At 69.6% G+C, this 111,858-nt stretch carries 111 protein-coding genes and 2 tRNA genes (2 of these 113 running past the window's edge); 68 read left to right on the forward strand and 45 right to left on the reverse strand.

Annotated features, from left to right (window positions below; genetic code table 11):
* Positions 1-89, forward strand: partial view of a cell division protein CrgA gene (locus tag GH740_RS03205; protein ID WP_153744598.1) — the final stretch only. Its footprint begins 151 nt before the window's first position; only the last 89 of its 240 coding nucleotides appear in the window; its start codon lies beyond the left edge, outside the window; it ends in the stop codon at positions 87-89.
* Between the two features lie 69 nt (positions 90-158).
* Here GH740_RS03205 and GH740_RS03210 read toward each other — a convergent pair whose 3' ends face one another.
* Entirely contained in the window at positions 159-1,058 is a 900-nt protein-coding gene (locus GH740_RS03210; protein WP_153744599.1) for a rhomboid family intramembrane serine protease, read from the reverse strand.
* Positions 1,059-1,078: 20 nt separating this feature from the next.
* Positions 1,079-1,636 (reverse strand): peptidylprolyl isomerase, encoded by a 558-nt coding sequence (locus tag GH740_RS03215; RefSeq protein ID WP_153744600.1) that lies wholly within the window; start codon positions 1,634-1,636, stop codon positions 1,079-1,081.
* A gap of 109 nt (positions 1,637-1,745) precedes the next feature.
* On the opposite strand from GH740_RS03215, the gene GH740_RS03220 reads away from it, so the two are divergent.
* A complete protein-coding gene (locus tag GH740_RS03220; RefSeq protein WP_367640483.1) occupies positions 1,746-2,264 on the forward strand; it encodes a DNA helicase in 519 nt (172 codons plus the stop codon).
* The gene (locus tag GH740_RS03225; protein WP_367640485.1) at positions 2,261-2,740 is read left to right on the forward strand and encodes an aminoacyl-tRNA deacylase; all 480 of its coding nucleotides are present in this window, start codon (positions 2,261-2,263) and stop codon (positions 2,738-2,740) included. Before GH740_RS03220 ends, GH740_RS03225 begins: the two co-directional genes overlap by 4 nt.
* Before the next feature lie 9 nt (positions 2,741-2,749).
* Here the strand turns inward: GH740_RS03225 and GH740_RS03230 are convergent, their stop codons facing one another.
* The gene (locus GH740_RS03230; RefSeq protein WP_153744601.1) at positions 2,750-3,175 is read right to left on the reverse strand and encodes an NUDIX hydrolase; all 426 of its coding nucleotides are present in this window, start codon (positions 3,173-3,175) and stop codon (positions 2,750-2,752) included.
* Positions 3,176-3,256: 81 nt separating this feature from the next.
* Here GH740_RS03230 and GH740_RS03235 point away from each other — a divergent pair, with 81 nt between their 5' ends.
* Positions 3,257-3,883 carry a hypothetical protein gene (locus GH740_RS03235; protein WP_153744602.1) on the forward strand — a complete coding sequence of 209 codons (627 nt, stop codon included), beginning with the start codon at positions 3,257-3,259 and terminating at the stop codon, positions 3,881-3,883.
* On the forward strand, positions 3,880-4,080 hold the full coding sequence (locus tag GH740_RS03240) for a DUF6186 family protein (RefSeq protein ID WP_153744603.1): 201 nt from the start codon (positions 3,880-3,882) through the stop codon (positions 4,078-4,080). Before GH740_RS03235 ends, GH740_RS03240 begins: the two co-directional genes overlap by 4 nt.
* A gap of 28 nt (positions 4,081-4,108) precedes the next feature.
* Here GH740_RS03240 and GH740_RS03245 read toward each other — a convergent pair.
* A tRNA-Ala gene (locus GH740_RS03245) sits at positions 4,109-4,181 on the reverse strand.
* A 13-nt stretch (positions 4,182-4,194) separates the two neighbouring features.
* Positions 4,195-4,268, reverse strand: a tRNA-Ile gene (locus tag GH740_RS03250).
* A 108-nt stretch (positions 4,269-4,376) separates the two neighbouring features.
* Between GH740_RS03250 and GH740_RS03255 the strand changes: the two genes are divergently transcribed.
* Complete coding sequence (locus GH740_RS03255; protein WP_367640488.1) at positions 4,377-5,099, forward strand: VIT family protein; 723 nt, start codon at positions 4,377-4,379, stop codon at positions 5,097-5,099.
* Positions 5,100-5,227: 128 nt separating this feature from the next.
* Here the strand turns inward: GH740_RS03255 and GH740_RS03260 are convergent, their stop codons facing one another.
* The 7 genes from GH740_RS03260 to dnaA all read right to left on the reverse strand — a co-directional run bounded on the left by GH740_RS03260 (position 5,228) and on the right by dnaA (position 15,157).
* Positions 5,228-5,632, reverse strand: a complete 405-nt coding sequence (locus GH740_RS03260; protein ID WP_153744604.1) for a DUF3566 domain-containing protein — start codon at positions 5,630-5,632, stop codon at positions 5,228-5,230.
* The gene (gene gyrA, locus GH740_RS03265) at positions 5,629-8,199 is read right to left on the reverse strand and encodes a DNA gyrase subunit A (protein ID WP_153744605.1); all 2,571 of its coding nucleotides are present in this window, start codon (positions 8,197-8,199) and stop codon (positions 5,629-5,631) included. The genes GH740_RS03260 and gyrA overlap by 4 nt, the downstream gene beginning before the upstream one ends.
* 66 nt (positions 8,200-8,265) lie before the next feature.
* A complete protein-coding gene (gyrB, locus tag GH740_RS03270) occupies positions 8,266-10,314 on the reverse strand; it encodes a DNA topoisomerase (ATP-hydrolyzing) subunit B (protein ID WP_153744606.1) in 2,049 nt (682 codons plus the stop codon).
* Positions 10,315-10,437: 123 nt separating this feature from the next.
* Positions 10,438-10,932, reverse strand: coding sequence for a DUF721 domain-containing protein (locus GH740_RS03275; protein WP_153744607.1), 495 nt, complete (start codon positions 10,930-10,932; stop codon positions 10,438-10,440).
* Positions 10,922-12,103 carry a DNA replication/repair protein RecF gene (gene recF / locus GH740_RS03280; RefSeq protein WP_367640491.1) on the reverse strand — a complete coding sequence of 394 codons (1,182 nt, stop codon included), beginning with the start codon at positions 12,101-12,103 and terminating at the stop codon, positions 10,922-10,924. The genes GH740_RS03275 and recF overlap by 11 nt, the downstream gene beginning before the upstream one ends.
* 45 nt (positions 12,104-12,148) lie before the next feature.
* Positions 12,149-13,297 carry a DNA polymerase III subunit beta gene (dnaN, locus tag GH740_RS03285; RefSeq protein ID WP_367640493.1) on the reverse strand — a complete coding sequence of 383 codons (1,149 nt, stop codon included), beginning with the start codon at positions 13,295-13,297 and terminating at the stop codon, positions 12,149-12,151.
* 450 nt (positions 13,298-13,747) lie between these two features.
* Entirely contained in the window at positions 13,748-15,157 is a 1,410-nt protein-coding gene (gene dnaA, locus GH740_RS03290; RefSeq protein ID WP_153744608.1) for a chromosomal replication initiator protein DnaA, read from the reverse strand.
* 310 nt (positions 15,158-15,467) lie between these two features.
* On the opposite strand from dnaA, the gene rpmH reads away from it, so the two are divergent.
* The 9 genes from rpmH (at position 15,468) to GH740_RS03335 (ending at position 21,601) form a co-directional block, all read left to right on the forward strand.
* Positions 15,468-15,605, forward strand: coding sequence for a 50S ribosomal protein L34 (rpmH, locus tag GH740_RS03295; protein WP_029146106.1), 138 nt, complete (start codon positions 15,468-15,470; stop codon positions 15,603-15,605).
* 10 nt (positions 15,606-15,615) lie between these two features.
* Positions 15,616-15,951, forward strand: coding sequence for a ribonuclease P protein component (gene rnpA / locus GH740_RS03300; protein ID WP_367640496.1), 336 nt, complete (start codon positions 15,616-15,618; stop codon positions 15,949-15,951).
* Positions 15,948-16,304 carry a membrane protein insertion efficiency factor YidD gene (yidD, locus tag GH740_RS03305; RefSeq protein WP_153744609.1) on the forward strand — a complete coding sequence of 119 codons (357 nt, stop codon included), beginning with the start codon at positions 15,948-15,950 and terminating at the stop codon, positions 16,302-16,304. The genes rnpA and yidD overlap by 4 nt, the downstream gene beginning before the upstream one ends.
* 15 nt (positions 16,305-16,319) lie before the next feature.
* Positions 16,320-17,438 carry a membrane protein insertase YidC gene (gene yidC, locus GH740_RS03310; RefSeq protein ID WP_153744964.1) on the forward strand — a complete coding sequence of 373 codons (1,119 nt, stop codon included), beginning with the start codon at positions 16,320-16,322 and terminating at the stop codon, positions 17,436-17,438.
* 12 nt (positions 17,439-17,450) lie between these two features.
* On the forward strand, positions 17,451-17,969 hold the full coding sequence (locus GH740_RS03315) for a R3H domain-containing nucleic acid-binding protein (protein ID WP_153744610.1): 519 nt from the start codon (positions 17,451-17,453) through the stop codon (positions 17,967-17,969).
* A gap of 21 nt (positions 17,970-17,990) precedes the next feature.
* Positions 17,991-18,623 carry a 16S rRNA (guanine(527)-N(7))-methyltransferase RsmG gene (gene rsmG, locus GH740_RS03320; RefSeq protein WP_153744611.1) on the forward strand — a complete coding sequence of 211 codons (633 nt, stop codon included), beginning with the start codon at positions 17,991-17,993 and terminating at the stop codon, positions 18,621-18,623.
* A 603-nt stretch (positions 18,624-19,226) separates the two neighbouring features.
* Positions 19,227-20,174, forward strand: a complete 948-nt coding sequence (locus GH740_RS03325) for a ParA family protein (RefSeq protein WP_367640499.1) — start codon at positions 19,227-19,229, stop codon at positions 20,172-20,174.
* Positions 20,174-21,187 (forward strand): ParB/RepB/Spo0J family partition protein, encoded by a 1,014-nt coding sequence (locus GH740_RS03330; RefSeq protein WP_153744612.1) that lies wholly within the window; start codon positions 20,174-20,176, stop codon positions 21,185-21,187. Before GH740_RS03325 ends, GH740_RS03330 begins: the two co-directional genes overlap by 1 nt.
* Before the next feature lie 48 nt (positions 21,188-21,235).
* Positions 21,236-21,601, forward strand: coding sequence for a tryptophan synthase subunit alpha (locus GH740_RS03335; protein ID WP_153744613.1), 366 nt, complete (start codon positions 21,236-21,238; stop codon positions 21,599-21,601).
* A 70-nt stretch (positions 21,602-21,671) separates the two neighbouring features.
* Here the strand turns inward: GH740_RS03335 and trxA are convergent, their stop codons facing one another.
* The 4 genes from trxA to GH740_RS14010 all read right to left on the reverse strand — a co-directional run bounded on the left by trxA (position 21,672) and on the right by GH740_RS14010 (position 27,087).
* A complete protein-coding gene (gene trxA / locus GH740_RS03340) occupies positions 21,672-21,995 on the reverse strand; it encodes a thioredoxin (RefSeq protein WP_153744614.1) in 324 nt (107 codons plus the stop codon).
* Positions 21,996-22,056: 61 nt separating this feature from the next.
* Positions 22,057-23,049, reverse strand: coding sequence for a thioredoxin-disulfide reductase (gene trxB, locus GH740_RS03345; protein WP_367640502.1), 993 nt, complete (start codon positions 23,047-23,049; stop codon positions 22,057-22,059).
* Between the two features lie 103 nt (positions 23,050-23,152).
* Positions 23,153-24,748, reverse strand: a complete 1,596-nt coding sequence (murJ, locus tag GH740_RS03350; RefSeq protein ID WP_367640504.1) for a murein biosynthesis integral membrane protein MurJ — start codon at positions 24,746-24,748, stop codon at positions 23,153-23,155.
* Positions 24,745-27,087: a DUF6049 family protein gene (locus GH740_RS14010; protein WP_367640506.1), complete on the reverse strand. Its 2,343-nt coding sequence runs from the start codon at positions 27,085-27,087 to the stop codon at positions 24,745-24,747. The genes murJ and GH740_RS14010 overlap by 4 nt, the downstream gene beginning before the upstream one ends.
* Positions 27,088-27,246: 159 nt before the next feature.
* Between GH740_RS14010 and GH740_RS03355 the strand changes: the two genes are divergently transcribed.
* Positions 27,247-28,692 carry a CCA tRNA nucleotidyltransferase gene (locus tag GH740_RS03355; protein WP_153744617.1) on the forward strand — a complete coding sequence of 482 codons (1,446 nt, stop codon included), beginning with the start codon at positions 27,247-27,249 and terminating at the stop codon, positions 28,690-28,692.
* A gap of 244 nt (positions 28,693-28,936) precedes the next feature.
* Here the strand turns inward: GH740_RS03355 and GH740_RS03360 are convergent, their stop codons facing one another.
* The 4 genes from GH740_RS03360 to GH740_RS03375 all read right to left on the reverse strand — a co-directional run bounded on the left by GH740_RS03360 (position 28,937) and on the right by GH740_RS03375 (position 32,694).
* Positions 28,937-29,542, reverse strand: coding sequence for a response regulator transcription factor (locus GH740_RS03360; protein ID WP_367640508.1), 606 nt, complete (start codon positions 29,540-29,542; stop codon positions 28,937-28,939).
* Entirely contained in the window at positions 29,539-30,714 is a 1,176-nt protein-coding gene (locus GH740_RS03365) for a sensor histidine kinase (RefSeq protein ID WP_253941165.1), read from the reverse strand. Before GH740_RS03365 ends, GH740_RS03360 begins: the two co-directional genes overlap by 4 nt.
* 222 nt (positions 30,715-30,936) lie before the next feature.
* On the reverse strand, positions 30,937-31,386 hold the full coding sequence (locus tag GH740_RS14015) for an ABC transporter permease (RefSeq protein WP_367640511.1): 450 nt from the start codon (positions 31,384-31,386) through the stop codon (positions 30,937-30,939).
* Positions 31,387-31,749: 363 nt separating this feature from the next.
* Entirely contained in the window at positions 31,750-32,694 is a 945-nt protein-coding gene (locus GH740_RS03375; RefSeq protein WP_153744618.1) for an ABC transporter ATP-binding protein, read from the reverse strand.
* A gap of 303 nt (positions 32,695-32,997) precedes the next feature.
* On the opposite strand from GH740_RS03375, the gene GH740_RS03380 reads away from it, so the two are divergent.
* From GH740_RS03380 to GH740_RS03410, 7 genes are all read left to right on the forward strand, one after another.
* Complete coding sequence (locus tag GH740_RS03380) at positions 32,998-33,909, forward strand: ABC transporter substrate-binding protein (protein ID WP_153744619.1); 912 nt, start codon at positions 32,998-33,000, stop codon at positions 33,907-33,909.
* Positions 33,910-33,914: 5 nt separating this feature from the next.
* Positions 33,915-34,880 (forward strand): amino acid ABC transporter permease, encoded by a 966-nt coding sequence (locus GH740_RS03385; RefSeq protein WP_153744620.1) that lies wholly within the window; start codon positions 33,915-33,917, stop codon positions 34,878-34,880.
* Positions 34,877-35,659, forward strand: a complete 783-nt coding sequence (locus tag GH740_RS03390) for an amino acid ABC transporter ATP-binding protein (protein ID WP_153744621.1) — start codon at positions 34,877-34,879, stop codon at positions 35,657-35,659. Before GH740_RS03385 ends, GH740_RS03390 begins: the two co-directional genes overlap by 4 nt.
* Positions 35,660-35,851: 192 nt before the next feature.
* Complete coding sequence (locus tag GH740_RS03395; protein ID WP_153744622.1) at positions 35,852-37,498, forward strand: ABC transporter substrate-binding protein; 1,647 nt, start codon at positions 35,852-35,854, stop codon at positions 37,496-37,498.
* Between the two features lie 92 nt (positions 37,499-37,590).
* Positions 37,591-38,667: an ABC transporter permease gene (locus GH740_RS03400; protein WP_153744623.1), complete on the forward strand. Its 1,077-nt coding sequence runs from the start codon at positions 37,591-37,593 to the stop codon at positions 38,665-38,667.
* A gap of 85 nt (positions 38,668-38,752) precedes the next feature.
* Positions 38,753-39,730, forward strand: a complete 978-nt coding sequence (locus GH740_RS03405; RefSeq protein ID WP_216644901.1) for an ABC transporter permease — start codon at positions 38,753-38,755, stop codon at positions 39,728-39,730.
* On the forward strand, positions 39,727-41,448 hold the full coding sequence (locus GH740_RS03410) for an ABC transporter ATP-binding protein (RefSeq protein ID WP_253941166.1): 1,722 nt from the start codon (positions 39,727-39,729) through the stop codon (positions 41,446-41,448). Before GH740_RS03405 ends, GH740_RS03410 begins: the two co-directional genes overlap by 4 nt.
* A gap of 149 nt (positions 41,449-41,597) precedes the next feature.
* Here GH740_RS03410 and GH740_RS03415 read toward each other — a convergent pair whose 3' ends face one another.
* A complete protein-coding gene (locus GH740_RS03415) occupies positions 41,598-42,686 on the reverse strand; it encodes a PLP-dependent cysteine synthase family protein (protein WP_153744625.1) in 1,089 nt (362 codons plus the stop codon).
* 135 nt (positions 42,687-42,821) lie between these two features.
* Here GH740_RS03415 and GH740_RS03420 point away from each other — a divergent pair, with 135 nt between their 5' ends.
* The 3 genes from GH740_RS03420 (at position 42,822) to GH740_RS03430 (ending at position 46,162) form a co-directional block, all read left to right on the forward strand.
* The gene (locus GH740_RS03420) at positions 42,822-43,718 is read left to right on the forward strand and encodes a carbohydrate ABC transporter permease (RefSeq protein ID WP_153744626.1); all 897 of its coding nucleotides are present in this window, start codon (positions 42,822-42,824) and stop codon (positions 43,716-43,718) included.
* On the forward strand, positions 43,718-44,653 hold the full coding sequence (locus GH740_RS03425; RefSeq protein ID WP_153744969.1) for a carbohydrate ABC transporter permease: 936 nt from the start codon (positions 43,718-43,720) through the stop codon (positions 44,651-44,653). The genes GH740_RS03420 and GH740_RS03425 overlap by 1 nt, the downstream gene beginning before the upstream one ends.
* 141 nt (positions 44,654-44,794) lie before the next feature.
* Entirely contained in the window at positions 44,795-46,162 is a 1,368-nt protein-coding gene (locus GH740_RS03430) for an ABC transporter substrate-binding protein (protein ID WP_153744627.1), read from the forward strand.
* A gap of 12 nt (positions 46,163-46,174) precedes the next feature.
* On the opposite strand, the gene GH740_RS03435 is transcribed toward GH740_RS03430, so the two are convergent.
* Both GH740_RS03435 and GH740_RS03440 read right to left on the reverse strand, forming a co-directional pair.
* The gene (locus GH740_RS03435) at positions 46,175-47,314 is read right to left on the reverse strand and encodes a hypothetical protein (protein WP_153744628.1); all 1,140 of its coding nucleotides are present in this window, start codon (positions 47,312-47,314) and stop codon (positions 46,175-46,177) included.
* Positions 47,311-48,285: a hypothetical protein gene (locus GH740_RS03440; protein WP_153744629.1), complete on the reverse strand. Its 975-nt coding sequence runs from the start codon at positions 48,283-48,285 to the stop codon at positions 47,311-47,313. The genes GH740_RS03435 and GH740_RS03440 overlap by 4 nt, the downstream gene beginning before the upstream one ends.
* A 39-nt stretch (positions 48,286-48,324) precedes the next feature.
* On the opposite strand from GH740_RS03440, the gene GH740_RS03445 reads away from it, so the two are divergent.
* From GH740_RS03445 to rplI, 5 genes are all read left to right on the forward strand, one after another.
* Positions 48,325-49,254 (forward strand): cation diffusion facilitator family transporter, encoded by a 930-nt coding sequence (locus GH740_RS03445; RefSeq protein WP_367640516.1) that lies wholly within the window; start codon positions 48,325-48,327, stop codon positions 49,252-49,254.
* Positions 49,255-49,359: 105 nt separating this feature from the next.
* Positions 49,360-49,728, forward strand: coding sequence for a 30S ribosomal protein S6 (gene rpsF, locus GH740_RS03450; RefSeq protein WP_367640518.1), 369 nt, complete (start codon positions 49,360-49,362; stop codon positions 49,726-49,728).
* Between the two features lie 5 nt (positions 49,729-49,733).
* Positions 49,734-50,222, forward strand: a complete 489-nt coding sequence (locus tag GH740_RS03455) for a single-stranded DNA-binding protein (RefSeq protein WP_153744630.1) — start codon at positions 49,734-49,736, stop codon at positions 50,220-50,222.
* Positions 50,223-50,315: 93 nt separating this feature from the next.
* A complete protein-coding gene (gene rpsR / locus GH740_RS03460; RefSeq protein WP_029146075.1) occupies positions 50,316-50,570 on the forward strand; it encodes a 30S ribosomal protein S18 in 255 nt (84 codons plus the stop codon).
* 11 nt (positions 50,571-50,581) lie between these two features.
* Positions 50,582-51,034, forward strand: a complete 453-nt coding sequence (gene rplI / locus GH740_RS03465) for a 50S ribosomal protein L9 (protein ID WP_153744631.1) — start codon at positions 50,582-50,584, stop codon at positions 51,032-51,034.
* A 192-nt stretch (positions 51,035-51,226) separates the two neighbouring features.
* On the opposite strand, the gene GH740_RS03470 is transcribed toward rplI, so the two are convergent.
* The 3 genes from GH740_RS03470 to GH740_RS03480 form a co-directional block, all read right to left on the reverse strand.
* Complete coding sequence (locus tag GH740_RS03470) at positions 51,227-52,801, reverse strand: AAA family ATPase (RefSeq protein ID WP_153744632.1); 1,575 nt, start codon at positions 52,799-52,801, stop codon at positions 51,227-51,229.
* Positions 52,802-53,158: 357 nt separating this feature from the next.
* A complete protein-coding gene (locus tag GH740_RS03475; protein WP_153744633.1) occupies positions 53,159-54,502 on the reverse strand; it encodes a hypothetical protein in 1,344 nt (447 codons plus the stop codon).
* Positions 54,503-54,581: 79 nt separating this feature from the next.
* A complete protein-coding gene (locus GH740_RS03480) occupies positions 54,582-55,526 on the reverse strand; it encodes a hypothetical protein (protein ID WP_153744634.1) in 945 nt (314 codons plus the stop codon).
* Between the two features lie 617 nt (positions 55,527-56,143).
* Between GH740_RS03480 and dnaB the strand changes: the two genes are divergently transcribed.
* The 6 genes from dnaB (at position 56,144) to GH740_RS03505 (ending at position 61,935) form a co-directional block, all read left to right on the forward strand.
* The gene (gene dnaB, locus GH740_RS03485; protein ID WP_367640522.1) at positions 56,144-57,517 is read left to right on the forward strand and encodes a replicative DNA helicase; all 1,374 of its coding nucleotides are present in this window, start codon (positions 56,144-56,146) and stop codon (positions 57,515-57,517) included.
* A 139-nt stretch (positions 57,518-57,656) separates the two neighbouring features.
* On the forward strand, positions 57,657-59,021 hold the full coding sequence (locus GH740_RS03490; protein ID WP_153744635.1) for a DUF222 domain-containing protein: 1,365 nt from the start codon (positions 57,657-57,659) through the stop codon (positions 59,019-59,021).
* Between the two features lie 77 nt (positions 59,022-59,098).
* Positions 59,099-59,236 (forward strand): hypothetical protein, encoded by a 138-nt coding sequence (locus tag GH740_RS13855; RefSeq protein ID WP_172978269.1) that lies wholly within the window; start codon positions 59,099-59,101, stop codon positions 59,234-59,236.
* Positions 59,237-59,345: 109 nt separating this feature from the next.
* Entirely contained in the window at positions 59,346-60,272 is a 927-nt protein-coding gene (locus tag GH740_RS03495; RefSeq protein WP_153744636.1) for a VOC family protein, read from the forward strand.
* Positions 60,269-60,895, forward strand: coding sequence for an alpha/beta hydrolase (locus tag GH740_RS03500; RefSeq protein ID WP_153744637.1), 627 nt, complete (start codon positions 60,269-60,271; stop codon positions 60,893-60,895). Before GH740_RS03495 ends, GH740_RS03500 begins: the two co-directional genes overlap by 4 nt.
* Positions 60,892-61,935 (forward strand): LLM class flavin-dependent oxidoreductase, encoded by a 1,044-nt coding sequence (locus GH740_RS03505; RefSeq protein ID WP_153744638.1) that lies wholly within the window; start codon positions 60,892-60,894, stop codon positions 61,933-61,935. Before GH740_RS03500 ends, GH740_RS03505 begins: the two co-directional genes overlap by 4 nt.
* Before the next feature lie 7 nt (positions 61,936-61,942).
* Here GH740_RS03505 and GH740_RS03510 read toward each other — a convergent pair whose 3' ends face one another.
* Positions 61,943-62,434, reverse strand: a complete 492-nt coding sequence (locus GH740_RS03510) for a MarR family winged helix-turn-helix transcriptional regulator (protein ID WP_172978270.1) — start codon at positions 62,432-62,434, stop codon at positions 61,943-61,945.
* A gap of 119 nt (positions 62,435-62,553) precedes the next feature.
* Between GH740_RS03510 and GH740_RS03515 the strand changes: the two genes are divergently transcribed.
* Positions 62,554-63,177 carry an NADPH-dependent F420 reductase gene (locus tag GH740_RS03515; RefSeq protein WP_153744640.1) on the forward strand — a complete coding sequence of 208 codons (624 nt, stop codon included), beginning with the start codon at positions 62,554-62,556 and terminating at the stop codon, positions 63,175-63,177.
* A 130-nt stretch (positions 63,178-63,307) separates the two neighbouring features.
* A complete protein-coding gene (locus GH740_RS03520; protein WP_153744641.1) occupies positions 63,308-63,709 on the forward strand; it encodes a PPOX class F420-dependent oxidoreductase in 402 nt (133 codons plus the stop codon).
* Between the two features lie 3 nt (positions 63,710-63,712).
* On the opposite strand, the gene GH740_RS03525 is transcribed toward GH740_RS03520, so the two are convergent.
* Positions 63,713-64,072, reverse strand: a complete 360-nt coding sequence (locus GH740_RS03525) for a VOC family protein (RefSeq protein WP_153744642.1) — start codon at positions 64,070-64,072, stop codon at positions 63,713-63,715.
* Positions 64,073-64,137: 65 nt separating this feature from the next.
* A complete protein-coding gene (locus GH740_RS03530; RefSeq protein ID WP_367640526.1) occupies positions 64,138-64,818 on the reverse strand; it encodes a CoA pyrophosphatase in 681 nt (226 codons plus the stop codon).
* Between the two features lie 57 nt (positions 64,819-64,875).
* Here GH740_RS03530 and GH740_RS03535 point away from each other — a divergent pair, with 57 nt between their 5' ends.
* The 4 genes from GH740_RS03535 to GH740_RS03550 are packed head-to-tail and all read left to right on the forward strand — an operon-like array spanning position 64,876 to position 67,278.
* Positions 64,876-65,541 carry a DNA alkylation repair protein gene (locus GH740_RS03535; RefSeq protein WP_153744643.1) on the forward strand — a complete coding sequence of 222 codons (666 nt, stop codon included), beginning with the start codon at positions 64,876-64,878 and terminating at the stop codon, positions 65,539-65,541.
* Between the two features lie 38 nt (positions 65,542-65,579).
* Positions 65,580-66,107, forward strand: coding sequence for a GNAT family N-acetyltransferase (locus GH740_RS03540; protein WP_153744644.1), 528 nt, complete (start codon positions 65,580-65,582; stop codon positions 66,105-66,107).
* A 26-nt stretch (positions 66,108-66,133) separates the two neighbouring features.
* Positions 66,134-66,613: a MarR family winged helix-turn-helix transcriptional regulator gene (locus tag GH740_RS03545; protein ID WP_153744645.1), complete on the forward strand. Its 480-nt coding sequence runs from the start codon at positions 66,134-66,136 to the stop codon at positions 66,611-66,613.
* Positions 66,610-67,278: a hypothetical protein gene (locus tag GH740_RS03550; protein WP_153744646.1), complete on the forward strand. Its 669-nt coding sequence runs from the start codon at positions 66,610-66,612 to the stop codon at positions 67,276-67,278. Before GH740_RS03545 ends, GH740_RS03550 begins: the two co-directional genes overlap by 4 nt.
* Positions 67,279-67,285: 7 nt before the next feature.
* On the opposite strand, the gene GH740_RS03555 is transcribed toward GH740_RS03550, so the two are convergent.
* On the reverse strand, positions 67,286-67,804 hold the full coding sequence (locus tag GH740_RS03555; RefSeq protein ID WP_153744647.1) for a gluconokinase: 519 nt from the start codon (positions 67,802-67,804) through the stop codon (positions 67,286-67,288).
* A 110-nt stretch (positions 67,805-67,914) separates the two neighbouring features.
* On the opposite strand from GH740_RS03555, the gene GH740_RS03560 reads away from it, so the two are divergent.
* A complete protein-coding gene (locus GH740_RS03560; protein WP_153744648.1) occupies positions 67,915-68,118 on the forward strand; it encodes a hypothetical protein in 204 nt (67 codons plus the stop codon).
* A 5-nt stretch (positions 68,119-68,123) separates the two neighbouring features.
* Here GH740_RS03560 and GH740_RS03565 read toward each other — a convergent pair whose 3' ends face one another.
* The 6 genes from GH740_RS03565 to GH740_RS03590 all read right to left on the reverse strand — a co-directional run bounded on the left by GH740_RS03565 (position 68,124) and on the right by GH740_RS03590 (position 74,847).
* Entirely contained in the window at positions 68,124-69,290 is a 1,167-nt protein-coding gene (locus GH740_RS03565) for an acyl-CoA dehydrogenase family protein (RefSeq protein ID WP_153744649.1), read from the reverse strand.
* Positions 69,277-70,512: a beta-ketoacyl synthase gene (locus GH740_RS03570; RefSeq protein ID WP_153744650.1), complete on the reverse strand. Its 1,236-nt coding sequence runs from the start codon at positions 70,510-70,512 to the stop codon at positions 69,277-69,279. The genes GH740_RS03565 and GH740_RS03570 overlap by 14 nt, the downstream gene beginning before the upstream one ends.
* 112 nt (positions 70,513-70,624) lie before the next feature.
* Entirely contained in the window at positions 70,625-72,139 is a 1,515-nt protein-coding gene (locus GH740_RS03575; protein WP_153744651.1) for a class I adenylate-forming enzyme family protein, read from the reverse strand.
* A 60-nt stretch (positions 72,140-72,199) separates the two neighbouring features.
* Positions 72,200-72,610, reverse strand: a complete 411-nt coding sequence (locus tag GH740_RS03580; protein WP_153744652.1) for a cupin domain-containing protein — start codon at positions 72,608-72,610, stop codon at positions 72,200-72,202.
* Positions 72,611-72,619: 9 nt separating this feature from the next.
* Entirely contained in the window at positions 72,620-73,621 is a 1,002-nt protein-coding gene (locus GH740_RS03585; RefSeq protein ID WP_153744653.1) for a LacI family DNA-binding transcriptional regulator, read from the reverse strand.
* 23 nt (positions 73,622-73,644) lie between these two features.
* Positions 73,645-74,847: a Gfo/Idh/MocA family protein gene (locus tag GH740_RS03590; protein WP_153744654.1), complete on the reverse strand. Its 1,203-nt coding sequence runs from the start codon at positions 74,845-74,847 to the stop codon at positions 73,645-73,647.
* A 194-nt stretch (positions 74,848-75,041) separates the two neighbouring features.
* Between GH740_RS03590 and GH740_RS03595 the strand changes: the two genes are divergently transcribed.
* The 4 genes from GH740_RS03595 to GH740_RS03610 all read left to right on the forward strand — a co-directional run bounded on the left by GH740_RS03595 (position 75,042) and on the right by GH740_RS03610 (position 79,502).
* Positions 75,042-76,286 (forward strand): ABC transporter substrate-binding protein, encoded by a 1,245-nt coding sequence (locus GH740_RS03595; RefSeq protein ID WP_153744655.1) that lies wholly within the window; start codon positions 75,042-75,044, stop codon positions 76,284-76,286.
* A 64-nt stretch (positions 76,287-76,350) separates the two neighbouring features.
* Positions 76,351-77,274, forward strand: coding sequence for a carbohydrate ABC transporter permease (locus GH740_RS03600; RefSeq protein WP_172978271.1), 924 nt, complete (start codon positions 76,351-76,353; stop codon positions 77,272-77,274).
* On the forward strand, positions 77,271-78,092 hold the full coding sequence (locus GH740_RS03605) for a carbohydrate ABC transporter permease (protein WP_153744656.1): 822 nt from the start codon (positions 77,271-77,273) through the stop codon (positions 78,090-78,092). The genes GH740_RS03600 and GH740_RS03605 overlap by 4 nt, the downstream gene beginning before the upstream one ends.
* 162 nt (positions 78,093-78,254) lie before the next feature.
* Positions 78,255-79,502, forward strand: coding sequence for an alpha/beta fold hydrolase (locus GH740_RS03610; RefSeq protein WP_153744657.1), 1,248 nt, complete (start codon positions 78,255-78,257; stop codon positions 79,500-79,502).
* On the opposite strand, the gene GH740_RS03615 is transcribed toward GH740_RS03610, so the two are convergent.
* Complete coding sequence (locus GH740_RS03615) at positions 79,445-80,542, reverse strand: zinc-dependent alcohol dehydrogenase family protein (protein ID WP_153744658.1); 1,098 nt, start codon at positions 80,540-80,542, stop codon at positions 79,445-79,447. The genes GH740_RS03610 and GH740_RS03615 overlap by 58 nt on opposite strands.
* A gap of 1 nt (position 80,543) precedes the next feature.
* Positions 80,544-81,173, reverse strand: coding sequence for an NAD(P)-dependent oxidoreductase (locus GH740_RS03620; protein WP_153744659.1), 630 nt, complete (start codon positions 81,171-81,173; stop codon positions 80,544-80,546).
* A gap of 167 nt (positions 81,174-81,340) precedes the next feature.
* Here GH740_RS03620 and GH740_RS03625 point away from each other — a divergent pair, with 167 nt between their 5' ends.
* The 3 genes from GH740_RS03625 (at position 81,341) to GH740_RS03635 (ending at position 83,793) form a co-directional block, all read left to right on the forward strand.
* Positions 81,341-82,510, forward strand: coding sequence for a PLP-dependent aspartate aminotransferase family protein (locus GH740_RS03625; RefSeq protein WP_153744660.1), 1,170 nt, complete (start codon positions 81,341-81,343; stop codon positions 82,508-82,510).
* Positions 82,511-82,741: 231 nt separating this feature from the next.
* Complete coding sequence (locus tag GH740_RS03630) at positions 82,742-83,431, forward strand: acyl-CoA synthetase (RefSeq protein ID WP_367640534.1); 690 nt, start codon at positions 82,742-82,744, stop codon at positions 83,429-83,431.
* A complete protein-coding gene (locus GH740_RS03635; protein ID WP_216644889.1) occupies positions 83,428-83,793 on the forward strand; it encodes an amino acid transporter in 366 nt (121 codons plus the stop codon). Before GH740_RS03630 ends, GH740_RS03635 begins: the two co-directional genes overlap by 4 nt.
* A gap of 57 nt (positions 83,794-83,850) precedes the next feature.
* Here GH740_RS03635 and purB read toward each other — a convergent pair whose 3' ends face one another.
* Together purB and GH740_RS03645 are read right to left on the reverse strand one after the other, a co-directional pair.
* A complete protein-coding gene (gene purB, locus GH740_RS03640) occupies positions 83,851-85,224 on the reverse strand; it encodes an adenylosuccinate lyase (RefSeq protein ID WP_153744661.1) in 1,374 nt (457 codons plus the stop codon).
* Between the two features lie 31 nt (positions 85,225-85,255).
* A complete protein-coding gene (locus GH740_RS03645) occupies positions 85,256-85,759 on the reverse strand; it encodes a low molecular weight protein-tyrosine-phosphatase (RefSeq protein ID WP_153744662.1) in 504 nt (167 codons plus the stop codon).
* Positions 85,760-85,874: 115 nt separating this feature from the next.
* On the opposite strand from GH740_RS03645, the gene GH740_RS03650 reads away from it, so the two are divergent.
* Both GH740_RS03650 and GH740_RS03655 read left to right on the forward strand, forming a co-directional pair.
* Complete coding sequence (locus tag GH740_RS03650) at positions 85,875-86,126, forward strand: hypothetical protein (protein ID WP_153744663.1); 252 nt, start codon at positions 85,875-85,877, stop codon at positions 86,124-86,126.
* Complete coding sequence (locus GH740_RS03655; RefSeq protein WP_153744664.1) at positions 86,123-87,499, forward strand: hypothetical protein; 1,377 nt, start codon at positions 86,123-86,125, stop codon at positions 87,497-87,499. The genes GH740_RS03650 and GH740_RS03655 overlap by 4 nt, the downstream gene beginning before the upstream one ends.
* Positions 87,500-88,108: 609 nt before the next feature.
* On the opposite strand, the gene GH740_RS03660 is transcribed toward GH740_RS03655, so the two are convergent.
* The 3 genes from GH740_RS03660 to GH740_RS03670 all read right to left on the reverse strand — a co-directional run bounded on the left by GH740_RS03660 (position 88,109) and on the right by GH740_RS03670 (position 91,497).
* Positions 88,109-89,485, reverse strand: coding sequence for an FAD-binding oxidoreductase (locus tag GH740_RS03660; RefSeq protein ID WP_153744665.1), 1,377 nt, complete (start codon positions 89,483-89,485; stop codon positions 88,109-88,111).
* A gap of 121 nt (positions 89,486-89,606) precedes the next feature.
* Positions 89,607-90,098: a bifunctional nuclease family protein gene (locus GH740_RS03665; RefSeq protein WP_153744666.1), complete on the reverse strand. Its 492-nt coding sequence runs from the start codon at positions 90,096-90,098 to the stop codon at positions 89,607-89,609.
* A 124-nt stretch (positions 90,099-90,222) separates the two neighbouring features.
* Positions 90,223-91,497: a M18 family aminopeptidase gene (locus tag GH740_RS03670; RefSeq protein WP_367640538.1), complete on the reverse strand. Its 1,275-nt coding sequence runs from the start codon at positions 91,495-91,497 to the stop codon at positions 90,223-90,225.
* 83 nt (positions 91,498-91,580) lie between these two features.
* Between GH740_RS03670 and GH740_RS03675 the strand changes: the two genes are divergently transcribed.
* Positions 91,581-92,264, forward strand: a complete 684-nt coding sequence (locus GH740_RS03675; RefSeq protein WP_153744667.1) for an SDR family NAD(P)-dependent oxidoreductase — start codon at positions 91,581-91,583, stop codon at positions 92,262-92,264.
* A gap of 27 nt (positions 92,265-92,291) precedes the next feature.
* Here the strand turns inward: GH740_RS03675 and GH740_RS03680 are convergent, their stop codons facing one another.
* Positions 92,292-92,642 (reverse strand): DUF2695 domain-containing protein, encoded by a 351-nt coding sequence (locus GH740_RS03680; RefSeq protein ID WP_172978272.1) that lies wholly within the window; start codon positions 92,640-92,642, stop codon positions 92,292-92,294.
* Between the two features lie 195 nt (positions 92,643-92,837).
* On the opposite strand from GH740_RS03680, the gene GH740_RS03685 reads away from it, so the two are divergent.
* From GH740_RS03685 to GH740_RS03730, 10 genes are all read left to right on the forward strand, one after another.
* The gene (locus tag GH740_RS03685) at positions 92,838-93,866 is read left to right on the forward strand and encodes a LacI family DNA-binding transcriptional regulator (RefSeq protein WP_153744669.1); all 1,029 of its coding nucleotides are present in this window, start codon (positions 92,838-92,840) and stop codon (positions 93,864-93,866) included.
* 142 nt (positions 93,867-94,008) lie between these two features.
* The gene (chvE, locus tag GH740_RS03690; protein ID WP_153744670.1) at positions 94,009-95,151 is read left to right on the forward strand and encodes a multiple monosaccharide ABC transporter substrate-binding protein; all 1,143 of its coding nucleotides are present in this window, start codon (positions 94,009-94,011) and stop codon (positions 95,149-95,151) included.
* A gap of 66 nt (positions 95,152-95,217) precedes the next feature.
* Positions 95,218-96,762 carry a multiple monosaccharide ABC transporter ATP-binding protein gene (mmsA, locus tag GH740_RS03695; RefSeq protein WP_153744671.1) on the forward strand — a complete coding sequence of 515 codons (1,545 nt, stop codon included), beginning with the start codon at positions 95,218-95,220 and terminating at the stop codon, positions 96,760-96,762.
* Positions 96,763-96,821: 59 nt separating this feature from the next.
* Positions 96,822-97,976, forward strand: coding sequence for a multiple monosaccharide ABC transporter permease (mmsB, locus tag GH740_RS03700; protein ID WP_253941245.1), 1,155 nt, complete (start codon positions 96,822-96,824; stop codon positions 97,974-97,976).
* Positions 97,977-98,674: 698 nt separating this feature from the next.
* Complete coding sequence (locus GH740_RS03705) at positions 98,675-100,753, forward strand: ExeM/NucH family extracellular endonuclease (protein WP_153744673.1); 2,079 nt, start codon at positions 98,675-98,677, stop codon at positions 100,751-100,753.
* A gap of 181 nt (positions 100,754-100,934) precedes the next feature.
* Positions 100,935-102,056, forward strand: a complete 1,122-nt coding sequence (locus tag GH740_RS03710; RefSeq protein WP_172978273.1) for an extracellular solute-binding protein — start codon at positions 100,935-100,937, stop codon at positions 102,054-102,056.
* 70 nt (positions 102,057-102,126) lie between these two features.
* Positions 102,127-103,062, forward strand: coding sequence for an ABC transporter permease (locus tag GH740_RS03715; protein ID WP_172978274.1), 936 nt, complete (start codon positions 102,127-102,129; stop codon positions 103,060-103,062).
* Positions 103,059-103,880: an ABC transporter permease gene (locus tag GH740_RS03720; RefSeq protein ID WP_172978275.1), complete on the forward strand. Its 822-nt coding sequence runs from the start codon at positions 103,059-103,061 to the stop codon at positions 103,878-103,880. The genes GH740_RS03715 and GH740_RS03720 overlap by 4 nt, the downstream gene beginning before the upstream one ends.
* Before the next feature lie 46 nt (positions 103,881-103,926).
* Positions 103,927-104,994 carry an ABC transporter ATP-binding protein gene (locus tag GH740_RS03725; protein ID WP_153744676.1) on the forward strand — a complete coding sequence of 356 codons (1,068 nt, stop codon included), beginning with the start codon at positions 103,927-103,929 and terminating at the stop codon, positions 104,992-104,994.
* A 56-nt stretch (positions 104,995-105,050) separates the two neighbouring features.
* Positions 105,051-106,280, forward strand: coding sequence for a flavin monoamine oxidase family protein (locus GH740_RS03730; protein WP_367640543.1), 1,230 nt, complete (start codon positions 105,051-105,053; stop codon positions 106,278-106,280).
* On the opposite strand, the gene GH740_RS03735 is transcribed toward GH740_RS03730, so the two are convergent.
* Positions 106,238-107,683, reverse strand: a complete 1,446-nt coding sequence (locus tag GH740_RS03735; protein ID WP_153744678.1) for a PucR family transcriptional regulator — start codon at positions 107,681-107,683, stop codon at positions 106,238-106,240. The two genes, GH740_RS03730 and GH740_RS03735, sit on opposite strands and share 43 nt — an antisense overlap.
* 161 nt (positions 107,684-107,844) lie before the next feature.
* On the opposite strand from GH740_RS03735, the gene GH740_RS03740 reads away from it, so the two are divergent.
* The 4 genes from GH740_RS03740 to GH740_RS03755 form a co-directional block, all read left to right on the forward strand.
* Complete coding sequence (locus tag GH740_RS03740; protein ID WP_172978276.1) at positions 107,845-109,245, forward strand: FAD-binding oxidoreductase; 1,401 nt, start codon at positions 107,845-107,847, stop codon at positions 109,243-109,245.
* A gap of 3 nt (positions 109,246-109,248) precedes the next feature.
* Positions 109,249-109,713, forward strand: a complete 465-nt coding sequence (locus tag GH740_RS03745) for a GNAT family N-acetyltransferase (RefSeq protein ID WP_153744680.1) — start codon at positions 109,249-109,251, stop codon at positions 109,711-109,713.
* A 752-nt stretch (positions 109,714-110,465) separates the two neighbouring features.
* Positions 110,466-111,020, forward strand: coding sequence for a hypothetical protein (locus GH740_RS14280; RefSeq protein ID WP_367640546.1), 555 nt, complete (start codon positions 110,466-110,468; stop codon positions 111,018-111,020).
* Positions 111,021-111,055: 35 nt separating this feature from the next.
* Positions 111,056-111,858, forward strand: partial view of a DNA cytosine methyltransferase gene (locus GH740_RS03755; RefSeq protein WP_153744682.1) — the 5' portion only. 172 nt of this gene lie beyond the right edge of the window; the window shows 803 of its 975 coding nt (coding positions 1-803); the start codon lies at positions 111,056-111,058; its stop codon lies beyond the right edge, outside the window.

A 111,858-nucleotide genomic window follows, 5' to 3' on the forward strand; every position in this document is an offset into this window, starting at 1 on the left:
TCCCGGTCCCCGGCATCGGTGCCTGGAACCTGGCCATCGGCTTCGGGATCGCGTTCGTCGGGTTCTTGATGACCACGCGCTGGCGCTGACGCGAATTACACCGGTGTGATTCATCCCCAGCTGGGGATGAACCTGTGGATAACTTTCGAGACGGCCGTTCAGACGTACAGCGTCGCGGGGATCGCCAGGAGCGCCAGCAGCAGTACGGTGAGGCCGATGAGCAGTCCGATCTGCCAGCCGCGCTGACGCACCGTCCGGGTGCGCGCATAGATGAACCCGACTGCGGCGCCGGCGATGAGCCCGCCCAGATGCGCCTGCCAGGAGATCTGCACGGCCGCAAGGGATCCGGACAGGATGCCGACGACGAACGGGAACGCGAAGTTTATGGCGATGATGATGGCGATGCTCGCCACATTCGCCCCGATGTGCCGGCCGATCACGAGCAGCGCGCCGAACAGGCCGAAGATGGCGCCGGAGGCCCCGACCACCCAGGTGAGCGGGGCGAGCAGGGCGACGGCGACCGAACCGGCGAGCCCGGAGATCAGATACATCACGAGGAACCGGACGCGGCCCACGAGCGGCTCCAGGATCCGGCCGATCATCCACAGCGCGAGCATGTTCAGGCCGATGTGCAGCCAGGAGGAGTGCACGAGCAGCACCGTGAGCAGCCGCCAGGGCTGGAAGCTGCCCAGCTGCGGGATGACGAATCCGCTGTTGTAGGCGAGCAGCTGCTGCACGGGGGAGCCCGGCACCAACTGCGCCAGATACACCAGCACCGTGACCGCGATGATCCCGTACGTGATGAGGGGACGCCGGTCCAGGGGAGCGGCGATCGTGGTGGTCCGGCGGCCCCAGCGCCGTTCGGCCTTGCGCTGCGCGGTCGACGCGCCCTTCTGCTGATCGCGCAGGCACTCGGGGCAGATCACACCGACGGGCGCCTGGATCTGGCACTCCGGGCAGATCGTGCGCAGGCACCGCTGGCACAGCACGAAGCTCTGCCGGTCGGGATGCCGGTAGCAGAAGTTGTCGCGATTGCGGGCGAAGTCGGCCGTGGTCATGCGATCAGCACGGCGGCCGCTCAGGCCGCGACGATGTCGATCGACGAGATGACGACGGGCTCGACCGGGCGGTCCTGCGCACCGGTGGGCACGGCGCTGATCGCGTCGACGACGGCGCGGGACGCGTCATCCGCCACCTCGCCGAAGATCGTGTGCTTGCCCTGCAGCCACGGCGTCGGGTCGGTCGTGATGAAGAACTGCGAGCCGTTCGTGCCTTCCGCGGCACCGGTGATGGCGTTGCGGCGCAGGCCGGCGTTGGCCATCGCGAGGATGTACGGCGAGCCGAACGTGAGCTCCGGGTGGATCTCGTCGTTGAACGTGTAGCCGGGGCCGCCGATGCCCTGGCCGAGCGGGTCGCCGCCCTGGATCATGAAGCCGGGGATGATGCGGTGGAAGACGACGTCCTTGTAGAGCGGACCGGATCCGGGCTGGCCGGTCTTCGGGTCGGTCCACTCGCCGCTGCCGTCGGCGAGGCCGGTGAAGTTCGCGACGGTGCGCGGCGCGTGGTCGCCGAACAGGTTGACGACGATGTCGCCGTGGTTGGTGTGCAGCGTGGCGACAGCGGTGGCATGGGGCATGCGCCCATTCTTTCAGAGGAATCTCCCGATGTTCTGTACATCCCTTCCGTCTCGGAACGCGTCTGGCAAGATGAAGAGGCACACGACCCATCGATAGGGAGGGCATCCCGTGAGCCTCAGCCGAAAGCGCAAGAAGGAACTCCGTAAGCTCCAGGAGCAGGCGAACCGGCTGTGGTCGTCGCAGCAGGTGCTCGTGGGTGAGGCCGCCACGGTCGCCCGCGAGGCCGGTCGGCAGCTGGGCAACTACAACCGCGAGCACATAGCCCCGACGGTGCAGGCCGGGTACGAGAAGTATGCCGCCCCGTACGTCGCGAAGGGCATGAAGACCGCGCAGCACGTCCTCAGCGAACGGGTCGTGCCCGCGGCGGGTGCCGTGGTCGGCTCCGCGATGTCGGTGTGGGATGCCGCGAACGACACGCGCTCGAAGATCGCGACCGGACGGGGACTGTCGGATGTTCAGGTCCTCAGCCGGGGCCGGGCGAAGAAGGGGATGGGCGCCGGCGGCGTGATAGCGATCCTCTTCGGCGTCGCCGCGGCCGCCGGTGTGCTCTACGCGGCGTGGCAGACGCTGCGCGCGGACGACGAACTGTGGGTCGCGGACGACCCGATGCGCACGCCCGAGGCGTGAACGCGCCCGAGACGGCCCGCGTGCGGGCCGCGGCATCGGCGCGCGGTCTGAAGATCGAACTGCGCGAGCGCCCGGCCGCCCGGAGCCTGCCCGAAGCGGCGGCGCTGCTGGGGCTCACTCCGCCCGACATCCTGAAGTCGCTGGTCGTCAAGCGCAGCGATGATACGTTCCTGTTCGCGCTGATCCCGGGGGATCGCGCCATCTCGTGGCCGAAGCTCCGTGCCGTCGTCGGCGTGAACCGGCTCCGACTGCCCGACCCGGCGGTGGCGTTCGAGGCGACCGGCTATGAGCGCGGCACCATAGTGCCCATCGGCAGTTCCCACGCCTGGCCGGTGTATGCCGATGGGAGGATCGCAGGTCGTCGCGTCGCGATGGGGGCGGGAGCGCACGGCTACAGCCTCTTCGTGGACGCGGATGACCTGATCGCCGCGTACGACGCGACGGTGGCGGACATCTCCCAGCCCCTGCCGGAGTGACGCGCGGGGTCAGTATGAAGCGCCCGCCATCCGCAGGGCGATGTCGACGAGCCTGACCCGCTGCAGCCGGCGCACACTGCTCAGGCCGAACCACTCGGCCCGGTCGGTCGAGCCGTCGACCTCGTTGCGGAGCCGGCCGCCGATGATGCGTGCACGGTAGACGATCCGCAGGGTGTGCAGCGGGACGGCGGCGCCGGTGACCCGACGGCCGGGCGGGATGACGCGTGAGTGGATGCCGAGAAGGTCGCCGATCTCGACCCGATACCCGGTCTCTTCGCGCACCTCGCGCCGCGCAGCATCCACCGGGTCCTCGCCGTCCTCGAGTCCGCCGCCGGGCATCGTCCAGGCGGGGCGACGTCCTTCGACCCAGTGGGACAGCAGGAGGCGGTCATCACCGTCGATGATGACCGCGTACGCCGCGACACGCAGGTCCATGCCCCCACCCTAGGACGGTGTGCGGACAGCCCCTGTCCGCGTGTCGACGGGCGTGACTAGAGTGCAGGGCAGGGGGTCGTCATGGATCGCCGCGAGGATCGTCGTCGCACGGGCGAGCGTGCGCGCGACGCGGCGGCACCGGTGCGACGCCTGTCCGCGCCGGTCGTGTGCTGGATCTTCGTGCTCGTGGCGATCGGCGTCGTGCAGGTCGTCCGGATGCAGTGGTTCGACGCGGGCGCGTTCGTCGTCGCGGCTGCGGGCGCCGTCCTCGTCGCGATCGGCCTGCTGCGTCGCCCCGTCGTCCGGCACATCGCACTGCCGTGGCTGGCGGGTGCGGCCGGGGTGGGGGCCGCGGGGCTGTGCTTCCTGCCGCGTCACGGCCTCGCTATGCAGGTGGCCGTCGCCGCGCTGGGCGTGCTGGGGGTCGTGCTCGCGTGGTCGACGGCGACGATCGCGCGGCCCGATGCTCCGACGGCGCTGAGCCGCGGCATCCTGCGTCTGGCTCTGACGTGGGCGGTGATCGTGGTCGCCGGATGCGTGTGGGAGCTGATCCAGTTCATCCTGGGGCTGGTCGAACCCGACGCGGCGTGGTTTTCGCTGAGCGACCTGCTCAACCCGGTCGTGGACGGTGTCCCCGGGCGGGTCGTGTTCATCGCACTGTGGGTCACCGGTGGCGTGTGGCTGCTGCGCAGAGGGGGGAAGCGATGATCGTCATCAGCGCCGGGGCGTTCCTCACCTGCGCCGCCGCCCTCGCCGTCGCCGGCTGGGTCATCGGCCGGCGGCACGCCGAGGCGTCTGTCACCGCGATGTTCGACCGGCTGATGTCCGAGGACGCCACCCGGATCGCGGTGATCGTCGTCTGGTGGTGGCTGGGCTGGCACTTCCTGGCCGGCCAGACGCTGTGAGCGCGGCGCTGCAGCAGTGCAAGGGGGGTGGAGCCTACCGGGTTCGAACCGGTGACCCCCTGCTTGCAAAGCAGGTGCTCTACCAACTGAGCTAAGGCCCCATGCAAGAGTCGGTGGGGGTACCAGGACTTGAACCTGGGACCTCTTCATTATCAGTGAAGCGCTCTAACCGCCTGAGCTATACCCCCGTGACGCGTGCGTCAACCTACAAGAGATTACCCGAAACGGCCTGATTTTCCGAATCGGTGAGGCTTCGCTTGCTTGCCCTGAGGCGCCGCAGTTGCTTCACTGAAGGCGTGATTCCATCGCCTTCCGCACACGCCGAGGAGCCGCACCTCGAGCGGCTCGGCGTTCGCTTGAACTGGCTGCGCGCCGGTGTCCTGGGCGCGAACGACGGCATCGTCTCGGTCGCCGCCGTCGTCGTCGGCGTGGCCGCCGCGACCGCCGACCTCGGCGCCATCTTCACCGCCGGCATGGCCGCGCTCGTCGGCGGGGCGGTGTCGATGGCGCTCGGGGAGTACGTCTCGGTGAGCAGTCAGCGCGATACCGAGCGCGCCCTGATCGAGAAGGAGCGGCGCGAGCTCGCCGAGATGCCCGACGAGGAGCTCGACGAGCTCACCTCCCTGTATCAGGACCGCGGGCTCACTCCGGAGACCGCTCGCAAGGTGGCCGAGGAGCTGACGGCCCACGACGCGCTGGCCGCCCACCTCGAGGTCGAGCTGCACATCGACCAGGACGACCTCGTCAACCCCTGGCACGCGGCGTTCTCGTCCGCGGTGTCGTTCACGGTCGGCGCGATCCTGCCGATGCTCGCGATCATGCTCGCCCCGCCTCCGGTCCGCATCCCGGTGACGTTCGTCGCCGTCCTGGTGGCCCTCGCAGGTACCGGCAGCGTCTCCGCGCAGCTCGGCGGAGCGTCGAAGCCGCGCGCGATAGCCCGCCTCGTGGTCGGCGGCGCACTCGCTCTCGCCGCGACGTTCCTGATCGGGATGCTGCTGGGCACCACCGGTATCGCCTGACCCCACTCCACCCGCGAGAGTGCATCTGGCGGACGAGGATGCGGCAAACTACCGCTCTCTCGTCCGTCAGATGCACTCTCGCCGATCTGACGGCGGGACGACGTACGCGCCGCCGCGCGAGGGGCGGGTCAGTTCGAGGTGAAGCCGATCAGGAGTCCGCCGGTCACCTTGACGGCCAGGTTGTAGAGCCCGGCGACGACGGCGCCGAGCACGGTGACCACGATCAGGTTCAGGATCGCGATGATCGCCGCCATCGCCATCACCTGCGGCAGGCCGATGATCGAGGACAGTGCGCCGCTGCCTCCGGAGATGCTCTGGAATAGGTCGTCGGCCTTCGCGATCAGTCCGGTGGCCGAGACCACCATGTAGACGAGGAAGAAGGCCACGATGGTGACGACGGCCAGCGCGACGGCGGCCAGGAAGGAGAGCTTCACGGCCGACCAGAAGTCGACGTAGACCAGCCTCAGGCGCACCTGCTTGGCGCTGGTCTTGTGGCTCGACTTCTTGGCCAGCCTGTCGGCAACAGTGCTCATGCGTCAGTACTCTCTTCAGGGATCTGGGGGGAGGGCTCGGATGCCGCGTCCGCCTCGCCGGCGGCGACCTCGACATCCTCTGCGTCACCCAGTCCGCGTTCGGAGTTGCGGGCGATCGCGATGATCCGGTCGTCGTCATCGGGACGGGCGAACACGACACCCATGGTGTCGCGACCCTTGGCGGGCACCTCGGCCACGGCAGAGCGTACCACCTTGCCGCTGGCAAGAACCACCAAGACCTCGTCGTCCTCGGAGGCGATCAGGCCCCCCGCGAGATGGCCCCGATCGTCGTTCAGTTTGGCCACCTTGATGCCCAGTCCGCCGCGTCCCTGGACCCGGTACTCGGCCACCGCGGTGCGCTTCGCGTACCCGCCGTCGGTCACGACGAACACGTATCCGTCGTCGCTGACCACCGAGGCCGACAGCAGGCTGTCCTCGCCCCGGAACGACATCCCCTTCACGCCCTCGGTCGACCGGCCCATCGGACGCAGCGCCTCGTCGGTGGCCGCGAAGCGCAGCGACATCCCCTTCCGGCTGATCAGCAGGATGTCCTCGCCCTCGTCGATGAGCAGGGCGCTGACCACCTCGTCTCCCTCGCGGAGCTTGATCGCGATGACGCCGCCCTGGCGGTTCGTGTCGTACTCGCTCAGTCGCGTCTTCTTCATGAGCCCACCGCGCGTGGCGAGCACGAGGTAGGACGCGTCGTCGTAGGTGCGGATGTCGAGGATCTGCGCTATCTCCTCTTCGGGCTGCAGTGCGAGCAGGTTCGCGACGTGCTGGCCCTTGGCATCCCGGCCCGCCTCCGGCACCTCGTACGCCTTCGCCCGGTACACCCGGCCCTTCGTCGTGAAGAACAGCAGCCAGTGGTGCGTCGTGGTGACGAAGAAGTGCTCGACCACGTCGTCGGCGCGCAGCTGCGCGCCCTTCACGCCCTTGCCGCCACGGTGCTGCGACCGGTAGTTGTCGCTGCGCGTGCGCTTGATGTACCCCTCGCGGGTGACGGTGACCACCATCTCCTCTTCGGGGATGAGGTCCTCGATCGACATGTCGCCGTCGAATCCGGGCAGGATGTGCGTGCGCCGCTCATCGCCGAACTTCGCCACGATCTCGGTCAGCTCGTCGCGTACTATCGCGCGCTGGCGCTCGGGGCTGGCCAGGATCGCGTTGAAGTCCGCGATCTGGACCTCCAGCTCGGCGGCCTCGTCGACGATCTTCTGGCGCTCGAGCGCGGCCAGGCGCCGCAGCTGCATCGCCAGGATTGCGTCGGCCTGATCGTTGTCGATCTCCAGCAGCGTCTTCAGACCCTCGCGGGCGTCGTCGACCGTGGGCGACCGGCGGATCAGCGCTATGACGTCGTCGAGGGCATCCAGCGCCTTGAGGTAGCCGCGCAGGATGTGCATCCGCTCCTCTGCCTTGCGCAGCCGGTAGCGGGTGCGCCGGACGATCACCTCGATCTGGTGCGTCACCCAGTGCGTGACGAAACCGTCCAGCGCCAGTGTGCGCGGCACGCCGTCGACGATCGCCAGCATGTTGGCGCCGAAGTTCTCCTGCAGCTGGGTGTGCTTGTACAGGTTGTTCAGCACGACCTTGGCCACGGCGTCGCGCCGCAGTACGACTACGAGCCGCTGGCCCGTCCGGTCGCTGGACTCGTCGCGGATGTCGGCGATCCCGGAGATCCGCCCGTCGCGGGCGAGGTCACGGATCTTGACCGCCACATTGTCGGGGTTGACCTGATACGGCAGCTCGGTGACCACCAGGCACGTGCGGCCCTGGATCTCCTCGACGTTGACGACCGCGCGCATGGTGATCGACCCGCGCCCGGTGCGATAGGCGTCCTGGATGCCGCGGGTGCCGAGGATCTGCGCCCGGGTGGGGAAGTCCGGGCCCGGGATGCGGCGCATCAGCGCTTCGAGGAGCTCCTCACGAGTGGCCTCCGGGTGCTCCAGCGCCCACAGCGCGCCGTCGGCCACTTCGCGCAGGTTGTGCGGCGGGATGTTGGTGGCCATGCCCACCGCGATCCCGACCGAGCCGTTGACCAGCAGGTTCGGGAAGCGCGCGGGCAGGACGACCGGCTCCTGCGTCTGCCCGTCGTAGTTGTCCTGGAAGTCGACGGTCTCCTCTTCGATGTCGCGCACCATCTCCAGCGCGAGCGGAGCCATCTTCGTCTCGGTGTACCGGGGGGCTGCGGCGCCCTGGTTGCCGGGGGATCCGAAGTTGCCCTGGCCGAGGGCCAGCGGATACCGCAGCGACCACGGCTGCACGAGGCGGACGAGGGTGTCGTAGATCGCCGAGTCGCCGTGCGGGTGGTACTGGCCCATGACCTCGCCCACGACGCGCGCGCACTTGGAGAACGACTTGTCGGGCCGGTATCCGCCGTCGTACATCGCGTAGATCACGCGGCGGTGCACGGGCTTCAAGCCGTCGCGGACGTCGGGCAGCGCGCGCCCGACGATCACGCTCATCGCGTAGTCGAGGTAGCTGCGCTGCATCTCCACCTGGAGGTCGACCTGGTCGATCTTGCCGTGGTTGTGCTCGGGAGCTTCGGTGGGGCGTTCGTCGTCAGCCATGTGTGTTGTTCTCTCTGTATTGCGCTTGCTCTCGCGCTGCGCGCTCGCTCAGCGGGCGGCGCGGCGTCAAATGTCGAGGAAGCGCACGTCCTTGGCGTTGCGCTGGATGAACGTGCGGCGGGACTCGACGTCCTCGCCCATCAGCACCGAGAAGATCTCGTCGGCCGCCGCCGCATCGTCGATGGTGACCTGGCGCAGCGTCCGCGTCTCCGGGTTCATCGTGGTCTCCCACAGCTCCTTCGGGTTCATCTCGCCGAGACCCTTGTAGCGCTGGATGCCGTTGTCCTTCGGAATCCGCTTGCCGCTGGCCAGGCCGTCGGCCAGCAGCGCGTCCCGCTCGGGGTCGGAGTACACGTACTCGTGCGGCGAGTTCGACCACTTCAGCCGGTACAGCGGCGGCATCGCCAGGTACACGAAGCCCGCCTCGATGAGCCCGCGCATGTAGCGGAACAGAAGCGTGAGCAGCAGCGTCGTGATGTGCTGGCCGTCGACATCCGCATCCGCCATCAGCACTATCTTGTGGTAGCGCGCCCTCGCTATCTCGAAGTCCTCGCCGATGCCCGTCCCGAACGCCTGGATCATCGCCTGGATCTCATTGTTGGACAGCGCCTTGTCCAGCCGCGCCCGCTCGACGTTGAGGATCTTGCCGCGCAGGGCGAGGATCGCCTGCGTGTGCGGGTCACGGCCCTGCACGGCGGAGCCGCCGGCGGAGTCGCCCTCCACGAGGAAGATCTCGCTGATCGAGGGGTCCTTGCTCGTGCAGTCCTTGAGCTTGTCAGGCATGGATGCGGACTCGAACACGCTCTTGCGCCGGGCGGTCTCGCGCGCCTTGCGTGCCGCCATCCGAGCCGTCGCGGCGTCGATCGCCTTGCGGATCACGTTCTTGGCGGCGGTGGGGTTGCGGTCGAACCAGTCGCCGAGCCGGTCGCCGACGACCTTCTGCACGAACGCCTTCGCCTCGGTGTTGCCGAGCTTCGTCTTCGTCTGGCCCTCGAACTGCGGTTCGGACAGCTTCACCGAGATGACGGCGGTCAGGCCCTCGCGCACGTCGTCGCCGGAGAGGTTGTCGTCCTTCTCCTTGAGGAGGTTGTTTGCGCGGGCGTACCGGTTCACGAGCGTCGTGAGTGCGGCGCGGAAGCCCTCTTCGTGCGTGCCGCCCTCGTGCGTGTTGATCGTGTTGGCGTACGTGAAGACGTTCTCGGTGTAGCTCGACGTCCACTGCATCGCGACCTCGAGTGAGATCTTGCGATCGGTGTCCTCGGACTCGAAGTCGATGATCTCATCGTGCACGCGCTCGGACTTGCGCACCCGGTTCAGGTACTCGACGTAGTCCACGAGTCCCCGCTCGTACAGGAACGTGTCGTGGCGCTGCGAGACGACCTCCTGGCCGTCGACGTCCTCGACGAGGATCGCCTTGTCGCGCTCGTCGCGCAGCGAGATGCTCAGGCCCTTGTTCAGGAACGCCATCTGCTGGAACCGCAGGCGCAGCGTGTCGTAGTCGAAGTCGACGGTCTCAAAGATCGTGCGGTCCGGCCAGAACGTGATGGTGGTGCCGGTCTCAGAGCTGGCCTCGCCACGCGCGAGCGGAGCCTGCGGGGTGCCGCCGTCGGTGAACGTCTGGCGCCAGACGTGGCCCTTACGCCTGACTTCGACGTCGAACCGGGTCGACAGCGCGTTCACGACGGAGGAGCCGACACCGTGCAGGCCGCCGGAGACCGCGTATCCGCTGCCGCCGAACTTGCCGCCGGCGTGCAGCACGGTGAGCACGACCTCGACCGTGGACTTGGTCGGGTCGGACGCGTGCGGGTCGACCGGGATGCCGCGCCCGTTGTCCACGCACCGGATACCGCCATCGGCGAGGATCGTCACCTGGATGGTGTCGCAGTAGCCGGCGAGGGCCTCGTCGACGGAGTTGTCGACGATCTCCTGGACGAGGTGGTGCAGTCCCCGCTCACCGGTCGAGCCGATGTACATTCCGGGGCGCTTGCGGACAGCCTCGAGCCCCTCGAGCACCTGGATGGCGTCTGCACCGTAGTCGGTATTCACGGGTGCGGGCTTGGAAACGGACTGTTCGCTCGCCTGCGCGGACTCGTTCTCCGGTGTATCTGACGTCATCTGTTTTCCGCGCTCCGATGTAGTGCCGTGCTTATCGACCCATCCTATCAAGGAGGCCCTCGGAACGGGGCATGGACGGCCCTCTGACGGGGGAAAACCCGTCGAACCGATTCCGGACGTGGGTCAGCCGTAGGTATCGCGCGGGCCGCGCCCTGGAACGGCTCTGGGACCCCATTTCCACGAGGGGACGTCCGGCCCGATGAATCGGATGCCGGCGACGCCGGCATCCGGGTACCGCCGCACTATCTCGGTGAGGATGTGCGCACGCATCAGCTGGAGCTGCTTGGCCCATGCCGTGGAGTCGCACTGGACCGTCAGCAGGCCGTCCGACAGCGCGACCGGGCGGGTGTGTCCGGCGGTCTCCATTCCGGCGACATCCGCCCACTGCCGCACGAGGTCCGCGCGGGCCAGTGACGAGTCCCAGCCGGACTCGTGGGTGAACGCCTGCAGCACATCGGCGACCCCGCGCGGGTCGCGGCCGGACGTGAACGGCTGGTTCTCGTCGTCGGCCGCATCCCGGCGCCGACGGCGGCGCTTGGCGCGCGGCGAGGGTTCCAGGCCGCGCAACCGCAGGTAGGTCGCTATCGTCTCGGGGACGGCATCCGGCTCATCCGACATCGGCGGCCTCCGGCGCGGGTGCGGGGTCGACGCCGACGATCGAGCCGGCCTCGACGCGGACGACGTGCGCGCGCAGCGTGTCCGGGACGTCGGGCTCGACCGCGGCCGTCACAATCACCTGCTCGAAGTCGCCGACGAGACGGGCCAGGCGCTCGCGGCGGTCGGCGTCGAGCTCGGCGAACACGTCGTCGAGGATGAGAACGGGATCCCCGAGCTGGGACTCGAGCCGCAGCAGGTCGGCCGATGCCAGGCGCAGCCCGAGCGCGACCGACCAGGACTCGCCGTGCGACGCATAGCCGCGCACGGGCAGACCGCGCACGCGCAGGACGAGGTCGTCGCGGTGCGGGCCGACCAGGGTGAGCCCGCGGTCGAGCTCCGCCGGGCGCTTGACCGTCAGTGCCGCGCGGAAGAGATCGTCAATGTCCCCGCCGGAGGCGGACCCTTCGCCGTCGTCGCCGTCCTCAGGGTCGGCACCGCGCACCGAGAGCGCCCAGTCCAGCTGCGGCGCGTGGTCGGCGCCGGCGATAACGGCATACGAGCGCGCCATCGGCTCGGCGAGCTCGGCGGTCAGCGCCATCCTCGCCCGGATGACCTGGGATCCGAGCGTGACGAGCTTGTCGTCCCAGACGTCCAGGGTGGAGAGCTGGTCACCGCGGATGCCGCGCGCCCGCGCCGACTTCAGGAGCGCGTTGCGCTGGCGCAGCACGCGGTCGTAGTCGGCGAGGACCCCGGCGAGCCGCGGCGTGCGCTGGATGAGCAGCTGGTCGACGAAACGGCGCCGGGAGGACGGATCGCCGCGGACGATCTGCAGGTCTTCGGGCGCGAACAGCACCACGTGGGCGTAGCGCGGCAGCTCGGTGGGCTTGACCGGCGAGCCGTTCACGCGCGCCTTGTTCGAGCCCTGCCTGTTGATCTGCACCTCGAGGAGGACCTGCCGCCGGCCGTGCGCGAGTCGCGCCCGCACTATCGCCGCGTCGGCGCCGTACCGCACCATTGGCGCATCGGTCGAGACGCGGTGCGATCCGAGGGTGGCGAAGTACCCGATCGCCTCGGCGAGGTTCGTCTTGCCCTGGCCGTTGCGTCCGACGAAGAGATTGGGGCCGGCATCCAGCGTCACGTCGGCGGCCGCATAGTTGCGGAAATCCACCAGGCTGAGCTGCTCGACGATCACCGGATCAAGCCTACCGACGTCCCCTCGGCCGGAGATCGGGCGGGATCAGCGCAGCAGGAGGTTCGGCTGGAGCAGGTAGCGGAACGTGTCCTCCCCGCCCTTCTCCACGGACGTCTGCGGAGTGACCAGCACGGGGCTCAGCTTGTTCTGGTTCTCGCTTGACGTGAAGGTGATGCGGGCGAATTCGCTGCGCACCGCGCCGAGCGCCTCCAGCAGGTACTGCGGGTTGAGCCCGAGGGTGACGTCCTCACCGATGAGGGTGGCGTCCACGGACTCGTTCGCGCGCGCCTGCTCGGTGCCCGACGCGTCCATCGACACGCTGTCCGGCGTGAACGTGAACCGCAGCGGCGCCGACCGGTCGAGCACGAGGGACACGCGGCGGACGGCCTCGGCCAGGTCGGCGGTGTTGACGACGGCGTGGTGCTCGGTCTGCTCGGGGAACAGCCGTCGCACGGGCGGGAAGTTGCCTTTGATCAGCAGCGATGTCACGGTCTTGTTGCCCGAGGTGAAAGCGATGATTTCGCGGTCGCCGGACCCGGAGAACGAGATCGAGATCTCGCCGCCGTGCGAGAACGTCTTGCCGACCTCGGTGAGGGTCCGCGCGGGGACCAGTGCCGACATCCCCTCGTCGGCGGCTGCCGAGCCGCCGTCCCACGGGATGTCGCGCAGCGCGACACGGTACCGGTCGGTGGCGACCAGGCTCAGTTGAGTGCCGCTGACCTCGAGCTGCACGCCGGTCAGCACCGGAGTGACGTCGTCGCGGGATGCCGCGAACGCGACCTGCGCGATGGCGGTGGCGAAATCCTCGGCCGGCACGAGGCCCGAGTCGCCGCTGACCTCGGGGATGGCCGGGTATTCCTGCACCGGCATCGAGGCGAGCATGAACCGGGCCGAACCGCAGGTGAGTGCTATGCCGTCGTCGTCGAGCTCCATCTGGATCGGCGCGTTGGGCAGCCGGCTGGCGATCTCGGAGAGCAGTCGGCCGTGTACGAGGATCGTCCCCGGCTCGTCGACGCTGGCCTCGATCGTGGTACGGGCGGATGCCTCGTAGTCGAACGCCGACAGGGAGAGTCCGTTCTCTCCGGCCTCGATCAGCACACCCGCCAGGATCGGCTGCGGATTGCGCTGCGGGAGGAGCTTGACGACGAACGAGACGGCTTCGCTGAAGACATCGCGACCTACGTGGAACTTCACTTGCGCTCCCTTGAGATGGGCGTGGGCTTTCTCATGCTAGTGCCAGGCTCGTCAGCAATGCCGATGCTCTCGTGTGTTGGAGCCATCCCGGCCCTCGGCGCAGGGATGGTGATCGGATCGGGCCTTCATCGTTAAGTCTTCGTCATGGTGTTAACAGCTGTGGGAACTGTGGATAACTCCGTGGATCCGTAGCGGCCGTAGGGAACTACACCGCTGTGAGATGTGGACGTCCTGCGGAAACGCGAAAACTCGGGGTGTGCGGACGATGGGCGTACATTCCTGTTCTCCACAGGAGGGCCTCGATCACCCACAGGGAATGACAGCCGGCAACGTGTTCTCCACAAGTTATCCACATGTGGGAAACGCGTATTTTGGCCACGCCGAGCACGGTTGTCAATACCGGAAATGCGACGATCTCACCCGAAGGGGTGGTCTGGCGCTGTCGGGCGGTCAGCGCCCGGTGCGGCCGAGCTGTCCGGTGATGTCCGTGACGTGGTTGTAGATCGAGCGGCGCTCCTTCATGAGGTCGCTGATCTTCTTGTACGCGTACATGACCGTGGTGTGATCGCGACCGCCGAACAGCTGCCCGATCTTGGGAAGGGACAGGCTCGTGCGCTCGCGGCACAGGTACATGGCTATCTGCCGCGCCTGGGCGACCGCCTGTGAGCGGCTCGACCCGTAGAGGTCGTCCACGGAGAGCTTGAAGTACGACGCCGTCACCGTGATGATGTCCGTCGGTGAGATGATGTTGGCGTCATCCTGGTCGACGATGTCGCGCAGCACGGTCTGCGCCAGTGACATGTCCAGCGTCGAGCGGTTGAGACTCGCGAAGGCGGACACCCGGATCAGGGCGCCCTCGAGCTCGCGGATGTTCGAGGAGACGACGGTCGCTATGTATTCCAGGACCTCGTCCGGGATCTGCAGCCGTTCACTCTGCGCCTTCTTGCGCAGGATGGCGATGCGGGTCTCGAGGTCCGGAGCCTGCACGTCGGTGATGAGGCCCCATTCGAACCGGCTGCGCATCCGGTCCTCGAAGCCGGTGAGGTGCTTGGGTGGGACGTCGCTCGTGATCACGACCTGCTTGTCGTGGTCGTGCAGCGTGTTGAACGTGTGGAAGAACGCCTCCTGCGTCTCGGCACGTCCCTGCAGGAACTGGATGTCGTCGATCAGCAGGATGTCGACATCCCGGTAGCGCGCCTGGAACGCGGAGCCGCGGTTGTTGGCGATCGAGTTGATGAAGTCGTTCGTGAACTCTTCACTCGAGACGTATCGCACGCGGATCCCGGCGTACATGCTCTGCGCGTAGTCGCCGATCGCATGCAGCAGGTGCGTCTTGCCGAGGCCCGAGTCGCCGTAGACGAACAGCGGGTTGTACGCCTTCGCCGGCGCCTCGGCAACGGCGACCGCCGCCGCGTGGGCGAACCGGTTGGACTGGCCGATGACGAAGCTGTCGAACGAGTACTTCGGGTTCAGCCGGGTGTCGTTGCGCGTGGCTGTCTGCGTCGGCTCGTGTCGTTCGGGCGCCGCCGGGACCGGCGCCGCTGCGACCGGCGCAGTCTGCACCGGGATGGCGGCGGTCAGGTGGGCATCCGTGATCTCGGGGTTCACGACCACGCGGAAGGAGGCCACGTCGTCTCCGGCGTGCTCGAGGGCCTCCATGATGGGGGCGCGCATCCGCTTGTTGATCTGTGCGGCGGTGAGGTCGTTGGGAACGTCGATGTAGAGGATGCCGCCCATCACGCCCTGCGGTACGGCGAGGTGCAGGAAGCCCCACATCTGCGGGGTGATCCGATCGTCGGCCTCCAGCAGGTGCAGGACCGTACCCCAGACGGGAACGTCAGGATCTTCCTGCTGTGCCATGGCCCCCCCGGGTGGTCTCATGCGATGGTGTCTCTCGACGCAGGCGGCGGAGCACGCACAGCCTGTGGATAACGTGCGCGAGCAACGCTAGTCAGCGCGTGCCCGGAGAGCAAACTCCACTGTAGATCCGCGTCGCGTGTCCCATCGGCAGATCCGGCTCCGGCTGTGGATAATGTCACCCGGAGGGGCGGTCGGTTTGAGTTATCCCCCGCCGCGACGTAGCCTTAGTCGGTTGACTTATGCCCCGCCGGCGTAGTCCCCATTCGTCGTCTCCGGGCATCTGACCCGGTGAACCTCCCGGAGTGATTCCATGAGCAAGCGCACCTTCCAGCCCAACAACCGCCGCCGCGCCAAGAAGCACGGCTTCCGTGCTCGCATGCGCACCCGCGCGGGCCGCGGCATCCTCTCGGCTCGCCGGGCCAAGGGCCGCAGCGAGCTGTCGGCCTGACCCGGTCCCGGTGCTCGCGAGGCCGAATCGTCTGACCCGCGGCGCGGATTACAAGACCGTCGTCCGTCGGGGTGTCAGGTGCGCCGGTCCGCACACCGTGACGTACGTCGTGACATCCGGTCAGCAGCGCGCGCCGCGGTTCGGCTTCATCGTGAGCAAGCAGGTGGGCACCGCCGTCACCCGCAATACGGTGCGTCGCCGACTGAAGGCGCTGTGTGCGGAGGGCCTCCCGCACGTCCGGTCCGGCGTGGATGTCGTGATCCGCGCGTTGCCGGGTGCGGCCGATGCCGAGTTCGGCCAGCTGCGCGATGAGGTCGCCCGCTGTCTGGCGCGGAGGGCGGGATGAGCGCGACCACGCTGCCCACCGCATACGTCGGCAGCGGACATCTGTCGGGAACCGGTCTGTGGCGCCTCATCCCCCTCCTTCCGCGCGACGTGCTGCTGGCGCTGCTACATGGATATCGCGCGACCATTTCCCACACGTACGGGGATGTCTGCAAGTACTACCCGTCGTGTTCCGCGTATGCGGTGGGCGCGGTCCAGCAGCACGGCGCCGTCAAGGGCTCGGCTCTGGCCGCCGCCCGTATCGCGCGGTGTCACCCGTGGGCGGCCGGCGGGATCGACGATGTCCCGCTGCACCGCCACTTCCGCTTCGACCTGACTCCGCACGGATTCGTCGTGCCCCCCAGAAAGGACTGATCCGTGCAGGATCTGCTGTTTCTCGCTGTCACGAGCACACCCGCGCCCACGGCGCCACCGGCGGCCGGCGGGTTCGACCCGATCGGCTTCATCCTCTGGCCGCTGAAGTGGCTCGTCGAGCTGATCCTGGTGGCGTTCCACTGGGTGTTCACGACGCTCGGAATGGACACGACTTCCGGCCTGACCTGGGTTTTCTCTATCATCGGTCTCGTCATCGTGGTGCGCGCGGCGCTCGTGCCGCTGTTCGTGAAGCAGATCAAGAGCCAGCGCAAGATGATGGAGATAGCGCCCGAGCTCAAGAAAATCCAGGAGAAGTACAAGGGCAAGCGCGACCAGCTGTCCCGTGAGGCGATGAGCCGCGAGACGATGGGGCTCTACAAGAAGAACGGCACCTCGCCGGTGTCCGGCTGTCTGCCGATCCTCGTCCAGATGCCGGTGTTCTTCTCGCTGTACAGCGTGCTGCAGACCATCAAGGGCAACGCCGAGGCGGGACACGGCGGCATCTTCTGGCTGACCACCCAGCTCACGCAGGAGTTCTACAACGCGAAGCTGTTCGGCGTCGCGTCGCTGCACGAGTCCCTGCAGGGCACGCTGGAGGTCAAGCCGGCGGGCTGGGAGGTCACCGTCACGATCATGGTCACCCTGGTGGTGCTGATGATCGTGTCGCAGTTCTTCACGCAGCTGCAGATCGTCTCGAAGAACCTGTCGCCGGAGGCCAAGCAGGGCCAGGCGTACAAGATGCAGCGGATGATGGTGTACGTCCTGCCGTTCGCGTTCGTGTTCTCCGGTGTGTTCTTCCCACTCGGCGTGGTCATCTACTGGTTCACGAGCAACATCTGGACGGCGGTGCAGCAGTTCATGGTGATCCGGAACATGCCGACCCCCGGCTCGCAGGCGGCCAAGGAGCGCGAGGAGCGGCTGGCCAAGCGCGGCAAGGCGCTGGACTCCAGCGGCCGGATAGTGCCGATGGAGAAGTACATCGCCGAGCAGCAGCGGCTTTTCGAAGAGGCCGAGAAGGCGCGCGCGGCGGCGCCCAAGCGGCAGCAGCCGATGAGCAAGCAGCGCGCGAAGAAGCAGTCGGGCAAGACGAACCCATCCGGGTCGTCCGACGAATCCCCCGCATCCCAAGCCTGACCTGACCGGAGAATGAGCATGTCCACGACACAGACCCCGACACCGGCCGAGTCCGAGGACCGTTCCGTGACCGTCGAGCAGCTCGAGCAGGAGGGCGACATCGCGGCGGACTACATCGAGGGCCTTCTCGACATCGTGGATGTCGACGGCGACCTGACGCTCGATGTCCGCAACGGGCGGGCATACGTGTCCGTGGAGGCCGACGACGCCGCCGCGCTGGGCGCTCTCGCTGATCCGGAGACCGTGCAGGCCGTGCAGGAGCTGACGCGTCTGGCCGTGCAGAACACCACCGGTCGCTTCTCCCGGCTGATCCTCGACATCGGCGGATCCCGCGATGTTCGCCAGCAGGAGCTCGCGAAGCTCGTGGATCGCGCGATAGCGCGCCTCGACGAGGGTGCCTCGCAGGCGTCGCTTCCATCGATGACGAGCTATGAGCGCAAGCTTGTGCACGACATCGTGGCCGAGCGCGGGCTCATCTCGGAGTCGTACGGCGAGGGCTCCGACCGTCACACCGTGATCCGCCGCGGCTGAGACCGTTTCACGTGAAACGCTATGTCTGACACTCCGCCGGTCGAGGCGGAACCCGCCGCGGCCCCCACCGTTTTCGGTGCACGAATCGACCTCGCCCGCCGATTCACCGCGAGCCTCGCGGCGCATGGCGAGGAACGCGGCCTGATCGGGCCCCTTGAACGTCCCCGGCTGTGGACGCGGCACGTGCTGAACAGTGCGGTGATAGCTCCGCTGTTCTCTGGCCGCGTCGGCGATGTCGGGTCTGGTGCAGGACTGCCGGGTTTGGTCCTCGCGATTGCCCGGCCGGATGTCGAGTGGGTGCTGATCGAGCCGATGGAGCGCCGCGTCGCGTGGCTGCAGGAGCAGAAGGCGGATCTCGAACTGGCGAACGTCGAGATAGTGCGGGCGCGCGCCGAGGACTGGGGCGGCGGGGTGCTGGATGCCGTCACCGCGCGGGCCGTGAGTGCACTGCGCACGCTCATCCCCGTCACCGCGCCGCTGGTACGGGATGGCGGCGAGCTGATCTTGCTCAAGGGGGCGAGCGCGCAGGCCGAGATCGACGCCGCGCAGAAGCAGATCCGGAAGTTCAAGCTTTCTGGTGTCGCCGTGGACGTCGTGGGCGAGGGTGTCGTCCCCGAGCCGTCCCGCGTCGTCCGCGCCCGCGTCCGCGCCTGACACGTCCCTCCCCCGTTTCACGTGAAACGGTAGAATGGGCCTGGTGTGATCTTGCCGTCCCTTCGTGCCGCATCACGACCGCGAACCGGCACGACGGGACAGTGGGTTCTCTCGCGCTCCGCCCGGTATATGGCTGCATCCCGGACCTCGCGCGAGCCGGAGCCGCGGGTCGGGTGAACTGCCGGACACCGAGGTCTGAGAATTCAGAGCGAATTGCCGTCCCTTCGTGACGCAGTGAGGATGCGAACGGGCACGACGGGACGGCGATTTTCTCTGGGTGGTTCCCGTGGATGGCGCGGCGTTGGATGTCGGATTCTTAGCATCCAGCGCGCACATGGCTGCGACCCCGTTCACGTGAAACATCTCGACCACTCGCCCGGCCGCGAAACGGCGCTCCGCGTTGAAATTCGTTCGCTGCCGTGCCGCGGGAACTCAGCGTCCGTTTCACGTGAAACATCCGGATCGCCCTCCCCGGCGGGCCCCGCCCGGCGCCGTTTCACGTGAAACAGAACATTCCCGGCGGGCGCGCGTGGGCGTCGGGGGAACGGGGAGGCGCCGCTTAGACTTGGGAGGTCGACCGCGAAGACAGGGAGAGTGTTTCACGTGAAACAAGCCGAGGACTCGGATATCACGGCATTCGACCCTCTCGCCGACAGTCCGATCGCCCGTGAGCTCGCCGATCTCTCGGCGCGGCGCAAGACCCTCGAGGCGGCGACCGTCGACCTGCCCGGCACCACCCGGATCATCACGGTGTCCAACCAGAAGGGCGGCGTCGGAAAGACGACGACAGCGGTCAACCTCGCGGCAGCCCTCGCGTCGGTCGGAGCGCGGGTCCTCGTCGTCGACCTCGACCCCCAGGGCAACGCCTCGACGGCACTCGGTGTTCCGCACAGCGCAGACATCCCGAGCATCTACGACGTCCTCATCGACGAGTTCTCTTTCGCGGACATCATCCAGACGAGCCCGGAATCCGAGCTCCTCACGTGCGCGCCCAGCACCATCCACCTCGCCGGTGCGGAGATCGAGCTCGTGTCGCAGGTCGCGCGCGAGCATCGCCTCCGCGGTGCGCTGGACGACTACCTGGCATCCGCGCCGCAGAAGCCCGACTTCGTCATCATCGACTGCCCGCCGTCCCTCGGTCTTCTCACGATCAATGCCTTCACCGCCGCGCAGGAGGTGCTCATCCCGATCCAGTGCGAGTATTACGCGCTGGAGGGCCTCAGCCAGCTGCTCGGCAACGTCCGCATGATCCAGAAGCACCTCAATCCGCGGCTGCACGTCTCGACGATCCTGCTCACGATGTACGACGGCCGCACCCGGCTCGCACAGCAGGTGGCCGAGGAGGTGCGCTCGCACTTCTCGGACGAGGTGCTCGACACCGTCATCCCGCGCTCGGTGCGGGTCTCCGAGGCGCCGAGCTTCGGGCAGACCGTGATCGCCTACGATGGCCAGTCCGCCGGGGCCATCGCGTATCGCGAGGCAGCGCTCGAGATCATTCAGCGGTATAACGACACGCACGCCGATGAGGCAGCGAACGAAGGAGGCGCCTGATGGCGGCCAAGCGGACAGGACTCGGGCGAGGCATCGGAGCGCTCATCCCCACGACGGAAGGGTCCCAAGAGCGGCCCGTCGACGTCTTCTTCCCCGGAGCCGCGCGCACCGTTGCGAAGGCGAAGGATGCGGCGGCCGACGCGCGGGGCGGCGTCGCCACCATCACGGTGGAGGACGCAGGCGATGGCGCGACCGAACTGGTCGCGGTGCCGGGCGCCCGTCTTATCCGCGTGGATCCGCGGCAGATCGTCCCCAATCCCCGTCAGCCGCGTACGGTCTTCGACGAGGACGACCTCGCCGAGCTCGTGCACAGCGTCCGCGAGTTCGGCGTGCTGCAGCCGGTCGTCGTGCGCGAGAACGCCGCCGGCGAGTACGAGCTCATCATGGGCGAGCGCCGCACCCGCGCCGCGCGCGAGGCCGGCCTCGAATCGATTCCCGCGATCCTGCGCGACACCGCCGACGAGCACCTGCTGCGCGACGCCCTCCTGGAGAACCTGCACCGCTCCGAACTGAACCCGCTGGAAGAGGCATCCGCCTACCAGCAGCTCCTCGAGGACTTCGGGATCACGCAGGAGCAGCTCGCCACCCGCATCGGCCGGTCGCGCCCGCAGATCAGCAACACGATCCGGCTGCTCAAGCTCCCGGTCCCGGTGCAGCACCGCGTGGCGGCCGGCGTCCTCAGTGCGGGGCACGCCCGTGCCATCCTGTCCCTGGACGACGTCGAGGCGATGCAGCGGCTGGCGGACAAGATAGTGAACGAGGATCTGTCGGTGCGCGCCGCCGAGGCTGCCGCGAAGGCGAGGGACACCGTTCCCGCCCGCGGTCCGGCGCCGAAGGCCGGCGCCCGCAAGGCATATCTCGACGACGTTGCCGAGCGCCTCGGCGATCGCCTGAACACGAAGGTCAAGGTGACACTGGGCGCACGAAAAGGCCAGATCAACATAGATTTCGCAACCGTGCAGGACCTGAATCGCATCCTCGGCGAGCTGGGGGAGTCCGTCTACGGCGCCTGACCGGCGCGTGTTGACTACCCTCGCGCGGGGCTCGCGTACCCTGGAACGATGACCGATCCGACCGGCGACCAGACGCGGGATGTCAGCATTCCGCGTCGCGCGAGCCTCGAGTTGCTGCGTGCCGAGGCCGCGGACGAGCTCGCGGTGGTCATCCACGAGCGGCTGCTCGGCGGCGAGGACCCATGGGACTTCATGGAGGACCTCCCGTCCGTCGACGAGCTGGTTGTGCTCACCCTGCGCGCCGAGAACATCGCCGCGAACGGTGGAGTGCGGCCGAACTCCTCCCGCCACTACCGCGTGCTGAGGCAGATAGCGCTCGAGTACCCCGCGCTCACCCCGACGGTGTGGCACCTGCTCGGCGACGCGAAGGCGTATCGGCGCTGGGATGCCGTCCCCCAGGCCGACGTTTCCTGACGTCACGCCGCCGGTCGGCAACACGAAAGCGCCCGCGACCGGGCGGTCACGGGCGCTCTCGCGAAGAGTGTCAGTTGAGGTAGGACGCCAGATCCTGCTCGAGCGCGAACTTCGGCTTCGCGCCGATGATCGACGTCTTCACCTCACCGCCCTGGAAGACCTTCATGGCGGGGATCGACGTGATCTGGTACTTCATCGCCAGATCCGGGTTCTCGTCCACGTTGAGCTTGAGGATCGTGATCTTCCCGGCGTTCTCCGCCGCGATCTCGTCGAGGACGGGGGACACCATGCGACAGGGACCGCACCATGCGGCCCAGAAGTCGACGAGGACCGGGCCCTCTGCCTGCAGGACGTCCTGCTCCCATGTGGCGGATGTGGTCGCCTTGGCGGTCATGTTTCTCCTTCGGTGGAAGTCGTTCAAGGGGTGAAACGTCGACGGATGCCGGATTGTTCCGTCACACCGCCGACGCGGCGGTCTCGGCACGACCGCTGATCTCGTCTGCATGCGGCTCCGGCTCTCCGGCTTCGCCGAGAGCGGCAAGGAAGTGCTCGGCATCCAGTGCCGCGACGGTGCCGGAGCCGGCGGCGGTGACGGCCTGCCGGTACGTCGGGTCGATCACGTCGCCCGCGGCGAACACGCCCGGCACCGACGTGCGCGACGAGCGCCCGTCCACCCACACCGTGCCCTCGTGGGTCAGATCCAGCTTGTCGTGCACGAGGTGCGTGCGCGGGTCGTTGCCGATCGCGACGAATACACCGGTGACCGGCAGCTCGCGGCGGGATCCGTCGACCGTGGACTCCAGCAGCACGCCGGTCACGGCATCCCCGCCGAGGATGTCGACGACCGCGCTGTTCCACACGAACTCGATCTTCTCGTTCGCGAAGGCGCGCTCCTGCATGATCTTCGACGCGCGCAGCTCGTCGCGGCGGTGCACGACGTACACCTTCGAGGCGAAGCGGGTCAGGAACGTGGCCTCTTCCATCGCGGAGTCGCCGCCGCCGACGACGGCGATCTCCTGCTCACGGAAGAAGAAGCCGTCGCACGTGGCGCACCAGGACACGCCGTGCCCGGAGAGCCGGTCCTCGCCGGCGATGCCGATGCGGCGGTAGGCCGAGCCGGTGGCGAAGATCAGGGCGTCGGCCTCCTCGACCCGGCCGCTGCCGAGCGTCACACGCTTGACCGGGCCGTCGAGGTCGAGCTCGACGGCGTCGTCGTAGAGGATCTCGGCGCCGAACTTCTCGGCCTGGGCCTGCAGCTTCGCCATCAGGTCGGGGCCCTGGATGCCATCGGGGAAGCCGGGGAAGTTCTCCACCTCGGTGGTGTTCATCAGTTCGCCGCCCACCTCGACGCTGCTGGCGACCACGAGCGGGCTGAGGTTCGCCCGCGCCGCGTAGATCGCCGCGGTGAAGCCCGCGGGGCCCGATCCGATGATGATGAGCTGGCGCACTGTATCTCCCTGTCTGCAGACGGCGTCGCCGTCTGGATGCCTCAACACATCGTAACCGCGCGGCATTCCGGCCCCCGCGGGCATTCCATTCACCGAACGGCGGTCAGCGACGGGTCAGCCGGCGCAGGATGCCGAGGGCGGGGCCGAGCTCGGGGGCGCGCAGCAGCGCGAGAAGGCCGACGTAGACGATGAGGCACACGAGGCCGATCACGACGGCCCCGACCGCGGCGAGGACCTGGCTGGCAGCCATCCAGCCGCCGGCACCTCCGGCGAACAGGAAGACGCCCCACCCGGCGAGCCCGGCGGGGATCGCGGCGAGGATGAACCGGGCCAGGGCGCCCAGCCATGAGCGCACCCGCAAATCACCGATCTTGCGGTGCAGCAGCCACGTCGCCAGGACAACCTGGACGATCGCGGCGACCGACTGCGCCGCCGCAAGCGCGGCCGCCAGCAGCTCCACCGGCAGCGACAGGCCCGCGGCGATCGTCGCGCCGATCACCATCGCGGACTGCACGATGGTGAAGAAGAACGGCGTGCGCGTGTCGTTGTACATGTAGAACGTGCGCTGGATCGTGAACTGCACGGCGTTCGGGATCAGTCCCACCAGGAAGCACAGCAGCACCACACCGGCCGCCACCGCCTCCGCCGCGTTCTTCGTGAAAAGGCGTGACGCGGGGACCGCCGCCGCGGCCAGGGCGAACGTCGAGATCACGATGAACACGCCGAGGGTCCGGATGCTGCGGCCGATGTCGGCGCGCACCTCCTCGTGGCGCCCGGCGGCCGCGTGCTCGCTGAGCCGCGTGAAGTAGGGGGTGCCGATCGACAGCACGATCAGCGAGTACGGGATCATGTACAGCAGCCACGCGTTCTGCGTGACGAGGATGCCGGGGTGGTCCTCGGCGGCCGCGGACAGGACCAGGGACTGCACCGCACCCGCGATCTGGCCCAGCAGCACCATGAGGAACGTCCAGCCGGCGAGGCGTCCGATCCGGTTCAGACCCACCCCGCGCCAGTGGAAGTCGAGGCGCACGCGCAGCCCCGTGCGCGGCCAGAACACCGCCAGCAGCACAGCCTGCACGACGATCCCCGCGGTGGCCGTCCCGCCCATCAGCGCAATCTTCCCGGCATCCCATGCGACAGTGTTGCCGAGCGGCCCGAACAGCACGATGAACAGGACGAACCCGGCGATCGACACGATGTTGTTGACGATCGGGGCCCACGTGAACGGGCCGTACACGCGTCGCGCGTTCAATGATTCGCCGACCAGGGCGTACAGCCCGTAGAACAGGATCTGCGGCAGGCACCAGTAGGCGAAAGCGGTGGCGAGCGCCTGCTGGGCGGGCGGGAACTCGCGTCCGTACAGCTGGACGAGCCACGGCGCGCAGATCATCGCTATCGCGGTCGCGGCGAGCAGTCCCACCGCGCCCAGGGTGAAGAGCTTCGAGATGAACGCGCTGCCACCGTCCGGATGCGAGGCGGCCTGCACTATCTGCGGCACGACGACGGCGGCCAGCAGCCCCGTCGAGATGATCGCGTAGATGTTGTTCGGCAGCTGGTTGGCCAGGGCGAACGCGTTGCCCGCGGCGGACACCGAGCCGCCGACCGCTGCGACCAGCACAATCTGCCGGAGGAAGCCGCTCAGGCGCGAGATCACGGTCCCGGCGCCGATGAGGACACTGGCGCGACCGATGCTGCTCACGTCGACATCCCGTCCGGACCGCGGCGCGGGTCGTCGCCGAGTGGAGGGGACTCCGCCGAGCGGAGGGCATCCGCGCCGGATTCGCCCTCCTGTAGCTCGATTACCCTCGCGTCGGTGGCGGCATCCGCGTCCGCGTCTGTGGCGACATCCGCGTCCGCGGCATCCGCTCTCCGGCGGCGCCGCGCCAGCACCATCCGCACGAGGCCGAGGGCGAGGAACCCGCCGATGGCGACGCCGAGGACGGTGAGCCCGATCGCCTCCCATTCCGCGTGCACGTTGACGCCGACGGACTGCGGCGGCCCGATCCGCACACCGGTGGGGCTGCGCAGCTGCAGGTCCAGCGAGACTTCGCCGTTGCCGATGCGCGCGCGCACCGGCACCCGTGCCGCCGTCGTGCTTGATGCGTGCGCGACCACCGTCGTCAGAGTCTGCACCTCCAGTCGAAGATCGTCCGGCTGGGTGACGAGGATCAGGTTCACCGGCCACGGCAGGTCGTTGCGGATGCCGAAGCCAAGCGTCGCCACGGTGCCGGCGAGGTTCCTGTCACTGGTGGGGGCTATCGAGACGGCCCCGAGAGTCGTCGCCGTCGCCTCACGGTGGGCGGTCAGCGCTGAGCGCCAGCCGGCCGTGTCGCGGATCCACCCGCCGCCGATCAGCTGGAGGATCGTGGCGCGCTCCGGTCCCGTCAGCAGCGTCGAGTCCTCCAGGATCGAGGCGAACGAGCTGAGGGTGCGCTCGCCGGCCTCGAGGTCCTTCAGGGCCGCGGCCCAGGGGGCGTCGGAGGGCGCGGCCGCGATCGTCACGGGATGGGGGGATGCTGCGACAAGCGCCGTCAGTGTCGCTGCCGTCGTCCCCGGCACGCGTGTCACGGTTTCGACAGCGGCCGACAGACCCGGTCGCACGGCCGCACGGTCGACGGCGACCAGTAGCGGTTGGGTGGAGGTGCGCGCGGCGAGGTCGAGGCCGGCGGTCACGGCCGCCAGCGCAGCCCCGCGCACGGAGGGATCATCCTGCGCGGCGGCCGTGCGCAGCTCGTCCGAGATCGCGGAGTCATAGACGAGGACCTGCGCCTTGCCCGACGTGCCGCGGGCCGGGACGGTGGCCTGGGCGCCGGCGGCCGTCGACGCGGACGGGACGAGCGTGAGGGCGGCGGTGTCGTCCGTCGACATGGTGCCCAGCGCGGCGACATCCTTCGCGTCCGCGGAGCCCGAGAACGGCCAGGTGACGGCATCCCGGGTGTTCTCACCGAGGTACTGCAGGGCCTCGAGCGTCGGGAACTCCGGCGTGTTCGGCCCTGCCGTCCGCGGCGGAGTGGGCGACGGGGTCTTTCCGTCCGGGGTGGCGGGAACTTCCTCCGGCGTCGCGATGGGACCGGCGGCGAAGTCCGCCGGGGACATATACGCCTGGAGGGATGTCGGCTGCAGCAGCGTCTTGTGCCCGTGCCGTGTCTGCACCGCGACATCCGCGTCGCCGAACTGAAGGGCGAAGCGCTCGTTCGGCAGCATGTACAGCCGTTCCAGCCACTGCGTCGCAGACGCGGGGGCCGCGGTCCCCAGAGCCCGGATCGCCGCAGGAATGGCCGGGTCGATGGCGAGGATCGCCGACGTGCCCGCGACGGCGTTGAGCTGGGCGGTGAGGTCGCCGTCCAGCGCGGTGAGCGCGGTGAGCTGGTCAGCGGTCAGCAGGCCCGCTGTGAGGGGCCCGGCGGTGATCGGAACAACGAGGCCGACGGGGGTTCGGGTCGCACTGTCGGGGCGGGGCACCACCACGACGCTGGTCACCGTGCGCGCGGTGCCCGCACGCGTGATCGTGGCTGCGAGGGGGTACACGCCGGGGCGGAGGTCCTTGATCGTCGGGTCGTCGGCGGGGACGGAGATCAGCGTGCGGCCGGTGTCGCCGGGTTCGACCGCGTCGATTGCGGCGCTGCCGACCTGCGTCATCCCGGCCCCGGCCGTCGACGCGTCGAGCCATCGGGCCAGCGCGGGCCGGTCGGCGATCGGGCGGGTCCCGATCCGCAGCACAGTCTGGGACGCGGCGATCGAGTACGCGGTGCCGTTGCGCAGCGTCGCCCAGGCGGACAGGCCGCGCGCAGGGCGGAGAACACCGCCGTCCTGCGGGGACAGATATGCCTCCACGGTGCCGGACAGGGTCGGCTCGGGCGACGGCGTGGGCGTCGGATCCGCTGCGCGCGCAGGCCCGGAGACAGCGGCCGCGAGCATCACGGTGGCCGCGGCGATCAGTAGTGCGACGATGCGGCGGATCGGGGATCGCCGGTCGACACGGGCGCGCGGGCCGACGGGATGCCGCGGCGCGCGCGTGACGGGGGCAGGTGTGGTCACGGACATGGTGGATCGGCGTGCGGCACGGATGCCGCGCGAACAGCTGTGATTCTACGGGTGCGGGCTCGCCGCCCGCCGAGTGCGCGCCGGGACGGGCCGCGTGGCGCCGACCCCGCGGCGGTGCGGTCCACGGGATCGGCCCGGATTAGGCTGGAACCCATGCTCAATATGGCCGAGGGTGTGGTGCGCCTGGATGCGCTGGCCGCAGCACCCGCGGTAGCGGCTCTCGCGGAGGCGTTCGCCGCCGCCGGCCGCGAGCTGGCCATCGTCGGCGGCCCCGTGCGCGACGCCCTCTTGGGCCGGGACACGCACGATCTCGACTTCACGACCGACGCGCTGCCGGAGCAGATCCTGCGGATAGTGACGCCGATAGCGACCGCCCATTGGGACATCGGCCGCGAGTTCGGCACGATCGGGGCGCGCGTGCACGGCGAGCAGGTCGAGATCACGACGTATCGCGCCGACAGCTACGACGGCACGACGCGCAAGCCGGTCGTCGCGTTCGGCGACGACATCGGCGGCGACCTCGTCCGCCGCGACTTCACCGTGAACGCCATGGCGCTGCAACTGCCGGACAAGCGCCTGATCGACCCCACCGGCGGCGTCGAGGACCTCGTCCGTGGCCGGCTGCGCACGCCGATCGACGCGCGGGTGAGCTTCGGCGACGATCCGCTCCGGATGCTGCGGGCTGCCCGGTTCGCCTCGCAGCTCGGCTTCGACGTCGACCCGGAGACCGTCGACGCGATCGAGCAGCTGCGCGAGACGATCCAGATAGTGTCCGCCGAGCGGATCCAGGGCGAGCTGCTGCGGCTGCTGGCCACCGACGATCCGGGGCGCGGCATCCGTCTGCTCGTGGATACCGGCTTGATGGGGCAGTTCCTGCCGGAGGTGCCGGCGCTGCGGCTGGAGATCGACGAGCACCACCACCACAAGGACGTGTACGAGCACTCGCTGACAGTGCTGCGGCAGGCCATCGACCTCGAGCATGCGCGGCATCCCGGCGCGGCCCCGGATGTGCCGCTGCGCCTGGCAGCCCTGTTGCATGACATCGGCAAGCCGTCCACCCGCAAGCTCGAGCCCGGCGGTGCGGTCACATTCCACCACCACGACATCCGCGGCGCGCGCCTGGCCCGCAAGCGGCTGCGCGACCTGCGGTTCGACTCGGCCACGATCGACGTCGTGACGAAGCTGATCGAGTTGCACCTGCGCTTCTTCGGCTACGCGGAGGGGGCCTGGACGGATGCCGCGGTGCGGCGGTATGTGCGTGATGCGGGCGGCGAGCTCGAGCGGCTGCACATCCTGACCCGGGCCGATGTGACCACGCGCAACAAACGCAAGGCGCGGATGCTGGCGTCCGGGTACGACGACATCGAGCGGCGCATCGCGGAGCTGGCGGCGCAGGAGGAGCTCGACGCCATCCGGCCGGAGCTCGACGGGAACAGCATCCAGGAGATCCTCGGCATCCCGCCCGGGCGCGAGGTCGGCGCGGCGTACCGGTTCCTGCTCGACCTGCGTCTGGACGAGGGCGTCCTCGGGCCGGAGGTCGCGGAGCAGCGCTTGCGCGCGTGGTGGGCTGCGCGCCCCGCCGCCGCGCCCGGGCGGTAAGCGGTCGCAGCCGGCCGCCCCTTCGCGAGGCATCCCCGTACTTCGCGAGGCAGCCCTGAACTTCGCGAGGCAGCCCTGAACTTCGCGAGGCAGCCCTGAACTTCGCGAGGCAGCCCTGAACTTCGCGAGGCATCCCTGAAGTTCGCGAGGCAGCCCCGAACTTCGCGAGGCATCCCCGCCGCGGATGCGGATGTCTGCAGCGCGCGCGATGGGCGGAGCCCCGGCATGCCCTCCATTCAGCCGGCTACAGCCAGCCGCTCTCCTCGGCGATCCGCGCCGCATCGGCGCGATTGCGCCCGCCGGTCTTACCGATAGCGCTGGACAGGTGGTTGCGCACGGTCCCCTCGGACAGGTGCAGGATGCGCGCGATGTCGGCGATCGAACCGCCCGCGCGGGCGACCTCGAGCACGTCGGTCTCCCGCTCGGTCAGCGGCGAGTCGCCCTGCGCGAGCGACTCCGCTGCAAGGTCCGGGTCGACCACCCGCAACCCCTGGGCCACGCGGCGCACGGCATCCGCGAGCTGCGACGCGGGGGTGTCCTTGACGATGAACCCGGACGCGCCGGCGCGCATCGCCCGCTTCAGGTATCCCGGACGGCCGAACGTCGTGACGATGAGGGCGCGGCATCCCGGCACCTGCTCACGCAGCTCGGCGGCCGCGGCGAGCCCGTCCATGCCGGGCATCTCGATGTCGAGCAGGGCGACGTCGGCCTGCGTCTGGAGCGCCCGCGGGGCGACATCGTCGCCGCGAGCCACCTCCGCGACCACCTCGATGTCGCGCTCGAGGGCCAGCAGGGCCGACAGCGCACCGCGCACCAGGGCCTGGTCGTCGGCGATGAGCAGCCGGATCACAACGTCACCGTCAGGCTGAAGCCGCCCAGGTCGCTGCGACCGATCGACATCCGGCCGCCGACCGCCTCGACCCGCTCGCGGAGGCCGCCGAGGCCCGTCGAGGAGACCTTGGATGCCGCGGGCCCGACGCCGTCGTCCGCAACCTCGACGACGTATTCGCCCAGCCGCACGACGCAGCGGCGCGCACCCGAGTGGCGCACGACGTTCGTCACCCCTTCGCGCACGACCCACGCCGCGAGCTCGCGACGTGCCGGGGGCACGGCATCCGTCGCCCGGGGGAGCTCCGCGTCGATGCCCGCGGCACCCAGAGCTCCGAGCGCGGCCACCAGCTCCCCGCTGAGCGTCACGCCGCGAGACCCGGCGACCGTGGCGCGCACGTCGGCGAGGGCGCCGCGGGCCAGCTGCTCGATCTCGCCCACCTCCGTCTTCGCGCGGACCGGATCGGCATCGATCAGTCGGGCCGCAAGCTCGGATTTGACGGTGATCACAGTGAGCGAGTGGCCGAGGATGTCGTGGATGTCGCGCGCCATCCGCCCGCGTTCACGCTCGGCGGCCATCGCCTCGAGCCGGTCCTGCGTCCGCCGCAGCTGGTTGAGCGTGGCGAACGCGTTCGCGAATGCCGCCATCATCAGCGAGATCGAGAACACGATCGCGGGGAGCCACAGGTCGTCCTCGGTGAGGCCGTCCAGCATCGTGCCGAACCAGAGGGCGCCGATCGCGAGAACGCCGATTCCCAGGATCGTCGTCCGCCAGCCGAGCACCATCATCCCCAGGGCGACGCCGACGTAGGTCCAGACGCTGCGCACGCCCCAGCTCAGCCACGGGTACAGGGTGAACGACAGGGTGAGCAACGTCAGCACCGGGACGATGCGCCAAAGGGCCGGCAGCGCCCAGCCGAGCGGGACGGCGGCCAGGAACGCAAGCGCGAACACCGCGATCAGTGCGAGGCCGAGGGCCGCGGAACCGGGTGAGCGGGACGCGTCCAGCACCTGCTGGCCGGTGCTGATCAGCCAGAGCAGCGAGAGCCCGCCGCCGACGTACCAGCTGACCGTGCCGCGCGAGATCAGCACGTCCGGGAGCGCCGCGAACGGAGCTGCGCCCATCGCTCGCGGCAGCATCGGCCACGGCGGGCCGAAGCGCCGCGCCGCGGCATCCCGCACATCCTCGTCCATCACGCCCACCCTAGTTTCGCCCGCTTCTCGTCATCTCGTCCCGCCATCGCGTCTTGTCTCGCGAGGCAGCCTTGAAGTTCGCGAGGCAGCCCTGAAATTCGCGAGGCATCCCTGAGCGCGCGGGCTGCCTCGCGCATTTGAGGGCTCCCTCGCGGATTTGCGGGCTGCCTCGCGAATTAGAGGGATGCCTCGCGGATTTGGGGGCTGCCTCGTGGCGAGGGGTCAGACGCGCTTTGTGTCGCGGCGGAACAGCAGCGCGGTGCCGGCCACGAACAGCGCGAGCCACAGGAGCACGTTCAGCAGCGCGGCCAGATCGAACCCCGCTCCTGTCAGCGGCGCGCGACTCAGCTCGCCGATGCCGTACACCGGCGTCCAGGCCGCGACATCCTGCAGCACCTGCGGCATCATGCTCACCGGGTAGAAAAGGCCGCCGATGAATGCGAGGAACACGATGACCAGGCTCGTCAGTTGCATCGCGTTCTCCCCGGGCACCAGGTATCCCATCATCAGGCCGAGCGCCGTGAACACCGCCGCGCCCAGCAGCCACGCGACGAGTGCCGACACCATCCACTGCGACGCACTCATGTGCACGCCCGTGAAGGCTCCGGCCAGGTACGTCGCGACGATGGCGAGCAGGCCGAACAGCATCCCGGCGATTACCTTCGTCGCCACCGCGGCGACCGGCCGCAGCGGGGGTCAGCCGCAGCTGGCGGCTCCACCCGAGCGAGCGTTCCACCGCGACGGCGGCACCGGATGCCGTTGCCGACATCATCGCGCCGTATACCGCCATCGACACCATCAGATACGCCGCGACCGACAGCCCGCCGAACGCGATCGGTTCGTGGTCGACCAGCGGGGTGTTCCGCTGTGGATACCCGACCATGAGGTACATGGCGATCGGGAAGACCACGGTCAACACGAGGGTGCGGTAGTTGCGGAAGCGGCGCTTGAGCTCGATTGCGAGGAAGCGCAGATTGAAGCCGCCGAGGGGCGGCTCCCGGCGCTCGGGCCCCTTCACAGCGGGCGTGACGACGGTCATCGGGCATCTCCTTCCGTGGTGAGAGCGAGGAAGACGCTCTCGAGGTTCTGCGACGAGATCTCCACGTCGCGCGCGTCGGTCTCGGTGAGCAGGTACCGGGCCAGTCCGTCCGAATCGGCCGTGCCGACCACGATCCGCTCGCCCTGCACCTCGACATCCTTCACACCGGGGAACCCGGCCAGGGCGGCGGGGTCGGCGTCGGGCAGGGTCGCACGCAGGATGCGTCCGGCCACGAGTCCCTTGATGTCCGCGGTGGACCCGTCGGCCACGATCCGACCGTGGCTCATCAGGATGATGCGGTCGGCGTATGCATCCGCCTCCTCCAGATAGTGGGTGGCGAAAAGGACGGTGCGTCCGCGGTCGGCGTCTGCACGGATCGCCTGCCAGAACGACCGCCGCCCCTCGACATCCATCCCCGTCGTCGGCTCGTCCAGGATCAGCAGGCCCGGGTCCGACAGCAGCGCCATCGCGAACCGCAGCCGCTGCTGCTGGCCCCCCGAGCACTTCCCGACCATGCGGTCCGCGATCTCGAGGATGCCGGCGCGGCGCAGCACTTCGTCCACCGGCCGGGAGTCGGTGAAAAGGCTCGCGGTGAGCTGGACCGTCTCGCGGACGGTGAGGTCCTTGAGCAGCCCGCCGGTCTGCAGCACCGCGGAGACGTAGCCGCGCGCAATGGCGCTCCGCGGGGTCGTGCCGAACACCGAGATCTCGCCGGAGTCGGGTCGCGTCAGGCCCAGGATCACGTCGATCGTCGTGCTCTTACCGGCCCCGTTCGGGCCAAGGAACGCCACGACCTCACCGGGTTCCACGCGCAGGTCCGCGCCGTCGACCGCGCGCACGCGTCCGAACCGTTTGGTCAGTCCGGATGCCGCTATGGCGGCGGGAGTGGTACGGGGCGTGGACCGCGGCGCCCGCTCCTGTGTCAGTGATGTCGATTCCATACCCGGAATCCTCGGATGCCGCAGACCTTGCGCCCTCACACGGTCGTCACGATGTGCCCGTGACATCCGTCACAGCCGCGCGGAAGAGGGATGCCTCGTGAACTTCGGGGATGCTTCGTGAACTTCGGGGATGCCTCGCGGATTTCGGGGATGCCTCGCGGGGGAGCGTGAGTCTGGGATGGCAGACACGGCGTGACGAGATCGTCATCTTCTCCTGGCAGGGTGTACATAGAATTCTGGGACCGGCGCCCTGCCCGCGGCGCCATCGTCCCTCAACGTTGAGGAAGGTACGAAATGCGTAGGATGCTCGCTCTGCCCGTGACCCTGGTGGCAGCGGCAATGCTGCTGACCGGTTGCGTGAACAACCAAGCCGCCGAGAACCCGGGTGGCGGTGGTCCCTCCGGCAGCGCGAGTGCGGGCGCCAACCCGTACGGGGTGACGAAGGACGACGCGCTGGCCAAGACGCTGCCGGCGGCGGTCGCGTCCGCGGGCGTGCTGAAGATCGGCACCGACCCCACGTATGCCCCGAACGAGTACAAGGACGCCGCCGGCAACCCGATCGGCTGGGACATCGACCTGGCGGACGCGCTGGCGGCCAAGCTCGGCGTGAAGACGCAGTACACGACGGCGAAGTTCGACAACATCATCCCGTCGATCGTCGGCGGCAAGTACGACCTCGGCGTCTCCTCGTTCACCGACACGACCGAGCGTGAGAAGCAGGTCGACTTCGTCAACTACTACAACGCCGGCATCCTCTGGGCCTCCGCGAAGGGCAAGACCGTCGACCCGAGCAACGCGTGCGGCCTGAAGGTCGCCGTCGAGGCCGGCACGTACGAGGACACCGACGAGATCCCCGCCAAGTCGAAGGCGTGCACCGACGCCGGCAAGCCCGCGATCCAGGTGTTCAAGTACGACGGCCAGGACCAGGCCACGAACGCGCTCGTGCTCGGCCAGGTCGACGCGATGAGCGCCGACTCGCCGATCACCGAGTACGCCGTGCACCAGCAGTCCGACAAGATCCAGGCCGCCGGTGAGACGTTCGACGTGGCGCCGTACGGCTTCGCGACCGCGAAGGGCGGCGAGCTCACGGATGTCATCAAGAACGCGCTGCAGGCGCTGATCGACGACGGCACGTACCTGAAGATCCTGCAGAAGTGGGGCGTCGAGGACGGCGCGGTGACCGCCGCCGACGTGAACGCCGCAGCGAAGCAGTAGGCGTCATGACCGACAACCATGAGTCCGAGGGGGCGGCTCGGTCCGCCCCCTCGGCTCCGGCCGACACCTCGGCGATCCCGGTCGAGCGGGCCGAGGCGATCAAGGCGGTGCGGCTGCGGCATCCGTGGCGGAACACGGTCGCCGTGATCCTGATCATCCTGGTGCTGCTGTTCATCCTGGATGCCGCGCAGCGGCAGGCCTTCCAGTGGGACATCGTCGGCAAGTACCTGTTCGACACCCGGGTCACCGAGGCGGCGTTCATCACGCTCGCGCTGACCGTCCTCGCGATGCTGTTCGGCATCGTCCTGGGCCTGGTCCTCGCGGTGATGCGGCTCTCGCCGAACCCGGTGCTGAAGTGGATAGCGTGGGCGTTCCTGTGGGTGTTCCGCGGGACGCCTGTGTATGTCCAGCTCGTGTTCTGGGGCCTGGTCACCCTGATCTACAAGACGTTCATCATCGGCATCCCGTTCGTGCACACGTGGGCCGAGATCCCGATCTCATGGACGCCGCCGCTGTTCCTGATTGCGGTCGTCGGCCTCGCCCTGAACGAGTCGGCGTACATGGCCGAGATCGTGCGAGCGGGTCTGCTGTCGGTCGACCCCGGGCAGGAGGAGGCGTGCACGGCGCTCGGGATGTCGTGGGGGCAGACGATGCGCCGCGTCGTGATCCCGCAGGCGATGCGCGTGATCATCCCGCCGACCGGCAACGAGGTCATCTCGATGCTGAAGACGACCTCGCTGGTGGTCGCCATCCCCTACACACTGGACCTGTTCGGCCGCACCCGGGACATCTCGGCGACGATCTTCGCCCCGATCCCGTTGCTGATCGTGGCATCCGTCTGGTACCTGTTCTTCACATCGGTGCTCATGGTCGGCCAGTACTTCGTCGAGAAGCGGTTCTCCCGCGGCTCCGACCGCTCCCGCCCCGTCATCGCCGACGTCGTCGGCATCGAGATCGGAGGGAAAGGATGAGCGCGTCGACCCAGACGGCGCCGCCCATGGTCGAGGCCGTCGCCGTGTCGAAGAGCTTCGGCAGCAACGAGGTGCTCAAGTCGATCTCGTTGCGCGTCGAGCATGGCCAGGTGATGTGCGTGATAGGGCCGTCGGGCTCGGGCAAGTCCACGTTCCTGCGCTGCATCAACCACCTCGAGCGGATCGACGCCGGCCGGCTGTTCGTGGACGGCGAGCTGATCGGCTACCGGCAGCGCGGCGACCGGCTGTTCGAGATGAAGCCCGTGGATGCCGCCCGGCAGCGCCGCGACATCGGCATGGTGTTCCAGCACTTCAACCTGTTCCCGCACATGACCGCGCTGGAGAACGTGATGGAGGCGCCGATGCGGGTCAAGGGCGCCACGAAGCGCGGGGCCGAGGCCCGCGGCCGTGACCTGCTCACCCGCGTGGGGCTGAAGGCGCAGATCGGCCACTATCCCGCGCAGCTGTCCGGCGGGCAGCAGCAGCGGGTCGCTATCGCCCGGGCGCTTGCGATGGACCCGAAGCTGATGCTGTTCGACGAGCCCACCAGCGCCCTGGACCCGGAGCTCGTGGGCGAGGTGCTCGACGTCATGCGCGAGCTCGCGCGATCGGGCATGACGATGGTCGTCGTCACACACGAGATGGGCTTCGCCCGCGAAGTCGGCGACTCGCTCGTGTTCATGGACGGCGGCGTCGTGGTCGAGGCCGGCGACCCGCACGATGTGCTCGCGAACCCGCAGCACGAGCGCACGCGGGCGTTCCTGTCCAAGGTGCTCTGACCCGCGAACCCGCCCCCGCAGCCGTCTCGGCGGGGGCGGGACTCGTCGTGCCCGCGCGCCGCGGCCGGTGTTGCGGTCTGGTCACGGATTCGGCGTGGTGATTGCTCGATGCCGTCACGTGCATCGAGGATGGAAGCATCGGGCCGTGCCACCCCGCGCGGTCCTTCCTTCCTTCCCACCAGAGGTAACGACATGTCAATGAAGGCATCCACGCGCGGGCGCACACTGCTCGCCCTCGGGGCGCTCAGCGTCTCCGCCATCGTCCTGGCCGGCTGCGCCGGCGGAGGGGGCGGCACCAACAACGGCGGCAACAACAACAACAACGGCGGCAACTCGCCGCTGCTGGTCGGCACCACCGACAAGATCACGTCCATCGACCCGGCCGGTTCGTACGACAACGGCTCGTTCGCGGTGATGAACCAGATCTACCCGTTCTTGGTGAACAGCAAGTACGGGACGGCGGATGTCACCCCCGATATCGCCACATCCGCGGAGTTCACGGCGCCCAAGGACTACACCGTCAAGCTGAAGCCGGGCCTGAAGTTCGCCAACGGCGACGCGCTGACCTCGTCCGACGTGAAGTTCTCGTTCGAGCGCGTGATCAAGATCAACGACCCGAACGGTCCCGCGGCGCTGCTGGGCAACCTCGACAGCATCGACACGCCCGATGACACCACGGTCGTTTTCCACCTGAAGAACCCCAACGACCAGACGTGGCAGCAGGTGCTCTCCAGCCCCGCCGGCCCGATCGTCGACGAGCAGGTCTTCTCCGCCGACAAGGTCACCCCGGACGACGACATCGTCAAGGGCAAGGCGTTCGCCGGGCAGTACTCGATCAGCTCGTACAAGGTCAACGAGCTCATCAACTACGTGCCGAACAAGGACTACCAGGGCGTGCTCGGCGCCGCGGAGAACAGCGGCGTCACCGTCAAGTACTACGCGGACGCGTCGAACCTGAAGCTCGCAATCGGCAACGGCGACATCGACGTGGCGTTCCGCAGCCTGTCGGCCACCGACATCGACGACCTGTCCAAGAACGACAAGGTCAAGGTCGAGAAGGGCCCCGGCGGCGAGATCCGCTACATAGTGTTCAATTTCAACACGATGCCGTTCGGCGCCAAGACCGCCAACGCCGACCCGGCGAAGGCGCTCGCCGTCCGCCAGGCGATGGCCGACCTCATCGACCGGCAGAAGCTGGCATCCGACGTCTACAAGGACACCTACACGCCGCTGTACTCGTACGTGGCCGACGGCCTGACCGGCGCGAACACGGCGCTGAAGGGCCTGTACGGCGACGGCAACGGCGGACCGTCGATGGACAAGGCGAAGCAGGCGCTGCAGTCGGCCGGTGTGAAGACCCCGGTCACGCTGAACCTGCAGTACAACGGCGACCACTACGGCCCGTCGTCGGGTGACGAGTACGCGGCCCTGAAGACGCAGCTGGAGAACGGCGGCCTGTTCAAGGTCAACCTCGCGCAGACGGAGTGGGTGCAGTACACCAAGGACCGCACCGCCGACGTCTACCCGATGTACCAGCTGGGCTGGTTCCCGGACTTCTCGGACGCCGACAACTATCTGACACCGTTCTTCTCGAAGGACAACTTCCTCGTCAACCACTACGACAACGCCGACGTCCAGGCGCTGCTGGCCAAGGAGCAGACCGAGACCAACGCCTCGGCCCGGTCCGACGAGCTCGGTCAGATCCAGGACCTTGTTGCAAAGGACCTCTCCACCCTGCCGTACCTGCAGGGCACTCAGGTCGCGGTCGTGGGCAAGGACGTGCAGGGGACGACCCTGGACGCCTCGTTCAAGTTCCGCTACGCGCCGCTGCACAAGTAGGAGGCCACTGATCGCGCCCGGTCGCGCCCCGCACCCTTTTTCGGGGTTCGGGATGCCGCGGCCGGGCGCGACGGTCTGAGTAAGGTTCACGCATGACCACTGTCGTCGAGGACGCCGATCTCGCGTCCAAACCCGTCCAGCCGCGCAGCGGCGGACTGTGGCGGTTCATCCTCATCCGCCTCCTGCTGATCATCCCGACGGTGTTCATCCTGGTGACCACCGTGTTCTTCCTGATGCGGCTGACCGGAGATCCGATCACCGCAGCCCTCGGCGGCAAGCTGCCGCCCGCCCAGCTCGCACAGCGCGTGCACGAGGCCGGCTACGACCGGCCGCTGATCGTGCAGTACGCCGACTATCTGTTCGCCGTCTTCCGCGGCGACTTCGGCACGACGCTGACCGATCACCGGCCCGTCACCGAGATCCTGCTGCAGTACGGATCGGCCACGCTCGAGCTCGCTTTCTACGCCCTGATCGTGGCGTTCCTGCTCGGCATCCCGTTCGGCCTCATCGCCGCCTACAAGCGCGACCGCTGGCAGGACGCCGTGCTGCGGGTGGGCGCGATCCTCGGCTACGCCACGCCGATCTTCTTCATCGCGATCCTGCTGAAGCTCGTGTTCGCGGTGCAGTTCAACATCCTCCCGGTGTCCGGCCGCGCCTCCACCCGCGTCGAGCTGCAGCTGCAGACGCTCGAGCATCCCACCGGCATCTACCTGATCGACGCTTTCCAGCTGGGGAATCCGGATGCCGTGATCGACGTGCTGTGGCACGCGGTGCTCCCGGGGGTGGCCCTCGGCATCCTCACCGCCGGCGTGTTCCTCCGGCTGGTGCGCATCAACGTCATCGGCACCCTCGGCGCCCAGTACGTGACATCCGCCCGCTCCCGGGGCGTCGGCGAGTACCGGCTGGTCACCCGGCACGCGTACCGGCCGGCGCTGATCCCCATCGTGACGCTGATCGGACTGCAGATAGCGACGCTGCTGGCCGGCGCCGTGCTCACCGAGACATCCTTCGAATGGAAGGGCCTCGGATTCATGCTGGCGGAGTATCTGAAGGCCCGGGACTTCGTCGCCGTCCAGGGCATCGTCATCATGATCGCCGTCGTGGTCGCCGTCGTGAACTTCATCGTCGACATCATCGCCGTGCTCATCGACCCGCGAGTGAGGTACTGAGATGAGCGAGAACCCGACCCCGGAGCCTTCCGAGCGAGAGACCCGCCCGATGTCGGAGCCCACGCCCACGGGCGTGCTCGACCCGATGCCCACCGGCGTGCTGCCCGCCTCGTCGACCGCGCGCCGGCCGCTGGCCGACCGCATCCCCGTGGTCTCGCACCTGCGTCACAGCGTCGGATGGCAGCGCGGAATGCTCGTGGCCGGCCTCGTGCTGACCGGCCTGTTCGTCATCGTCGCCGCCCTTGCCCCGTGGATAGCGCCGTACGGGTACGCGCAGCGCACGACCGACGCCGGTGTGGACTTCGGCACGCTGCAGCCGCCGAACGCGCGCAACCTGCTGGGCACCACCGTGAGCGGCTTCGACGTGCTCTCGCGCACCATCTGGGGCGCCCAGACGGCGCTGCTGGTGATCCTGTGCGCGATAGTGTTCTCGATCTTCATCGGCATCTTCATCGGCCTCGTCTCCGGGTACTTCGGCGGCTGGGTGGACCGCATCCTCGTGGTCATCGCCGACGCCATCTACGCGTTCCCGTCGCTGCTGCTGGCGATCGTGATGGCCATCGTGATCAGCCGGGGGCAGTCGACGCTGTGGGGCGGCATCCTCGCGGCGGCTATCTCGATCACCGTGGTGTTCGTGCCGCAGTACTTCCGGATAGTGCGCAGCGAGGTGGTGCGCGTGAAGGCGGAGCCGTTCGTCGAGTCGGCGAGGGTGATCGGCGTGCCCACGTTCCGGATCCTGCTGCGGCATGTGCTGCGCAACTCCACCCGCTCGGTCCCGGTCGTGGTGACGCTGAACGCGTCCGAGGCCGTGCTGACCCTCGCGGGCCTCGGGTTCCTCGGCTTCGGCATCGAGGCGACCGCCGCCAGCGAGTGGGGGTACGACCTGTCGCGCTCGGTGTCCGACGTGACGAGCCACATCTGGTGGACGGCGGTACCGCCGGGCGTCGCAATAGTGCTCGTGGTGCTCGGCATCACGCTGGTGGGCGAGAGCCTGAACGACCTCAGCGACCCGCGGCTGCGCCGCCGGCGCCGGGCCGCGGCCGTGACGGGAGGCGAGGAATGAGCATCGACGGTATGACGCGGGATGCCGCATCCGTGCGCAACCTGACGGTGACGTTCGCGACCGACGCCGATCCGGTGGTCGCTGTGAACGGCATCACGCTGGACGTGCACGCCGGCGAGGTGCTGGCGATCGTCGGCGAATCCGGGTCGGGCAAGACCGTCACCGCGAACGCGCTCCTTGGCCTGCTGCCGGAGACCGCGACGCTGTCCGGCGCGCTCATCGTGCGCGGCCGCGAGGGCGGCGAGACCGACATCGTGCACGCCACGCACGCGCAGTTGCGCGACGCGCGCGGGCGGGATGCCGCGATGGTGTTCCAGGAGCCGTCGACCGCGCTGAACCCGGTGTTCACGGTGGGGTTCCAGATCGCGGAGGGCCTGCGCGCCCACCACCGCATCCCGAAGCGTGAGGCCATGCGCCGCGCCGTCGACATCATGCGCCGCGTGGGCATCCCGGACCCCGAGACCCGGGTGAACGACTACCCGCACCAGTTCTCCGGCGGGCAGAAACAGCGCATCGTGATAGCGATGGCGCTCGTGCTGGACGCGGGGCTGATCATCGCGGACGAGCCGACCACGGCGCTGGACGTCACGGTGCAGGCGGAGATCCTCGACCTGCTGCGCACCGCGCGCGACGAGTTCGGCGCGACCGTGGTGCTGATCACCCACAACATGGGCGTGGTCGCCGACCTCGCCGACCGCGTCGTCGTGATGTACCAGGGCGACATCGTGGAGCAGGCGCCGGTGCGCGAACTGTTCGCCGCGCCCCGCGAGGAGTACACGAAGAAGCTGCTGGCCGCGGTGCCGCACGTCGGCCGCGGCAAGAGCGCCCGGCAGGCCGCCGAGCCGGGGTCCGCCGGGGCCGTTCCGACGACCGCGCCGGAGGATGCGCTGGTCGTCGCGAAGGGCCTGCAGATCGCGTACCCGGGACGCTTCGGGCGTCCCGGCGTGGTGGCGGTCAAGGGCGTGGACCTGTGGATCGCGCCGGGTGAGGTGCTGGGCCTGGTGGGCGAGTCGGGCTCCGGCAAGACCACGATCGGCCGGGCCATTGTCGGTCTGACCCAGGTCGTCGGCGGATCGCTGAAGGTGCTCGGCCATGAGATGCGGGGCACCTCGATGCGGGCGCTGAAGAGGCTCCGCCCCGACATCGGGTTCGTGTTCCAGGACCCGGCCACGAGCTTCAACCCGCTGCTGACGATCGCGGAGTGCGTGGCCGAGCCACTGGTCGTGCACGGACGGGCATCGGACCCGCGTGCTGCGCGCGGGCGGGTGGACGCCCTGCTGGATGCCGTGCACCTGCCGACCTCGTACGGCGACCGGTACCCGCACGAGCTGTCCGGCGGGCAGCGGCAGCGGGCGTCGCTGGCGCGTGCCATCGCCCTGGAGCCGAAGCTGCTGATCGCCGACGAGCCGACCAGCGCGCTGGACGTCTCCGTCCAGGCGCGAGTGCTGGAGCTGTTCAGCGAGCTGCAGGAGAGGCTCGGCTTCGCGTGCCTGTTCATCAGCCACGACCTCGCCGTGATCGACGAGGTGGCCGACCGCATCGTGGTGCTGCGCCGCGGCACGATCCGCGAGCAGGGGACGACCGCGCAGGTGCTCGGCGACGCGAAGGACGACTACACGCGCCGGCTCCTGGCATCCATCCCGGTCCCCGATCCCGAGCAGCAGGCCGCGCGCCGTGCCGCGTGGGTCGCCGCGCAGGAGGCCGACACCGAAGGCTGAGCCACGCCGGCGCGCGTCACAGAACATGTGGGTTGCGGGGCCGACATCCCGCATCCTGTGTGACGCGCTGTGCGGGATGTCGCAGGACATGCGACTTCGGGCCGAAGGATGCCGCACGTTGTGCGACGCGATCGCTGTGAGCGGCTCGCTCAGCCCGGGAAGTCGCCCGTCGCGATGAAGCGCTCGAGCACCACGGTGGGCGCGGTGATGTCGATCCCGCTCGCGGCCAGCCACTCGTCGTTGCAGTACGTGTGGCGGTAGCGGTCGGCGGAATCGCACAGCAGCGTCACGACGCTGCCGGTCTGCCCGCGCCGGCGCATGTCGGCGATCAGGCCGAATGCCGCCCACAGGTTCGTGCCCGTGGACGCCCCGGCGTGGAAGCCGGTGCGCGCGGCGATGAACCGCATCGCGGCGATGGATGCGGCATCCGGCACCCGCACCATGTGATCGACGATCTGCGGGAGGAAGCTCGGCTCGACGCGCGGCCGCCCGATTCCCTCGATACGGCTCGGGGCATCCGTCGTCACCGACAGGTCGCCGGTCGCCCACGCCTCCAGGAACGCGGAGTTCTCCGGATCGGCGACGCACAGCCGGGTGGGATGCCGCTGGTAGCGCAGGTACCGGCCGATCGTGGCGCTGGTGCCGCCGGTGCCCGCACCCACGACGATCCAGTGCGGGATCGGATGCCGCTCCTGGGCCAGTTGCTGGAAGATCGACTCCGCGATGTTGTTGTTCCCCCGCCAGTCGGTCGCCCGCTCCGCGAACGTGAACTGGTCGAGGTAGTGGCCCCCCGATTCCGCCGCTATCCGCGACGCCTCCGCGTACACCGATCCGGGGTCGTCGACGACGTGGCACCGGCCGCCGTAGAACTCGATGAGGTCGATCTTCTCCGACGACGTCGACCGCGGCACCACCGCGACGAACGGCAGCCCCAGCATCCGGGCGAAGTACGCCTCGGACACCGCCGTCGACCCGCTGGAGGCCTCGACGATCGTCGTGCCCTCCACGATCCACCCGTTGCACAGCCCGTACAGGAACAGCGAGCGCGCGAGGCGATGCTTCAGGCTCCCGGTTGGGTGCGTGGACTCGTCCTTCAGGTACAGCTCGACGCCCCACTGTGCAGGCAGCGGCACCGTCAGCAGGTGCGTGTCGGAGGACCGGTTCGCGTCGGCCTCGACCCTGCGCACGGCCTCGCTCACCCACGCCCGCGTCGCCCGCGCCTCGTCCAGATCGTGCATCCGCCGCCCTCCTCCGCGGCGAGCCTATCCGCTCGGCGGGGCGATGCCGGGCGCTAGCACAGGAGAAGCGCTTCTGTCACCCTCCTTCACGCACACCGGCGCCCCGCGTACGTTCCGGACGGAAGGAAACGCACCATGAACCAGCGCACACGGGAGGCGTTCACCGGATACCTGTTCATCACGCCGTGGATCATCGGATTCCTCGTGTTCACGGCGGGGGCGATGGTGTACAGCCTGGTCATCTCGTTCACGAACTACAGCCTCGCCACCGGCGCGGCAACCCCCGCCGGACTCGACAACTACGCCGAGCTGTTCCAGGATCCGAAAGTCGCGATGTCGCTCGGGAACACGCTTTTCTACGCCGTGCTCGCCGTCCCCGCCGAGATCATCGTCGCGCTCGCGCTGGCCCTGGTTCTGGACCGGATCAGCCGCGGTGCCGCGTTCTTCCGCACCGTGTACTACCTGCCGAAGATGACCCCCGCCGTGGCCACCGCATCCGTGTTCTTCCTGCTGTTGAACGGCAATACCGGCGGGGTGAACCGCTTCCTGGAGACGTTCGGCATCCGCGGCCCGCAGTGGCTCGTGGACCCGGCGTGGATCAAGCCCAGCATCGTGCTGATGACGCTGTGGACGGTGGGCGGCACGATGGTGATCTTCCTCGCCGCCCTCAAGAACGTCGGCGTCGAACTGTACGAGGTCGCCTCCATCGACGGGGCAGGGCCGATCCGCAAGTTCTTCTCGATCACCCTGCCGATGATCTCCGGCGCGATGTTCTTCAACGTCATTGTGCTCTCGATCGCGGCGTTCCAGGTCTTCGACCAGGCGTACGTGCTGTTCTGGCGCGACCAGACGAACTCCGCGCCGGACGCGTCGCTGTTCTACGCGATCTATCTGTTCCAGCAGGCGTTCCGCCAGTTCGACTTCGGGTTCGCCGCGGCGATGGCGTGGCTGCTGTTCGTGATCATCCTCGTGATCTCGCTGATCCAGACGAAGGTCGGCAACAGATTCGTCTACTACGAGGGGAGCCGATGATGGCCGTCACGCAGCAGACCATCGGCATCCCCCCGGCGGCTGCTCCCGCGGTCGTGCTGGCTCCGCCGCATCCGCGCCGGCGGCTCTGGCGTCCCCAGACGTTCCTCGGCCGGTTCATCCTCACCGTGATAGCGCTCGCCGTCACTGTGCTGTTCCTCTACCCGTTCGTCTGGCTGATAGCGGCGAGCCTGAAACCCCGCGGCGAGGTGTTCGACAACCGGCTGATCCCGCAGACGCTGCAGCCCCAGAACTACGTCGAGGTGTGGAACCAGCTGCCGCTGCTGAGCTGGCTGTTCAACAGTGTGTCGATAGCCCTGCTCGCGGCCACGGCGGTCGCGGTGTCCAGCTCGATCGTCGCGTTCGGATTCGCCCGGTTCCGCTTCCCCGGCCGCCAGGTGCTGTTCGGGATGGTGCTGGCCACGATGATGCTTCCCGGCGCGGTCACGATGATCCCCATCTACCTGATCTGGAAGGACCTCGGGATGCTGGGCACCTGGGTGCCGCTGTGGGGGATGAACCTGTTCGGCTCGGCGTTCTACATCTTCCTGCAGCGCCAGTTCTTCCTCGGCCTGCCGACGGACCTCTTCGACGCGGCCAAGCTCGACGGAGCCGGGGCGTGGGCCCAGTTCTGGCGGATAGCGATGCCGCTGTCGATCCCGTCGTTCATCATCGTTTTCCTGTTCGAGTTCCAGGCCAGCTGGAACAACCTCCAGGCGGCGCTGATCTACCTGAATGCGGGATCGCCGTCCGACTTCACGGCCCCGCTGGGCATCGCCTATGCGATGACGAAGTACAGCCCCACCGCCGGGGGTCACGGCGACTACCAGTACGTCATGGTTGCGGCGCTGCTGGTCACGCTGCCGATGCTCATCATCTTCGCGTTCGGGCAGCGGTATTTCGTGCAGGGCATCGCCACCACGGGCAGCAAGGGGTAGGCGCCAGAAGTAGCACAACCGCTGCGGAGAAGATAGGGCATCCCCCGACGATCCGGTTCCGGCCTATTGTCGCCGCACGACGCTTCCTGCGGGGGCGCCCCCGGCCGGGGCCGGGCACAACAGGACAACAGGAGGGTCCAGATGCGCACTCGCTTCATCGCCGCCGTCGTCATCACCGGGTCCGCACTCGCATTGTCGGCGTGCGGCGGCACCGGGGGCGGATCGCCCGCCGACTCGTCCTCGGACTTCGCCGGCACACCGTCCGGAACGCTGAAGGCGTGGGGCTTCGACAACGCCGACGACGTCGGCAAGGCGCGGCTCGACTATGCCGCCGCGCAGCTGAAGGGCGTCAAGATCGACCTGGATGCCACGTCTTTCGACGCGCAGAAGTTCACCACGCGGATGGCCGGCGGCAACATCCCGGACGTCGTGCAGATGGACCGGCGGTACGTGACCCAGTACGCCGCGCAGGGACTCATCCAGCCGCTGGACTCCTGCTTCGATGCACGGAAGGTCGACCCCAAGAAACAGTGGTATCCGTCGGTGGTCGACGACGTCACCTACAAGGGCAAGGTGTGGGCGGTGCCGCAGTTCTACCAGCCGCCGGCCATCATCCTGAACATGAAGGTCCTGGATGCCGCCGGTGTGTCGCCCGATCAGATCGACACCTCCAAGCCCGACGTGCTGATGGCGGCGATAGCGAAGATGTACAAGGAATCCGGGGGCGTCCCCAGCGTCCTCGGATTCGACCCCGTCGCCACAGGACAGACCGGCCTGTGGATCCTCAGCCAGGGCGGCAAGCTCGCCGACAGCGACGGCAAGCCGACCCTGGACGACCCCGGCAACGTCGCCGGCGTCGATCTTCTCAAGAAGATCAACGACGCACAGGGCGGGTTCGCGAAGGTGAAGAGCTTCAGCGACGCGTTCGATACGTTCGGCGACAAGAATCAGTATGTGGCCGGCCAGGTCGGCGCCCAGGTGAACGCCCAGTGGTATCCGAACGTGCTGTCGCCGTACGTCGGCAAGATCGACATCCGCGCCGTCCCGTTCCTCGACAAGGACGGCAAGCCGTTCTCGGTTGCCGGGGGCACCGCGTTCGTCGTCCCGGTGGGGGCGAAGAACCCGTCCGCGGCGTGCGCCTGGATGAACGACCTCACCTCGCTGGATGCATGGATGGCCGCCGGCCAGGCGCGCGCGAAGACCCGTGAGAAGGACGGCGGCGTGAACACCGGCCTGTTCACCGGATCGCCGGATGCCGACAAGCAGATCCGCGACAAGTGGGTGAAGCCCTCCGGGAACAAGGACTTCGACCAGGTGATCGCCACGTACTACGACGTCGTCGGCTATGGGATCACGTACGGCTCGTCGCCCGCCGGGCAGACGATCGACGCCGAGCTCACGAACGCCGTCACGGCGGCTCTGCTGGGCGAGAAGACGCCGCAGCAGGCGCTGAAGGACGCGCAGGCCTCGGCGATGCGCGCCTATCAGAAGGCCACCGGCGGCAAGTGAGGGGCCTGACGCCTACCGCAGGATGACGTTCGAGAGCACGAGCCACACCGCTGCTATCACGGCGAACCCGGCGATGGTCCACGCCGGCGTGGTGCGCCGCAGCCGGCGCCCCGCCGGCGCGACGCCCGCCGGCGGTGGCGTCAGGGCCGCGGATGTCGCGACGAACGGATGCGGTCCCGCTTCGGGGAGGGATGCCGCGGCCGGCCGCCCGGCGACGCCGGCGGCATCCCGCACCATCCGGTCGTCGCGCCAGCGGGCCCACTGCGCGGTCTTGTCGAGGATCGCCCCGATCGTGCCGAACAGCCACGACCAGGTCGCCGGGTCGAGGGTGGACAGGTCGCGCTGGGCGTACAGGAACAGCCAGTCGTCGACGATCTCGGCATCCAGCGCGGCAGCGTGGTCGATGAACCGGGCCATGATGTCGGGGGTGAAGAGGTACAGCGCGTCCTGCTCGTACCCGGAGGGGCAGTACAGGCGGAAGTACCGGTCGAAGTCGCCCTCCAGGCTCAGCCGCTGCGCGGCCGCGAACCGCTCGGGCAGGTTCGACCCGAACAGGCCGTTGTTGCCGGCGGCGTCCAGCACGATGTTCGGCAGGGGCGCGTCCAGCCGGATGGCGACGTAGCCCCAGCGGTGCGTGGTCTCCTCTTTGCCGGACCCGGTGCGGTACGTGTAGTTGCCGATCTCGACGAACCGGGGCCGCTGCCCGCGCACGAGGCTCGCCGAGCGCCGCCCGTGGCCCTGGCCGAAGATCATCCCCGGCAGCGGCGGATCGCCGGTGCCGGGGTCGTACGTCATCCCGTTGGCCCGTGCGAACCGGTCCAGGCGGTACGCGCGGATGGCGTCGGCGGAGCCGACGACGGAGCGGAGCACGGCGACCAGCCCCGCGACCAGGAGGAGGCCGAACAGGATCGGGACGACCGCGACCGCCGTGCCGAACCCGCCGCCGACGCTCGCGCCGACGCTGAGGAACGTGCCGACCACCTGGCTGCCGACGCCCACGAACACCAGCGCGAAACCGGCGATGACCACACCGGCGACGATTTTCGCGAGCAGCGCCTGCCCCTGGGGGCGCACGCCGCGCCAGAACGCGCGCGCCGCGCGCCGGTCGACGGGCTCGGTGAGCGCCCGGGGGTCGAAGGAGGCCGCGGTCACGCGTTCACCTCGTCGCTGGTCCAGCCGATCACCGCTCCGGCGGGGATGCGCGCCGCCTCAAGTCGGGAGTCGGCGGCGATGGCGTCCACCAGCTCCGCGGTGCCGGCGACGATCGTGGCGTTCAGGTCGATGTCCGTGGCCATCACCCATGCGCGGTCGGCGGGCCACACGAGGTTCGGCGAGTGGACGAAGCGGTCGAACCCGTGCAGTCCGCGTTCCGGGTCGCGCCAGGGCGCGTTCCGACCCCATGCCGGGTCGGCCAGCTCGGAGACCCCGCCGCGGAACAGCACGTACTCCCGCTGCGGCAGCGCGAAGCGGGGACCGCGCGAGATCTCGTCGGAGAGGATGCCCGGCTGCCAGGTGGGGCGGCGGAACACCTCGTTGAACACGTCGCGGACGGAGTGGGCGAGGAACGCCTCGTGCCGCGGGTCCGCGTCGGGGCCGGCATCCAGCGCGTAGCGGGACGGGCCGTACCCGGTCCCGCCGACGATGCCGCCCCATCCCTCCCACAGGGCGAGGCACCCGTCGTCGGGGGTCGTCGTGTGCCGCGCGAGGATGCCGGCCAGTACCGCGAGCGTCTCGGGCTCCAGGTCGCCGTCGGCCGGGGCGTCGTACCGCCAGCCGTCGGCGTCGCGCGGCGCGATCCCGTCGCCGTACGGATCGCCGCTGCGCACGAGGCGCTGCCACTGCGCGAGCGGGTGCATCACCGTGCCGAACGCCGCGGCCGTGGTCGCCCACGTGACGGCCTCGCCGTCGATCTCGGGACGGTCGGCGGTGAACGCCTCCCACGCGGCCGCGTCGCCCTCGACCGGCCACGCACGCCCCACCGGGCGCTCGCGCGATGCTGGATGCAGGACCCGCGCGTACGCGGCGAAGCCGCGCAGGACAGTGTCGTGCATCGTCCCTCCCCAGGGGTCGTCGATGCGCGCGCGCAGCCAGTCTCCGGCTGCGACATCCGCCGTCCACTCCATGCGCACAACGGTACCGGCCGCCCGGCGTAGCCTGGCCGCGTGACGGTGATCATCGCGTTCCTGGCCAACGTGCTCGTCGCGATCGCGAAGACGGTCGCCGCGGTGCTCACGTCGTCCGCGTCGATGGTGGCCGAGGCCGCGCACTCGTGGGCGGATGCCGGAAACGAGGTGTTCCTCCTCGTGGCCGACCGCCGCGCCGCCCGGCCCAAGGACGAGCGGCATCCGCTCGGCTTCGGACGTCACGCGTTCGTCTGGTCGCTGGTCGCGGCGTTCGGGATCTTCACCGCGGGCGCGATCGTGTCGATCATGCACGGCGTGCAGCAGCTCACCGCCGCGGAGCCGGTGCGGGATCCGCTGATCGCGTACGGCGTGCTCGCGGTGGCGTTCCTGCTGGAAGGGGCCTCGTTCGTCCAGGCGTACACGCGGTCGCGGGCGCTGGCCCGGCGCCGCGGGTCGTCGACGTGGGACTTCGTGCTCGAGACCAGCGACACGACGCTGCGCGCGGTGTTCTTCGAGGACGGGGCCGCCCTGATCGGCCTGGTGCTGGCCGCAGGATCCATCGGGCTGCATCAGGTGACCGGACAGGCCGTGTGGGATGCCGTCGGCTCGATCCTCGTCGGCGTGCTCCTCGGGATAGTGGCGGTCATGCTGATCCAGCGCAACATGGCCTTCCTGGTGGGGACGGCGGTGGCGCCCGGGGTGCGGGCCCGCGCGGGTGCCGCCCTGCTCGCATCGTCGCAGATCGAGCGCGTCACGTATCTGCACCTTGAGTACGTGGGCCCCAACCGGCTCTTCGTGGTCGCCGAGGTGGACCTGGCCGGCGATGAGCGCGAGCACGACGTGGCGGCGCGGCTGCGGGAGATCGAACGGCAGCTGGAGGCGCACGACATCGTCGAGACGGCGGTGCTGTCGCTGTCCGTGGCGGACGAGCCCTCGCTGCGGTTCGACGGTGAGGGCGCAGTCCGATAGACTGTCAAGGTTGTCTGGCGCATCCTCGTGCCGGACGACGTGCAACACACCCTCCTGCTCCCGGGAAATGCCCGCGAGCCGTTCTAGTCCGAAGGAGGTGGGTTAGTGACGCACCAGTACGAACTCATGGTCATCTTGAACCCTGAGATCGATGAGCGCCAGGTTCCGACGCATCTCGACAAGTTCCTCAAGGTCATCACCGATGCCGCGGGGACGATCGAGAACATCGACATCTGGGGTCGTCGTCGCCTGGCGTACGAGATCCAGAAGAAGTCCGAGGGCATCTACGCCGTCGTGAACTTCACGGCCACCAGCGCCGCCACGCAGGAGCTGGACCGTCAGCTCAAGCTCAACGAGCTGATCATGCGCACCAAGGTCCTGCGCGCGGAGGAGGCTATCGCCCAGGTCGCCGCCGAGAAGAAGCGCTCGGAGGCCAAGGCGGCCCGCAAGGCCGGCGCCGGAGCGAAGGCGTAGCGACGATGGCCGGCGAGACGATCATCACCGTCGTAGGGAACCTCACGGCAGACCCGGAGCTGCGGTACACCCAGTCCGGACTGCCGGTTGCGAACTTCACGATCGCATCGACGCCGCGCACGTTTGACCGTCAGGCGAACGAGTGGAAGGACGGCGAAGCGCTGTTCCTCCGCGCGAGCGTGTGGCGCGAGTTCGCGGAGCACGTCGCGGGCTCGCTGACCAAGGGCATGCGCGTCATCGCGACCGGGCGGCTCAAGCAGCGCTCCTACCAGGACCGCGAGGGCAACAACCGCACCGCCATCGAGCTGGAGGTCGACGAGATCGGCCCGTCGCTGCGCTACGCGACCGCACAGGTCACCCGCGCGGCGTCCTCCGGCGGCGGCGGCGCGTCGCGTCAGCAGGTCTCCGAGGAGCCGTGGGCGACCCCCGGCTCGTCGTCGGGCGCCGACGCCTGGAGCACTCCCGGCAGCTACGGCGACGACACGCCCTTCTGAGCCGGCGCTGAGCGAACCCGCGCGCTGAGCGCGTGGGCGAAGCGCGCCGCGCCGAGGCATCCCTCACATTCTCATCAGATCTAAGGAAACAACATGGCTGGAAAGTCGAGCGGCGACCGCCGCAAGCCGCGGAAGGGCGCGAAGAACGCCGCTCCCGCGAAGTCGATCCGGGTCGGCGTCATTGACTACAAGGACGTCGCCACCCTCCGCAAGTTCATCTCGGAGCGCGGCAAGATCCGCGCCCGTCGCATCACCGGTGTCTCCGTGCAGGAGCAGCGCCTCATCGCCCGCGCGATCAAGAACGCGCGCGAGATGGCGCTCCTGCCCTACGCCGGCGCCGGCCGCTAAGGAGCACCGCAATGGCAAAGCTGATTCTCACGAATGAGGTCGCCGGGCTCGGGAGCGCCGGTGACGTGGTCGAGGTCAAGAGCGGGTACGCCCGCAACTACCTCATCCCGCAGGGCTTCGCTGTGGCGTGGAGCCGCGGCGGCGAGAAGCAGGTGGCGTCGATCCGCGCCGCCCGCGACGCGCGCGCCATCCACGACCACGAGGAGGCCGTGGCGTTGAAGGACGCCATCGAGTCCCACAAGGTCCGCCTGGCCGTCAAGGCCGGCGCCGAGGGACGCCTGTTCGGCGCCGTCAAGACCGGCGACATCGCCGACGCGGTCAAGGCCGCGGGTCTGGGCGACCTCGACAAGCGCAAGATCCACATCACCTCGCCGATCAAGGCGACCGGTGAGCACGAGGCGACGGTGCGTCTGCGCGACGATCTGACCGCCGTGATCGCGCTGCAAGTCGTCGCCGCCAAGTAGCGCAGCGATCCGCGTGCGGGCCGTCGACCTCCGGGTCGGCGGCCCTTCGCGTGGGCGCGGGGGCGCACGCACCGCGTCTGCGCCAGTTTTCAGCATCCGCGCGGCGCCGCGTACCGCGTCTGCGCCAGTTCCCAGCATCCGCGCCACGAATCGGCGCAGCGGATGCCGCGAACTGGCGCAGTCGTGTGAAGGTCAGAGCCCGCGCGCGATGGCCGCGGCTGCGGCGAGCCATGCGCGACGGGTCGCGGGCCGCAGCGCCTCGAACGTGATGATGCCGTCGACGAGCGTCGGATCGAATGGGATCGTGACGACCTCGCGCGCTATGGCGCGGAACCCGTCCGCGACGTGCCGGATATCGGCATCCGTCGCCTTCGAATCCGCCTGCGTGACCACCGCCACCGCCTCCGAGGCCAGTTGCGCCGACCGCGCATCGCGCTCGGCCAGGGCCTCCAGGAGGAGCGCTCCGGCCTCGGCATGGTCGTCGCGGGTCGTCGTGGCGATCACGAGCTGGTCGGCGTGATCGACCATCTGCAGCCACAGCGGGTCGGTCTCGTCGTTGCCGGAGTCGATCACTATCAGCCGGTAATACTTGGCGGCGACGGCGTGGATGCTCGAAACGTCGGCCGCGGTGATCCGCTGCTCGCTGGCGAGCACCGCGGGCTTCGAGCGCAGCACGTCGTATTTGTCAGCGGTCTGATGGTGCACGAATGACGCGAGATCCGCGGACTGCGCGCTCGTTCCCAGCAGCCGGTCGGTCTGGGGCAGCAGCTCGAGCAGCGTCGAGTCGTGCGGGCCTTTCTCCGTGCGCCATCCGAGCGTGCCGCGGGTCTGGTTGTTGTCCCACGCCAGCACGCCGGCACCGCCGTGGCGTGCGAACACCGCCGCGAGGTTGATCGTCGTGGGGGTCTTCCCCGCCCCGCCTTTGCCGTTGACCACGGCGATAGTGCGCGGACCCGGCCAGTGCTGCGATACCGCGCGAAGATCGGCGCGCTCGGCGCGCTCCTGCGCGCTGGGCGACACCCGCACGCCCAGCCCCACGAGCGCCCCCCGCCAGCCCTTCGTCGCCGGCTTCTCCACCGTTTCGTGCTGCAGGAACGACCGCCGCGTCGCGAGGCGCGCGTCGGTCCCGGCGGGTTCGGTGTCCTCCGGGGCCAGGAGGCCGGCGAGGGCCTCTGGAGAGGAGTCCGGGTCTGCGGGTGCCAGAAGGTCCTCGAAGGCCTCCGGCACGCCCGAGGCGGCCTCGGGGTCCGCCGTCGGCGGGAGGGTCCCGGATGCCTCCGGTGTGGCCTCCCGCGGGGCCGCCACCGGTGCGGGGGGCACCGGCGGCACGACATGCGCCTGCGGCACGGCCTGCGGCACAGGCGGCATGTCCGGCACGTAAAGAGGAGCGGGCAGGGTGGCCGGCGCGAGATGCGGTACCGGGAGCGTGGGCGGCACGAGATGCGGTGCGGAGGGCGCGGCATCCACGTCCAGCGCGGACGGCGGCACGGTTGCCCCGGATGCGGCGTCCACGGGGGCCGGGACGTCTTCGATCACCGTCATCGACCCGTCGGCGCCGACCAGCAGGTGCACCGCGGCGTCGGGTTCGACGACCGTCACCGGGACCGAGGTGCCCAGGGATGCCGCGGCCAGCGCGGCGCGATGGACGATCTCGCGGCGGGCATCCTCGTGGCGGGTCGTCGCGATGCTTTCGACGCGGCCGTCGACCTCGAGTGTCGCCGAGCCGTCCGCACGGATGGTGGCGGCGATCGTCGTGGCGTTCGGCATGGTGCTGCTCCTCAGCGGAGGGACCTCGCGGTCGTCTGGACGGCGGCCCCAGCCCGCCACGATGGCCCCGGCGTGGTCGCCGTTGCCCGCGGCGCCGCGTGTTCACGCGGCCCGGGAGCTGCGATCATCGCCTCCCCCTTCCGTGCCGGCGGCGGATCGGGCGGACCCGTCCCGCCGTTCGGCAGCGGTGGTCCCCTGCGAGAGGGCACCACGAGGAATTGTAGTCAGAAGGACCGGGATGATGCTGAGTGCGGCTGGCGCAGGGGCATGACGGATGCCGCGACCGGCCCTCTGGGGAGGGGCGGGCCGCGGCATCCTGGCGGCGCGGGGGCGGCGCTGGGGTGGCCGCCCCAGGGATCACGCCGCGCGGCGCCTCAGCACGCTGAGCATGCCGAGGGTCAGCAGCACTGCCCCGAGTGCCAGGGCAGTGGTGGGAAACGCTCCGCCGGTGGCGGCGAGTTCGCCGCCGACTGCCGTCGCGGCGCCCATGACGCCCGAGGGCGCCGGGACGCCGGAGGGCGCCATGACACCGGTCGGTGCCGGCGCACCGCTCGGCGTGGGCCGGACCCCCGGCGCCGGCTGGACCGGAGCGGTGGGGATGCCGGGGCTCGGGTCATCGACGACGGCGCCGGTCAGGACCGACACCGTGGCGTCACCGACGGCGAGTGGCTGCGACGGGGCAAGCATGGCCCGGGCGAGCCGGCCCTCCGGTCCGGCCGTGATCGTGACGCCTGGTGTCGCCACCGGTACAAATGGCGCGGTCACGGTGCCGGGCGTCGTGATGGTGCCGGGCGTCGTGATGGTGCCCGGCGTCACGCTCTCGCCGAGCAGCGAAACGGCGTTACCGGTAGCTGTCACCGGTGCCGCGATCGGCGCGATCACCTGTGTGCCGCTGAGTGCCCCGTCGGCGCCGCTCGTGGCCGGCCCCGCGCCCGCTGCGGCGGGCGTGTCGCCGGTCCCGGTCGTCGTGCCGGACGGTGCCGCGCTCGAGGTGCTGTCGCCGACGAGTGAGACGGCGTTGCCGCCGACGGTGACCGGTGCGGTGACGGGCGCGACGACCTGTGTGCCGCCGAGTGCCCCGTCGGCGCCGCTCGTGGCCGGCCCCGCGCCCGCTAGGGCGGGCGTGTCGCCGGTCCCGGTCGTCGTGCCGGACGGTGCCGCGCTCGAGGTGCTGTCGCCGACGAGTGAGACGGCGTTGCCGCCGACGGTGACCGGTGCGGTGACGGGCGCGACGACCTGTGTGCCGCTGCCCACGGAATCGGTGCCGTCGGTCGTGGGGCCGTCCCCGGCTCTCGGCGCAACCGTGGCATCCGTGTCCGCCGGCGCGGCACCTTGCGAACTGCTCGCACCCACGACGGATACCGCGTTGCCGGACACCGTGACCGGTGCGTTCAATCCAACGACGGCCTGCGTGCCGGAACCGGCGCCGTCCGAACCCGAGGTCGTGGCGGCGGTGGGAGTGGTGGTGGACCCGGCCGCAGGCGAGGCGCTGGGGCTTGCTGACTGCGACGAGTCTCCGACGAGCGAGACGGCGTTGCCGCCGAGGCTCACCGGTGAGATGACACTGACGACCCCCTGGGTGCCGGACAGCAGCCCGTCATCCCCCGAGGTCTCGGCCGCATTGGCGACCGTGGCGCCGACGAGCGTGATGCCGCCGGCCAGGAGCGTGCCCAGCAGGGCGCGCTTGACGTACGTGTGCATGAGTCCTCCTCGGACTGATCGGTGTGCGGCGCGCGAGCGCGCCGAAGGCATGCCGCCCCATAGGGCGACCGGGACCCGATCAGTCGGGGGAGACGTCCGTGGCGTACACGGGCGCAGCCGGCGACAGGTCGTCGCCGGGCCGTCCCCTTCGCACCCAGGCACGGTGCGCGAAGAGAAGGCCCGCCGTGAGCAGCGCGGCCGCGCCGGATCCCGCTCCCGCAGGACCCGATGACGAAGAACCCACCGCGGCGCTCACGCCGGGCGGGGAGAACAGTGCGGAGAGGGTCATCGGCGCTGCGCTCGCCGCCGTCACCGTGGCGACGGCGGCGGTCGTGACGAAATGGGCGCCCGCCGAGGCCGTAGCGCTCCACCATGCCTGAAGCGTCGCCCAGGATGGGCCCGTGGATGCCGGTGGGCCGGCGGTAGCGGGGGCAAGCGGAACGAGCAGCTGCAGCGGTGCATCGGGTGCGGTCGCGGTGATTGGCGTCACCACGTCGTTGATCGCTCCGCCAGCGACGCTGAGCACGCCGTCGACGGCCGACGTGGCCGCCGACGTGAGGGCTGTCATCAGATGGAGGGGCGCGACGAGGCGGCTCACCACGGGAGTCTGCGCGACGGGGTCCACGACCTCGGCACGCAGGATCGGGGTGGTCGACGCGCGGGAGCCGATGGCGCCAAGGGCGCGCTGGATGTCGGTACGGGCGTGGGCGACGACGGTCGAGGCCTTCGGGGCGGTCGGCGAAACGACTGGGGTCGTCATGGTGACGGGAATGTCAGCATCCGTCGCGGCGCGGGCAGCGCCTTCCGTGACCTCGCCCGCCGAGCCGGTGAGCCCGTGCGCGGCGTCGTCGACGACGCCGATCAGCGTCGACAGGCCGAACCCGGGCGCGTCGTCGTCCGCGCTGGCCGCGTGGGCGGCGGCACCCCCTCCGAAGACGATGGCGATGAGGGCCCAGGCGAGCGCAAGGCCCACTCCGGCGATCGCGAGCCACACGGCTCGGCCGATCCTCGACGGAATGTCCACGCTCACCTCCCCACCGACGTCGAACGTCTCCACGCGCGCAGCAGTGCGCCGTGCTTGAGGGTGCCTGGACTGCCGACCATACCCGGCTGGCGGCGTCGTGTCCAGGGTCTCTTCACAGGGGCGCCGGCTCGGCGGGAATTGACGGTGTCCGCCGATTGCGGCAACCCAAGATCCGTGGCTGTGGTATTCGCGCTCGCGCAGGCCCCCGAGCGCGCGCGAGCGCGGTGATTGTGCATAACTCTGTGGGAACCGGCAACCTTCAACCCGTGCTTAAAGCACATTTCTATCCACAGGCGGTGGAACGGCAAACCCCAGGTGAAACTGCAAAAAAAATCGCGATATCGAGAATTACACAAGTGTTGTCCACAGGCAGTCTGCACAGGTGTCTCGGCGTTTTTCGCACGCTGTCCACATAGTTATCCACAGGCTCTGTTGCAGCCCGGATACGTCATCTCTACCGTGGGTGTCTGGCCCATCCCGAAGCCGGTGCATCTCACTGTCGAGAGGGATGTCGGAGCCGCGTGCTCTCCTGTGAGCACGGCCGGCTGTGGCATCCATTGCACCGGTGCAGGGCGTGTCATGTGCGTGGCCGAAAAACTGAAGGGGGACAAAGCGTCGTGTCGATCGCGGACATTTCCGACGAGCGGTTGGGCGGGCCTCGCCAGACCGAGCGGACCCTTCCCCATGACGTGCTGGCCGAGCAGAGCGCGCTGGGCGGCATGCTGCTGTCGAAGGATGCTGTCGCCGACGTCATCGAGAGCCTGCGCGGAGCGGACTTCTACGTCCCCAAGCATGAGCTGATCTTCGAGGCGATCCTCAACCTGTACTCGCACGGCGAGCCGACGGACGTCATCACGGTCACCGACGAGCTGATCAAGACCGGCGATCTGCAGCGCGCGGGCGGTGCAGACTACCTGCACACGCTGACCTCGATAGTGCCGACGGCGGCGAATGCCGGGTACTACGCGTCGATAGTGTCGGAGCGGGCACTGCTGCGCCGCCTGGTGGAGGCCGGCACGCGCATCGTGCAGATGGGGTACTCCGGCCAGGGCGAGGCCCTCGACCTCGTCAACACGGCGCAGGCCGAGATCTACGGGGTGACCGGGACCGAGGCATCCGAGGACTACGTGCCGCTGACGGTGGCGGTGGATGCTGCGGTCGACGAGATCGAGGCGGCACGCGGTCGTGACGGCCAGATGACCGGCATCCCGACCGGGTTCCGCGAGCTCGACGACCTGACGAACGGTCTGCACCCCGGCCAGATGATCGTCGTCGCCGCGCGGCCCGCGATGGGCAAGTCGACGCTCGCGCTGGACTTCGCGCGCGCGGCCGCGATCAAGCACAACCTGCCGGCGATCTTCTTCTCGCTCGAGATGGGGCGCAGCGAGATTGCTATGCGCCTGCTTGCCGCCGAGGGGGCGATCCCGCTGCAGAACATGCGCAAGGGCACGCTCGATTCGCGCGACTGGACGACCGTCGCCGCGACTCGTGGCCGCATCAACGACGCGCCGCTGTACATCGACGACAGCCCGAACATGACGCTCGTCGAGATCCGGGCGAAGTGTCGGCGACTCAAGCAGCGGGTCGGCCTGAAGATGGTGGTGATCGACTATCTGCAGCTGATGTCGTCGGGTAAGCGGGTCGAGTCGCGTCAGCAGGAGGTCAGCGAGTTCTCTCGCGCGCTGAAGCTGCTCGCGAAGGAGCTCCAGGTCCCAGTCATCGCGCTGTCGCAGCTGAACCGTGGTCCCGAGCAGCGGCAGGACAAGCGTCCGCAGGTCAGCGATCTGCGCGAGTCCGGGTCGATCGAGCAGGATGCCGACATGGTGATCCTGCTGCACCGCGAGTCGGTGTACGACGCCGACAGCCGCCCCGGCGAGGCCGACCTCATCGTCGCCAAACACCGCAACGGTCCCACCGCGACGATCGAGATAGCGTTCCAGGGCCACTTCTCCCGGTTCGCGGACATGGCGCCGGCGGGGGACTTCGCGTAGGGGTACCGAACCACTGTTTCGGATCTATATACGAGTAATCCGGCTCCTCCCCAGCGCTGACACTGAAGCGCGCTTCCACAGATTCGACAAGATTCGAACATTTGCTTGATCCACCTTCGAAACTGCGTACTATAGAAGCATGGAAGACGCGCTGACGGGACTCGACGAGGCGATGGTCGCTCTGCGGCACGCCTGGTTGATCGATGCCGAGCGCGCGGCGGTGCCCGCCGAGCAGCTCGACACGGCGCATCTGGTCACCGTCACCGCAGCGCTCGCCGCGCTGGGGCGGCGTCTCGATACGGTCCGCGCCCAGGTCGCGGCAGGGATCGATAGGGCATCCCGCCCCGAACTCGGAGCGGACTCGCTCGCGAAGCAGCAGGGCTACCGCGACCCGTCCGCGTTGATCGCCGCCACGACGGGGATCGGCGCTGGCCAGGCCAAGCGACTCGTGGCCGTCGGCAAGGCTATAGCGCCGCGGCAGGCGCTGACCGGTGCGCCGCTGCCGGCCAAGCATCCCCATGTCGCGGACGGGATGCGTCGCGGCGCCCTGGGCGAAGCGGCGGCGGGTCTCATCATCGGGATGCTGGAGCGGGTCGCCGTCCGCTCGAGTGCAGAGGACCGCGATCGGGCAGAGCAGACCCTCGTCGAGCGCGCGCCGGGGCTCACTCTGGATCAACTGCGAAGGCTCATCACTCATGCCGAGGCATGGCTGGATCAGGACGGCGTGGAACCCGCAGAACGCGATCGCCGCGGGGAGCAGTATCTCCGCCTGTACGAACGCGACGGGTTCCTGCATGTGGACGGGAAACTGGAGATCGTCACCGGTGCGCCCGTGAAGGCGGCGATCGAGGGCCTGGTGACGGCCGCGTTCCGAGAGAGCCGCGACGATGTCACCGCCGGAGACGATGATGCGATCCGCGCGACGGTGCAACAGCGGCAGGCCGCCGCGCTGATCCAGCTCGCCGAACACGCGCTGAGCTGCGATCACACCGATCTGCCCCTGGGCGGGGCCACCGTCGTGGTGCGGATGAGACTCGAGACCCTCACCGACGGCGTCGGGCTCGCCGAGATCGACGGGATCACCCAGCCGATCTCCCCCGCCGCCGCCCGCCACGTGGCCGCAACCGCCGGGATCATCCCGGTCGTGCTGGACGGCAAGTCCGAGATCATGGACTGGGGCAGGGCCAGGCGGCTGTTCACCCCGCCGCAGCGCTTCGCCCTCGTCGAACGCGACGGCGGGTGCGCGATGTGCAACCTGCCACCCGGGATGACGAAAGCCCATCATCTGAACTGGTGGCGCAGAGACCACGGCAGAACGAACATCGACGAGGGCGTCCTGCTCTGCGAATCGTGCCATCATCGCATCCACGACAACGGGTGGGAGATCCGCATCGAGGGCCGCGGCACGACGGCCAGAGTCTGGTTCATCCCACCCCCGACGGTGGACCCCGCCCGGACCCCACGCCTCGGCGGGCGGGCGCGCTTCCACTGCGCGGCCGCCTGACGGCTCGCACGTCGCGCTGCCACATCGCCACCGTCGCAACCGCTCGCGGCCGCCGCCGGTGTGCGAGAGTATGCGCCATGGATGCCATCACCGCCGCCGTGTTCGCGACGACCGTCGCCGCCGTCGGCCTGTACGCCCTGTACTGGGTCGTCCGCAAGGCCGTGTCCGCCGGCATCCGCGACGCGGAGGCTGATCACTCCCACTCCGACCGGTGAGCGAACTCCCGCATTCGACGGCACCCGGGGGGCGGCGTCAGCCCCGGGAATGAACCGCACCGGCGTGATGTTGTAGATACAACAAACCGACCGCACTCCCGGAGATCTCATGACCACGATCGAAGCCACGCCCACTCCCGATGGCGTCCTCAACACGCACACCGGAATGGATGCCGTCACCCTGCGGGTGGGAGACCTCGAACTGATGTCGTCCTACTACGCGAATGCGCTCGCGCTCGAGCCGATCGAGGAGCGCACGCGCGGAACCGAGGTGCACCGAGTGCTGGGCCGCGGCCAGACCCCCATGGTCCGCCTCGTGGCCACGCCCGGGCTTCCCGCCGTCGATCCGCGTCAGGCCGGACTGTTCCACACGGCGTTCCTGTTCGACGATGCCCCCGCCCTGGCCGCCACCGTGCTGCGCGCCGCGCAGGACCCCCGCAGCCGGTTCACCGGGTCGAGCGACCATCTGGTCAGCGAGGCGTTCTACTTCACCGACCCCGAGGGCAACGGTGTCGAGCTGTACGTCGACCGCGAGCGTTCGCAGTGGCAGTACCGCGACGGCGAGCTGCAGATGGCGACCCTGTACCTCGATCCCAACGCCTACCTGCAACGGCACCTCGACGAGAACACCGTCGCCACCGTCGCGCAGACGTCGGGCCGGGTCGGGCACGTTCACCTCCAGGTGGGCGACATCCCCACGGCGCGGGCGTTCTACGTCGACGCCCTCGGTTTCGAGACGACGGTCGGCACCTACCCGGGCGCCCTGTTCGCCTCGGCCGGCGGCTACCACCACCACATCGCGATGAACACCTGGAACAGCGCAGGAGCCGGTCCGCGCGCCGCCGGCCTGGGGCTTGGCGATGTCGCCATCACCGTGCCCGGCCGCGACGACCTCGACGCGCTCGCGGCCCGTCTCGCCCACCATGCGCTGCCGTTCGCCGATGACGGACGCGCGATCGTCGTCGCCGACCCGTGGGGCACTCAGGTCACCGTCGCGCTCCCCGGGGCCGACGCCGACGAACTGCTCGACCGATGACGCTGCACGCTCTCGCATCGCCGGATCGGGGGACGGATGCCGCCACCGCCGTCTTCCTGCACGGGTACGGCTCGAACGAGCAGGACCTCGTCGCGCTGACATCGGTGCTGCCGGACGGGATGCCGTGGGCGTCGCTGCGGGCGCCGATCGTCGTCGGCCCGGCCGGTCATGCATGGTTCCGCATCGGCGAGCCCGGCAATCCCGATCCCGCCGACGTGGCCGCGGCCGCCGACGCTATCTGGTCGTGGGTGGATGCCACGCTGCCGGCCACCGCGCGCATCGTGCCGATCGGCTTCTCGCAGGGTGGGCTCATGGCATCGCAGCTGCTGCGCACCGCGCCGGAGCGCGTGCTCGCCCCGGTGATCCTCGGCGGGTTCGTGCAGGCAGGCGAGCAGCCCGGCGACGAACGACTGCGACGCACCCGCCCCGCCGCCTTCGACGGCCGCGGCCTCGATGACCGGGTGATCGCGGCGTCCGCGGTGACACGCACCGATGCCTGGCTGCCCGTGCACACGACGCCGACCGTCCGCCGTTATGCCGATCTCGGACACGGCATCGACGCGCGCGTGCTCGCCGACGTCCACGCTTTCCTCGCTGCCCACATCCCGGCCACGACGCCATGACCCCGGCAGTCGCCCCGCCGTTCGAGATCGGGATCTTCACGTTCGGCGAGCTGTCCCGGCCCGGCCTCGGCACTCCGACGGATCCGCGCACGCGTCTCGAGCAGATCCTGGAATGGGCCCGCGTCGCGGACGCGGCGGGACTGGACGTGTTCGGGGTGGGCGAGCACCATCGTCCCGACTTCGCGGTGTCGTCGCCGCAGACGGTGCTCGCCGCCGTCGCCCGCGAGACGCAGCGCATCCGGCTCACCAGCACCGTTTCGGTGCTCTCCAGTGCGGATCCCGTGCGGCTTTTCGAGGAGTTCGCCACGCTCGACCTGCTCAGTGGCGGTCGCGCGGAGATCACCGCCGGCCGTGGCGCCTATGTCGAGTCGTTCCCGCTGTTCGGGCAGGATCTGGGACGTTACGACGAGTACTTCGAGGACCGCCTCGGCCTGCTGCTCGCGGTGCGCGACGGCAACCCCGTCACATGGTCCGGCTCGACCCGACCGCCCCTGGTGGACGCCGGCGTATGGCCGCGCCCGCTGCAGGAGCGTCTGCCGGTGTGGATCGCCGTCGGCGGGACGCCGGCGTCGGCGGTGCGGGCGGGCGCTCTGGGTCTGCCGATGTATCTCGCGATCCTCGGGGCGCCCCCGCGTTTCCGTGCACTGGCCGAGATGCATCGCGAGGCCGCCGTCGCCGCGGGCAGAGAGGTCCCGTCGGTGGGGGTGACATCCCACTTCCACGTCGCCGCGACCTCGCAAGCCGCCCGGGACGCGTTCTTCCCGCATTACGCGGCCTACTTCGCGCAGAACATGCCCCGTGGCGGCCGTCTGGACCGCGATGTGCTCGAGACATGGGCGGGCCCGGGCGGCGCGCTGTTCGCGGGAAGTCCCGCGGAGATGGTCGACAAGATCCTGTGGGAGCACGAAATGCTCGGCCATTCCCGCTTCCTCGCCCAGGTGGGGCTGGGTGGGCTGCCTCAGGCCGACACTCTCCGCTCGATCGAACTGCTGGCCACCGAAGTGCTGCCGGCCGTGCGATCGGCGCTCGCCGGTCCCTGACGCCCGGTCACTCGCCTGCCGGAGTGGAGGCGTGCTGCGCAGCGGCGAACCCCACGCGATTCTGCGGGTCCAACCGCTGCACGAGGGGTTCGAGGACGTCTGCAAGTGCCGTCAGCTGGGCGTCGTCGAGCCGGTCGATCACGATCTTCTTGACGAGCGCGAGGTGATCGGGAAGGGCGTGCACGAGCGCCCGGCGCCCTGCCGTGGTCAAGTGCACGTTGATGACCCGCGCGTCGCCCGCGCCGCCGAGGCGCTCGACGAGTCCGCGGGCGGCCAGTTTGCCCACCACCCGCGACAGACGTGGCATCGTCGCGTTGACGGCGGCGGCCAGATCCTTCGTGCGCAGCATCGAGCCCTTCGCCTGCCGCAGCGTCCCGAGCACGATGAACTCGAAGTGGGTCATGCCCGACTCCGCCTGCAACTGCGCATCCAGCGCGGCCGGCAACAGCTCCGCTGTCCACACCAGCGAAAGCCACGCTCGGGATTCGAGCTCGCTCATCCGGGGAACCTGGTAGGCCATGGCATCCCGAGTCTACGGCGGGCGGGAATACTTGCCGCGACAACACTGTTGACCATTTAGTTGTCACTACAACTTATAACTCGTCTGGAGGACGACCAATGACACGCATCTCGATCATCGGCATCGGCAACATGGGCTCCGCGATCGCCGGCATCGCGGCGAAGGGCGGCGCATCTGTGCAGGTCGTCGCGCGCGACATCACGAAGGCGCAGCAGCTGGCGGCGCAGGTCGGCGGCACCGCCGGATCGTTCGGTGACGCGCTCACCGGCGAGATCGTGGTGCTCGCGCTCCCGCACCCGGCGCTGGCCGACGTCATCGCGACATACGCCGAGCAGCTGGACGGCAAGGTCGTGGTGGATGTCACGAACCCCGTCGACTTCGCCACGTTCGACGCGCTGACCGTGCCCGCCGACAGCTCCGCGGCCGCCGAGCTGCAGGCCGCACTGCCCGGCGCGCGGGTCGTGAAGGCGTTCAACACGAACTTCGCGGCGACGCTGCTGTCCGGCGAGGTGGGCGGCGTGCCCACCACCGTCGTGATCGCCGGCGACGACGAGGCCGCCAAGGCCCGGCTCACCGAGGTCGTCTCGGCCGGCGGCGTGACGATCGCCGACGCGGGATCCCTGAAGCGGGCGCGGGAACTGGAAGCCCTTGGGTTCCTGCAGATGGTGCTCGCCGTCCGCGAGCAGGTCGCCTGGACCGGCGGCTTCGCGGTCCGCGCCTGATCACGCAACCCCTCAACGAGAACGCGGTGCCCCCCAGGGGCGCCGCGTTCTCGGCATCAGGAGGAGCGACATCCCGCCGACCGTCGACAGCCCGGCGCCACCCCCCACCTGCGTTTGGGATGCTGGAGGCATGACCGACATCGACACACTCATCCCCGACAGCCGCCGCGACCTGCTCGAACGGCCGCTGTTCGGGCATCTCGGCACGATCCGCCCCGACGACACGGCACAGGTCACGCCGATGTGGTTCGAGTTCGACGGTGAGCACGTCCGGTTCACGCACACGACGAAGCGCCAGAAGTACCGCAACCTGAAGCGCAATCCGTCGATGGCACTGTCGATCGTCGACCCCGACAACCCGGTTCACTACCTCGAGATCGCCGGCCGGCTCGTCGAGATCGTCCCGGACCCCGAGGGCGCGTTCTACGTGCGCCTGCAGAATTGGTACGGCGATCCGAGCACGACGCCGCCGGCTAACAAGGCCGACCGCGTCATCCTCGTGATGTCGATCGAGCGCACGACGCACCAGTAGGCGTCAGCCCATCGTGCCTTCGAACAGGCCGATGACATTGCCGTCGGGGTCCTCGAACACGGCCCACCAGCTGGTGTCCGTGATCGGGCTCTTCGGCGTGTGCACGCGACCGCCGGATGCCTCGACCTTCGCGAGCACATCGTCGATCGAGTCCACCTCTACCGTGCTGCGCGGTTGGGTGAAGTCGTCCGAGCGCTTCACCAGCGCGCCCCCGCTGGACCCGTTGGGCCCCTGCCACATCGGGTAGTCGTCGAAGCCCGGTGCGTCGGCGATGTTCCACCCGAAGACCGTGCCGTAGAAGTCCTTCGCCGCCCCGAAATCGCGCACCGGGATCTCCAGATGTGTGACGTCACCATTCGGCATTGTTCCCGCTCCTTCGATCAGTGAATCCGCTCAACGTACGCCTCACGATCGGGGGTGGCAAGAGGTCACACCCCGGGTTCGACGACCCGGTCTTCGTCCCACGGCACGGCCCAGCCGAGCGTGTCGAACAGGCCCGACAGGAGCGCCGCGGTGAACCCCCAGACGAGCCGCCCATCCACCTCGAACGCCGGCATCCGCGGTATCCGCATGCCGCGCACCCGCTCCACACTGCGGCGATTCGCCGGGTCCAGCAGCGCACCCACCGACGTGAAGAAGACCTCTTCGGTCTCGGCGGCGTCCACCGCGTGGACCGGTGAGGGATGCCGCCACCACGCGGGAACGGGAGTGACGAGATGGTTGCTCACGGCCAGGGGAAGCTCGGGCAGCGGGGCGAACAGCTCGATGCCGCGCGGGTCCACGCCGGTCTCCTCGACGGCCTCGCGCACCGCGGCCGCGCTGGGGTCGACATCCACCGGCTCCAGCCCGCCGCCGGGAAACCCGATCTGGCCGGGGTGGTGGCGCAGGCCCGACGCGCGCCGCAGCAGGAGCACCGCCGTGTCGCTCGGCGCGACGGCATGGTCGCCGACCGACCCGTCGGCGGCGCCGAACAGCATCAGCACCGCCGAGCGGCGCCCGGATGCCAGGGTCGTCAACTGCTCGGGCAGGCGGCCCCAGTCCACGACCGGCCCGCCGATCCGCGCGAGCGCCGTGCGCGCATCGCCCGCACCAACCTCTGTCGCACCCACGACCAGGAACTTACCCCACGCCCGTATTAGAGTCGACGCACGGACGAGGAGGGTGCGATGACCGCCACGGTGGACGGCGTGCTGGCCGAGCTCGCCGCGCTCGAGGACCCGAAGATCCGGGCCGTGAACGAGCGGCACGGGGACGATCACGGCGTCAACCTCGGAAAGCTGCGCGCGGTCGCGAAGGGGCTGAAGACCCAGCATGAGCTGGCAGTGCGGCTGTGGGCGACCGGTGACACCGCGGCGCGCCTGGTCGCGCTCCTGATCTGCCGGCCGAAGCAGTTCAGCCAGGACGAGCTCGACGCGATGCTGCGCGAGGCGCGCGTCCCCAAGGTCGTGGACTGGCTCGTGAACTACGTCGTGAAAAAGAGCCCGCACGCCGAGCCGCTGCGCGTCGCGTGGTCGGCCGATGCCGATCCGGACGTCGCCGGAGCGGGATGGATGCTGACCGCCGACCGAGTCGCGAAGGCGCCGGACGAGCTGGATCTCGACGCGCTGCTCGAGGTGATCGAGGCGCAGATGCGGCAGGCCCCGGGCCGGCTGCAGTGGGAGATGAACCATACGCTCGCCCAGATCGGCATCTCGCATCCGCCGCTGCGGGCCCGCGCCATCGAGATCGGCGAGCGGCTCGAGGTCCTCAAGGACTACCCGACCCCGCCGAACTGCACGTCCCCCTTCGCGCCGATTTGGATCGCGGAGATAGTGCGCCGGCAGTCCGCCTGAGCACGCGGTCGTAGACTCGCTCCGGCGAAAGGGGCGGGATGCAGATCCGCGATGCGACAGGGCGGGATGCCGCGGGCATCGCCGAGATCTACAACGACGCCGTCGCGCACACGACAGCGACGTGGCACACGACCCTCGTCGACGTCGCCGACCGCGCCTCCTGGATCGCCGCGCGGCAGGCGCGCGGCTTCCCGGTGCTGGTGGCCGTCGCGGACGACGACGTGCTCGGATATGCCACCTACGGCGACTGGCGCGCGTGGGAGGGATACCGGTTCACCGTCGAGCACTCCGTCTACGTGCGCTCCGACCGGCGCGGCCGCGGCATCGGGCGGCTGCTGATGGAGGACCTGGTCGCGCGGGCCCGCGCCGCCGGGAAGCACACGATGGTCGCCGGCATCGCCGCCGAGAACACCGGGTCGATAGCCATGCACGAACGGCTCGGCTTCCGCGAAGTGGGCCGGCTGCCCGAGGTCGGCGCGAAGTTCGGCCGCTGGCTGGACCTCGTGTTCCTGCAGCGGGTCCTCGACGACCGCGCGGAACCGGGCACCCGAGAATTGGTTACATGATGTAATCATGCGCTAATGTAACGAAGATGGAACCCACCGTCCTCGACCGGCTGCTGGAGATCAGTGCTCTCTTCCAGCGCGATATGCAGAATGGGTTCGCGGGCACGGCGCTCACCGAGACGCGTGTCCATGCGTTGTGGGTGCTGCAGCACGCCGGGCCGGTCACGCAACAGGCCCTCGCGCAGGCGCTCGGGACGACCCCCCGGAGCGTCTCCGCCCTGATCGACGCGCTCGCCGCCGCCGGCTATGTGGTGCGTGGTCCCCATCCGGACGACCGCAGAGCGCACCTGGTGACGCTCACCGAGGCGGCCGCGACGCTCATGGCCGGCATGCAGTCCGACCACGAGCAGCTCACCTCCACGCTGCTGTCGGCGGTGGATGCCGCCGATCGCCCGGGATTCGAGCGGGGCGTCCTCGCCGTGCTCGAACGCCTCCGGGGCCTCGTTGGGAGCGAGACCGTGGACTACAGCGCCGTGGAGCGCCGGGCCGAAGGCACGCAAACATGACCGACACGCGGCATCCCGCACCCGAGGCGACCCGCCGCCAGCGCATCGCCTCGCTGTCGGTGCGCGCCGTCCGCATCGAGCTCCGCGTCTACGAGAGCCTCTGGCGGATGGCCGTGCGCCGTCCGAGCATCGCCCCCGGCGCCCGCGGCTTCGGGTATCACCGGCCGGTGCTGACGATCCTGCTCGTGTTCATCGGGCTGTCCGCGCTCGAGATCCCCATCGTCGACCTCATCGTCCACCGGTGGACGCCGGTGCGGATCGGGTTCCTCGCCCTCGGCATCTGGGGAGTGACGTGGATGCTGGGACTGTTGTGCGCGTACTTCACCCGCCCGCACACCGTCGGCCCCGACGGCATCCGGGTCCGCGAGGGCCTCGAGCTCGACCTGCCCGTCGCGTGGGACGACTTCGCGTCGATCGAGCTGCGGCCGACGACGATCGAGGGCAAGCCGGGCCGCGTCTTCGACGACGGCGACGACCGCGTGTGCGCGGTGAAGGTCGGCAGCCACACGAACCTCGAGATCCGCTTCGAGCGGCCGACCACGCTGCGGCTGCCGGGGCTCGCGCCGAAGGGCGGCGCGCACACCGTCACGGTGCTCCGGTTCTGGGCCGACGACCCGCGCGGTCTCCTGAACGCCGTGGGCGTGCAACTGCGAGACGTCGAGTGATCCGCGACTAACGCCGAGCCGCGAGTGCGGGTAGCGCCGCCATCGCGTCGTCGACGACCGCCGCGACATCCCGGCCGACGTCGATCTCGCGACCCGGCTCGTCGGGCGCCAGCGGCTCAAGCGTCGCCAGCTGGGAGTCCAGCAGGGATGTCGGCATGAAGTGGCCGCCGCGGTGCGAGAGCCGGTCGGCGATCACATCGCGCCGTGCGACCAGGTGCAGGAACACCGCCCGAGGCTCCTCGGCGAGGATGGCGTCACGGTATGCGCGCTTGAGGGCCGAGCACGCTATCACCAGGCCCGTGTCCTCCGCCTCGGTGAGCGCCCGGCCGATGCGCGCGAGCCACGGCCACCGGTCCGCGTCCGTGAGCGGGTGACCTGCCGCCATCTTGCGGATGTTGGCCGCGGGATGCAGGTCGTCGCCGTCGACGAACCGGACGCCGAGGCGGTCGGCGAGGTGCTTGCCGATCGTCGACTTGCCGGATCCGGAGACCCCCATCACGACCACCAGCGGCGTGTGCTCCGCCATCCTGCTCTCCCCCGTTCCCACGACGATACCGCGGCGTGCTGTGGTGCCGGGGCCGGCGGCCCGGCACCGTCCCCGGACGGTAGCGTCGATCGTGAGAGGAAGAGGCATCCATGGTGGGATCCGACGACCGCGACCTGGTCACGCTGTTCACGAAGGCGCTGCGCAAGCTCGGCGAGGCCGGGCGGCCCGAGGAGGCCAGCATGCTCGGCGCGCAGGCGTGGTGGGCGCTGAAGGACACCGACGCACGCGCCGCCGAACGGGTGAACGGCACGATGCACTACCTCGCGGGGTTGCCCTCCACCGCCGACGACTGAGACGCTCAGTCGTCGAGCAGTGCGGCGGCGTACATCGGCCGCGCCGCGTCGACGCTCGGCGGATGGAAAAGCCCGGCCGTGGCGTCCCGGAACAGTCGGCTCACCTCGTCACCGTTGCCAAATCCCGACCCGCCCGAGCAGATCAGCGCGGTCTCGGCCGCCCGGCGCGCCGCGGCCGAGGCGTTGATGCGGGCGGACACCAGACGCAGCGGCCAGCCGGCGCCGTGGTCGACGACGTCGTCGAAGTCGCGGCAGTACGTCTCCAGCTGCGCGGGCACCGGCAGGTAGTCCAGGTACGCGTCCGCGAGGCGCGCCCGCGACTCGGGCACCTCGGCGTACGTCGTGCCGGACTTCGCGGACGTTCGCCGTTTGAGCCCCGCCGCCGCGAGGTCGAGCGCGCGCCGCGCGACGCCCGCGTACACCGAGCCGATCAGCAGCTGGAAGTTGCTCGTGATCGCGAACGTCAGCAGGTCGGGGACCCGCCCCGGCGGCACGTGCCGGGCCACGCGCCCGGGCGGCATCCGTACGTCCTTCAGGATCGTGGCGCGGCTGTGCGAGGCACGCATGCCGATCACGTCCCAGTCGTCCGAGACCGTGATGCCCGCAGCATCCCGGTCCACGAATCCGTACACGAGGTCCGGTTCGCCCGTCGAGTCCAGGCCGTGGACGATGAGGCGCGTCCACACCGGCGACAGCGACGTGAAGATCTTCACGCCCGACAGCAGATACCCACCGTCGCCCTGCGGCACCGCGACCGTGTTCGAGCCCTGCAGCACCCAGTCGTTCGCCGGCTCGCTGATCCCGAACGCGAAGACCTCGCCCGCCATCGTCTCCTCGAACACGTACGCCAGTGACCGGTCGCCGCGATCGAACATCGCCTTCACGACACCGCCGCACATCAGGTGCATGTTGACCGCGAGCGCCGTCGCCGGAGCCGCCGTCGCCAGCCGCTGCTGCAGTCGTGACACCTCAGCCAGGTTCAGCCCGGGCCCGCCGAGCTCCTCAGGGACGAACAGGCGCAGATAGCCGCGGTCGCGCAGCTCGACGAAGTCCTCGTCGAAGAACGCGTTCTCGCGGTCGTAGCGCGCGGCGCGCTCCCGGAACCGCTCCAGCAGCTCGTCGGGAAGGTACGTCTCGGCCAGCTGCGCGTGCCGCGCTTCACGGTCGGTCATCGGGTTCTCCTGTTCTGAGGATGACGGCGCCGTTGTGCCCGCCGAATCCGAACGACGTCGAGAGCACGGTGCGCACGTGCTGCTCACGGGGCTCGGTGACGATATTCCATTCCGGGAATGCGGGGTCGTCGAGGTTGATGGTGGAGGGGAGGATGCCATGGCGCAGCGTCGCGACGGCGATGATCGCCTCGACCACGCCGGATGCGCCGAGCAGGTGGCCGGTGCTGGATTTCGTCGCGCTGATCGGGATGCCGCGGGCCGCCGCGCCGAAGGCCGCGGCGAACGCCGCGAGCTCCGCCGCGTCCCCCGCCACGGTGCCGGTGCCATGCGCGTTGATGTGGTCGACCGTGCCGATGCCGGCGTCGGCCAGCGCCGCGCGGATCGCCCGGGCGCCGCCCGCGCCGGACGGGTCCGGCGCGGTGGGGTGATACGCATCGCTGGACGCCCCGAAGCCGGCGAGTTCGGCGAGCGCCGGAGCGCCGCGTCGATGCGCGGACGTCTCCGACTCGAGCACGACGGCGGCGGCGCCCTGCGCCATCACGAAACCGGACCGGGCGGCGTCGAACGGGCGGGAGGCACGGGCGGGGTCGTCCTCGTACCCGGATGCCAATGCGCGCATATTCGCGTTCGAGGACAGGTTCACGGCGTTCAGGCAGTCCTCCATGCCGACCACCAGGACGGCGTCCGCGTATCCGTGCCGGATCCGCCGCAGCCCCTCGCCGAGGCCGACGGCACCGCTCGCGCACGTCGCCGAGACCCCCTGCGCGCCCCCCAGGATCCCGTGCCGCTGGCTCAGCACGGCGGCCGCGGCATCCGGCGCCCCGTGCATCGACAGGGTGAGCGGGACCGCGCGGGGACCGCGCGCGTCCAGGGCGCGGGTGGCCTGCTGCATGGCATCCACCGGTCCGGATCCGGTCGCCGCTATCACCGCCACCCGCTCCGGACCCCACGGCAGCGGCGTGGCGCCGGCCTCGGCCAGCGCCTGGTCGGCGGCGGCGATGGCCCACAGCTGCATCGGAGTCAGCCGCCGGGCCAGGCTCGGCTCGACAGTGGTCTCGAATCCCGAGACCTGTCCGCCGATCCGCACCGCGAGGCCGGCGAACGCCGGGGCGTCGAGCCTCGTGATCGCGCTGCGGCCGGAGGCCACGGCATCCCACAATCGCGCCGCATCCAGCCCGCTGGGCGTGATGGCGCCCGTCCCGGTGATCACGACGCGGGTCATGCGCGCCGCCTCTCCTCGGCCGAGCCGAGGGGAATGGCCGAGGCGAGGATGCTTGCGCGGGATTCTCTCCTCGCCTCGTCCGATCCCCTCGGCCGGGCCGAGGGCCGGCCGCTCACAGCCGCACCGCCTGTCCCTGCGCCACCAGCTGCGCGGTCTGGCCGCGCCGGATCTTGCCGCCCACGGTGCGCGGCAGGCTCTCGACCCGGTACCAGCGGTGCGGCACGAACTGCGGCGCCAGGCGCGCGCGAGCCCACCCCTGCAGCTCCGCCTTGGTCGGCGCCTCGCCCTCGATGACGAGCGCGACGACGCTTCCCGCGCCCGGATCGGGGAGGGCGACCGCGCAGACGGCGGCCAGTCCCGGCATCCCGTCGAACGCGCGCTCCACCTCGGGCAGCGCGACCTTGTGCCCGCCGGTGACGGCGATGTCGCCGGCGCGGCCGATCAGCTGCAGCCGGCCGTCGACGATCCGGCCCTGGTCGTGGACGGTCGCCCACCCGTCGGCGTCCCGGAGCGCGGCATCCGTCGTTCCCCGCAGGTAGCCGTCGGAGCAGGCCTCGGCGCGGATCCAGACGGTGCCCGGGATGCCGTCCGGCACCGGGATGCCGTCGTCGTCACGGATCTGCGCGCCGATACCGTCGTAGACGGTGAGGAGGGTGCCGTCGCCGCCCCGGCTGTCGCCGATGAACCCGATCTCCGCGGCCCCGTAATAGCTGATCAGGCGCACCCCTGGGAGCACCTGCGCGAGCCCGGTGCGGATCGCCTCCGGGAGGTTCGCGCCGCCCGTGACGACGAGCTCGAGCCCCGCGAAGCGCGCGGGGTCCCTCCGCGCCGCGTCCGTCAGCGCACGGACCACGGCCGGCACCGCGACCACCCGCGTGATGCCCTCGTCGCGGATGCGGCGCCCCGCCGCGATCGGGTCGAACGCGTCGGCGAGGTGCACGGAGCCGCCGGTCGCCAGGCACTCGATCACCGCGTACAAGGTCAGGCTGTACGACACCGGGCCCGGCGCGAGCGTCGCGACGCCGGGCAGCGGCTCGAGGTGGGTGGCCGACACCGCGACATTGGCGCGATACTGCGCCCGGGTCTTCAGGAACGCCTTCGGGTCGCTCGTGGTCCCCGACGAGAACAGCATGAGGAACGGCTCGTCACCGGCGCGTACCGACGGCGCCGGCGCCGGCGCCTGGACCGTGGATGCCTCGCGGCGCCGGAACTCGTCCAGGCTCAGCACCGTCCCGGTCCAGCCGCGCTCCGCGAGCGCCGCGCCGAGGTCCCCGCTGTCGCTGATCACGAGCCCGATGCCGGTCGTCATGGCCACGCCGACGCGGTGGGCCAGCGGCCAGCGCGGGTCGATAGTGGCCGACACCGCGCGGTAGCCGGCCAGGCCCGCGACGATCCGCGCCGCATGGAACGCCGAGGTCGCGCTCACGGCGGTGATCGGGATGCCGCCGGTCTCGCGCGCGGGGATCGGCGGCGCCGTCTGCGCGCGGTGCGCGGCGTCCACCACCGCGAACATGCGCCGCGAATCCTCGACGAGGTCCGCGTAGGTCAGGGCGCCGTCGGTGCCGACGATCGCCGGCATCGTGGGATGCCGCGCCGCGACATCCAGCACCGCCCCCGTGATCGGCAATTCGGCCTCCCCGCGGCGATCGCCGCGGCGCCATTCTACGACGGGGTTTCTGGACCGGGTCTACCAGGGCCGGGGCCGCTCCTTGTCGAACCGGCTGTCGCGGCCGATGTCCGCGAGCGTGTCGCCACCGGAGCGCACGCACAGCCACCGCAGCGGCTCGGGGCTGTCCGGCAGCGCGTGCCAGGCCCGCATCACGCCCTGACCCACCCGCACGACAGTGCCGGCCTGCACGTCGATGACGTCCTCGTCGAGGGCCATCTGCCCGCGCCCGGCCAGAAACACGTAAAGCTCCTCGAGCCGCTCGTGCGCGTGCCAGAACGCGGACTGCGCGCCCGGCTCGGCGGCGTTCACGGACGTGCCGATGAACTGGGTGGGGATCTCCTTGTCGACGAAGCGCTTCGCGGTGGGCGCGCCGCCCGGATCCGTCCAGCTCGACGGTGCCCCGACCTGGATGACGTCGTATCCGCTCATGACGCCACCCTAGCGACCGGCGGGGACCGGCCCCGTCGATGCGCGCACCACGAGCTCGGCCGGGTAGTTGCGGAACATCGGCGAGAGCTCGCCGGAGACCAGCAGCGCGACGGCGTCGTTCGCCATCTCGTGCACGGGCTGCGAGACGCTCGTCAGCGCCGGCCACGTGTACGCGGCCTCCGGCGTGCCGTCGAACCCTACCACGGAGACCTCGCCGGGGATGTCGACGCCGCGCTCGTGCAGGGCGGTCAGCAGTCCGGTCGCCACCTGGTCGGATGCCGCGAACACGGCCGTCAGCTCGTCCCGGCGATCGGCCACCTGCAACCCCGCTTCGTAGCCGCCGCGCAGGCTGTACTCGCTGTGGAACACGGGCCCGGCGGGCACTCCGGCATCGGCGAGCGCTCGCCGCCATCCCGATTCGCGCGTGTCCAGGGGCGATTCGTTGCCGACGAAGGCGATGCGGCGGTGCCCGAGCGAGAGCAGGTGCTCCACCGCCAGCCGCGACCCGGCGATGTAGTCGGTGCTGAACGTGGGGTGGCCGGGGCGGGCGGTGAACTGGTTGACGTACACGAGCGGGATGCGGTTGCGCTCGATGATCGTCAGCTCCTGGGGCGTGAGCGCGTCGGCGCTGATGATGCCCTCGAGCTGCTGGGAGGTGAGCCCGGCGATCTCGTCGCCGTCGACGGAGCGGCGCTCGTGCGCATTGAGCGTGAGCACCATCAGATCGTGCGCGTGCGCGGCGCCGTCCACCGCGGACATCATCTCGGCGAAGAACGGGTTGCGCTGGTCGGGGACGATGAACCCGATCATCGTGGAGCGTCCGCGGCTCAGAGCCTGCGCGGCGGCGTTCGGACGGTAGCCCAGCGCATCCACGGCGGCCAGGACCCGGGCCCGGGATGCCTCGGAGACCGGCCGGTCGGACCCGGACAGGACATAGCTCACGACGGCAGTGCTGAGACCCGCCAGGCGCGCGACATCCGCGCGCGTGACCGTCCTGCGCCGACTGTCCATTCAGTCCCCCAAGATGCCGTGCGTCACGACTCCGGCGCGCTGCCGAAGTCGGGTACGTCCAGTCGCTCGCCATCGCGACGAACGGACTTGTGGGCGATGATACCTGGCACCGTGAACCGCGCCGCTCGCCACGCGTTCACCGGCGGCTGGATGCCGCTGATCACGGCGGTCGCGAAGTCGTCCACGAGGAAGTGGTGACTGCCCTCATGCCCGTTCGGCAGCGTCGCCAGCGCCGCCGGGATCCGTGCCCGGTCGTGCACGGGCGCGTACCCGGACACGAACGCGGGCCGCAGGTCGGGGGAGATGTGCGCGAGCTGCGGGTCGCCGACGCCGAGGGTGGCCGTGGTCTCCACCATCGCCGAGACGTCCTGCACGCCGTCGCGGGTGTACCAGAACGCCGCCGTCGCGACCTGCTCGAACGAGGCCTCCGTGCCGAAGAACCGGAACCGGGACTCGCGGATGTGCGAGGGATACCCCACCCGGCGGAACTCGTTCGTGCGGAACGATCCGCCGCCCGCCACCTCGAACAGCGCTGTCGCATTCGACACGTCGTTGTCGAACATGCTCACCGCGCGGTCGAACACCCCGTCGCCGCGGCCGTCGTGGATGCCGACGCCCACCGCCTTGGTCACGTGTGTGTCCCACGCGCCCAGCACGCCCCCGATCGAGTGCGTCGGGTACAGCAGCGGCGGGTAGCTGGCGGTGCGCTTCCACTGGTCGCCGCCGCTGAACCGGTACGCGTCGTAGAAGCCGAGGTCCATGTCGTGCACGTAGTCGCCCTCGGCGTAGAACAGGGTCCCGAACTGGCCGTCGGCGTTGCGCTGCCGCGCGAGCACCGTGGCGGGGTTGTAGAAGCTCGTCTCGCCCATCATGTAGATCCGGCCACTGGCGGTCACCGCGTCGATGATCGCGCCGATCTCCTCGACGCGGATGCCCATCGGCACGGTCGAGTACACGTGCTTGTCGGCGCGCAGCGCCCGCACCGCCAGCTCGCCGTGCGTCCACCGCTGCGTGAACAGCGCGACGGCGTCGATCCGCGGGTCGGCGATCATGTCCTCGAACGACGCGATGGTGCCGGCCAGGCCGTACAGTGACACCAGGCGGGCGGCCCGTTCGGGGCGCAGATCGGTGACCCACACCTCGCCGATGAGAGGATGCCGGCGGAACAGCGGGGCGAACGAATCGGCGAACTGCCCCGCGCCGACGACCCCGATCGTGAACGGCATGCGCTCTCCTCTCCGACCCGGATGATCGCCATGGTCACCCTAGCTTCACGCGCAGGGTTACGCGCGTCAAGCGCCGGAAACACGAGGGACGCTGATTTTCACCGGGATTACTCGACTAAAACTTGTCAAGGCAATGTTACGCGGGTAGATTTTCCGGACACCATCCGGTTCCACAGTCACGAGGGAGTGCGACGATGCCCGCACGCACGAAGGCGCCCGCGATCCTCGCCCTGGCGGCGAGCCTCATGCTCACCGGATGTGCGGCCGGCGAGGGCGGCACCGGAGGCTCCGCGACGCTCGAGATGCAGACCGGCCTCGGCGCTGCCGACCCCACCCTTCAGGTGCTCACGGACATCACCGGCACGTGCACGCCCCACGGCGCGACGATCGAACTCGTCCCGATGACGAACACGTACGAGGCCGACATGAAGACCCGGATGGCGGCCGGCGATCTGCCCGACATCTGGTCGACGCACGGCTGGTCGCTGCTGCGCTACAGCCCGTTCCTGCAGCCCCTGAACGACCGCTCGTGGGCCGCCAACGTGAACCCCGCGCTGAAGCCGGCCATGGATGACAAGGACGGCCGGTTCTTCGCGCTCCCGCTGAACACGGACCTCGCCGGGATCCTCTACAACGCCGACACGCTGCGCGCCGCCGGGGTCGATCCGTCTACGCTGACGACGTGGGATGCCTTCACCGCCGCGCTGGGGACGCTCAAGAGCGCGGGGGTCACCCCCATCGCCTCGTCCTCGAAGGACTCGTGGATGGCGGGCAACATCGCCGACTTCATGGCATCCGGCGCCTTCAGCGACAGCGACCTCACCCAGTTCACGAAGGGGACGTTCGTCTCCGCCGGGTACACGCGGATGCTGTCGGTCATCAAGCAGTGGGCCGCGGCGGGGGATGTCAACCCGGACTTCTCCTCGATCACGATGGACGAGATAGGCCGGGCGCTGGGCTCGGGCCACGTCGGCTTCGTGTTCGTGCAGAACACGCTCGCGAACACGGCGCTGCAGCAGAACCCGGACGCGGCGCTGGGCTTCATTCCGATTCCGTCGTTCGTGGGCGACCCGTACTTCGTCGGCGGGGAGGGCACCGCGTACGGCGTCTGGAACAAGAGCCCGCACAAGGCGCAGGCGCTGCAGTACCTCGACTGCCTCGCGAAGCCCGCGAACATCTCGAAGCTCGCGAAGGCGCTCGGCGCCATCCCGGGCCTCACCGACGCCACGACAGACCTCGGCGTGCTGCAGCACAGCTACGACACTCTCGTGAAGCCGAACACGTACGACCTGAAGCCGTACTTCGACCGTGTGTACCTGCCGAACGGCATGTGGGACAGCATGGTCACCACGACGGGGGCGGTGATCACCGGTCAGTCAACGCCGCAGGCGGCGACCGACCAGGTGGCGCAGCAGTTCTCGTCGCTGTACGGCCAGTGACCACCGGGGACGGTGAGAGGTGGCGGGGCCGTTGGGGGGCGTCCCGCCACCGGGGGGAGGAGCGATGACGGGGGTCGCTCCTCCCCTGGTCGGCGGTCGGCAGCGAACGCACCGTGCTCTGCACGTGCGACGGCGGGTGAACCTGCTGTATCTGCCGGCCGTCGCGGTGTTCGCGGTGTTCACGGTGTACCCGCTGATCAGCGGCATCCTTATCTCATTCACGAAGTGGGACGGGTACAGCCCGCAGCGCGCGTTCGTCGGGATCGCGAATTATCTGCACCTGTTCTCGGACCCGCTGGTGGGCCACGCGCTGCTGAACACTTTCGCGTATGGGTTCGGGTCGACGATCCTGCAGCAGGTGGTCGGGCTCGCCCTCGCCCTCGCGCTGGACCGGGCGCTGCGCGGCCGCAACGTCGCCCGCGCGATCGTGTACCTGCCGGTGCTCGTCTCACCGGTCGTGATGGGCACTATGTACTACCTGCTGTTCTCCTACTCGTACGGCGGGCTGAACGACATCGTCACGGCCCTCGGCGGGCAGCGGGTCGCGTGGCTCAGCGACGCCGGCTCGGCGGTCACGATCATCGTGCTGGTGAACTCGCTGCAGTTCGTCGGCATCTCGATGGTCATCTACCTGGCGGGGCTGCAGTCGATCCCGGTGATGTACCACGAGGCCGCCCGCATCGACGGGGCCGGAGCCTGGCGCCGGTTCACCGGCATCACGGTGCCGCTGCTGCAGCCTGCGTTCGCGACCAGTGTGGTGCTGAACCTCATCGGCGGGCTGAAGCTGTTCGACGTGATCCGGGTGATGACCGGCGGCGGTCCCGGCTATGCGACGGATTCGATGTCGACGCTGATCTCGAAGTTCTACTTCGACAACCAGAACGCCGGGTATGCGTCGGCGCTCGGGGTCGCGCTGTTCCTCGTGATCGCGGTGTTCACGCTCGCGCTGAACACGGCCCTGAACCGGCGTCGGCTGGAGCAGGCATGAGAGGCCGGCTCGGGACCGCGAGCCTCGTCGCCGGGCTCCTCCTCGCGTGCGCGGTGCAGCTGATCCCGTTCTACGTGACGCTCACGACCGCGCTGAAGCCCCGCACCGACCTGTCCTCGCAGTGGCTGATGCCCACCCGCGGGATCTACTGGCAGAACTTCCAGACCGCGATAGTGGACGGCGGGATCCTGCGCGCGATCGGCAACAGCGCCATCGTCACCGTGGCATCCACGGTCCTCATCTGTCTGCTGGGCGCCCTGGCCGCCTATCCGCTCGCGCGCCGGCCGACGCTCGGGAACCGGCTGGTGCTCGGCGGCATCGTCGCGCTGATCATGATCCCGCCGCTGAGCATTCTGGTGCCGGTGTACACGCTGATGGCGCAGCTGGACTGGATCAACACGTACGGGGGCGCGGTGGCGCTGATGGTGGCGTCGCAGCTGCCGCTGAGCATCTTCCTCTACACGCATTTCATGCGCAGTCTCCCGCTGTCGGTCGAGGAGGCCGCCACCGTCGACGGCGCCGGAACGCTGCAGGTGCTGTTCCGGGTCGTGTTCCCGATGCTGAAGCCCGTCACGGCCACGGTCATCATCCTCACCAGCGTCACGGTCTGGAACGAGTACGCGCTGAGTGTGTTCGTGCTGCGCGATCCCGCGGTGCGCACCACCGCGCCCGCGATCGGCACGTTCTTCGCGAGCCAGGGCAGCAACCCCAACGCCGCGGCCGCCGCGGCGCTGCTGACCGTCATCCCGGTCCTGGTGGCCTACCTCGTGCTGCAGCGCTCGTTCATCAAGGGCATGGTCGCCGGCGCCGAGCAGTGACGAACCGCGAGAGTGCATCTGACGGACGAAGATGCGGTAAATGACCGCTCCCTCGTCCGCCAGATGCACTCTCGGCGTCCGTGCGCGGCCGTGCGGGGTCGCGTCGGGCGGGGCGGGGCGGGGGCCGGTGGGGCCGGGCGGGGCGCCCGTAGACTCGGGCGCATGGCCGTCACGACTCGCCGCATCCTGGACCTCACCGTCGAAGACCACACCATCACCGTCCCGCTGGTGTGGGGCGACGCGGCCGACACCCGCACGATCGAGGTGTACGCGGCGGTCGTGTCGCGCGAGGGCGGCGAGGATCTGCCGTACCTCGTGTTCCTGCAGGGCGGGCCCGGCCACGAATCGCCGCGGCCGTTCCACTGGCCGACCGCGCCGTCGTGGCTGGATGCCGCGCTGAAGCACTACCGGGTGGTGCTCATCGACCAGCGCGGCACCGGGCGCTCCACCCCGGTCGGCGACGCCGACCTCGCGCGCGGCGCCGACGAGCTCGCCGAGCACATCACGCACCTGCGCGCCGACAGCATCGTGCGCGACTGCGAGGCCCTGCGCGAGCACCTGGGGGCGGCGACCTGGAGCGTGCTCGGGCAGTCATTCGGCGGCTTCACGTCCCTCGCGTATCTGTCGACGGATGCCGCGTCCCTGCGCGAGATCTACGTCACCGGCGGGCTCTCCGCCATCGGGCGGCACCCCGACGAGGTGTACGCGCTCACGTACGACAAGCAGCGCGAGGGATCGGAGCGCTACTACCGCCGGTTCCCGCACCACCGCGACACCGTGCGCCGACTTGCGGACCTCGCCGCCGACGGCCGCATCGAGCTGCCCGACGGCGAGGTCGTCTCCGTCTCCCGGCTGCGCTCGCTCGGGATGCTGCTGGGCACGAACGACGGGTGGCAGACGCTGCACCACCTGCTCGAGGAGGAGCCGCACACCAACGCGTTCCGGTACGACCTGTCCGCCGCACTGCCGTTCTCGGCCCGCAACCCGCTGTACTTCGTGTTCCACGAGTCCAGCTACGCCGACGGGCACGCCACGCGCTGGTCGGCCGAACGGGTCGAGCCCGACGACTTCCGAGAGGATGTCACGCTGCTGACGGGCGAGCACGCGCGCAGCGAGTGGCTGGACACCGTGCCGGGGCTGAAGCCGTGGAAGGATGTCGCGCTCGCCGTCGCCGAGATCGAGTGGCCGCAGCTGTACGACGCGGACCGGCTCGCGGCATCCGACGCCCGCGGCGCCGCCGCCGTCTACGTGAACGATCTGTACGTGCCGATCGAGTTCTCGCTGCAGACCGCCGCGCTGCTGCCCGGCGTCATCCCGTGGATCACGAACGAGCACGAGCACTCGGGGCTGCGTCAGGGCGAGGTGCTCCCGCACCTGATCGACCTCGCGCACGGCCGCCGCGTGCGCTGACGCGCCCGCGTGAGCCGCTGCGGCTGCAGCAGCGTCTTGATCGCGCGCCGCTCGTCCATCGCGCGGTAGCCTTCGGCCACCTCGGACAGCGGCAGCGTGAGGTCGAAGACCAGGCCCGGCTCGATCTCGCGGTGCCAGATCCGGTCGATGAGATCCGGCAGGAAGCGGCGCACCGGTGCCGGGCCGCCGAAAAGGTGCACTTCGCTGTAGAACAGCAGGTCCCCCGGCAGCGTCACGCCGTGCGCGACGCCCACGAACCCGACGTGGCCGCCGGCGCGGGTGGAGCGGATCGCCTGCAGCATCGACTCCTGCGTGCCGACGGCCTCGATCGTCGAGTGCGCGCCGAGGCCACCGGTGAGCTCCTTTATCCGTGCGACGCCGTCGTCGCCGCGCTCGGTCACGATGTCGGTGGCGCCGAACCGGCGGGCCAGCTCCTGCCGGTCGGCGTGCCGGCTCATCGCGATGATCCGCTCGGCGCCGCGGGCGGCTGCCGCCATCACGCCGAGCAGGCCCACGGCGCCGTCGCCGACGACGACCACGGTCTTGCCGGGCCCCGCCTCGGCCGCTTCCGCGCCGAACCAGCCGGTGCCCAGGACATCGGATGCCGCCAGCAGCGACGGGATGAGGTCGGCATCCGGCTCACCCGGCGTCGCGACCAGCGTGCCGTCGGCCAGCGGGACCCGCAGCCGCTCGGCCTGTGCGCCGAGCGCTCCCATCGGCACGACATCCACGCACCGCGATGGGTAGCCGGCGCGGCAGATCTCGCACGTGCCATCGGATGCCATGAACGATCCGATCACGAAGTCGCCGGGCTTCACGGTGCGCACGTCGGCGCCGACCTCTTCGACCCAGCCGACGTACTCGTGACCCATCGGCCGCGGCCGCCGGATGGCGTCGTCGCCGCGGTACGGCCACAGGTCCGACCCGCACACGCATGTTGCGGCCATCCGGATCACGGCGTCCGTGGGCTGCTCGATCCGCGGGTCGTCGCGTTGTTCGTAGCGCACGTCACCGGGTGCGTGGATGACGGCTCCGTACATGTCAGTCCTCCTTCGCGGCGCCGGGGGCGGCATCCAGCCGCGTCGTCCCGTCGTCGGTGATCACGAGTATCCCGCTCGGTTCGTGCAGGGCGGCGGCGGTCTCCTCCGCGGCTCGCTGGATGTGCACCTGCGGCTTCCCCGGCGGCGTGGTCGGATGGAACGTGCCGGGCCCGTAGAACTGCCCGTAGCGCAGCACGACGCCGCCGTACGCGAGCACCGAGCGCTCCAGCTCGGCGACCGCGGCCTGTCCCGGCCCGTCCGGCATCGGCCAGGCGACGCTCTGCGCGAGCAGCCGCGGGGTGGATGCCGCGCGCGCGGCCGCGATCAGGTTGTGCGTGCCCTCGATCCGGATGCGGGTGTGACGCTCGCGGAATGCGGCGATCTTCGCGGGATCGTCCGGCAGGTCGGTGAGCTCGTGGATCACGACGCCCGGCTCGAAGCGCACGACCGCATCGGTGAGCGCGTCGGTGTCGTACACGTCGCACACGACGGGCTCGGCGCCGAGTTCGGCCAGCCACGCCGCCTTCGCCTCGGTGCGGGTCAGCCCCGCGACGGTGTGCCCGTCGATGAGCAGGAGCGGGATGAGCCGGCTGCCGATCACGCCGGAAGCACCGGCCAGGAAGACGCGCATGGTCCGATCGTAGGCCGGTCGAGGTCGCCGCGGAGGGGCGGAAGCGACGGCCGGGGATGCCGCGACCGACGGCCGGGAACGCCGCGCGGCGCCCGGGGATGCCGCGCGGCCCGCACCGCCGCCCGGTCCGGTGCGGGCATCGCGCGGGACGGGGATAGCGTTGGCGCATGGGACTGACTGATCTCCACTTCGACACCGTCGCCGTGCACAGCGGCCGCGAAGACCTCGACGCGATGGGCGTGCACGCCCTGCCGATCGACCTCTCCACGACGAACCCGCTGCCGGACATCGGCCGCGGCGGCGACTCCTACGAGTCGATGGCCACCGGCGGCCGCCCGCTCGCGGACGGCGGGATGGTGTACGCGCGGCTGTGGAACCCGACCGTGGCCCGCTTCGAGTCGGCGCTGGCGGCGCTCGAGGGCGCCGAGGCCGCGGTGGCTTTCGCATCCGGCATGGCGGCGACCACGGCGATGATCATCGCGCACACGGGGACCACCGGCAAACGCCACGTCGTGGCGGTGCGCCCGCTGTACGGCGGCACCGACCACCTGCTGGAGTCGAACCTGCTCGGCACGCAGACCACGTACTGCACCGAGGACGAGGTGGGCGCCAGCATCCGCGACGACACCGCGCTCGTCGTGATCGAGTCGCCGGCGAACCCCACCCTCGACCTCGTCGACATCGCGAACGTGGCCTCGCAGGCCGGGGACGTCCCGGTCGTGGTCGACAACACGTTCGCGACGCCGGTGCTGCAGAACCCGCTCGCGCTCGGTGCCGCAATGTCGCTGCACAGCGCGACGAAGTACATCGGCGGGCACGGGGATGTCATCGCCGGCGTCATAGCGTGCGACGAGGCGACCGCCGTGAAGCTGCGCGGCGTCCGCGCTATCACGGGCGCGCTGCTGCATCCGCTGGCCGCGTACCTGCTGCACCGGGGCCTGCAGACGCTGCCGCTGCGCATGCGCGCGCAGCAGGAGTCGGCGGCGCGGATCGCGGTGTGGCTGCAGGGACATCCCGCCGTCCGGAAGGTGCACTACCCGGGCCTGGACGGCGACCCGCGCGGGATAGTGGCGCGGCAGATGCGCGGCACCGGGGCGATGCTGGCGGTCTCGCTGCATGGCGGATACGCCGCCGCGGACGCACTCACCTCGAAGGTGCGGCTGTTCACGCACGCCGTGTCCCTGGGCGGCGTCGACTCGCTGATCCAGCTGCCCGCCGCGCTCACGCACCGCCCGGTGGCGCCCGAGGCGCGGCCCGGCGCCGACGTCGTGCGGATCTCGATCGGCCTGGAGTCCGTCGACGACCTGATCGCCGACCTGGACCAGGCCCTGTCCTGACCGCGGGGGTCCTGCCTCGCGCGTCCCGCTCCCGCTCGTGACCGCGAGAGTGCATCTGACGGACGAGAGGGTGGCTTTTTACCGCTCCCTCGTCCGTCAGATGCACTCTCACAGAAGGGGTGCCAGACAAGGGGTGCCGGGCCCGGGGATGCCGCGGCCGGCATCGGAGCGCACGACCTAGACTGGAGAGGTCGGCTCGCGATCCGCGGGCCCTTCTGTCGAGGAACCACCGTGCCGTCTGCAACTCCCGTGCGCTCATTCGAGGCGCGCCACCTGCAGATGGCGCGCGCCATCGCCGCGGCGCTCGCGGCGGCGATGATCACGTTCTCCCCGGACCACTCGTCCGCGCTCGGGCTGTCGGTGTTCAGCGGGTTCGCTATCCTCTCCGCCCTCGTCCTGTTCCTGTCGGCGTGGCTCGTGTTCCCGTCCGGTGCCCGCGGCACCGTGCTCCTGCTGGGCGCCATCGACGTGATCGCCGGCATGGTGGCCGGGGTCGGCCCGCTGCGCAGCGACGCCCTTTTCTACGCGGTCGTGATCTGCTGGGCCGTGGCATCCGGTCTCGCCGAAGGCGTCTCGGGCCTTCTCGCCCGCCGCGCCGCCCAGACCACGCCGGCCCGGTCGCAGGCACGGGATGCCATCGTGATCGGCGCCCTCGGTGTCCTGCTGGGCGCGGCCCTGATGATCCCGGCGGGCTTCGCGCTCGCCGTCCCCGGCGGCTACGCGCTGCACTACACGGTGGCCGAGGCGCACCAGGCCTTCACACTGACCGGCATGACGATCGCCGTCGGCGTGTTCGGCGGGTACGCCGCGGTCGTCGCCGTCTACCTCGGCATCGCGGGCTTCTCACCCCGCGAGAGCGAGGATCCCGTGCGCGCGGCCGACGCCGCCGCATCCGATGAGCATTCCGGAGGTGCCGCATGAGCGGACAGCGCCCCACCCGACGCCGTGACCTGATGAAGCCCGCCCAGCTGCTGGGCCTCGCCGTGATCGCGGCCCTGTTCGCGGGCGTCGTGACGCTCGTGTCGATGGGATTCTTCCAGTCGCGGTTCCCCGGCGAATCGCAGCACGCGCTCATCGTGGGGCTGATCGTGGCGGGCGTCACGTTCATCGTCACGATCCTCGTGATTGCGCTGCTGCTGCTCGTGGTCCAGCCCGATCAGGTCACCCACACGATCGACCGCCCGGTGCTCGTCGCGCGCGACGAGGCCGTCGCGAAGGAGAAGGCGGCGCGGGATGCCGCGGCCACCCGGTCCGCCGACGACGACCGCGGCGCCGGGCACTGAGCCCAGGCGCCGGGCACTGACCCGAGGAGCCGAGCGCAGCGCCCGAGCGCGCTGATCCTACGGAACGAGCCGCTCCGCGAGCCCCGTGTACGTGGCCGGCGTCAGCGCGAGCAGACGCCGCTTCGCGGCATCCGAGACATCCAGACCCTGCACGAACGCGGCGAGCTCGGCCACGCCGACCCGGTGCCCGCGGGTGAGGTCCTTCAGCAGGGCGTACGGGTCCGAGATGGACGAGTTGCCCGCGGCGATCTCGGCGCGCACCACCGTCTGGATGGCCTCGGCGAGCACCTCCCAGTTCGCGTCGAGGTCGGCCAGCAGCACGTCGCGCGACAGCGAGATGGCGTCCAGCCCTCGTAGCAGGTTGTCCAGTGCCAGCAGCGAGTGGCCGAACGCGACACCGATGTTGCGCTGCGTGGTCGAGTCCGTGAGGTCGCGCTGCAGGCGGGACGTCACGAGCGTCGCGGCAAGCGTGGCGAACAGGCCCCCCGAGATCTCCAGGTTCGCCTCCGCGTTCTCGAACCGGATCGGGTTGATCTTGTGCGGCATCGTCGATGACCCGGTCGCCCCCGCCACCGGAATCTGCGCGAAGTAGCCGAGCGAGATATAGGTCCAGACATCCGTCGCGAGGTTGTGCAGGATGCCGCCGGCGTGCCGCACGCGGTCGTACAGCTCGACCTGCCAGTCGTGGGATTCGATCTGCGTGGTCAGCGGGTTGAACCCGATGCCGAGCCCCTCGATGAACCGGCGCGACAGCGCCGGCCAGTCGACGTCGGGGGCGGCGGCGAGGTGGGCCGACCAGGTGCCGGTGGCGCCGGAGAACTTCGCCAGGAACTCCGCACCGTCCAGTTGGCCGGCGATCCGGCGCAGCCGGTGCGCGAACACGGCGAGTTCCTTGCCCATCGTCGTGGGCGTGGCCGGCTGGCCATGCGTGCGCGAGAGCATCGCGGCATCCGCATGCTCGCGGGCCAGCGCGTCGAGCCGCTCGATCACGGTGCGCAGCTTCGGCAGCCACACGCGGGTCACCGCACGCTGCACGGTCAGCGCATACGACGCCGAGTTGACGTCCTCGCTCGTGCACGCGAAGTGCGTGAGCTCGGCCAGGCGATCCAGGCCCAGCGTCGCGAGCCGGTCGCGCACGAGGTACTCCACGGCCTTCACGTCGTGCTGGGTGACCGCCTCTTTCGCGGCGAGCCAGTCGATCTCGGCCTGACCGAAGTCGCGGTACAGCGCGCGCAGCCGATCGGCGTCGTCGTCGGACAGCGGTTGGGTGCCGAACAGTCCCTGGTCGGTGAGCGCGATCAGCCACTCCACCTCGACCTCGACGCGGGCGCGGTTCAGTCCCGCCTCGGACAGATACTCGGACAGGCCGGCGACGGCATCCCGGTACCGTCCGTCGAGAGGGCTGATCGGCTGCGGGGCAAGAGTGGACAACAGGGCTCCCGTTTCGGCGGAGGGCCGCCGGTCAGACGGCGCGGATCGCGGGTTCGAGCTGCCGGAAGAGCGCCCGGCACGCGCTCTGTATCATACCGAGCACCTCGTCGAACATCGCCGGCTCCGCATAGTACGGGTCCGGGACGTCCCGCGCGCCGTTCGAGCTGGGGTCGAACGAGAGCAGCAGCGCTATCTTCGCCTCGTCGTCCTCGCCGCGCGCCCACTCGTGCAGCACGCGCTCGTGACCGGTGTCCAGCGCGACGACGAGGTCGTTCTCGTCGAAGTCGTGGTAGCCGAACTGGCGGGAGCGGTGCATCGTGGCGTCGAACCCGTGCCGCTCCAGTGCTTCGAGGGTGCGACGGTCGGCGCGCTCGCCGACGTGCCAGTCGCCGGTGCCGGCGCTCGTGGACACGACCCGGTCGCCCAGGCCCACCGATTCCGCGAACCAGCGGAACACCGCGGCCGCCATCGGCGAGCGGCAGATGTTGCCGGTGCAGACGAACACGACGCGGAAGGGCGGCGGCGCATCGGTCATGGCTCTATTCTGGGGTGTTCATCGGCTCCTGCACAGGGATGACGCGCGTTGATCCCCTCCACCGATCTGCGTCCGGACCGGCATCGGATGCTGCCGGGTCGGCATCGTGGAGGGCATGACCACCGTCGATGTGCTGGATGCCGTGCTCGGCGCGCTCGCCGACATCCAGCGCCGCGTGCGTGCGGCCGAGGCCGAGGTGGCGGCCGCCGAGGCGGACACGCGGTGGCAGGCGGCGGCCGTTTCCGGATACCGCCGGGCGGCGGCGGCGACCGAACAGCGCCTCGCACAGCTGGCGGCGCAGGTCGCTGCCACGGAAGACGACGTGCGCGCGATGCGCGCGCAGGCGGCGCTGATCGGCGCGGGATGAGCGACGACATCGACATCCGGGAGGGCGGTGTCGTGGCGGTGGACACCGGGTCGCTGCGCGCCGCGGCCGACCGGTACGCGGTGCTCGGCGCGCGGGTGCGGGAAGTGGCGGAGGACCTCGGCGCGCAGGCGCGGGCGGTGTCGGCGCTGGGTCCGGCGGCCGCGTATGGCGGGTCGGTGCCGTATCGGCTGCAGAACGCCGCGTTCGCCGCGGAATCCCACGCCGACGACCTCGCCGGGATCGCCCGCGACCTGCGAGAGCTGGCCGACACGTACGAGATCGTCGAACTGCGGGCGCGGCGGGCGATGGCGGTGGGCGTCGACGCCCGGGCCGCGGCGGCGCAGGCGGCAGATCTCGCCGCGCAGCGGCATCCCGATGCCGCGCGCCGGGCGGATCTGGCCATCCGCGGCCGCGACATGGAGATCGGGGCCGGGCTCGTCTCGGCGGCGAACGGCGGCGTCGGTCTCGCCGGCGGCGTCGCGGGGATCGCGTATCCGCAGCTGGCCGGCGCCATCGATGCGGCGCTGCTGTCGCTGCCGGTCGCGGCGCAGAGCCTGCAGGCGCTGATCCGGCGCCTGGGCACCGGCACCATCCCGCCGGGTCGGCGGCTGTCCGGCGACGCGGCGGTCGTGGAGGTCCGGCAGGAGGGTGGGGTGACGGTGACCGCGTCGCCGCGTGATCTCGCCGGCGCGCTGAGCCGCATCCCGGACGCGACGCGGGTGCGCGTGGAGACGTACACGATGCCGGATGGCACGGCGAAGTACGCGGTCTACCTTGCCGGCACCCGCGATTTCCCGCCGGAGGCGGGGGATGACCCGTGGGATCTGTCGTCGGACACGCGAATGTACCTGGGGGAGGACGCCGCCGCCTACGCCGCCGTCGTGCAGGCGCTCGATGACGTCGGGGTGCCGCTGGGGGCGGAGCTGTACCTGTTCGGCCATTCGCAGGGCGGACTCATCGCCGACTGGCTCGCAGTGCAAGGCGGGTACCACACGCGGTTGCTGGTGACGGCCGGGTCGCCGACCGAGGCGGATGTCGGTCCGGGCACGCTGAGCGTACAGCTGCGCCACACCGACGATCTCGTGCAGTCGCTTGCGGCGGGTGGGTCGGACGAGCGGGTCGGCGCGGCCGGGAGCCTCGTCGTCGAGCGCGCCGGCGACCCGGCTCCCGGCATCCAGGACCTCTCGTTCGCGCCGCATCGCCTCGCCGCGTACGTCGCGACCGCGAAGATGCTGGATGCCGCGCCCGACCCGCGGACGGGCCCGATGCGCAGCGCGCTCGCCGAGCTGCGCGGCGCCACCTCGGTCACCGCGGTCGAGTACGACGCGCGCCGCGTCCCGCGGCAGGCCGCGAAGGGCGGCGGCGGGCTGTGAGGCGGTGTGCTGTCTTGGGGTGAGGCGGTGTGCTGTCTTGTGTGTGTCGCAGAAGGTGCGGGTTGCGGAGGTCGGATGCCCCATCTTGTGCGACTCGTTGCGCGGCCGGTCGCACAAGATGCGGGTCCTCGGCTTCGGAAGTCGCGCTTTGTGCGACACGATCGGTGGCCGGTCGTTCCCGGCAGTGGATGTCGGGCTGGGCAGTGGATGTCGGGCTGGGCAGAGGATGTCGCAGAACATGCGGGTGCGAGCCCCGGCATCCCGCACTTTGTGTGACACGGGCGACCGGTCGCAGAAACTGCGACTTCCTGACCCGGGATGCCGCATCTTCTGCGACACCGAGTGCGGCGGGTCGCAGAAGGTGGGGTTCGAGCGTGGGATGCCTCACCCGGCAGGACCGGAATGGGTGTCGCAGAAGATGCGACTGTTGGCGACGGCATCCCGCACCTTGTGCGACACGATTCCAGGCCGGTCGCAGAACACGCGGGTGCAGGCCCCTGCATCCCGCACCTTGTGCGACACGATTCCAGGCCGGTCGCAGAAGGTATGGCCTCCGGGCACCGGATGCCGCATCTTGTGTGACCTAGACGCAGCCGCCGGCCGCACCCCTCAGCCCACGCGATGCGCGGCGGCGAAGGTGTCGTCCGGATCGAGCAGGCGCTTGAGCTCCGCCAGTCGCGCGGCCGATGCACCGAATCCCGGTGCGCTGTCGCGCTCGCGGTCCACGAACGTGAGCGCTATCCCAGAGCCGTGCCACTCCGCCATCGCGGCGACCACGGCGCGGACGGCGGCATCCATTCCGGGCAGGGCCTCGGGAACCGGAACCATCGAGATCGCCGTCAGCAGGTACTCACCGTCCACCGAGCTGACGGCACCCGGACCGTCCGACGCGCGCGCGAAGCCCTCGCCCATGTGGCGGATCTCGCTGATCATCGGCCGGGCCTCGAACGCCGCCGCCACAAATGCGTCGACGGCCGCGGCATCCAGGCTCCGCAGCATCGCGTGGTCTGACACGGCGGGCGACGGCTCGGGCGGATCCATGTGGACCTCGACCACCCGCGACGTGGGCATCCGCGCGAACGTGTCAATCTCGGGCTCGAGCTCCCGCAGCGGCGCGAGCAGCGTCTCGGCGCCGGCGTCCGTCTCGAGGATCGCGCCGTCCACGACGACGACGGAGCGGCCCGACACGAACGGCGGCAGCTCCGGCAGCGGCGGGAAATGCATCACCCGCAGCGACGTCGTCGCCGACGCGGGCGCGCGGCGCGTCCACTCCGCCCACGCGCGCCCGACCTCGGCGGAGCGTGCGCCGTCCCACAGCATCATCCCCGCGAACACGTCTGCATACGGCAGCAGGTCGATTTCGAGCGACACCACGACGCCGAACGCGCCGGATCCACCGCGCAACGCCCAGAACAGCTCGGGATTCTCGGCGGCGCTCGCGGTGACCAGCTCGCCGGCGGCCGTGACGAGCCGCACCGACCGGACGCTGTTCACGGCCAGTCCGTGCCGGCGGCCGTATAACGAGACGCCGCCGCTGAGCGTGTACCCGACGACGCCGACGTCGCCGGCGCTGCCGTGCAGCGCGGTCAGACCATGCAGGGCGGTGGCGTCCACGACGTCGTGCCACACGCTGCCGCCGCGCACCCGCGCGGTGCGCGCGACCGGGTCGACCACCGCGCCGCGCATCGCGCGCAACGACACGATGACCGTGCGGGACAGGTCGGTGCCGGCCAGGGCGCCGGCCCCGTGGCCGGTGGACTGCGGCGCTATCCGCAGGCCGGATGCCGCGGCCGCCCGCACGACCGCGACGACGTCGTCGTCGGTCTCGGGAAGCGCGACGGCGAACGGCCGCTGGTCGACAGCGGTGTTCCACGGTGTGCGCGCGGTGTCGTATCCGCCGTCGCCGGCAAGGACGATGCGCTCACCGAGCGTGCTGCGGAGGTTTTCAGCGGCGACGTCGTCGTCGACCGGGGAGAAAAGGGTCATTGGTCGTCCTTTTCGTGAGAGTGCGTGAAAGTGCGGCGCCTGCCGCCGGTGCGAACCGAGCACCCGGTGCGCAGAGTCGCTCCGTTCCCGGTGCGGTACATCGTCCGCGAGTCCCCAGGGCTCACTCGCGGAAATCGTCGGGGTCGACGTCCTCGATGAATTTGGAGAACTCCTCGACATCGGCTTCCGCCTCTGCCTCGCCGATCACATCCTCCACCCCCGCCTCGGCGAGCACGTCGTCGGCCACGAAGATCGGGGACCCGGTCCGTGATGCGATGGCCACCGCATCCGAGGGGCGCGCGTCGATGCGATGGATGCCACTGGCGGCATGCATCGTGATTTCGGCATAGAACGTGCCGTCGTCGATGCGCGTGATCTCGACCCTCTCGACGGTGGCGCCGACCGTGTCTAGCACCGTGCGCAGCAGATCGTGGGTCAGCGGTCGGGGCGTGGAGGCGCCCTCGATTGCGACCATGATGGCGGTGGCCTCCATCGGGCCGATCCAGATGGGCAGCAGCTTGCCCTGCTCGGGAGTGGGGTCCACCGGCTGGAGCAGGATCACGTGCTGACCCGACGTGTCGAGGGCCACCCCCGCGACTCGTACCTCGACCATGATTCCTCCCGACATCCCGTCCCGCCATGCTACGCACGGGTGGCGTCCGAGGGGAGTGCCAGCGCCTGAAACCGCTGTACCCGCGGCGGCAGGACGGGCGGGTGCCCAGCGCGGGGGTGGCGCGTCAGGCGGTGAAGAACGCCTCGGCGACCCGGGTGAGGTCGGCCAGGTCGCTCACGCCCGCGAGCTCGCGCGCCGAGTGCATCGACAGGATCGGGATGCCGACATCCACGGTGCGGATCCCCAGCCGCGTCGCGGTGATCGGCCCGATCGTCGACCCGCACGGCACCGTGTTGTTGGACACGAACTCCTGGCTCACGACGCCCGCGGCCTCGCACCAGCCGTGCCACGCGGCGGCGCCCGCGCCGTCGGTCGCGTAGCGCTGGTTGGCGTTGATCTTCAGGATCGGCCCGGATCCCAGCAGCGGCTGCACCACCGGGTCGTGCTTGTCGGTGTAATTCGGATGGACGGAGTGGCCGACGTCGCTGGAGACGCACCAGGATGCCGCCAGGGCACGGAACTGCTGCTCACGGTCGGCGCCCAGCCCGAGCCAGATCCGCTCGAGCACCTCGGCGAGGAACGGTCCCGCGGCGCCGGAGCGTGTCGCCGACCCGACCTCCTCGTGGTCGAACACGGCGAGCATCGCGATGCGCTCGCCGGGGTCGGCGATGCGCGTGAGCGCCGTCACGCCGGCGTGCACCGACGCGAGGTCGTCGAGGCGGCCGCTCGCGAAGAACGCGTCGTCCTTGCCGAACACGCGCCCGCGCTGGGTGTCGGCGGTGACGACGTCGTAGCCGCGGATGCGGGCGGCATCCACACCCGCCGCGGCGGCCAGTTCGCCGAGGATGTCGGCGGATGCGACCTGCCCGAGGCCCCACACCGGCTGCGTGTGCCCCTGCTTGTTCAGCGTCAGGCCGTCGTTCGCCGACCGGTCCAGGTGGATCGCGAGCTGGGGCAGCCGCAGCAGCGGCCCGGTGGATGCCAGGACTTGCGTGCCGTCGTCGAGCACGAGTCGTCCGGCGAGCGTCAGCTCGCGATCCAGCCACGAGTTCAGCAGTGGGCCGCCATAGATCTCGACGCCCGCCTGCAGCCACCCGCCGCCGCCGGTGGTCGGCTGCGGCTTCAGTTTGAACGCCGGCGAGTCGCTGTGCGCGCCGAAGACGTGGATGCCGGTGCCCGGCGTGGCCGCGGCGGGGACGATCCAGGCGATGACCGCGCCGTCTCGGACGACGAGGAACCGTCCCCCGGGCTGTGCGGGCCAGCCGGCGGTCTCGTCCAGGCGGGTGAAGCCCGACTCCTCGAGCCGCCGGGCCACCTCCGCGGCCGCATGGAAGCTGGACGGCGACGCCGCCACGAAGTCGGCGAGATCGTCGGCATGGGCGAGGGCGGGTGCGGGCACGGCGGCGACCTTCCGGTGGTGGGCGGTGCTTCGATCGTACGCATCCCGGCTCCGGGCGCCGGCGAACGGGCTATCGTCGGGCCATGGATCTCGAACTGAGCGAACGCGTCGTCCTCGTCGTCGGCGGGAACGGACTGATCGGATCGGCCGTGGTCGCGCGGCTGCGCGGCGAAGGCGCGACGGTGATCGCGGCATCCCGTCACACGACGGACGGCCTCGTGCTGGACGCGCGCGACGACGCTTCCGTGCGCGACGGCGTGGCCCGCGTGCTCGCCGACCACGGGCGCCTGGATGCCGTCGTCGTCACGGCGGCGCCGGCGGCGCAGACACTGGATCCCGCACGGAACTCGGACCCCGCCCAGGTGCTGGAGGCGTTCGAGGGGAAGGCGCTCGCGTTCCTGCGCGTCGCGAACGCGGTCCTGCCCCCGATGGTGGATGCCGGCTACGGCAGGATCGTCGGAGTCAGCGGCCAGAACGCGTTCATGACCGGGAACATCACCGGCTCCGTCCGCAATGCCGCGCTCGTCATCGCGGCGAAGAACCTCGCTGATCAGGTCGCCGGCTCCGGCGTCACCGTCAACACCGTCAACCCCGGCACCGTCTCCACCGAGCCGCGTCGTGAGGTCCCGGCCGGTGCCGGCGGCCAGTGCTCGCCGACCGAGGTCGCCGATCTCATCGCGTTCCTCGTCTCGCCCCGCAGCTCCGGGGTCTCGGGGGAGGCGATCGCTGTCGGCCATCGCCTGCGTGGGGCGAGCCGACTGCAGTAACGGGATGACGCCCGGTGTCGGGCGCCGTCACCACATCCTCCGCCGACGCCGGAACCAGAGGTCGCACGGCTGGGTGGACCCGAGCCGGACGCCCTCGCAGGAACGCACGTGGTCACTCGTGGCCCAGTACACGTTGAAGAGCACCTCGCAATCGCAGTGCCCGCCCGCGCGGCTCAGGCGCTGCAGCAGGGCCGTCGCTGCGGGCGCCGTGCTGTCCCGGTAGTGGCGGGTGAGGGCGTGGGTGCCGTCGCAGCTGACCTCGTGCAGAACACGGTCGAGGTAGCACGGCAGACACTCGCGGTCGCGGGGAGCGGTGATCGCGGCGGCGAGGTCCTGCACGACTCCTTCCGCCTCGGCGATGATCCTGTCGCGTGACACGGCGTCCTCCTCGAGTCCTCGGACCGGTGCCGAGCGCACCGGCCCTATTCCGGGACGATAGGCCGCGGGAAGGGCGCGGCGAGCGCCCGGCCGCAGATCCGTGGACAACTCGCTCTGCACCCCGGGCTGGGGAGGCGCCCCTGCCCCGACCCCGCAGGTCCCGGCCCCCGCACCCGCGTCGAGGATAATCGGGGCATGCCCTCAGCCCGCGATGCGAATCCCCTCCCGAGCATCCGGGATGTCGCGCGCCTGGCCGGGGTGTCGCACATGACCGTCTCACGCGTCCTGAACGACTCGCCGAACGTGAGCGAGCAGGCGCGCGCCCGCGTCGAGAACGCCATCGACGAACTGCGCTTCCGGCCGAGCTCCACCGCGCGCGCCCTCGCCCACGGCCGCACCCGCACGCTCGGCGTGCTGGACGCCACCGGTGGCCTGCTGTACGGGCCGTCACGCACGATCAGCGCGATCGAGCTGGCCGGCCGCGATCTCGGCTACTCCGTCATGATCGCCGCCGTGGACGCCGCCGACCTCGCCTCGGTGCAGAGCGCGCTCGAACACCTGCTGGACCAGGACGCCGCCGGCGTCATCGTGATCGGCCCGAGCGCCCACACGCACGACGCCGTCGCGGAGGCCGCCCCGCGCGTTCCCGTGATGACGATGCACGGCACCCACGAGGGCGACGGTTTCGTCGGCCAGACGCTGGGCGTGCAGGCCGCCGTGGACCACCTGCTGCAGCTCGGCCACACCCGCATCGCGCACATCGCCGGCCCCGCCGAATGGTCCGAGGCCGAATCCCGGCGCCGCGGCTTCATTGCGTCGCTGCAGACCGCGGGCCTGGAGCCGGCGGCGATAGTGCCCAGCGACTGGAGTGCGGATGCCGGATACCGCGCCGGGCAGCAGCTGCTGCGGGATGCCGACGCCACGGCCGTGGTCTGCGCCAACGATCAGATCGCCCTGGGGCTGCTGCACGCGGCGGCCGAGGCCGGCATCCCGGTTCCGGGGCGGCTGAGCATCGTGGGATTCGACGACACCCCGGAGAGCCGCCATTTCAGCCCGCCGCTGACCACGCTGCGCCAGGACTTCACCGAGATCGGCCGCCGTGCCGTGGCATCCATCGTCGAGGCCCTCGCCGGCGGCCGCTCCGCCGCCGAGCACGTCGCCGAGCCGCTCGTCCCCGAGCTCATCGTGCGCGCCTCGACTGCGAAATCGGCTCCCGGGGCTTGATCCGACCGTGGTCGACGTGGTTTGCTGTCGGAGCACATTGTTACCGGTAACGAATCCCTCCGAATTGTTACCGGTAACATGACGCAGAGCACCATACATTCCCGCCCGCCGCGTGCGCGGGCTGCAAGGAGGCTGAACAGAGATGTTCCACACGAAGAAGATCGCCGCCCTCGCGATGGGCGCTGCACTGGTGGTGACCCTTGCCGCCTGCTCCACCGGCCGCGGCGGCGCCGGCAGTGACGGAGCCGGGGATGCCGCCGGCTCGAAAGCCGGAGCGCTCGTGGGCATCGCAATGCCCACGAAGGTCGACCAGCGCTGGATCCAGGACGGCAACAACGTCGAGAAGTTCCTGCAGAAGGCCGGCTACAAGACCGACCTCGAGTACGCGAACAACGACATCCCGACCCAGGCCAAGCAGATCGAGTCGATGATCACGAAGGGCGCGAAAGTCCTCGTGATCGCCTCGATCGACGGCGGTGCGCTCGGGCAGCAGCTCGACGACGCGAAGGCCGCCGGTGTCAAGGTCATCTCGTACGACCGCCTGCTGACCGGCGATGCCAACGTCGACTACTACGCCACGTTCGACAACTTCAAGGTCGGCGTGCTGCAGGCGAACTCCCTGCTGACCGGCCTCGGCTACCTCGACGACAGCGGCACGAAGACCGGCAAGACCGGACCGTGGCACGTCGAGCTGTTCGCCGGCAGCCCCGACGACAACAACGCGACGTTCTTCTACAACGGCGCCATGAGCGTCCTGAAGCCCCTCATCGACGACGGCACCCTGGTGGTCACCAGTGGCCAGACCGCGTTCAACCAGATAGCGATCCAGGGCTGGGACCCGGCCACGGCGAAGAAGCGCATGGACGACCTGCTCGCGAAGAGCTACTCCACCGGCAGCACGAAGCTCGACGGCATCCTCTCTCCCTACGACGGCCTGTCCGACGGCATCATCGCGGCCCTGGAGAGCGGCGGCTACAAGGTGGGCGCCGCCGACTGGCCCGTGATCACCGGCCAGGACGCCGAGGTCGCCAGCGTCAAGCAGATCATCGCGGGATCGCAGTACTCGACGATCTTCAAGGACACCCGCAAGCTCGCGACCCAGGCCGTCGCGATGACCGAGGCGGTTCTGAAGGGCGACACGCCCGAGGTGAACGACACGAAGAGCTACAACAACGGCAAGAAGGTTGTGCCGACGTTCCTGCTGCCCCCGGTGGTCGTCACGAAGGCGAACTACCAGAAGGAGCTCATCGACAGCGGCTACTACACGCCGTCCGACCTGAAGTAGCGAGCCACGATGCGGGATGCCGCGAGCCGGCCGGCCGCGGCATCCCGCACCGTCCCAGGAGGAGACATGTCCCAGGATGCGATCCTTCAGATGCGCGCCATCACGAAGGAGTTCCCCGGCGTCAAGGCGCTGTCCGAGGTGACCCTCACCGTGCAGCGCGGCGAAGTGCACGCGATCTGCGGCGAGAACGGCGCCGGCAAGTCCACGCTGATGAACGTGCTCTCGGGGGTGTACCCGCACGGCACGTACGACGGCGACATCGTCTACGACGGGCAGGTGTGCCGGTTCGCGAGCATCAACGATTCCGAGAAGGCCGGGATCGTCATCATCCACCAGGAGCTGGCCCTCAGCCCGTACCTGAGCATCGCCGAGAACATCTTCATCGGCAACGAGCAGGCCACCGCCGGGTGGATCGACTGGGGCCGCACCGAGACGCTCGCGCGCACGTACCTGGAACGGGTCGGCCTGCGCGACAACCCCGCCACGAAGGTCAGCGAGCTCGGCGTCGGCAAGCAGCAGCTGGTGGAGATCGCCAAGGCGCTGTCGAAGGACGTGAAGCTGCTGATCCTCGACGAGCCCACTGCGGCGCTGAACGACGACGACTCCGCGCGGCTGCTGGACCTGATCCTCGAGCTGAAGGCGCAGGGCGTCACCAGCATCCTCATCTCGCACAAGCTCAACGAGATAAAGAAGGTCGCCGACACCGTCACGATCGTCCGCGACGGGCACACGATCGAGACGCTGGATGCCCGAAGCGACGACGTCAACGAGGACCGGATCATCAAGGGGATGGTGGGGCGCGACCTCACCCACCGGTTCCCCGAGCACACCCCGACGATCGGCGACGAACTGCTGCGCATCGAGGACTGGACCGTGCACCACCCGTCCGACCGCACCCGCGTCGTGGTCGACCACGCGTCGCTCTCGGTGCGCGCCGGCGAGATCGTCGGCATCGCCGGGCTGATGGGCGCCGGGCGCACCGAGCTGGCGATGAGCGTGTTCGGGCACAGCTGGGGCGTGGACATCTCCGGCACCGTGTACAAGCGCGGCGTGCCGGTGAGCACCCGCTCCGTGCCCGCCGCGATCCGGGCGGGCCTGGCGTATGCCACCGAGGACCGGAAGACGTACGGACTGAACCTCATCGACGACATCGCCCGCAACATCTCCGCCGCGAGCCTCCTGAAGCTCAGCCGCCAGGGCTGGGTGGACCGCAACCGCGAGCACGTGATCGCCGAGGACTACCGGCGCAGCATGAACATCAAGGCCCCCTCCGTGGCCACGCTCACCGGCAAACTGTCCGGCGGCAACCAGCAGAAGGTCGTGCTGTCCAAGTGGATGTTCGCCGACCCCGACGTGCTGATCCTGGACGAACCCACCCGCGGCATCGACGTGGGCGCGAAGTACGAGATCTACACGATCATCGACCGGCTCGCCGATGAGGGCCGCGGCATCATCGTGATCTCGTCGGAGCTGCCCGAGCTGATCGGGCTGTGCGACCGCATCTACACGCTGTCCGAGGGCGTGATCACCGCCGAGGTGCCGCGGGACGCGGCATCCCCCGAACGACTCATGCAGAGCATGACCAAGATCCGAGAAGAGGACCACCTATGAGCACGACGCAGCTGACGCCCCCGCGCACCGGGGGCCTGATCGGCAGCACCGTGTCGTACATGGGCGGGCAGCTGCGCCAGGTGGGCCTGTTCATCGCGCTGATCGTCATCGTGCTGTTCTTCCAGGTCGTCACGAACGGCATCACGCTGAGCCCGCGCAACGTGTCGAACCTGATCGTGCAGAACAGTTACATCCTGATCCTCGCGATCGGGATGGTGATGGTCATCATCGCCGGGCACATCGACCTGTCGGTGGGGTCGGTGGTGGCCGTGATCGGCGCGCTCGCCGGCGTCCTCAACAACAAGATGGGGCTGCCGTGGTGGATGACGGTGCTGCTGTGCCTGCTGGCGGGCGCCGTGATCGGGGCGTGGCAGGGGTTCTGGATCGCGTACTTCCACATCGAGTCGTTCATCGTCACGCTCGGCGGGATGCTGCTGTTCCGCGGGCTCGCGCAGATCCTGCTGCACAACACGCAGATCTCCCCGTTCGACGACGGATTCCGCGCGATCGGGTCCGGGTTCCTGCCGGATCTCGGCGGCGGGACGTCGTACCTCGAGCCGCTGACGATGATCCTCGGCGTCGGCGCGGTGGTCGCCCTGATCGGCATGAATCTGCGCTCGCGGCGCGCCCGCGCGAAGAACGGGCTGACGCTCGAGCCGATCGGCTGGTTCGCGCTGAAGACAGCGTTCATGGCGGTGCTGATCCTCGGCATCGCGTGGCTGCTGGCCAGCTACCGCGGCACACCGGTGGTGCTCGTGATCCTCGGAGTGCTGGTCGTCGCATACTCCGCGGTGATGGCGAACTCCGTGTTCGGCCGGCACGTGTACGCAATCGGCGGCAACAAGAGGGCGGCGAAGCTCAGCGGCGTGAATGTCGACCGGGTGGGCTTCCTGCTGTTCGTGAACATCGGGGTGCTGTCGGCCCTGGCCGGCCTCGTCTTCACGGCGCAGCTGAATCTCGCCGGCCCCAGCGCCGGCAACGGCTTCGAGCTGGATGCCATCGCCGCCGTGTTCATCGGTGGGGCCGCCGTCAGCGGCGGCGTGGGCACTATCGGCGGCGCCATCGTCGGCGGCCTGATCATCGGCGTGCTCAACAACGGCATGACGATCCTCGGCGTGGGCACGGAGTGGCAGGAATTCATCAAGGGCCTCGTGCTGCTGGCCGCCGTCGCGTTCGACGTCATCAACAAGAGGCGCGGCGCCGGGGCGCGGTAGCGGGCTGGTCCGGGCGAGCGCAGCGGCTGCCAGTGCGCGATCGTGTCGCAGAAGAGGCGGGTTCGGAGGCGCTGACGCCGCGTGTTGTGCGACACGGTGGGGTGGATGTCGCACAACACGCGGGTTCGGCGGCGATCAGGCCGCATGTTCTGCGACACGGTCGGCGGCGGCATCCCGAGCCCCTGTGGGCTGGCGCCCCGCACCACCTGAACGTCGTGTCGCACAACCTGCGGGTTCGGGCGGTCTGATGCCGCGTGTTGTGTGACACGGTGGGGTGGATGTCGCACAACACGCGGGTTCGCGGGGGATCAGGCCGCACGTTCTGTGACACCGTCGGGGACGGCATCCCGAGCCACTGTGAGCTGCCGCCCCCACCCCCTGAACTTCGCGTCGCAGAAGATGCGGGTTTGGGCGGCCTGATGCCGCATCTTGTGCGACACGGTGGGGTGGATGTCGCACAAGATGCGGGTTCGCGCGGGATCAGGCCCCATCTTCTGCGACACGGTCGGGGACGGCATCCCGAACCGCCGCCGGCGCCGGGCCGGCATCCCCGGCGAACACTCCGTATCCCGCTGGCAGGCACCCCGAACGCGGGTGCTCCGTGTCGGAGGGGGGTGCCATCGTAGGCAGCCTGATGCTGCGCCGCGATCGGCGGGGCGGCTGGCCCACTCGACAGCACCCATGAGGAGGTGCCCGGGATGAACAGAGTCGCCGCCGCCGTCTGTGCGATCACCGTCGCTGCCATCGCCGTCGTCGCGGCTTCCGCGGTCGCGAATGCCCGGGGCACGGATGTCGTGATCGACCACGTCTACGGGGGCGGCGGCAACCCCGGCTCCACGATCGATGCGTCGGACGCGGCATCCGCGGTCGCGATCGCGCAGATCCAGGGCACCGACACCGACACCTCGCCGTACGTCGGGCGGACCGTGACCACCACCGGCGTCGTCACCGCGGCCTACCCGACCGGCGGGTTCAACGGCTTCTACCTGCAGACCGGCGGCTCGGGCGGCGCACCCGACGCCACGCCCGGGGCATCCGACGGGATCTTCGTGTTCGGCTCGCAGTCCGCGGCGGCCGTCACGATCGGCGAGAGCGTGAGCGTCACCGCCGAGGTGCAGGAGCACCAGGGCACCACCGAGCTCGCCTTTCCCACCGTGACGAAGCTCGACGAGCCCCTGCCGGCCGTGACCGCCGGCGCGCTGGGATGGACCGCGCTGGACACCCCGGCCGAGAAGGAGGCGCACGAGGGCGAGCTGCTCGCCCCGCAGGGCCCGTTCACGGTGACCGACAACGACGACACGAATGTCTACGGATCGCTCGTGCTGGCCGCCGGCACCGCCCCGCTGGTGCAGCCGACCGACGCGGGCACTGCCGGCAGCGATGCGGCGAAGGCCGCGGTGGCCGACAACGCGCGCCGGGCTATCACGCTCGACGACGGCTCGACGTGGAACTACGCCGTGTTCGGCTCGCACACCGGCGACCCGCTGCCGTGGCTGACCGCCGAGAATCACCCGCGGGTGGGCGCTGCCGTCACGTTCACGGCCCCGGTGGTCCTCGAGTACCGGTTCGACGCGTGGAACTTCCAACCCACGCACCAGATCACCGATGCGGGCACGGATGTCGCCACGTTCGCCGACACCCGTGCCGACAACCAGCATCCCGCCGCCGTCGGCGGTGACGTGCGCCTGGCCGCGTTCAACGTGGAGAACTACTTCGCGCTGACCGGCGAGGAGTACGTGGCGCAGGGCCTCGGCACGTGCACCTGGTACGACGACCGCGACGGCGACCACGTCACGGACAACCGGTGCGCCACGGCCGACGGCAGCCCCGGCCCGCGGGGAGCGGCGACGGCGGCGAGCTTCGCGCGGCAGCAGGCGAAGATCGTCACCGGCATCAACCGGCTCGATGCCGGCATCGTGTCGCTGGAGGAGGTCGAGAACTCGGTGAAGTTCGGCCAGAACCGGGATGCCGCGCTCGCCGGACTCGTGCACGCGCTGAACGCCGCGGCCGGGTCGGACGTCTGGGGGTACGTGCCGTCGCCGGACGCCGCCGACCTGCCGCCGATCGCGCAGCAGGACGTCATCCGCACCGCGTTCATCTACCAGCCGGCCGAGGTGATGCCAGTGGGTGTCTCGCACGTGCTCAGCGACAAGTCCGGCCCCGGGCAGTCGTTCTCGATCGCGCGCGAGCCGCTCGCGCAGGCGTTCGCGAAGGTCGGGGCGTCTGCGGAGGACGCGTTCCTGGTGGTGGCCAACCACTTCAAGTCGAAGGGGGCGGATGCCGACGGCATGTTCGACGGCTGCGTCAACGGCGGCGACGCCGAGAACACCGACCCCGCATACGATCAGGGCGCGTTCACCTGCACCCGGGTGCACGAGGCACGGGATGCCGCGGCGTTCGCCGAGGCGACGGCGGCGGCGATCGGCACGGACCGGATCTTCCTGCTCGGCGACGTCAACGCGTACACGCACGAGGATCCGATGCAGGAGCTGTACGCGGCCGGGTACACCGACCTGGGCAGCGTGTTCGGGCCGGCCGAGGCGACGTATTCGTTCGACGGGATGTCGGGGTCGCTCGACCACGTGCTGGCGAACCCGGCCGCCCGCGCGATGGTCACCGGCGCGCACGTGTGGCAGATCAACGCGCAGGAGTCGGTCGCGTACGCGTACAGCCGGTACGACGACAACGCGCGGCAGCTGTTCGACGCGAGCGACCCGTTCGCGGCATCCGACCACAACCCGGTGGTGGTGGGGCTGACGCTGGTGCTCGCTCGTTAGTACAAGAGGCCCAGTAGTCGCCATGGTTTCATACCGTCGCACAGTAGTCGGGCGCGAGACCCGGTCATACTCTCGTCGCGTATCGAACGAGCTGTCAGCGACGACGAGGCGGCCGGAGCCGGTCCCTGAGGGACGGCGTCACCCGGAAGCCGAAGCACGACAGAAGACGAGGGAGTTTTCAATGAAGCGAAGGACCTGGGCGATGGTGACTGTGCTCGCCGTTGGCACGCTGGCCCTGGCAGGGTGCGGCGCCAGCTCGGCGGAACCTGTTCCGGCGGTCTCGAACCCGGTGGCCGGTCAGGTGGCGAACGGGATCCTGAAGGGCCACACCATCACGTACGCCGCCGACGGCGGTACGACGCAGGATGCGCAGATGAAGGCCTTCTTCACGCCGTTCGCGGACGCGTCTGGCGTGAAGATCAACCAGGACTCGCCGCAGACCCTCGCGAAGATCAAGGCGCAGGTCCAGTCCAAGAACTTCCAGTGGGACTTCATCTCGGGCGTGGCGGACACCGTCGCCCGCAACTGCGGGACCTTGTTCGAGAAACTCGACATGTCGAAGATCGACACGTCGAACGTCGCCGACGGCCTGCTCGGCGGCACCGAGTGCGGCGTCCCGTCCATCGCGTACGCGATGATGGCGGTGTACTCCAGCGATGCCTTCGGCGGCAACGGCCCGCAGTCGTGGGCGGACTTCTTCAACGTGCAGAAGTTCCCCGGCACCCGGGCGATGTACAGCGGCGACGGGGTGATCGACAGCGCCACCGTCCAGGCTGCCGCCATCGCGGCCGGATGGGACGGGAAGACGCCGTTCACCGCCGACTGGGCCACCAGGGGCCTCGACCAGATCGAGAAGATCAAGGACAGCATCGCGTTCTACTCGACCGGCGCCCAGGCGCAGCAGATGCTCGAGTCCGGCGAGGCGAAGATCGGAGCCGTCTGGAACGGCCGTGCGCTGGCCGCGGAGAAGAACGGCAAGCAGCTGACCCCGGTCTGGAACGACTGGATCTCGATCGTCGACCGGTTCGCGATCATCAAGGGCACCCCCAATGCCGAGATCGCCTACTACGCGATCAACTACGCGCTGGGCGCGGAGCAGCAGGCGAAGTGGACGGAGCTGTCGGGCTACTCACCGGTCAACAAGAACGCGCAGCCGAAGATCGACGACGTGACGAAGAAGTACATCACGACCACTCCGGAACGGGCCGCGACCTCTGTCCCGGTGGCGTTGGACTTCTGGAAGAACGCCGACGACGTCGCGCCGCTGCAGGACCGCTGGAGCTCGATCGTCGCAGGCGGCTGAGCCGTGTTCTCGGGGAGGCATCGCCTCCCCGAGAACATCTGAGCCCGACGCGAGAGGAAGCCGATCCCCTATGGCGAACGCACCCGACACCACGCAGTTCTCCGCGCTGTCCACCAGAGTGATCCGCACCGGCGACGCCCGGACGAGCCGACGCAACTGGCGGACGGGTTCACGCGGACTGCTCCTGGTCCTGCTGCCCGCGTTCGTCGTGCTGGCGGTCTTCTACTTCTATCCGATGCTGACGGTTCTGGTCGCATCGTTCACCGAGCCGCAGCCCGGACTGCAGAACTTCCAGTGGTTCTTCGGCCAGCAGGTCAACCTGGACGTGCTCGGCCGCACCCTCAACATCAGCTTCTGGGTCACGGTCATCTGCGTGATCCTTGCGTTCCCGTTCTCGTACTTCCTGACCATCGTCACGCCGAGAACGCGCAGCCTCCTGATGCTGATAGTGCTCATCCCGTTCTGGACGAGCACCGTGGTCCGTACGTTCGCATGGGTGATTCTGCTGCAGGACGCCGGTCCCATCGGGGACTTCATGAAGATCTTCGGCATCGCCCCGCTCGGGGTGATCCGGACCCCCACCGCGGTCCTCATCGGGATGGCGCAGGTGCTGCTGCCGTTCGTGGTCCTGCCGATGTACGCGACGATGTCGCGGATCGACACGCGCCTGCTGACCGCGGCGCGCAGCCTCGGGGCGCGGCCGTCGAAGGCGTTCATCTCGGTGTATCTGCCGCTGTCGCTGCCGGGCGTGGCATCCGGTGCCCTGCTGTGCTTCGTGATGGCGCTCGGGTTCTACATCACGCCGGCGATGCTCGGCAGTTCGCGCGATGCGTTCCTGTCCACGCTCATCCAGGGGCAGGTCCAGGGTCTGGCGCAATGGGGCCACGGTTCGGTGATCGGCTTCGTCCTGCTGGTCGTCACGCTGTTCATCCTCGGGGTGGCCGGCTACGTCGGGAAGAAGACCGGCGGTTCGGTCCAGGACATGGTGGGAGGGAGCAAAGCGTGAACAACGAGGTACGGCCGCTCACGAAGGTCCTCCTGTCGATCCTCACCGTCCTGATTGCGATCTGGCTGATCGCACCCATGCTGATCGTGTTCCCGATCTCGTTCTCCGGCGATGCGAGCTTCCAGTTCCCGCCGCGCAGCTGGTCGACGCGCTGGTACGAGTCCTTCTTCACGAACTCGCAGTGGACGGATGCCCTCGGCAACTCCGCGGTCATCGGCATCCTCGTCGCGGTCATCGCGACAGTCCTGGGCACGATCGCCGCGCTCGCCATCAACCGCTCCACGAGCCGCCTCGCGCGCAGCGCGCAGACGCTCATGCTCACCCCGATGATCGTGCCGCCGATCATCGCCGGGGCCGGCATCTACACGTTCTTCCTGAACGCCGATCTCGTGGGCACCATCTTCGGGTTCGTGATGGTGCACGTGACCCTGGCGCTACCGCTCGTGGTGATCGCCGTCAACGCCTCGCTGTCGGGGTACGATCGCACGCTAGAACTCGCCGCCGCCAGTCTCGGCGCGAACCGGCTGAAGACGTTCTTCACCGTGACCGTCCCGCTGATAGCGCCCGGCCTCCTGGCGGGCGCCGTCTTCGCGTTCGTCACCAGCTTCGACGAGGTCATCATCGCGCAGTTCATGGTGAGCCCGTCGCTGACGACGCTGCCGATCATGATGTACACCAGCGTCACGCGCACGACAGACCCGACGATCGCGGCGGCCTCGGCGCTCGTGCTCGGTGCCATCCTCGTCGCGTTCTGCCTCTACCAGTTCGTCGTGGTGCCGCTGACCCGGTCGTCCCGCAACCGAGGGCCGGCGGCATGAGGCGCCGCCCGGACCTGATGTCGTCGAGAGAGGAAACCGCGACCAAATGAGTGATGACACGATCCTCGGCATCGACGGGATGTCGAAGAAGTACGGTGACGCCGTCGCCCTGGACAGCATCGACCTGCAGATCAACCGGGGGGAGTTCCTCACGTTCCTCGGCCCGTCGGGGTCCGGGAAGACGACGACGTTGAACCTCATCGCCGGGTTCATCAGTCCGACTGCGGGCAGTATGACGCTCAATGGCGCTCCGCTGGAGAAGCTGCCCGCGCACGAGCGTAACCTCGGCGTCGTCTTCCAGCACTACGCGCTGTTCCCGCACATGACCGTGCGCGACAACGTCGCCTACCCGCTCAAGCAGCGCAAGGTGCCCAAGGACCAGCGGCTCAAAGCGGTCGATGACGCCCTGCGGATGGTCCGGCTCGAGCAGTATGCCGGCCGGTATCCGCGGCAGCTCTCCGGCGGGCAGCAGCAGCGTGTGGCGCTGGCCCGGGCCGTCGTGTACCGCCCGCCGATCCTGCTGATGGACGAACCCCTGGGTGCGCTGGACAAGAAGCTGCGCGAATGGCTGCAGATGGAGCTGCGGCGCATCCACCGCGAGCTCGGCAGCACCTTCATCTACGTCACGCACGACCAGGAGGAGGCGCTCGTGCTCTCCGACCGGATCGCGGTGTTCAACGAGGGGCGGATCGAGCAGATCGGCACCGCCCGGCAGCTCTACAACGAGCCGCAGTCGCTGTTCGTCGGCAAGTTCATCGGCGAGTCCAGCGTGTTCGAGGGCGTCTACCGGGGCGGCGGCTTCTACGCGGGCGACCGGCAGTACCGCACGAACGGCACGTGCGCCGAGGGGCCCGCGGCGATCCTCGTCCGCCCCGAGAAGCTGGCCGTGTCGCTTCCCTCCGACGATGCCGTCGTGGATGCCGCGACCAACCGGATTGAGGGGCAGATCACCGACATCGTCTTCGTGGGCTCCGCCGTCAAGTACGCGGTGCACACGCCGATCGGCGAGGCCGTCGCCCACGTCCCGGCCGAACGCGCCGTGGACACCCGGATCGGCGACCGGATCGCTGTGTCGTGGCGCGCCGATGACGGTCGGCTGCTCTCGGCGAACTGACGTCCGGCCGCGCCCTGAGGTGCCGGCCGACCTACGACTGTGAAGGGGTGGTGTGCGTGAAGGTCATCGTGATCGGCGCGGGGCTGTCGGGTCTCACGGCGGCGTGGGAGCTGCACAAGGGCGGGCACGCGGTGACGGTGCTCGAGGCCCGCGACCGGGTCGGCGGGCGCACCTGGTCGCAGCGGCTCGACAACGGCCAGGTTGTCGAGCGCGGCGGGGAGTACATCTTCCCGGTCGAGTTCGCGATGCGGCGACTCGCGGCCGAGCTGGAGGTCCCGATCCTCACCCACAACGTGCGGTACGGGCGACGCACGTTGCACGGGCGGACGATCACGTTCGCGGAGCTGAAGGCGACCTCGGAGCGCGTCGCGCAGACCCACGCGGCCATGGTCGCGGACGGCGCGACCGCGGCATCCCTCACCGACGTTTTCGCACAGGCCCTCGGACCGGACTACGCGCAGGACCCGGTCTACCGGCGCACCGTCACGTCCGTGGCGGCCGACCCGACCCGGGTCAGTGCGGCGGCGACGTTCGGACGGCCCACACGATCGGTCGACCGCTACATCGAGGACGGCGGACGCCTCGTGGACGGCAACCAGTCGCTGACCCTGGAGGTCGCACGGCGGCTCGGCGACCGCGTGCGCCTCGAGCATCCGATCACGGGCCTGGACCAGTCCGCGACGGGGGTCCAGGCGGTGCTCGCGGACGGCGGGCGAGTGGATGCCGACATCGCGGTGCTGTCTGTGCCGTTCCCCGTTCTGCGCACGCTGGAGCTCGGGTTCGCACTCACCGCCGAGCAGCAGCGGGCGCTCGACCACCGATTCATGGGAGTGGCCGCGAAGCTCGGCGTGCCGCTGGGGCGCGTCGACGGCGACAACGCCGTGCAGAGCGGCGACCACACCTGGTGGTCGTGGCACTCGCTGTCCGAGGACGGCGAGACCCGGATCCCGGCGCTGTCCTGCTTCGCCGGCGGACCGGACGCACTGGACGCCCTCGGCGTGACCGACGGGGCGGACGGATGGGTGGCCGCGCTGAAGGCGCTGCGGCCGGAGCTCGAGATCGCGGGGGAGCCGCTGCTGTCCACGTGGGCCGACGATCCGTGGACGCAGGGGTCCTACAGCGCGCCGTCGCTGGACTGGGAGCCCGCCGACGCCGACGCGTTCACCCGTCCGTGCGGTCGCGTGGTCATCGCCGGCGAGCACACCGGCCTGGAACAGTCGATGTCTGGCGCGGTCGCGTCGGGCTATCGCGCCGTGGACGCGTTGCGCGAGCTGCTGAACGAGTGAACCGTCTCCCAGGCCTGATACGCGATCCAGAACGCTGAGAGGTTGGACGAGCGGGTGACGCTCATGTCCGTCTCCTCCTCGATCCGGTTCAACCGGTACGCGAGGGTCTGCCGGTGGATGCCGAGTTCGTCCGCGGTCTCCTGCCAGCGACGGTCGTGACGCAGGTAGGCGAACAGCGTCTCACGCAGCTTCTGCGCGGACGGCGTCGCGGCGGCGAGCGGTCCGAGCACCCCGGCGATGATCTCCTCCGACTCCTTGTTCGAGCGGGTCAGCACGGACAGGGTGGTGCCGACGAACTCGTTCCACCGGCGATCGGTCTGCCACGACGCGTTGAGCACCCGCGTCGCCTCATCCGCCGCCGCCGACACGTCGCTGTAGCTGCTGAACGCCGAGGAGACGCCGACCTGGAGGCTGGTGGACTCCGCGAGCTTGCGGACCGCGGGCACCGCTTCGACCGGGATCAGCGCCAGATGGTTCGCCCTCCCCGGGCCGACCAGCACCGGCAGCCGCCACAACGCCATGGCCCGCGAGACGCGCTCGCCGTGCTCCGTCGCGAACGCGGCGACCTGGAATCTCTGGGACGTCGTGTACGGCGCCAGCAGCTCCTTCAGACCCGCCGGCTTCGCGCCACTGAGGAGAGAGGCCAGCATCCGGGCGCCGAGTTCGGCCCGGCGGTCGGCGGCGGTGAGGATCTGATCGACGGTGACTTCGAGGGTCTTGACCAGGTGGACCAGCAGGAGGCTGTCGAGTTCTTCGCCCTTGTACTCGGTGAGGACGAGGGTGGCGTGCTGCGAGCCTCGGAGCGGGTAGCGGTGCGTGACCTGCTCGGCGTCGACGTGGGCCGGGTTGTCGGCGCCCACCACGGTCAGTCCCGTGGCTTCGTCTTCGACGCGGATGCCGATGCCCAGAAGTTTCGTGAGGCTGTTCACGAGCGTGGGGGCGTCGCCGGAGGCATCCGCGGCGAGGTGATACAGCTTGCTCAGCTGCAGCACCTGCAGCAGCTGAGAGGACGTGTTGGCCGCCGCCACATGGCGTGCCACCACCGCGTACGGCGTCCGCATGGCCGCCAGCAGGATCGGGAAACCCCTGCGCGCGGCCTCGTGGAGCATCGCATCCGACAGACGCGGCATCGTGTCGTGGTTGCTGATCATGATGCCGGCAAGGCCCGCGTCATCCAGGCGACGCAGGAACGCGACCTGCTCATCGTGGTCGGCGGGCACGCACAGTCCGACCGTCATCAGCAGCTCATGCGGGCCGAGCCACTGCTCCGGGTCGGCGAGCTCGCAACTGTGCGCCCACAGCACGTCGCGATCCAGCCCCGCGGACCCGGCGAGCACGCTCACATCGAGGCTCTTCGTGGAGACGATGTCGGCGATCTTCAGGACCTGGCGGGGGGCGCTCATTCTTCAAACCGTAGTACGAGTGCGGGGGACCAACCAGACGATCATCGCATTCGGCCGCCGCTCCCTTCCGACAACACTGGAACCGGGGAAAACGGATGCCCACCGGCCGGCACGAGGCCGTATCGACGGCACCCCTCACCGACATGCGAAGGAGCTCATCGATGCCAGCGACGGCAACCGGCCCGCTCGTCAACGGCGGCATCTCCTTCTGGGTGCAGGATGCGGGGCGGCCCGCGCCGCGGGATCCCCTCCCCGGTGCCGTGGACGCGGACGTCGCGATCGTGGGCGGCGGGCTCACCGGACTGTGGACCGCCTACTACCTCAAGAAGGCGCGCCCGGGCTGGAAGATCGTGGTCATCGAGCGCGAGTTCGCCGGGTTCGGGGCGTCCGGCCGCAACGGCGGGTGGATGAGCGCAGAGCCGGCCGGCCAGTTCCGGCGTTACGCCGCAAGCCGTGGCGCCGACGCCGCGCGGGCGCTGCAGACCGAGATGTTCGGCGCGGTGCGCGAGTCCGTCGAGGTCGCTCGCCAGGAGGGGTTCGGTGAGAGCGTCGCCGAGAACGGGCTCATTCACGTCGCCACCTCGAAGCCGCAGCTGTCGCGCGCCCGCGCACACCTGCGCGCGATGCGGCAGCAGGGCTGGGGCGATGAGGATGCCTCCGAGCTTTCGGCCGACGAGGTCGGCTCGCGGGTGGCGGTCGAGGGGGCGCTGGGCGGATACGCCACGCCGCACTGCGCGCGCGTGCACCCCGCGAAGTATACGTTCGGGCTCGCGGCGGCCGTCGAGCGCCTGGGCGTGACCATCTACGAGCAGACCCGGGCCACCGCGATCGAGCCGTACCGGGTGACCACCGATCGCGGCACCGTGACCGCGCGCATCGTGGTGCGGGCGCTGGAGGGGTACACGCTCAGCCTTCCCGGCCTTGCCCGCAAGCTCCTGCCGATGAACAGCAGCATGGTGGTCACCACACCGCTGACGCCCGAGCAGCGGGATGCCGTGGGCTGGCGTGGGGGCGAGCTGGTCGGCGACATGGCGCACAGCTTCAGCTACATGCAGATCACCGCCGACGACCGCGTCGCCATCGGCGGGCGCGGAGTCCCGTACAACTTCCATTCCGGGTTCGACCGCAACGGCCGGACCGCGGAGTTCGCCGTCGACCTGATCCGGGCGCGGCTGGCCGAGCTGTTCCCGGCGCTGGAAGGCATCGAGCTCGAGCAGACGTGGAGCGGCGTGCTGGGCGTGCCGCGGGACTGGTGCGCCGCGGTGAATTACGACCCGGAGTCCGGGATGGCATCCGCCGGCGGGTACACCGGGCACGGCCTGAGCGGCACGAACCTCGCGGCCCGCACGCTGCGCGACCTGATCCTCGGCGAGGACACGCCGCTGGCGCGGCTTCCATGGGTGGGCCGGACGGCCCGCAACTGGGAGGTCGAGCCGCTGCGCTGGTTCGGCGCGACCGCGCTCTATGCGGCGTACCGCTACGCCGATCGGCGCGAGTACGCGGCGGACGACGGCAAGACGAGCGTCGTCGCCACAATCGCCGACACCATCAGCGGGAGGTAGGGGATGGATATCGTCGTTCGGCATGTCGAGGCGTCGGACGCGGACCAGTGGGCCGCGCTCTACGCCGGGTACCGCGCGTTCTACCGGTTGGCGCCGGATGCCTCGGCCGTCTCGACGACGTGGTCGTGGATCATCGACGGGCGGTGGGACCTGGAGGGGTTGGTCGCCGTCGACGGCGATCACCTGGTCGGTCTCGCGAATCTCCGGTGGTTCGCCCGGCCGTCGATGGGTCGGGTCGGCCTGTATCTGGACGACCTGTTCACGGCGCTGCCTGCCCGGGGGAGCGGCGTGGGCGGGGCGCTGCTGCGGGAGGCGGCGCGGCTGGCCGCGGACCGCGACGCGCAGGTGGTGCGGTGGATCACTGCGGAGGACAACGCCACCGCGCGGCGCCTTTACGACGGGGTCGCTGCGGCCACGGACTGGGTTACGTACGACATGGTGCCGGCGTCAGGGATGCCGCTGTCTTGATGGCGGCATGGTCTCCGAGCCGGAAATCGGCGACGGATTGCCCGAGGGAACGTAGTCCTCTAGTATTCGCCCGGCGGCGATCATGGCGGACGCAGGATTGGGTCACCGAGCAAGCGCGCGTCTGCCTGCGTTTGTGGCTGGATGTCAAGGCGGCAAACCCACGATCGAGATGGCGAAGCTTTTCCGACGTCGTTCGAGTGCTTCGCGACGAGACCGCACTTTGCCACTGACCGAAAGTCAACTGTGGTGGTGATGGACCACGTTTTCGATGTGCACCCTGGCCGCGCCACCCGAGCGTTGATTCACGGAAGTTGTGTCGGTTGGCGCCCCGAGGCTTCGGCGCGTCCTCGAAGACTTGGGCGTGGCAACCCCTCATTGAACGGTTGGGTGCCACGATGAGAGCTGTGGCTGTCACGGTGATCGACTGGTTCGGGTACAGGTCGGGGGATCGAAGCCCAGACGCTGAGGCCGCGGCAAGGTTGGAATACTGCCCATTCATCAACGATCGATGTGAGAAGATCTTCCGCGACGGGCTCGTGTCCGGAGTCTGCTCATTGAAGCAATCGACGCGCGATGCTGTGGTCTGTTGCCCCAATCGCCTGTATGGAGACGGTTACCGGATCCTCCGCGATATTGCGGAAATCGCCTTTGGCCCTGGGTGGGAGTTAGTTGCGGGCCCGAGCGCGCAGCGGGAGGCAACCAGGAGGGGGGCCCCTGTTGTAGGCGTATTCGGGAAACGGTGGGGTGGTGAATTGCACCTTCCGCAGCGCAATGGTGTTGGCTCATATTTCGTCGACTGGATTCTCGCCCTTGTCACGCCGGCGGGTCTCGATCGCTTTGTTGCGATCGAGGTACAGACGATTGATACCACAGGAAACTATAGGGACTCAATCGATGCACTACGGGAGGGTCGACAAGTCATCGAGAGTGGAGCGGCATTTAACTGGGAGAATGTCAATAAGCGGATACTGCCACAGGTAATTTATAAGGGAAACGTTCTGCAGCGCGAGCGCAAGTGTTTGGGGGGACTGTTCTTCGTGACGCCTAAGCCCATATACGAACGCATAATGAATCGTCTTATAGGTAACGGGCAGCAGCTGCCGCCATATCCGCTTGGACCCGGTGCAGTCACGTTCCTCTCGTATGATCCGGATTGGGTGAACGGGCAAGCTGGTCAGCCAGCGCCGCTCGTCCAGACCGGGCGCCTAACCACCAGTGTGGTCCAGATCGCCCAGGCCTTCATAGGAGTGACCAACCTCCCACCGATGGGTGCGTATGAGTCCGCGATCTATGCGGCGTTGCAATGATCGACAGCGTCGTAGGGTGGCTCTAGGCTCGATGCATGCGGTACGTCTCTCTCTTCAGCGGTGGTGGCGGCCTCGACCTCGGGTTTGAACGCGCGGGCTGGGAGCCTGTCGTCTGTGTGGACAACGACCCCGTCGCGTGCCAGACTCTCAGCCTCAACCGCCCCAAGTGGCACGTCGTCTGCGACGACATCCGCAACTTCGATGCGAGACCGTTCGAGGGTACCGATGTCGTTATTGGGGGGCCGCCGTGTCAGGGCTTCAGTACCGCGGGCAAGGGGGACCCCGCAGATCCGCGCAATTTCTTGTGGCGGGAGTACATGCGAGTTGTCAGTGAGGTTAGACCCCGGGCCCTCGTCCTTGAGAACGTGAGTGCGTTGACTCATCGTCGTAACGGAGATCACCTAAGTGGGATCATGCAGGAACTGGAGAAACAAGGCTATACGTTTGCCTACGGCGTCTTGAACGCTGCTGACTATGGCGTGCCTCAGGCGCGCCGTCGCCTAATCGTTATCGGCGTGTTGGATGGTGTTGCTTCGTTGCCGCAGCCGACCACTGCTGGTGCTTGGCCGACTGTCTGGGATGCGATCGGTGACTTGGCGGGGCTCCCAGACGACCCAGACTTCAGCCACGTTGCAAATAGGCATGCAGCGCACGTCGTTGACCGCTGGCGTCACCTTGGTCCCGGAGAGACGGATCCTAACTATCGTCGTGCGCGCCTCGATCCTAACCGCCCGTCACTGACGATTCGCGCGGGCGGAGGTTACGGGCCGAGCGGGAACCACCTCGCGGGGTTTCATCCTCCGATTCATCCGACCCTTCCTCGCCAGTTGACTGTCCG

The sequence above is a fragment of the Microbacterium sp. SYP-A9085 genome (assembly GCF_009649635.1).
GTDB lineage: Bacteria > Actinomycetota > Actinomycetes > Actinomycetales > Microbacteriaceae > Microbacterium.

What these genes read in the sequence shown, in the direction of transcription:
- GH740_RS03615 (WP_153744658.1), bottom strand. Translation starts at nt 80,542, where the DNA reads ATGTACGGAGCCGTCATCCACGCACCCGGTGACGTGCGCTACGAACAA.
- GH740_RS03260 (WP_153744604.1), bottom strand. Translation starts at nt 5,632, where the DNA reads ATGAGCACTGTTGCCGACAGGCTGGCCAAGAAGTCGAGCCACAAGACC.
- GH740_RS03550 (WP_153744646.1), top strand. Translation starts at nt 66,610, where the DNA reads ATGACCGACACGCGGCATCCCGCACCCGAGGCGACCCGCCGCCAGCGC.
- GH740_RS03685 (WP_153744669.1), top strand. Translation starts at nt 92,838, where the DNA reads ATGCCCTCAGCCCGCGATGCGAATCCCCTCCCGAGCATCCGGGATGTC.
- yidD (WP_153744609.1), top strand. Translation starts at nt 15,948, where the DNA reads ATGAGCGCGACCACGCTGCCCACCGCATACGTCGGCAGCGGACATCTG.
- gyrB (WP_153744606.1), bottom strand. Translation starts at nt 10,314, where the DNA reads ATGACGTCAGATACACCGGAGAACGAGTCCGCGCAGGCGAGCGAACAG.
- GH740_RS03560 (WP_153744648.1), top strand. Translation starts at nt 67,915, where the DNA reads ATGGTGGGATCCGACGACCGCGACCTGGTCACGCTGTTCACGAAGGCG.
- GH740_RS03365 (WP_253941165.1), bottom strand. Translation starts at nt 30,714, where the DNA reads ATGGACGAGGATGTGCGGGATGCCGCGGCGCGGCGCTTCGGCCCGCCG.
- GH740_RS03240 (WP_153744603.1), top strand. Translation starts at nt 3,880, where the DNA reads ATGATCGTCATCAGCGCCGGGGCGTTCCTCACCTGCGCCGCCGCCCTC.
- GH740_RS03565 (WP_153744649.1), bottom strand. Translation starts at nt 69,290, where the DNA reads ATGACCGACCGTGAAGCGCGGCACGCGCAGCTGGCCGAGACGTACCTT.
- GH740_RS03380 (WP_153744619.1), top strand. Translation starts at nt 32,998, where the DNA reads ATGCTCGCTCTGCCCGTGACCCTGGTGGCAGCGGCAATGCTGCTGACC.
- GH740_RS03745 (WP_153744680.1), top strand. Translation starts at nt 109,249, where the DNA reads ATGGATATCGTCGTTCGGCATGTCGAGGCGTCGGACGCGGACCAGTGG.
- mmsA (WP_153744671.1), top strand. Translation starts at nt 95,218, where the DNA reads ATGTCCCAGGATGCGATCCTTCAGATGCGCGCCATCACGAAGGAGTTC.
- GH740_RS03390 (WP_153744621.1), top strand. Translation starts at nt 34,877, where the DNA reads ATGAGCGCGTCGACCCAGACGGCGCCGCCCATGGTCGAGGCCGTCGCC.
- GH740_RS03545 (WP_153744645.1), top strand. Translation starts at nt 66,134, where the DNA reads ATGGAACCCACCGTCCTCGACCGGCTGCTGGAGATCAGTGCTCTCTTC.
- GH740_RS03600 (WP_172978271.1), top strand. Translation starts at nt 76,351, where the DNA reads ATGACGGGGGTCGCTCCTCCCCTGGTCGGCGGTCGGCAGCGAACGCAC.
- GH740_RS03495 (WP_153744636.1), top strand. Translation starts at nt 59,346, where the DNA reads ATGACCACGATCGAAGCCACGCCCACTCCCGATGGCGTCCTCAACACG.
- chvE (WP_153744670.1), top strand. Translation starts at nt 94,009, where the DNA reads ATGTTCCACACGAAGAAGATCGCCGCCCTCGCGATGGGCGCTGCACTG.
- GH740_RS03230 (WP_153744601.1), bottom strand. Translation starts at nt 3,175, where the DNA reads ATGGACCTGCGTGTCGCGGCGTACGCGGTCATCATCGACGGTGATGAC.
- GH740_RS03405 (WP_216644901.1), top strand. Translation starts at nt 38,753, where the DNA reads ATGCCCACCGGCGTGCTGCCCGCCTCGTCGACCGCGCGCCGGCCGCTG.
- GH740_RS03740 (WP_172978276.1), top strand. Translation starts at nt 107,845, where the DNA reads ATGCCAGCGACGGCAACCGGCCCGCTCGTCAACGGCGGCATCTCCTTC.
- GH740_RS03420 (WP_153744626.1), top strand. Translation starts at nt 42,822, where the DNA reads ATGAACCAGCGCACACGGGAGGCGTTCACCGGATACCTGTTCATCACG.
- GH740_RS03610 (WP_153744657.1), top strand. Translation starts at nt 78,255, where the DNA reads ATGGCCGTCACGACTCGCCGCATCCTGGACCTCACCGTCGAAGACCAC.
- GH740_RS03355 (WP_153744617.1), top strand. Translation starts at nt 27,247, where the DNA reads ATGCTCAATATGGCCGAGGGTGTGGTGCGCCTGGATGCGCTGGCCGCA.
- rpsR (WP_029146075.1), top strand. Translation starts at nt 50,316, where the DNA reads ATGGCTGGAAAGTCGAGCGGCGACCGCCGCAAGCCGCGGAAGGGCGCG.
- gyrA (WP_153744605.1), bottom strand. Translation starts at nt 8,199, where the DNA reads ATGGCTGACGACGAACGCCCCACCGAAGCTCCCGAGCACAACCACGGC.
- GH740_RS03625 (WP_153744660.1), top strand. Translation starts at nt 81,341, where the DNA reads ATGGGACTGACTGATCTCCACTTCGACACCGTCGCCGTGCACAGCGGC.
- GH740_RS03590 (WP_153744654.1), bottom strand. Translation starts at nt 74,847, where the DNA reads ATGCCGTTCACGATCGGGGTCGTCGGCGCGGGGCAGTTCGCCGATTCG.
- GH740_RS03705 (WP_153744673.1), top strand. Translation starts at nt 98,675, where the DNA reads ATGAACAGAGTCGCCGCCGCCGTCTGTGCGATCACCGTCGCTGCCATC.
- GH740_RS03580 (WP_153744652.1), bottom strand. Translation starts at nt 72,610, where the DNA reads ATGAGCGGATACGACGTCATCCAGGTCGGGGCACCGTCGAGCTGGACG.
- GH740_RS03275 (WP_153744607.1), bottom strand. Translation starts at nt 10,932, where the DNA reads ATGTCGGATGAGCCGGATGCCGTCCCCGAGACGATAGCGACCTACCTG.
- GH740_RS03535 (WP_153744643.1), top strand. Translation starts at nt 64,876, where the DNA reads ATGACCGCCACGGTGGACGGCGTGCTGGCCGAGCTCGCCGCGCTCGAG.
- GH740_RS03375 (WP_153744618.1), bottom strand. Translation starts at nt 32,694, where the DNA reads ATGGAATCGACATCACTGACACAGGAGCGGGCGCCGCGGTCCACGCCC.
- GH740_RS03570 (WP_153744650.1), bottom strand. Translation starts at nt 70,512, where the DNA reads ATGACCCGCGTCGTGATCACCGGGACGGGCGCCATCACGCCCAGCGGG.
- GH740_RS03425 (WP_153744969.1), top strand. Translation starts at nt 43,718, where the DNA reads ATGGCCGTCACGCAGCAGACCATCGGCATCCCCCCGGCGGCTGCTCCC.
- rplI (WP_153744631.1), top strand. Translation starts at nt 50,582, where the DNA reads ATGGCAAAGCTGATTCTCACGAATGAGGTCGCCGGGCTCGGGAGCGCC.
- GH740_RS03515 (WP_153744640.1), top strand. Translation starts at nt 62,554, where the DNA reads ATGACACGCATCTCGATCATCGGCATCGGCAACATGGGCTCCGCGATC.
- GH740_RS03595 (WP_153744655.1), top strand. Translation starts at nt 75,042, where the DNA reads ATGCCCGCACGCACGAAGGCGCCCGCGATCCTCGCCCTGGCGGCGAGC.
- GH740_RS03555 (WP_153744647.1), bottom strand. Translation starts at nt 67,804, where the DNA reads ATGGCGGAGCACACGCCGCTGGTGGTCGTGATGGGGGTCTCCGGATCC.
- GH740_RS03540 (WP_153744644.1), top strand. Translation starts at nt 65,580, where the DNA reads ATGCAGATCCGCGATGCGACAGGGCGGGATGCCGCGGGCATCGCCGAG.
- GH740_RS03715 (WP_172978274.1), top strand. Translation starts at nt 102,127, where the DNA reads ATGGCGAACGCACCCGACACCACGCAGTTCTCCGCGCTGTCCACCAGA.
- GH740_RS13855 (WP_172978269.1), top strand. Translation starts at nt 59,099, where the DNA reads ATGGATGCCATCACCGCCGCCGTGTTCGCGACGACCGTCGCCGCCGTC.
- GH740_RS03475 (WP_153744633.1), bottom strand. Translation starts at nt 54,502, where the DNA reads ATGCACACGTACGTCAAGCGCGCCCTGCTGGGCACGCTCCTGGCCGGC.
- rpmH (WP_029146106.1), top strand. Translation starts at nt 15,468, where the DNA reads ATGAGCAAGCGCACCTTCCAGCCCAACAACCGCCGCCGCGCCAAGAAG.
- GH740_RS03455 (WP_153744630.1), top strand. Translation starts at nt 49,734, where the DNA reads ATGGCCGGCGAGACGATCATCACCGTCGTAGGGAACCTCACGGCAGAC.
- GH740_RS03635 (WP_216644889.1), top strand. Translation starts at nt 83,428, where the DNA reads ATGAGCGGACAGCGCCCCACCCGACGCCGTGACCTGATGAAGCCCGCC.
- GH740_RS03735 (WP_153744678.1), bottom strand. Translation starts at nt 107,683, where the DNA reads ATGAGCGCCCCCCGCCAGGTCCTGAAGATCGCCGACATCGTCTCCACG.
- GH740_RS03400 (WP_153744623.1), top strand. Translation starts at nt 37,591, where the DNA reads ATGACCACTGTCGTCGAGGACGCCGATCTCGCGTCCAAACCCGTCCAG.
- GH740_RS03665 (WP_153744666.1), bottom strand. Translation starts at nt 90,098, where the DNA reads ATGGTCGAGGTACGAGTCGCGGGGGTGGCCCTCGACACGTCGGGTCAG.
- GH740_RS03500 (WP_153744637.1), top strand. Translation starts at nt 60,269, where the DNA reads ATGACGCTGCACGCTCTCGCATCGCCGGATCGGGGGACGGATGCCGCC.
- GH740_RS03395 (WP_153744622.1), top strand. Translation starts at nt 35,852, where the DNA reads ATGTCAATGAAGGCATCCACGCGCGGGCGCACACTGCTCGCCCTCGGG.
- GH740_RS03440 (WP_153744629.1), bottom strand. Translation starts at nt 48,285, where the DNA reads ATGGAGTGGACGGCGGATGTCGCAGCCGGAGACTGGCTGCGCGCGCGC.
- GH740_RS03385 (WP_153744620.1), top strand. Translation starts at nt 33,915, where the DNA reads ATGACCGACAACCATGAGTCCGAGGGGGCGGCTCGGTCCGCCCCCTCG.
- GH740_RS03655 (WP_153744664.1), top strand. Translation starts at nt 86,123, where the DNA reads ATGAGCGACGACATCGACATCCGGGAGGGCGGTGTCGTGGCGGTGGAC.
- GH740_RS03525 (WP_153744642.1), bottom strand. Translation starts at nt 64,072, where the DNA reads ATGCCGAATGGTGACGTCACACATCTGGAGATCCCGGTGCGCGATTTC.
- GH740_RS03520 (WP_153744641.1), top strand. Translation starts at nt 63,308, where the DNA reads ATGACCGACATCGACACACTCATCCCCGACAGCCGCCGCGACCTGCTC.
- GH740_RS03315 (WP_153744610.1), top strand. Translation starts at nt 17,451, where the DNA reads ATGAGCATGTCCACGACACAGACCCCGACACCGGCCGAGTCCGAGGAC.
- GH740_RS03430 (WP_153744627.1), top strand. Translation starts at nt 44,795, where the DNA reads ATGCGCACTCGCTTCATCGCCGCCGTCGTCATCACCGGGTCCGCACTC.
- GH740_RS03620 (WP_153744659.1), bottom strand. Translation starts at nt 81,173, where the DNA reads ATGCGCGTCTTCCTGGCCGGTGCTTCCGGCGTGATCGGCAGCCGGCTC.
- trxA (WP_153744614.1), bottom strand. Translation starts at nt 21,995, where the DNA reads ATGACCGCCAAGGCGACCACATCCGCCACATGGGAGCAGGACGTCCTG.
- GH740_RS03330 (WP_153744612.1), top strand. Translation starts at nt 20,174, where the DNA reads ATGGCGGCCAAGCGGACAGGACTCGGGCGAGGCATCGGAGCGCTCATC.
- GH740_RS03335 (WP_153744613.1), top strand. Translation starts at nt 21,236, where the DNA reads ATGACCGATCCGACCGGCGACCAGACGCGGGATGTCAGCATTCCGCGT.
- dnaA (WP_153744608.1), bottom strand. Translation starts at nt 15,157, where the DNA reads ATGGCACAGCAGGAAGATCCTGACGTTCCCGTCTGGGGTACGGTCCTG.
- GH740_RS03490 (WP_153744635.1), top strand. Translation starts at nt 57,657, where the DNA reads ATGGAAGACGCGCTGACGGGACTCGACGAGGCGATGGTCGCTCTGCGG.
- GH740_RS03585 (WP_153744653.1), bottom strand. Translation starts at nt 73,621, where the DNA reads ATGGACAGTCGGCGCAGGACGGTCACGCGCGCGGATGTCGCGCGCCTG.
- GH740_RS03710 (WP_172978273.1), top strand. Translation starts at nt 100,935, where the DNA reads ATGAAGCGAAGGACCTGGGCGATGGTGACTGTGCTCGCCGTTGGCACG.
- GH740_RS03645 (WP_153744662.1), bottom strand. Translation starts at nt 85,759, where the DNA reads ATGACCGATGCGCCGCCGCCCTTCCGCGTCGTGTTCGTCTGCACCGGC.
- GH740_RS03410 (WP_253941166.1), top strand. Translation starts at nt 39,727, where the DNA reads ATGAGCATCGACGGTATGACGCGGGATGCCGCATCCGTGCGCAACCTG.
- GH740_RS03510 (WP_172978270.1), bottom strand. Translation starts at nt 62,434, where the DNA reads ATGAGCGAGCTCGAATCCCGAGCGTGGCTTTCGCTGGTGTGGACAGCG.
- GH740_RS03215 (WP_153744600.1), bottom strand. Translation starts at nt 1,636, where the DNA reads ATGCCCCATGCCACCGCTGTCGCCACGCTGCACACCAACCACGGCGAC.
- GH740_RS03660 (WP_153744665.1), bottom strand. Translation starts at nt 89,485, where the DNA reads ATGACCCTTTTCTCCCCGGTCGACGACGACGTCGCCGCTGAAAACCTC.
- GH740_RS03210 (WP_153744599.1), bottom strand. Translation starts at nt 1,058, where the DNA reads ATGACCACGGCCGACTTCGCCCGCAATCGCGACAACTTCTGCTACCGG.
- GH740_RS03675 (WP_153744667.1), top strand. Translation starts at nt 91,581, where the DNA reads ATGGATCTCGAACTGAGCGAACGCGTCGTCCTCGTCGTCGGCGGGAAC.
- GH740_RS03650 (WP_153744663.1), top strand. Translation starts at nt 85,875, where the DNA reads ATGACCACCGTCGATGTGCTGGATGCCGTGCTCGGCGCGCTCGCCGAC.
- GH740_RS03605 (WP_153744656.1), top strand. Translation starts at nt 77,271, where the DNA reads ATGAGAGGCCGGCTCGGGACCGCGAGCCTCGTCGCCGGGCTCCTCCTC.
- rsmG (WP_153744611.1), top strand. Translation starts at nt 17,991, where the DNA reads ATGTCTGACACTCCGCCGGTCGAGGCGGAACCCGCCGCGGCCCCCACC.
- GH740_RS03415 (WP_153744625.1), bottom strand. Translation starts at nt 42,686, where the DNA reads ATGCACGATCTGGACGAGGCGCGGGCGACGCGGGCGTGGGTGAGCGAG.
- GH740_RS03505 (WP_153744638.1), top strand. Translation starts at nt 60,892, where the DNA reads ATGACCCCGGCAGTCGCCCCGCCGTTCGAGATCGGGATCTTCACGTTC.
- GH740_RS03235 (WP_153744602.1), top strand. Translation starts at nt 3,257, where the DNA reads ATGGATCGCCGCGAGGATCGTCGTCGCACGGGCGAGCGTGCGCGCGAC.
- mmsB (WP_253941245.1), top strand. Translation starts at nt 96,822, where the DNA reads ATGGGCGGGCAGCTGCGCCAGGTGGGCCTGTTCATCGCGCTGATCGTC.
- GH740_RS03725 (WP_153744676.1), top strand. Translation starts at nt 103,927, where the DNA reads ATGAGTGATGACACGATCCTCGGCATCGACGGGATGTCGAAGAAGTAC.
- GH740_RS03470 (WP_153744632.1), bottom strand. Translation starts at nt 52,801, where the DNA reads ATGCCGAACGCCACGACGATCGCCGCCACCATCCGTGCGGACGGCTCG.